Source organism: Chryseobacterium sp. 2P, assembly GCF_059579425.1.
Genome location: NZ_CM184194.1, coordinates 2,306,400 through 2,421,742 on the forward strand (window position 1 = coordinate 2,306,400; position 115,343 = coordinate 2,421,742).

A 115,343-nucleotide genomic window follows, 5' to 3' on the forward strand; every position below is an offset into this window, starting at 1 on the left:
TTACATCGATGCCCATTTTATGAACATTATATGCTACATTAAAAGGTGCGCCTCCCGCTCTTGAACCTTCAGGAAAAATATCCCACAAAACTTCACCGAAACATACAATATAAGGTCTTTTTTCTGTCGTCATTATCTCTTCTGTCATTATTCTTTTTATTATTTTACAGAACTTCTTTCCATAAATTTAGCATGGAAAGTTACTCTTTTTCCGTTAGTTGTATAATTATTAATCTGGTTATCAAGAAGCTCCACAGATTCTTTAGCCATATCGTATAAAGGCTGCTGCACAAATGAAACTTCCGTCGGGAAAAGGTAATAGGCTTCTGTTTCGTCGAACGCCACCAATGAAACCTGTTCCGGAACACTGATGTTATGATCGATCAGATATCTAAGACCTGCAATTCCCAGTTTATTACTTGAAAAATAAATGGCTGTTTTTTTGGAAAGATCCAGATTTTCCTGCATTTTCTGATGCACTTCTTCGGTAATATTATGAATTCCGATTAAAATTCTTTTCGCCGAAATATCCGACTTTGCAATTCTCTGGTCAAAACCATCCTGTCTGTCCAGCAAATGCGGTAGCTCTGTATCGTAACCTACATAAATAATTTCATCAAAATCTTTTCTTACCAGATGATCGCAGATCTGTTCAGAAATTTCTGAATTATTGATCATTACTCCCGGTAAACTTACATTTTTAAGATAACGGTCGATGGTTACGATCGGGTATTCTTCAAGAATAAGTTTATTGATGGCTTCATCCGAATCCACAACCGGGGCGATAATCATTCCGTCCACCTGCTGTTCTGAGAAAAGTTCGGTCAGTTTTTTAAATTTTTCAGGATTTTCATCGCAGCTTCCTATCAGAAGTGTATAACCCAACTTCATGGCTTCATCTTCAATATTTCTTGCGATGTTGGAATAAAAGTCATTTGAAATATCTGCAACAATCAGTCCGATCAGCTTGGTCTTATTCATTTTCAGACTTTTTGCAATTTTATTCGGGGTATAATTGATGCTTTTTGCAACGTCAAGAATTCTGGTTTTCGTTGCTTCACTAATTCTGCTTCCTTCTTTTTTATTGAGGACATAGGAAACCGTAGCTACAGAAACTTCAGCAATTCTCGCAATGTCTTTAATAGAAGCTCTTTTCATAATCTCTGACTTTTGTGCAAAAATATTTCATAAAAAACATAAAAAACAATAGACGAATTTTTTGGTCGTTTTGAAAATAATTGTAGATTGGCAGTTTTTCGAAACCGAAATAAAACAAAATTCAATACATTAAAAATCAAATAATTAACAACAAATTCAAATTTAAATTATTGGTATATTAATTCAATACTAATCAACAAAGACTTTCCGGCTCCTGTTTTGGTTAAACGTTTTACCTTCTAAATTTAATTAATTTTTAATTTAAATCAAAACAGAGGAGAATAATTTTCTTGTTTTCTGTTGCTAAAACCAATATTTTAGATGAATTATCCAAAACTTATGGAAATTGACCAGATTCTCGACCGCATTTACTTACTTCCCGAAATCTCAAAAATAAAACTGAAACAATACATTACGGAAGTTTCTTATCCCAAGAATTTCTGTCTGATGGAAGCTGAAAAAGTAATTCCTCATATCTATTTGTTGAAAAAAGGAATTGTTCGTGCCTATGCATCTACAGAAGACAGAGACATCACATTCTGGTTCGGAAGTGAGGGTGAACCTGTGGTTTCCATGAAAAGTTATGTGGAAAATAATCCAGGATACGAAAATATTGAACTGCTGGAAAACTGCGAACTGTATCAACTGGAAACAGAACATCTTAAAAAATTATTCAATGAGGATATTCATATAGCGAATTGGGGAAGAAAATTTGCGGAAAGAGAACTGGTAAAAACTGAGGAGCTCATTATCTCAAGACAGTATAAAACGGCTCTTGAAAGATATAAAGATTTGGTAAAAAACAAACCTGATTTGATCAGAAGGGTTCAGCTTGGGCATATTGCTTCTTACTTAGGGATTTCGCAAGTTAGTTTAAGTAGAATAAGAGCGGAGATTAAGCTGTAGTGTTTTTAGGGTTGGAGTGTTTGAGAATTTTAGCGTTTGAGAGTGTAAGGGTTGTAGGGTTTGGATAGATGAGATCTAATCTTTACAGTAGATTTTTTAACAATTGTAAAATTTTATTCTTACCAAATTACGGAACTTTGCAATTGTAAATGACAAAAAAATGAATTGGATCATCTTGATTATTGCAGGACTATTTGAAGTTGCTTTCGCTTCATGTCTGGGAAAAGTAAAGGAAACAAGCGGAACAACAATGTATTTTTGGTTTGCAGGTTTTCTGATTTCTTTAACGGTAAGTATGCTTTTACTGATTAAAGCCACCCAAACTTTACCTATCGGAACCGCTTATGCAGTCTGGACAGGAATTGGAGCAGTAGGAACTGTTTTAATGGGAATTTTTTTCTTTAAAGATCCTGTAAGTTTCTGGAGAATTTTCTTTATTGTTACTTTAATCGGATCTGTGGTTGGACTGAAAGCTGTTTCCGCACATTAAAGATAAACTCATATTTAATAATCTTGTTAAATGCTTTATAGCAAAGCCGTTTTCATAATTTGAAAGCGGCTTTTTAGTAAAGAAATGCTATCTTTGAGAAAATTTAAACCATGAAAAAAACTTTACTTCTTTTGTGTTGCGGCGGTCTTTTATTGGCTCAAAATACTTCCCAACTGTTCAATACAAACTGGTATATTTCACAAATGATTATAGGAGGACAAACAACCGTTACTCCTACGATGGATCAGTCGCTTCAGCCTTCTACATTTTCAAATTCATCGGGAAGCAATGTTTTTACCTCCAAATATTTTAATGTTTCCGGAATACCGCTTACCTTTTCTACTATAGATGATTCATTTACAAAAAACGGTTCTTCGGGATGTACGTTGGCTGATTACTGGGGAAATAATATGACGGCTGTACAAGGATATGATCAAAAAAATTGCGATTTTTACGTTAATCCGGCAATTGGTCAGGTTTATAATTATCAGGTTGTTCCTAATGGTTCGGGAAAGACTCTCATCATTACGAATCCTTCTAATGGAAATAAAATTTATTATAACAGTTTCATTTTATCAACGAAAGAGAATAATCTTAAAACTACCATTTCTTTTCAAAACCCTGTAAAGGATAATTTAATTGTAATAAATCTGGAAAATGATCTTCCCGTAAAGGTTTTCAATATGCTTGGACAAATGATGTATGAAGGTAAAACGTCTGACAAAAAAGTGAAAATTGACACTCAAAATTTTGAAAAAGGACAATATATTTTAATGATTGAAGGGCAAAAGCCTTTGAAATTTATCAAAGAATAATTTACTTAAATTTAAGAAAAAACAAAAACGTCTTCGTAACGAAGACGTTTCTTATTTTTTGTATACTATAGGCAGAATTTCATTTTCTCTAAGCCCGTATTTTTTTATTTCCTCTTGGGTGAACTGTTTAGAATAGAAATTAATATCCGTTTCAAAGCCTGCTTTTTTCAGTCGGTCAAAATAATCCATTCCGTACCAGCGAACGTGATCATACTGCCCGAAATGTTTCTGACGTTCTTTCGGATCTTTTATCGTAAAATCTTCATACGTTTTTTCCAAAGAATTTTTCATCGGAACCTGAAGAATTCCCCAACCTCCCGGTCTTAAAACACGGTACAGTTCACTCATCGCTTTGGCATCATCTTCAATGTGTTCCAGAACGTGGTTGCAAAAAACAATATCAAAACTTTCATTCTCAAAAGGCAAATCGAGAATGTCTGCTTTTACATCTACAATCGGCGAAAAAAGATCGGCAGAAATGTAGTTTAAGTTTTTCATTCTCTTAAATTTTCTCAGGAATTCCTGTTCCGGAGCGATGTGCAGAACTTTGTAATTTTTAATGAAAAAATCGGTTTCATTTTGCAGATACAGCCACATCTGTCGGTGTCTTTCCAGACTTAAAGTTCCGGGAGATAATGCGTTTTCGCGCTGACTTCCGTATCCGTAAGGAAGAAATTTCCGGTAAGATCTTCCGTCAATAGGATCAAAAAACGTATCGCCTTTAAAGAACTGATAGATAAGAGGTCGTGCCCAAATGCTCATTTTAATAAGCATCGGACGCGGAATTTTATTCAGTAAAAGTTTAGTTACTTTTTTCATTAAAAATCCAATTGGAACGCTTTTTCTTCATCGCTTACGATTCCTAAAGCGTCATAAATATACTGGAATGTTGAAAGCAACACCGGTTTTCCGTTAATTACCGCAACATCGTGTTCGAAGTGCGCAGAAGGCTGATTGTCTAACGTTGTCACCGTCCATCCATCATTATGAAATTTCACTTTTTCAGTTCCCAGATTAATCATCGGTTCAATTGCAATCGTTAATCCGTCTTTAATTACTTTTCCGCTGCCTTGTCTTCCATAATTCGGAACCTGCGGATCTTCGTGCATTTGTCTTCCGACACCATGACCAACAAGTTCTCTTACAACACCATATCCTTCTTTTTCGCAGTGCGCCTGAATAGCGTGAGAAATGTCTCCGATTCTTTTTCCTCGTACACACTGCTCAATTCCTTTATAAAGAGATTCTTTAGCTATTTTCAAAAGTTTTTTGGTTTCAGGTTTTACTTCCCCAATTTCAAAAGTATAAGCATGATCGCCCACAAAACCGTTCAGAACAGCACCACAGTCTACAGAAAGTACGTCTCCTTCTTTAATTTCTTCTTTGCTTGGAAAACCGTGAACCACCTGTTCATTTGGAGAAATACATAAAGAGTACGGAAAACCTCCATAACCTAAAAATGCAGGTTCAGCACCGTGATCCTTTATGAAATCATGCGCTAACTTATCCAAATATAAAGTGGTAATCCCGGGTTTGATTTCTTTTGCCAACATTCCTAATGTTCTTGAAACCAGACGGGCACTTTCTTTCATAAGACGTAGTTCGTCTATTGTTTTTAATTGAATCATTGTTTTAATTTACCAATGTATTAGTATATCCAATGTAACAATATCAATAATTGGTAAATTGCTACACCGTTAAATCGTTACATTTTAATTATTCTACCAGAATAATCCTTTTTTCTTTTCTTTTTTTAATTTTGAATAGGCTAAAACCTCTTTTCCTTCTACACGGAATTCTATTCTTTCCTGAATAATATTATAAATTTCGCCCCATCCCGGAAATCCTCCCAGATTTCTGTCGTCTATGAACCAGTCTGCATCTAATTTTCTGGATTGTGTTTCGGGATCGAAAACTTCTCCTTCAAAACTTGAATTGACTGCATAAAACTCAACGCCGTTTTCTTTGCAGAATTCTACTGCCTCATCCAGTGTTTTTCCGTGTCTGTATGTCCACAGAATTAATCTGAAACCTTCCGCCTGAAGTCTTTTAAGTGTTTCGAAAGCAAAAATTTTCGCCTTGCCGATTCCCGGATATGCATCGTCCACAATGGTTCCATCGAAATCAACAGCAATTTTTTTATTATTCATCATTATATTTAAGATTTAGAATTGCAAAGATACAAAATAAAAAGAGTGCCAAAAATACTTAGCACTCTTACTTTATAATTTATCCAATTATAGAACTAACTTTTTACCCAATTGAACTGAAACTGAAGATCCGGCGTTGAAATTCTGTCTGTAATTTTCTGCAGCCTTGCAGGAAGTTTCATTAAATATTCCTGTGCTTTTTCAGCTTTTTCGTTTAGACCTTTTACGTGTTCAATCTTCCATTCATCCAGAAGGTCTTTCAGAATATTGATGTAATCCTGTCCTGTATATACCATGCATCTCTGTGCAGCATCCGAAAAATGTCCCCAAAGTTCTCCTGCTTTTTGTCCGGACTGTCTCATCATGTGAGCAGGCATTACGATTTTCTTACGCATCATATCTTCAAAAGCAAGAATCATTTCCGAAGGATCAATTTCTAAAATTTTTGCTACGAAATGTTTGTATGCTTTAGCGTGTCTCGCTTCATCTGCAGCAATTACACCGCACATTTTAGCCAATTTTCCGTTTCCGGACTGTTTTGCTAACGTTCCTACTCTTCTGTGGGAAATATTGGTTGCTGTTTCCTGAAAACTCGTGTATACGAAGTTTCTGTAAGGATCCATACTTGTTCCCAAATCGAAACCGTCATTAATAAGATATTGAGTGGTAACCTCAACTTCTCTCATGTTTACTCTTCCGCACAAATAAAGATATTTGCTTAAAAGATCTCCGTGTCTGTTTTCTTCTGCAGTCCAGGCTCTCACCCAGTTTGCCCATCCGATTTCATTCTGCTCCTGATCTACTCCTTCTACTCCCATTAACCAGGATTCGTAAGAAGGCAAAGCTTCTTCTGTGATGCAGTCACCAATCAGGGTTACGAAAAGATCATAAGGCATTTCACGTGCAAAAGTCTGAATTTCGTCTAAATCATGTTTAAAATCTTCGCTCGAGGGATCCGGAAGATAATCAGAGGGTTGCCAGATTTTTTCAATTGGCGTTAAAAATTTATTCAGAAAAGAACCTACTTCCTTTTCCAAAATTCCCATTACTTCTTTCCTTACAAGCTTTTGATACATTTTTAGAATTTAGATTAAATTACAAATTTAAAGTTTTATTTATTATTTAGGACATAATATTTTGTTAATTATTTCTGATATTAATCATAAAAAATGCCGCTATATAAATAATAACGGCAATTTATCTTTAATATTTTTAAAACTTAAATAATATTTAAGAAACAAATGTTTTCTGATATTTTAATGAAACCTCCAGTATTTATTCTAGTTCACTAAAATATCTCCAGTCATTACTTCAGGAATTTCTACTCCCATTACTTTCAGGATTGTAGGGGCAACATCGCCTAGTTTTCCCGGTTTAAGATTCCATGTATGGTCTTTATCCATCACAATAAAAGGAACCAGATTGGTAGAATGCTGCGTATTTGGCGTTCCGTCCGGATTAATCATCACGTCAGAATTTCCGTGGTCTGCTAAAATGAATACCGCATAACCATGCTCGTAAGCTGTGGTTGCTACTTTTTCAATGCATTTATCTACCGTTTCAGCTGCTTTTACCGCTGCTGAAAAAACTCCGGTGTGTCCTACCATATCTGTATTTGCAAAATTCAGACAGATAAAATCTGTAGTTTCATTTTCCAGCTCGGGAACGATCGCATTGGTGATGTCGTATGCTGACATTTCCGGTTTTAAATCGTAGGTAGGAACATCTTTAGGACTTGGACAAAGCAGTCTTTTTTCTCCTTTAAATTCGGCTTCTCTTCCTCCTGAAAAGAAAAATGTAACGTGAGGATATTTTTCTGTTTCTGCGATTCGGATCTGTGTTTTATGGTTTCTTTCTAAAATTTCACCCATCGTTTCGTGTAACACTTCTTCGTCGAAAACAACATGAACGTTCTGGAAAGTTTTGTCATAATTCGTTAAAGTCACATAATAAAGCGGCAGTTTTCTCATGAAAAACTCCGGGAAATCTTTCTGAGAAAGTACTTCCGTAATTTCACGGCCTCTGTCTGTACGGAAATTGAAGCAGATGACCACATCATTATCAACAATTTTAGCAACAGGAACCACATTTCCTGTCTGTGTGGAATCGATCATGATAATCGGCTTGATAAACTCATCCGTCACATGATTATCATAAGATTTCTGGATTGAAGCCAATGCATCCGTCGACTGTTCTCCCACTCCTTCTACCATCGCATCATAAGCGAGTTTTACACGCTCCCATCTTTTATCACGATCCATTGCGTAATATCTTCCGACTACGGTTGCCAGTTTTCCTACTGTTTTTTCCATGTGATCCTGAAGTTCTTCGATAAACCCTTTTCCTGAAAGCGGATCGCAGTCGCGCCCGTCTGTAAAGGCATGAACGAAAACATTTTCATTCAGTCCGAATTCGTGAGCTGCCGTTAAAAGTCCTTTTAAATGGTTGATATGTGAATGTACTCCCCCGTTGGAAACCAAACCGATGAAATGTACTTTTTTATTTTCTTTTTTAGCATAATCAAAAGCATCCTGAATCACTTTCTGCTGTCCTAAAGATCCGTTCTCAACCGCCATATTCAGTTTAACCAGATTTTGGTAAACCACTCTTCCAGCTCCCAGATTCATGTGTCCTACTTCAGAATTTCCCATTTGTCCGGCAGGAAGTCCAACCGCCAGACCACTTGCTTCAAGCGTTGTATGCGGAAAATTTTTAAGGCAGTTATCTATAAAAGGTGTGCTTGCTTTATCTATGGCTGAAACATCAGGATTCATTCCCAGTCCCCATCCATCAAGGATCGCTAATATTGCTTTTTTCGACATTTTGTATAAACTTTTGTATTACAAATTTATTTATTTTGAAATGAATGAAAGAATGGACGAACTTAAATTTTGTTTAAAATATAATAAATACTGAAATCTTACAAAATTTTTTCTCTCGCGGATTTTTTAGATTTTTTTAAACGCAAAGGTTTGCCAAGATTATTTTTGACTGCTATTCTTTAAAATAGAAAACTATAAACTTCCATCATCAAGTTTCACACTCCCAGCTTCTTAATTTTCAAACCAATTGTTTATTTTATATGATATTTTATTTGATTTTAGCTTATCTAAAATAATATTGCTTCCTTTTTCAAAACCTTTTACATCGGCTTCCTGATCCCAAGTTCCTTTTGTAAATTTCAACTGCACAGGGAAGTGTAATTTTAACGTGAGTGTACGTTCGAAATCACTTTTTCTATTCATTTTTACGGATGAAGCGTTCCAGTTTCCTAATTCTTTCTGATTTCCAACAATATAGATCTCATCATTTTTATCGGGAACATTTACCGTAAAAGTAATTTCGGAAGGTTCTCCAGAAAATTCACTGAAAAAATCTTCATATTTTAAATTCTTTTCTTTTGCATATTGCTGAATGTAGGAATCCAGAAAACCACTTTCTTTTAAAAACAAAAAAGGATCCTCAATATTTAAAATGTCATGTACAGCTTTATGCTTGTCTGTCTGCTTATTAAAATACGCTTCACAAATTCTGTATCCAATCCAATATCCCAAATCATTAGGTCTGTCATCTTTTTTGGTAATTCCGTAAAACCAATCGTCGAAATCATCACTTTTATAGCGTGTCACAAATTCTTTACAGAGTTGATCCAGATGTGCTTCTCCATATTCAAAAGGTATAGTATTCATCTTTTCTCCTGAAACAAACTCTCCTATAAAATCCGCTCCACCTTCCGTAACTGCCTGTTTCAAAAGATTATTTCCTCCTTTATTATTTTGTTGAAAATGAATCATTTCATGAACGATAAGCGCAACAACACCATCCAGATTTTTGAATAATTCTGTTCCAATGGAAATTCCATCTGGTGAAGAGTTCCCTCCGGTTGTCATTCTTCCGTACACAAAATATACAGTCTGGAATTTCGCTTCCGGATACCAATATTTTAAAGCACTGTATGATGATTTTAACTTTTTATCAATTGAATTAATTGCTTTTAATGTATTTCTCGTCTGTAAATATTGTTCTTTATTTTTTTTCACTGTTGCATACAGAGAATCGGCGTTAATGATGCGGTATTTAATAAAGGATTGTACTCCGGGTGAACCTTTGTATATATATTCTGTAAAAGGATTGGTTTTGGAAGTTTCCATTTTATCGAAAGCTTCCCAGAAGTTTTGAGTGTCTTTTGTTTCTATGACAGCTTTCAGAGGATCTTCCGTTAGTTGAGCATTTGCGGTTCCGAAAACAAGTAAAAAAGTTGAAATAAAATGCCTGGCTAATAGTTTCATATTTGGTGCAAATAAAATATTTTTTGTTATTAACGATCAAAAATAAAAAAATGTTGTCAATGATTTTATTTTTTTGTTTATAAATCACAAATACATGAATTTTTAAAATATCTTCTAATTATGTTTTAACACGCAATATTTTGATTTTTATAACGTTTGGAGTTTTAAAAATATGCTGAAATCGTTTAGTTTGTGATTTATAAATAGAAAAAGTAAATATTTTATTAATTTTGCTCTATGGATTTAAGAGATCAACTGAAAAACCTTTTTCCTGATCATGAAGAACAGGATTTTGAGATGCCTGAAGAACAGTTCAAGCAAAAAGAACCTTTGGTTTGCAAATTTGAAAAAAAAGGAAGAAACGGAAAGCCTGTAACGATTGTAGAAGGTTGGGAAGGAAGTGAGGAAGACCTGAAAAAAATCTCAAAAAAGATAAAAACTACACTGGGAATCGGTGGTTCTGAAAAGGACGGAACGATTATCATTCAGGGAGATAATCGTGATAAGATTATGAATATCCTTAAAGAAATGGGCTATAAAACCAAGAGAGTTGGCGGATAGTTTTAGTCATTAAAGAATTTTATTTTCTTCGCGCGAAGGTCGCTAAGTCTTTTTAAATAGACTTTAAAATATTTTACGGTCGCAACGGCACTTCGTTCAGCAAATGATAGCGGAAGCCTTGCAATAATAGTTTTATGATTTTTAAAAATAAATCTGTGTTTGTGGCATCATTATTTTTAGCTTTTCAATGGTTGCTTTTTCCATTGGGTTTCCTGTTAATATTAATGTTTTAAGATTTTTCAGTTGAGGAATGTTAATTAAATGAATTTTATATTAAATCGGAACTTATAAGAATCAAAAAAAGCCATATAAAATATGACTTTTAATTGTATTCAATTGGGTTAGGTTTTTAAGACAGGCTGTACCATTTTTTGAACAGGCTGTCGTAATCTTTCTGGTCAGATTTTGTCTTAATCAACGCAGCAAGCTGTGACATCTGTGTTTCTGCATCTGCTTTTCGCTTGTTGTAAATTAAAAAGTCGCAGTAGTTCCACATATTGGTATAGTATGGTTTTATACTGATGCTTTTCTGATAATTTGCTTCCGCTGCTGCAATATCTTTATTCATTAAATGACATGATGCTAACTGATCGTACAGAAAAGCTTCATCCTGCTGATCCCAGCTTTGGGTGAGCGCTTCATTATAAACATCAATCGCTTTCTGATATTCTCCTTTCATTAAAAATTTCCCGCCGCGGTTGATAAATTCATTGGTTCTGTTGCTGATATCCGGTCCGGAATTATCATCACTATAAACAACACCAATTTCACCTGACATTGCCGCTTTTTTTAAAAACTCCGCCAGTTTCTCATCAGATTCTGTATTTTCGAAGAAATCATTGATTGGTTTCAGCAGATATTCCTCAATCTGAATCGTTCCCGTAGCTTCATTCAGTCGCTTGTATAATTTAGCGGTTAATTTATCGGCTTTAACGTTCATTTCGTTTAAAATTTCTGTTAAAAGATCTAAAACAGCTAACACATGAGTTCTGTATTCTAGGGTTACCTTATCTCCGAATGGAAGAACAAAAGCTTCTCTTAATTCTTTTAAAGCGGCATTGTAATCGCCATTAGTATACAGTTTTCTGGCATTGATTAATCTTCCGGGAGCGTTTTTTAAACTTTTACGGCTGGAAATTACCGTGTAAATAATAAGCACAGCAAGAATCGCTGCAAAAATGATAACGTACTTCATAAATTTAAGTTTTTAAGGTAAATAGTTTATAATTGTATTATTTTTAGCCTGAATAATCTGCTCTGCTATACAGATATTGATAAGACTAATTTTTATACTTTTTATATTATCGGCGCAATATAGTCATTTTAATAAAACTTTATCTACAAATTTCATCAATGTGGTACTTAAACTGTTGAATATTTCATTGATCATTAACTATTTCCGGCTTACATCCGTGAGAGTATTCAAAAATGCAATAATCTGTTTTATTTCGGTTTGTGTTAAATTCAGCTTATCCGAAGCCAGCGTCTGATTTTTCACTTGTAAGCCAAAATCTTTTCCTCCCCCTTGTTGTAAAAATCCATGACTTCTTCCAGAGTATTGAAAGCACCGTTGTGAAAATAAGGTTTTATTAAAGCCACATTTCTTACTGTTGCTGTTTTGAAAGACTTTTCGTAGATCCAAGAATTTTCCTTTTTCACAGGACTGTTGATTCTTCCCTGATCTTCTGTCGAATGTTTTAAAATCTGTATTTTTTGCGAGATAATTAATTTTTTGCTTTAAAATGGCATCGGCTTTCTGAATATTATAATTTTTAAAGTAAGGATCATCATGAAGATATTTTTGCATCCCTGAAAAAGCATGAGCAGAAAAAGGATCGCAACAAAGGGATAAAATCTCATGAAATTTTTAGCGCAAATCTATTAACAGCGCACAATTCGGACGTTACCACAATTTTAAATCTGAATTAAATAATGTTTACATCTCAGTTCGGGTATTTTTTATTAATTTTAAACCCCGAAATCAAATTCATTACTAAAAGTCAATTTCCAATATTGACATTCTAAAAATAATGATGAGGATATTGGGAGAGGATTTTTAAAGATTGACAAAAATCAATCACAATTTTCAATTATTAAAACTATAAAAAACAAATTATGCTGAATAAACTTGCTGCTTCAGAACTTGTTCTGAACGAAGACGGAAGTGTTTATCACCTGAACCTTTTACCGGAAGATATTGCCGAAAAAATTATTCTTGTAGGCGATCCGGATCGTGTTGCGAAGGTTTCAAAATATTTTGATAAAGTAGAAGTTAAAAAGAATAAAAGAGAATTTTACACGCATACAGGAACGCTGAGAGGCGAAAGAATCACTGTAATGTCCACAGGAATCGGGACTGAGAATATTGACATTGTGATGAACGAGCTTGATGCGCTGGTAAATATCGATCTTAAAAATAAAGAATTTAAAACGGAACATTCTGCTTTACAGTTATTCAGAATGGGAACCTGCGGAAGTGTAAATCCAGAGGTTCAGGTAGACAATATGCTGGTTACACAAAATGTTGTAGGATTGGACGGTCTGATGCATTTTTATCAGGATTATGCGTTTGAAAATGAATTTTCCAGAAACTTTACAGAAAAGTTTCCTTACCCGAAAATCAAACCTATGCTTTATTTTGCAGATTGGGCGGAAGAATTGGGAGAATTATACAAAGACGCAAAATATCATGGGAATACCGCAACATTCCCCGGCTTCTATGCTCCACAGGGAAGACAATTACGTTTGAAAGCTGTTGATGATAGATTTCTAGAAACTCTGAACGATCTGGGTGTAACAAACTTCGAAATGGAAACTTCTGCGATTTATGCATTGTCTAAACTTTTAGGACATAAAGCAATTACTGTAAATAATGTAATTGCCAACAGAAGACGCGGAGAATTTTCTGCAGATCATCATGCTTCCGAGAAAAATCTTATCGAATGGGTATTGGAAAGAATCATTAAATAACGAAGTAAATGACTCTGCTATTATAAATTTCAATACTGATAAAAGTAAAAGGATCTCGTTGATGAGATCCTTTCTTTATAACCATTAAAGAAAACTTCTGAAGATTTTTTCAATCTGTACGAAGTGACGCATTTTATTATTTAATTCTGTTAAAATTCATTAATCGTGACGTAGAAATGTGAAGAATACAAGCTTTCTGCGTTTCCTGAAATATTGGTAAGATTAATTGTAATAGAAGAAGTTGAAGTCATTCTCGGATTAGAAATAGAAAACGATGCATTTCCTGCGAAATCCGAAGCCGGAGTTACCACAATTGTCGCTCTGGTAGAGCTTGGAAGCATTGTCGCAGGAATAGCAATATCCATAGTTGTAGATTTTCCTGATGGCAGGTTATTAATAGAAACACTTGGCCAAACCTCAAAACTGATCTGGTTTTTATTTACCGTTCCTTTGCTTCCCAATTTGTACTGTCCGTTTACGTCTAATCTTGCTGTAGTATTCGGTGTACTTGTTCCTATTCCTACGTTTGCACTGCTGTTTCCGATGGCAATTGCATTATACTGGCTTGTGGTGGTGTTGTAACCAATTGCTGTAGAATTCTGCCCTATTGCAGAAGCTCCGGAACCTACTGCTGTGGAATTCTGTCCGTTGGTCACGGTATTGAATCCAACTGCTGTCTCGCTGTTGGAATTTGTCTTTGCATTGTAACCTAATGCCACTGATTGAAATCCTGCCGCGAATGAATTGTTTCCCAATGCTGATGATTCGTTGGCTGTGGTTTTAGAGTTATATCCGATTGCCGTAGACTGAAATCCGTCCGCTAAAGAATTATTCCCGATTGCTGTGGATTCGTTTTTATTGGTTTTGGCATTATAGCCGATTGCATTTGATTTGAATGCTGCTGCTGTTGCTTTGTTTCCTACTGCCAAACCGTCATTTGCCCCTACAGAAGCTTCATTTCCGATAGAAACTCCCTGATAAGCAGAACTTGAAGTTCCGATTGAAATACCGTTCTGTCCTGCATTTGCCATTGGGCCTAAACTTACGGAGTTGTCTACACCCAGTCTTCCCATTTTTACAGAATTAACTTTAAAAACAAGATCATCGTAGGTATTGGTTCCTAAAGCAAGATTGGTATTTGCTCCTCCATTGTTTCCGCTGTTGGTTGCGGTATCATTCCAGCCGTCTCCTCCTCCGGGAATAATTGGATTGATCTGGCTTCCTGCAATAGAAAGCATATTCCATTTTGCATTATTCCAGTAGAAAAAGCCAGTCTCCACTAATCCGGCCTGTCCGTTATTCCATACAATAAGTCCATCAGCGGGAGAAACAATTGTGGTATTATCCGTATCGGAATTTAAGGCAACACTTGGAAATAGTACACCTTTGTTATTAGAATTAATTTCCAACATGGCAGAAGGCTTTGGTGAAGGGGTTCCTATCCCAACCTGAGCCTGTGAAAAAGTGAAGCTTAAAAAAAATAAGCCTGCAAATAAGATTTTAAATTTTGAATGTCTCTGCATTTCTAGTTTTTGTTAAATAGCTATCAGTTTGATACCACAAATATAATAATTTTTAATAAAAAGCAAATATTTTTGACAATTCAGCAACTTAACACTAAATAGTGAATAATTACTACAAAAAGTGTCTTTTAATCACAGTTTATTGAAGATTAATATAGAATTTATTCTATAGAAAAAACCCTTTAAATAGTAGACAAATGAGGAATTTGATTTTTTTTGAATAGTAATTTATTTAAATATTTATCAAAAAAAAACATGTAATAATGAATAAAACATAATTTATCACTACGCATTGAAGACAAGCATACCTAAACTTCGATGAATAAAAGGATTTATAGTATTCTTCAATGATTTCAGCTTATTATAATAGAAAATATAAATACATTTTATTTATAAAGCTAATGATGATGATTTCAGTTAAATATTAAAAAATTAATCTACATAAAATATTATGAATATATAATATGCATTAAGTATTGCTAAGTTTTTATTTATAGTATCATATTAAAGACTTAAAGAACTTCATCTGAAAAATGATCATATCGTATTTTCTGCACAAATTAAAGGTTAACACAATAGCTTTTATATCAATTAAAGTTTATGAAAATTTTAACAATCAGAAAAAATTTTAGGAATGGTTCTTGTTTAATTATAATCACACAAACAAAATATCACATTATGAACAATTCGGAATACAACAAAGCAGAAAACGCAGTAGATGACACAAAAAACTCTTTAAAAGATGCTGCAGATAATGCAAAATGGAAAGTAGAGGAATTGGCAGACAGAGCCAAAGATTATATTAATGAAAAAAGAAACAATGATGAAGAAGCGAGACATGAAGACTGGCTGGACAGAGTAAAAAATAATTTTGCTGATGCATGGGATGATGTTAAAGATAAAGCCAATGATGCATGGGAAAAAACAAAAGATGCAGCAGAAGATGTAAAAGCAGAATGGAACAAGAAAACGAATTAAAAATTTCAGTCATATAAATATTTTCAAGAAAAACGGAGTCTTTTTACAGAAGGCTCCGTTTTTTATTGTGTACTAAACACAAATATTGCTACATTTGTATAATAATAAACATTAAAAAATTATGTCATACGGTTTACTTAAAGGCAAAAAGGGAATTATTTTTGGAGCCCTTAATGAACAATCGATCGCATGGAAAGTTGCAGAAAGATGTCATGAAGAAGGTGCTGAATTTATTTTGTCTAACGCTCCTATTGCTTTGAGAATGGGAGAACTTAACGGTTTAGCAGAGAAAACAGGATCTGAAGTAATTGGTGCAGATGCTACTTCTATTGAGGATCTTGAAAAACTTTTTGATGCTGCTGTTGCCAAATTCGGTAAAATCGATTTCATCCTTCACTCTATCGGAATGTCCATCAACGTAAGAAAAGGAAAGCATTATACAGAAATGAACTACGACTGGTTAGAGAAAGGCTGGGATATCTCTGCTGTTTCTTTCCACAAAGTAATGAGAGTGGCTTGGGAAAAAGACTGTATGAATGAATGGGGAAGTATTTTGGCGCTTACTTATATTGCTGCACAGAGAACATTCCCGGATTATAATGATATGTCTGACAACAAAGCTTATCTTGAAAGCATTGCAAGAACTTTCGGAAACTATTGGGGTGAAAGAAAAGTTCGTGTAAATACAGTTTCTCAGTCTCCTACAATGACAACTGCTGGAAGCGGTGTGAAAGGTTTCGGAGGTTTTCTTGGATATGCAGAAGATATGTCTCCGCTAGGAAACGCAACAGCACTTGAATGTGCAGACTACTGTGTAACGTTATTCTCTGATCTTACTAAGAAAGTAACGATGCAGAATCTTTTCCATGACGGAGGTTTCAGCAGTTCGGGGGTTACTCAGAGAGTGATCAGTAAATATGATACTGAATAATTTAAATCATTATTCTTATATAAATTAAGCCGGATTATTGAATTCGGCTTTTTTATTTGGATTAGTAAGCGAAAATTTAATAATTTTCATAATACATTTGATTTTAGTTTAAAAATGAAAAAAATATTTTTACCATTTGTAGCTGTTACCTTCTTATTTTCCTGTAAAAAAATTAATGAAAAAGATAATATTAAACCTCAAACAGTAAAAAAAGACGAGAATCTAAAAATTTTGGACGAAAACAAAGATTTTGTAATCTTTATTCATCCAACATCTCAATATTTAGATAGTTTAAAGAAAACGTATAAAAATGAGGATGATTTCTATACAATTGCAGACGATGCCAATTATTATACTGCAGAAGCCGGTGAATATATTTTAAAAAATAATATTGATAGAATTGATATAGAGATTGATAAGACAATTAAAATCGGAAAAATAAATATTAACCTATCTCAATACAAACCATGGTCTCTCTTATTATATGCTAAAGGAAAAGTTAAAAATGTTTATCCTATAGATATTGAAGATGAACTTCCTAAATTTTATGGAATTAAAAATAAAATCACCGAAGAAAAGTGTAATATTGAAAAAGCGTTAGATCTTATCAATAATTTACCAGAAGTTAAAAATCAGTCAAAGTTCGTAGATTCTATTTCATCAAATAAGAAACATCTTTCTTTTATGACAGATAGTCTTGAGCTCAATAAACAACCATATTATATAATCAAAACAGGATTTAATGGGAAGCTTCATTGGGAAACTTATACTATTTTTTACATCAATAAAAATAACTGCAAGGAAATTTTAGTTGATGAAACAGTTTCCGGGGATGTAATTTCATTAGAAAAATGGAGAAAAAGTAATCATAATCAATTTTAATCGCATTAAACACCATATCATGGATGAAACAATTGAAAAATTAAATCAATATCTATCAGTCTTAAGACCTGAATTTTATTCTCAATTGAATAATCCTCTCACGGATGAACAGATAGATACATTAGAAGATTACTATAAATTGGAAATTCCAACAGATTTGCGAATACTTTACAAATGGAAAAACGGACAAAATATGAATTGTTATGATTCTTTCGTAAACAATTCCATGTTTATTCCTTTAAATCAGGCTCTTTTTGATGCATCCGAATTAAATATGATGATTGGAACCGATTTCGAAATTGAAAACTGGTGGAATGAAAACTGGATTCCTATTTTTCAAAATGGCGGAGGAGACAGCATTTGTTATGATGTAAAAGGAATTTTTACCGGACAGAAAAATCAATTAATTGAATTCTGGCATGCCGATAATGACAGGAATATCATTTCCGGCAGTTTAGAATCTTTTCTTACTAAATTAATCGATTTTTATGAAACTAAAGATAACATTGATTTTGATGAATTTTTTAGAATCAGAAATATTAAGGGATATCCAAAAAGATTTATTGTTGAATAATATATAAAACAAAATCGGCGGCATCTTCGATGCCGCCGATTCTAAATAATAAAAATATAATATGAAGTCTATAAAATTACAGTCTGTATAGAATGTGCAGGAGCAGATAATTTTGCAGCCATACCTTCGATCCAGAGATGTGTATCCATATCGTTATCCGTATCATTCATGATAACCGTTACCAACTGTCCGTTTTCATTCATGAAAGTGGTTGAAGTTAATGCAGCTCTGTTTGACGAAGTTCCGATTCTGACCGCTTTTGGTTTAATGAATTTTGAAACGTGCCCTACATAATAATATTCATAGGTATAATGAAGCTCTCCGGTTTTAGTATCTGCAATAATAGGTGCAAAACAGAAATTTCCAACATGGTTTGGTCCGCCTGTTTCATCCAGAAGAACATTCCAGTCTGTCCATAAAGCCGTTCCTTTATTGAAATCGTTGATCATGTTTCTTCCGTATAATTCGCCTAAACTCACTTCATAAATTTTAGACATATCAAACTGCTCTTTACAGCCTTCGGTAAAAGCTAAAAACTTATCCGGAAAAGCTCTCTGAGTTTCAGATAAATTATCAAAAAGCTGGGTTTTGTTGTTCCATGTTTCGTACCAGTGATAGCTGATTCCCGATGCGTATTTTGACGTTTCAGGATCGTTTAACGTTGTTGTAGCTCTCTGGTAAATCAAATCACGGTTATGATCCCAAATCATCACTTTTTTATCCTTGAAACCATTTTTCCAAAGAGTCGGACCTAAATTATTTTTGAGAAATTCTCCTTCTTCTTCCGCCGAATAAATACACGACTCCCAGGTCTGTGTTGCCATCGGTTCGTTCTGAACTGTCAGTCCCCAAACATTGATTCCTCTTTTTTCGTATTCTTTAATGAATTTAATATAATAATCTGCCCAAGTCTGATAGAAAGAATTTTCCAGCCTTCCTCCTTTCAGCATATTTTTGTTTGACTTCATCCAAGACGGAGGACTCCACGGTGAAAAATAAAAGGTAAAATCTTTTCCGATTGACTTTTGCGCTTCTTTAATCATCGGAATTTTATACTTTTCATCATGCGAAACAGTAAAGGATTTTAACGAATTATCGTTTTCCTGAACATAGGTGTAAGAATCGCTTGAGAAATCACACGAATTCATATTGGTACGCACAACGGTGTATCCCAAACCATTTTTTCCGTAATAGGCTTCAATAATTTCTTTCTGCTTCTCTTTCGGAAGTTTATAAAAAGTCTCCGCGGAAGCATCCGTAATGGCGCCACCAATTCCTATTAATTTCTGATATTTAAAGTCCGGATCTACAAAAATACAGGCATCCGTTTCTTTGGGCTGACCAAATTTCTCGAATTTTACCGTGCCTTTATCCACCATCTTTTCATTGGTTTTGGAATTGGTAAGGAAAACTTTTGCCGTTTTACCTGCATTTTTCTTCCAGTAATTTTGTGCGTTTGCATTGAAAGCCAACCCAACTACAAAGCAACTTACAATTAATCTCTTCATTATAATCTTTTCTTATTTTTTAATATTAAACCACCTCGTCTAAATTTTCTTTGAAAATTTATCCACTGCTCCAAAGGAGGAGAATTTGGAGTTCTATATTTTATTTATTCTGATAAACTCTTACGTAATCGATCTCATATTTCTGAGGGAAAATGGTATCATCAATTCCTTCTTTTCCACCCCAGAAACCGCCGACTGCAAGATTCAGTATGATGAAATATGGCTGATCAAAAGGCCATGCTTCATACGTTTTTTCTTTGTTTTCATACGTGAAAAATCTCTGATCATCAATATAAACATCAATTTTCTCCGGCGTCCAGTCTGCCTTATATACATGAAACTTCTCACTCGCATCTTTCACAATCAAAGTATCCGTTTTCTGTGTTCCAATGATGTGATTATACTTCTTGGTATGCACCGAAGCATGAATGTACCCCTGATTAAATCCTACATGTTCCATGATATCCAGTTCTCCGTCATCGGGCCACTTTTTCATGTTTTCGCTCATCATCCAGATAGCAGGCCATGTTCCGCGACCTTTAGGAAGTTTGGCACGAACCTCAACAGTTCCGTATTGAAAGGAAAATTTACCCCTTGTCAGTAATCTTGCGGAAGTATATTTATTCTTCTCCCAGTTTTCTTTTCTGGCTTCAATGATAAGATTTCCGTTTTCCACTCTTGCATTTTCCGGACGGTTTTTTGTGTAAAACTGAGCTTCATTGTTGCCATATCCGTCTCCTCCCACATCGTAATTCCATTTTGTAGAATCTGGTAAACCTTTATAATTAAATTCATCGCTCCAGATTAAATTTCTGTTGGAATCTGGTTTGTTTGAAGCACAATGTACTGTTGAAAAAACAAGAGTTCCTCCGATGATGAAATGGAAAATATGTTGGAGTTTTATTTTCAAAGTTTAATGTTTTAGGTTTATATTTTAACGCAAAGATTTATTAATTACAAAATGTTCAGTGAGCAAAGATTGCGACCAATCACTGATGAAGCATTATGATAAACGTTAGCTTCATCAAATCAGCTTTGCTGATTCTTCTTTGCCTCCTTAAAATCAATAATTCGTTTTTTTAATCTTTGCGTTAAAAATTCTAGATTAAGATTTAATTATTATTTAATTTATTCTCAACACTTATCATTCTGAGGAACGAGGAATCTATTTTAAATGTTGGTCATTTAGATTCTTCACTCCGCTTCTGAACTGCGTTCGTAGACTTTCTGTCTATGTTCCAAATGACAACAATATGTTTAAAAGTTAATTTAATTATTTTCAAAGTCTTTCATGCGGGAAGAATTTCTGTAAGTATTATTTAGATTCTTTCAGAATGACAAACATTGTGTTTAACTAATATCTTTATAAAAAACATTCATTCTTCTACCACCAAAAGCGGGTTTCATCCCGCTCTTAGTAAGTAAAAAAGTAATATTATTTTGTCCAATTAATTCTTTTTGTCTGAACATTTTTAGAATTGGTTCCCACCATAATGTCAAATTCACCACCTTCCCAGTCGTAATTAAGCTGGTCGTCGTAAAATTTCAGATTTTCAGGAGTTAAACTGAAACTGATGGTTTTTGTTTCTCCTTTTTTAATGAAAACTTTCTGGAAACCTTTTAGTTCCTTCACAGGTCTTACCACTTTTCCGAACAAATCTCTGATGTATAACTGCACCACTTCTTCCCCATCGTAATTTCCACTGTTGGTAACATTTACACTAATGTTTAATGTCTGATTTCCTTTAAGATTATTTGAGCTTAAATTCATATCAGAATATTTAAACTGCGTATAGCTTAAACCATAGCCAAACGGAAATTTCGGATCATTATCAAGATCAATGTATGCCGAAACGTAGTTTCTATCGGTATTGTTTTTTGCAGGTCTTCCGGTGTTGTAATGATTGTAATAAACCGGAATTTGTCCCTCCATTCTAGGAAACGTCATCGGAAGTTTTCCGCCCGGATTTACCGTTCCGAAAAGAACATCGGCAATAGAGTTTCCGGCTTCGGTTCCCAGCCACCAAGTGTACATGATTGCCGGAATATTGTCTGCTGCCCAATCGAAAACCAAAGGTCTTCCCGCGTTGATCATCAAAACAATCGGCTTTCCTGTTTTTGCAATTTCTTTCAGAAGATCTTCCTGAACGCCGGAAAAATGGATATTGCTTCTGCTTTTTGCTTCACCGCTCATAGCATGACCTTCTCCTAAAGTCATGATTACGACATCTGCTTTTTTTGCTGTTTCCACCGCTTCCGCAAACATGGATCTGTCCTGATCATCAACATTTGCTCCTTTTGCATAAAGTAATGTTGAATTTTTATCCAATTGATTTTTAATTCCGTCAAACTGCGTTACAATTCTTTGGTTGTCATCTTTAAAAGCCACCGACCAAAATCCGTGGTTGGCAGAAGTTTCCTTTCCGAAAGGACCAATTAAAGCAACCGTTTTTACAGATCTTGAAAGAGGTAAAATATTTTTCTCATTTTTAAGCAAAACAATGCTTTTTGATCCAAATTCTCTTCCGAATTTTCTGTTTTCCTGATTATTGGTCTGCTCTTCCTGTCTTTTTTCACTGCTGAAACGGTAAGGATCGTCAAACAATCCCATTTCGAATTTTTTAACCAAAATTCTTTTTGCGGCATCATCAATCAGCTTCGGATCTACTTTCCCTTCTTTAACCAGATTGGGAAGTTCTGCCATATAAGCGCGGCTTTCCATATCCATATCACTTCCTGCAATAATTGCTCTTTCCGCCGCCTCTTTAGTGTCTTTTGCGTAACCGTGAGGAACCATTTCGCCAATACTTCCCCAGTCTGAAACCACAAAACCTTTATAATTCCATTTCCCTTTTAATAAATCTCTTAAAATGTATTTGTTTGCCGTTGCCGGAATTCCGTTGATGTCATTAAAAGAATTCATGAATGTTGCTACTCCGGCTTCAGCCGCTGCTTTGAAAGGAGGAAGATAGGTTTCGTTCAATTGTCTCAAACTCATATCAACAGAATTGTAGTCTCTTCCGCCTACTGCTGCTCCGTACGCTGCAAAATGTTTTGCACAAGCCATAATTGCATCCAGATTTCCAAGACCTTTTCCCTGAAAACCTCTGATTCTGGCAAGACCGATCTGTGTTCCCAGATAGGTATCTTCTCCGGAACCTTCCATTACTCTTCCCCATCTCGGATCTCTTGCAATGTCGACCATCGGTGCAAATGTCCAGTGAATTCCGTAAGCTGAAGCTTCTGTTGCTGCGATTCTTTCGGATTTTTCAATTAATTTCAAATCCCAGCTCGCTGCCTGACCTAAATTCACGGGAAATGTTGTTCGGTATCCGTGAATGACATCCTGCCCGAATAATAAAGGAATTCTCAATCTCGATTTTAAAGCTAATTCCTGAAATTTTCTGGTTTCTTCTGCTCCTGCCACATTAAGCATTGAGCCTACTTTTCCCTGTTTTATTTCATTTAGAACACTGGCAGAATTGGAATTTTGCGGACCTGTTGCGTATTCAAATCCTGAATACTGAACGAGCTGTCCCACTTTTTCTTCTAACGTCATTTTCGACAAAAGTTCTGAAACTTTCTGATCAATTGTTTTCTGTCCGAATGTATTGATTCCAAATGCTGCTACTGCCAGTAAGAAATAAACTCTTTTCATTTTAATTTATATTTTATATTCTGTCTTTTGTATGATTTTAACCTGAAGTTCACGATAAATTTTTATTTAACAAAGAACAAAAAGTTTTTAATGATTAGCAATTTTCGACAGAAATATTTGTCTTAAAAAATATAAGTTGCTGTTGAAATTCCCGGCATAGTTACCGAAGCTGTTTTCTGATTATATTTTATGTTAAATGCCTTATCTGATGAATTGCTGTTCTGCACAATTAAGACTGTCTTTCCTGCCGGAGTTTTAAAAGCCACCGTTGAAAGATTGTCTGCCTGCGTTGAAGCAATTCTCTGGGAGTTTACCGGAACAAATTTTGAAGCGTGCGCAATAATGTAGTATGCTACATTTTTTTCGTAGCCTGCACTTCCGTTTATCGTAATTGCTCCTTTACATTGGGTACATCCTCCCGGAGTGTGAGGTCCGAATGAAGCATCATTGGCTACATTCCATTCCAAAGCATTTTTGCTCCAGTTTCTCATGGAACCTATGATAACGTTTTTCATGTGCCAGTCCAGATCTCCTGAAAAAGCACCGGTAGAACTCGTCCACTGTTCTGTAAAATAGACGTTTTTATTGGGGAATAGATTATGTACTGTTCCCAAAGCTGAAATATCTCCTGCATACAAATGGAAAGCCGATCCGTCTACATAAGGATTTGCCGCTGTATCATTTAAAACAGCTAAAGGATATGTCGGATTGTCGCAATTGTGATCATAAGCAATGATCTTTGTATTAATATTTGCAGTCTGAAAAGCAGGACCTAAATTATTTTTAATAAAAGCTGCCTGATCTCCTGCCGACATATACATGCTTGGATTATTTCCCGGATGTAAAGGTTCGTTTTGTGGTGTGATGGCATCAATTTTAATTCCTTGTGCCTGCATTGCCTGAATATATTTTACAAAATACTGAGCATAAACCCCATAATATTCTGGTTTCAGACTTCCTCCCATCGTATTTCCGTTGTCTTTCATCCAAACGGGTGGCGACCATGGTGTTGCTAAAATTTTGATATTCGGATTAATGATCAGAATATCTTTTAGCATCTGGATCAAAGCCTGATCTTTGGTTAAGCTGAATTGAGCCAATGTAGGATCAGTCTGTCCGGTCGGCATATCGTCATACGAAAAAACTTCGCTGTTGAGATCCGAAGCACCAATACTGATTCTTAAATAACTTACTCCAATTCCGGAAGCACTGAACAGATCATTTAACAATTCCTGCTTTTTTGTCGCACTCAGCTGATTGATTACCTGTACGCTTCCTCCTGTAAGTGTATATCCGAATCCATCTATTGTCTGAAACGTTTGTGAGCCATCTACTTCAATGGTAGTTCCGGCTGCTGAAGCTCCTGAAAAATAAGAGGTTCCCTGCTGTTGTAGTTTCACTGTCTGATCTCCTTTCGTTAACCACACCTGTACCGGATCTCCGGAAGTATTTCCTCCGTTACCGCTGTTTCCGGAATTATCTGTATTATTGGATAAATCCGAAGAGGTACTGCTGCAGTTTAAAAAAGAAAGAAGCGCTACACCGCAAAGTGCAGCACTTCTAAGTACGAAACTATATGAATATTGTGATTTCATATCAATTTAATTGTGTGAAGATTATTGAGTTCTACGGAATTCAACTTTATCAATACTAAGGCTATTTACAGTGCCTCCTCCACATTTAATTTCCAAATAAACGGTTCCTGTTGTTGTAGCTGTATAAATTCCGCCATTCTTCGATCCGTTGCATCCGACAGACGAAACTTTTCCTTTGAATTTGCTTGTTCCACAACCATCCCAAGTGTTGATGTTTCTGTAAACTGTTCCCCCTACATCCTGTCCCGTCACCGGAGCCGTATTTAGAACATAAACCTCGAACCATGTATTCACTAAAGGTGTATCAGAGGAAGCTACCATATCGATGGAATATTTCTGTCCTGCCACAACATTTACAGCCTGATAAATACCCTGCTGACTGCTTCCACTTGCAACAATGGTGGCTTTACCGTTAGCAAAAACCCATTGAGCCCCTGAAGCGCTGATTTTGTGAACAGACCATTTTGCAACTTCATCAGGTGTATCGAATCTTCCTCCCTGAATCATATTTCCGGAAATCGGATCTGAAGTAGGGACAACAATTGTTTCACTGGCAGTTCCTCCGACAACTCCACCAATACCTACCGCCTGATGCTGAATCACATAAGTTCCCGCATCCGGAAGGAAAAGATTCTGTTCACCTTTGCCATTATTATAGCCGTCATCATCTATATTCCAGCTTGAATTAATATAATTATTGTAATTTCTTTTCAGTAAATAGTGATTCTCCGATGTTTTGGTTACTTTAAAAGAAGCGTCTAAAGCTCCCTGAGAAATACCATTTCCATCACCATCAACACTATCTGGCGTACAGTTTGCCAAGAAAAAAACTGATGATGCCAATAAAATACTTTTATTTATATATTTAGTTATCATGTTTTTAATTGTATTTAATTAATATCCAGGATTTTGTTTCAAAATAGTTCCTGTAAGCTCTGTAAGAGGTATAGGCATGATTTCGTTTTTACCTGCAACAAAACCTTTGGAAGCCAATTTTGTAGAAGCTTCTCCCCATCTTACAAGATCAAAAAACCGATGTCCTTCTCCTGCTAATTCCCTTCTCCTTTCATCTTTAATAGCCTGTAAACTCACTGGTACCGGAGCTAACCCAACTCTTGCTCTTACAGCATCCAGTAAAGCCTGAGCTCTTGAACCTGTACCGTTAAGTGCTTCTGCTTCCATTAGATAGGTATCTGCAAGTCTTATTAGAATATAATTCTGTCTGTAATTTAATTCTGAAGCACCCGGTAGATTTGTAACTTTATCTTTTGTAGGCATAAACTTATTAAAGAAATATCCTGTATCCATATATGCAGGAGAATAATCAGCTTTACTCTGTTGCTTCAGCAAGTTCATATTCAGTATTGTAGCATCTCTTCTAGGATCTGTCTGCATAAAGTTGTAAAGATCTGTTGTTATGACATTGAATGCCCATCCAGAAACAATATCAGGAGCATCCGCCGACTTTTTGTTATAAGATCTCGGTGCTGTCATAATGCAAATAGAGTTTCCTTCATCTTTTCCCTGCCCCCAAAAACTCCAATCTGAATTTGCTTTATTGGTATGCATTACTTCGATGATGGATTCTGTACTGAATTTATAAGGATCATTAGCTTCAGTTATCGGCGCAGACTTAAATAGATCCGCATAATTCGCTACTAATTTATATCCGTACTGGCTGGTTCCGCCTGGTGTTCCGTTAACATCAGCAAACTGTGCTGCTGCTTCATTTTTTTTATTTTCGTAAAGATAAACCTTACCCAATAATGCTTTTGCAGCACCTTGAGTTAAACGTCCTTTCTGATCTCCTGAAACCGTCATTGGCAGATTTGGAATTGCTTCAAGCAAATCTGTTTCTATTTGAGCATAAACGGCAGACGGAGCTACCTGCGGAACATTGAAAAGATCATCTGATGCTGTAAATGGTTTTAGAATTAAAGGTATATTTCTGAAAATACGTACCAGATCAAAATAGTATAACGCACGAAGAGCTTTTGCTTCTGCAATAAATCTGCTCTTTGTAGTCTCATTCATTACTGCATTCGGAGCTCTCAGAATCAGTGTATTTGCTCTTGCAATTCCCTGATAGTAATCACTCCAATAACTTGCAGGCATTGTATTCGGATTAATCTGAAAATTTGATGCCCCCTGAATTCCGGCTCCGTCTGTTGCACTCCCTCCTCCTGCGTAAAAATCATCAGAAGCTGCGTTATAGAAAGTTACCAGATTTTCAAAACCTCCTGCATATTTGCGCAAAGGATCATACGTACCTACAAGGGCGAAAAAACATTCCTGCTCATTTCTGAAAAAGTTTTCAGATAAAAATGTACCCGGATTTGTCTTTTCTTCAAGATCAGCATCCGTACAAGATATATTCATTGCAGACAAACTTAAAAGTAAAGAAGCCGCAACAGTTATTTTTAAGAATTTATTTTTCATTATATTTTTTTTAGAAAGTTACATTAGCACCAAACATAAATGTTCTTGCCTGCGGATAAAATGCTCTGTCAATTCCGAAAGAATCTCCTGCTGCGATCTCTGGATCATACCCTGTATATTTTGTAAAAGTGAAAAGATTTTCACCTGTTACATAAAGTCTTAGTTTACTAACTCCAAATTTTTGAGTTAAATCTGTAGGCAAGGTATATCCCACCTGTACAAGCTTAATACGGAAGTAATCTCCTTTCTGTAGATACCAGTTAGACATTCTTGAATAGTTTTTGTTAGGATCATCTCTTGTAACTCTTGGATTTACGTTTGTAGATCCTTCACCTGTCCATCTGTCTAAAATTTTTGTCTGATAATTGGCATCCAGCATATCAAGTCTTCTTAGTCCCTGAAATATTTTATGTCCTGCAGCTCCCTGTCCAAATACCATTAAATCCCAATTTTTATAGCTAAGATTCAATGTAGCTCCAAAATTAAATTTAGGTATTGAGCTTCCTAAATACACCTTATCATTATCATCAATTACCCCGTCTCCATTAGCATCCTGCCAGATAAAATCTCCCGGTTTTGCATTCGCCTGAAGCATTTGTCCGTTTGAATTTACATAGGAGTTAATCTGCGCCTGATTTTGAAATACTTCCAAGGTTTGGAAACCGTAGAAAGATTTATAAGGTTTACCTACAATTGTTCTTTGTACAGGACCCATCGATTGGAAGCCGCTTTCGTCTAGATATTTAGTTCCTGCTTCTAATGTAAGAACTTCATTTTCATTATATGCAAAGTTTGTATTTAATGAAAATGTAAAATCATTCCAGTTTTTCTTATATCCTAGTTCTACTTCCACTCCTCTGTTTTCCATGTCACCAACATTTGCTATATATGATCCTGAAACACCTACGTAACCGGGTATATGAATTGGACGTAATATATCAACTGTCTTTTTCTTATAAAAATCTACGGATAAATTAAAGTTATTAAATATTTTAAAATCAGCAGCAACGTTTACTTGTCTTGTGGTTTCCCACTTCAAGTTTTCATTTGCTAATCCTCCAGGAGCATATCCTGTCAATACTGTATTATTTCCATTAGTATAATTAAATCCTGATACTAAGAAGCTTGAAAACATAAATGGCGGAATTCCATCATTTCCTAAAGTACCAAACCCTCCACGAAACTTCAAGCTGTTAATAACATTATTCTGAGGCCAAAAACTTTCATTATTAACATTCCATCCTAAAGAGAAAGACGGGAAAAGACCCCAATGATGATTACCACCAAAAAGTGAAGAGCCATCATAACGTAATGTCCCCGTTAACAAATATCTATTATCATAATCATAAATAAGACGTCCAAAATAAGAAGCTTTATTCCATTCTACATTGTCCCATGCATTTGAAGTTCTGTTTTCTGAAGGTAAAGCAAAGTTAAATGAAGCGTCCTGATAGCTGCTTATTGGAAGATTTGTATGGGTAATTGTCTGCCCGTTTCCAATATTATAATCATAATATCCCGTTCCCAATAAAACATTAATATTATGCTTTCCGAATTTATTTTGATAGTTTAATGTGTTTTCTAAACTCCATTCAAATTTATTCTGTGAAGTGCGACTTAAGCTGTTATTTACCAGATTACTGTAAGTAGGACTCAAATAGAATAACGGAGTAAAACTCTGGCTTCCCCAATAAGCTTTTTTACCGTTTAAAGATGATTTAAATGTGAAATGATCTAAAAATCTAACTTCAGCATAAACATTTGCAATAAAATCGTCTGACCAATTAAAGTTTCCAAGTTGAGTGTATCTGAAAGCTTTCGGGTTAGACATCTCCTGATTTACATAGGGTGAAATTCCGTAAGGATTACCGTTTTCATCTCTTACAATGTACGGATTTGTATACATCGCCGGATCTACCATAGAAAAATTATTAACAACAACAGGAGTAATAGGATCAAGATTTACTGCTGAACTTAAAGGCCCGCCGAACTCACCATTAGAGTTAATCCCCTGGCTTTTCTGATGTGTATATCCAAATGTCTGTCCTAAAGTAAGCCAGTCTGTAACTTTATGACTAGAATTAATTCTGGCTGTTAATCTTTTGTAGTAAGATATATCACTCATTACAATACCAGACTGATCATAATATCCAAAAGATCCGTAGAATAAAGACTTATCGTTTCCTCCCTGAACACTTACCTCATGATTTTGTCTCTCGCCTGTACTGAAAATCTGATCCTGCCAGTCTGTCCCTTTTCCAAATGCCGAAGGATTCTGAAATCTGACCTGTTTTCCGTCATTGGCAAAACCTTCATTAATAATTGTAGCATATTGTGTAGCGTCCAGAAGATCTAATTTTCTTGCAGCGTTACTTATACCGTAGAAACCATTATAAGTAAGATTCAGTCTTCCTCTTTTACCTTTTTTAGTAGAAACCAGAATTACCCCTCTTGCAGCAGAAACTCCGTAAATTGCAGAAGAAGCTCCATCTTTCAATACTTCAATACTTTCAATGTCGGACTGGTTTAGCCATCCGATTCCGTCGACAACAATCCCGTCGACAACCCAAAGCGGATCATTATTAGAGGAATAACTGGTAACCCCTCTTACTCTAATTGTTGCACTGGATCCCGGTTGACCGGAGTTAGAAATTACATTTACCCCTGCTGCTCTTCCTTGTAGAACCTGCTCCGGTTTTCCGGCTGGGATTGCCTCAATGTCGCTTGCTTTGATACTCGAGATGGCTCCCGTAACGTTACTCTTCTTCTGAGTACCATAACCAATCATGACTACTTCCTCAATTTTCTGTTCTTTTGGAAGGGTGTCGTTCTTTGTGTTTTGGGCACTGAAATTTGCAGTGAAATACAGCACCGCAACCATGCCTAAACTTCTAGATATTCTTACATTCATATACAGTTAGTTTTTTAATTCTCAAATTGAGACAATAAAAATATATTTTTTTTTAATTATTTAACATTTTATTAATAACTATTTTAATATTTCCTGTATTTTTGGGCATTTGAAGGCATAAATTTTTCTTCAGAAACAGTAAAAATTTCAAAAAAACAGATAAAATCAATCCCCAAAATGACGACCAAGCTCTCGAAAATATCGCTTCCGCTTAAACTGACTTTTCTAATTTTCTCTATGGTGCTAAACTGCATGGGCATTGTAATTCTTCAGCTTTCGGAGGCAAAAATTACTTATGATAAGCTTGGTTTTTTAGAGTCTTTTAAAGATCTTCCGATTGCCTTTATTTCACTTTTTGCCGTTAATTTCATCAGCAAAACCGGAACAAAAAAATCCCTGATTTCAGCTTTAACAATTGTTGGGATATGTTCTCTTATTTTGCCTTTCGTGGAAGTATTCTGGTTTTATAAATTATGGTTTGCCATTATCGGAGCTTGTTTTGCGATCGGGAAAATCTGTGTATTCGGAATTATCCGGAACAATATTTCAGACGAAAAATCTTTAGCAAAAACCATGAACAGCGTAGAAGCATCTTTCATGATCGGTGTTTTCGTGGTGAATATAGGTTTTGGATGGATTATTTCAAGCCGGTTTTCAGAATTCTGGAAATTCGGATTTCTATCAATCTCTGTATTATCGGCAATAACAATTTTTTTATTTTCAAAACTTCCTGTTTCGGAACCTGAAAAAATGAAGAGTGAAAATATTTTCAAAGAAGTTGCAGAAATCATCAACCCTTTAATTATTATATTTTTAGCGGTAATTTTTTCTATTGTTTTTTTAGAACAGAGTTTTAATTCCTGGCTGCCGTCTTTTTACAAAAATCATTTAAAAGTAAATTCTTTTTTTGCACTTCAGGCTTCATCGTTTTTAGCCCTTTTCTCTTATGCAGGAAGAACGATTACAGCAAATGTAATCCAGAGATTTTCACTTTCCAAATATTATATTTTGTGTATAGCATCTATTGCTACAGTTCTTTTAATCATCATCGGAATCCAGTTTTCCGGTTGGGACGATTCTAAAATTCTGCTGTTTCTTTTTCCTGTTATAGGATTGTTTTTATCTCCGCTTTACCCGGTAATCAATTCTAAAATGATCGCTACAATAGATAAATCCAAGGCTAACCTTTTCACCTCACTAATTGTTATTTTTTCTTCGTTGGGAAGCTCTGTAAGTTCTATTATAATGTCGGTTTTATTCGAAAATCAGCTCCTAAACTATTACTCCGTTTATATTTTATCTGCTGTTATTCTGCTGTTTACAATTAGTTTAATTTATTTTAGATTTGCAGATACAAAATTTAGAAAATAATTTTATTTTTACTCCCATGAAAATCAAGAACGAAAAGAGTAAGGAAACCCTTCAGGAACTTATTGATACAAAAGACTTTGTAGCACACGTGTCTGTAGACTGTACCATATTTGGTTTTCATAACAATATCCTGAAAGTTTTACTCTTAAAATACCACGATCTGGATTTGTGGTCTCTTCCCGGAGGTTTTGTTTTTAATGATGAAGATCTTCGCGAAGCGGCGGAACGTGTTCTGTATGAAAGGACGCATCTCCAGAATATCTTCCTGAAACAGTTTCATACTTTTGGAAGAATCGACAGAACCGAAAATAATGTTCACCAGATTCTGCTTAAAAATAAAGGCGTTGAAGTGCCTAAAGATCACTGGATCTTCCAGCGTTTCATTACGGTAGGATACTGCAGCCTGATTGATTTTTCGATGGCAAATACTTTTCCGGATGCCTTCAACGAAAGCTGCGAATGGTTTGAAGTGGATAAACTGCCCAAAATGGCATTTGACCACGACCGAATTATCGAAACCGGACTGGAATATCTCAGAATGAACATCAATACCGAAGTAGCGGCGAGTAATCTTCTTCCCGAAAAATTCACCATGAAAGATCTGCAATGTCTGTATGAAACGATTTTGGGTGAAAAATTCAGAAGAAATAATTTTCAGCGTAAAATTTTAAGTCTTAATATTTTAGACCGACTGGAAAAACTGTATGACGGTTCTGCCAATAAAGCTCCGTATTTGTACAAGTTTAAAACCAGAATCTACAATCCGACAAATCAGTACCCTATTTCCAACGAACAGGAAAATTAAATTTTGATGTTTTGTGTTTAAAATCTGCATTAAACAACTAAAAATCAGCAGATAAAAGTCATTTAAAAAAAATTTCTCTGAAATAGTGAAAAGTCTTATTTTTAGGAAAATTAAAATATAATGTCATATTATTCCCTTACCAGCATTCCCGATTATTACGGGATCGATGCTTTACTTACTGAAGAACATAAACTTATCCGACAGTCTATAAGAGACTGGGTAGAAAGTTTTGTGATGCCGCAGATTGATCATGCTGCCCAAGACCACACCGACATCCCGAATTTAATGAAAGAATTGGGACAAATCGGAGCTTTAGGACCTTATATTCCGGTTGAATATGGCGGTTCCGGACTGGATCAGATTTCTTACGGTCTGATTATGCAGGAGCTTGAAAGAGGGGATTCTGCGGTGCGTTCTGCTGCCTCTGTACAGAGTTCTCTGGTAATGTTCCCTATTAATGAATTCGGTTCGGAAGAACAGAAAAGAAAATACTTACCAAAATTAGCTGCCGGAGAAATGATCGGTTCTTTCGGTTTAACGGAGCCAAACCACGGTTCTGATCCTGGTTCTATGGAAACCCATTTTAAAGATATGGGAGATCATTATCTTCTGAATGGGGCTAAAATGTGGATCACCAACTCTCCTCTTTGCGATATTGCCGTAGTCTGGGCGAAAAATGAAGAAGGAAAAGTTCAGGGACTGATTGTTGAAAGAGGAATGGAAGGTTTTACAACACCTGAAACTCACAATAAATGGAGCTTAAGAGCTTCAAAAACTGGAGAACTGGTTTTTAATGATGTAAAAGTTCCGAAAGAAAATCTTCTTCCGGGAGTAACAGGACTAAAAGGACCTTTATCTTGTTTAAATTCAGCAAGATATGGTATTTCATGGGGGGTTATCGGAGCGGCTATTGATTGCTACTGTACTGCGGTTCAGTATTCTAAAGAAAGAAAACAGTTTGGAAAACCTATCGGATCTTATCAGTTGCAGCAGAAAAAATTAGCAGAATTTTTAACTGAAATCACTAAAGCTCAGTTACTTTGCTTACAGTTAGGAAATCTTAAAAACGATCATAAAGCAACTCCTGCGCAGATTTCCATGGCAAAAAGAAATAATGTAAAAATGGCGATTGATATTGCCAGAGAATCCCGCCAGATTCTTGGAGGTATGGGAATTATGGGTGAATTCCCGATGATGCGCCACGCAGCCAACCTTGAATCTGTAATTACTTATGAAGGAACGCACGACGTTCATTTATTGATTACAGGTCTTGATATTACAGGAATTAACGCCTTCTAAGAGAGAAATTTTGTAATAAATAATACACAGTCTGATCAGTTTTCTGGTCAGACTTTTTTCTTTTTAAAAAATTAATATTCGTTGAATAATTATTGATATGATAAAATTACCGCTGTTTTATTTTAAAATTTTAATTTAAACATCAATAAAAATTGACAATAATGAAAAAATCAATTACTCTTTTTCTGGGACTTACTGCTTCTTTCTATTTTGCGCAACAAGCCGGAGACGTTTTCAGTGTTGAACAAAAACTGGATCTTACGCCACAGGCAGTGGCAGGCTTTATTTCAAACAATCTTGGCGAACAGAATTCTCCGGATTTTGTAAATTATCTCAACAGTTTTAATGTAGGTTTAAAAGCCTATAAAATAACGTATTATACAAAAAATGAGAAAAATAATCTTGTAAAAGCAACAGGACTTCTGATGTACCCGAAAGCAAACTACAAGCTTTCTACTGTAGTTTCGGATCACGGAACTACCGACAGCCGCCAAAATGTACCTTCCAATCTTAAAGGAGTTCTGTATGCAGGATTTGTAGTGGAGCTTTCTTATGTTCTGAACGGCTATATTTTAATGGCTCCCGATTATGTAGGGATGGGAAGCGGAGACGGAGTTCATCCGTATGTACACTATCCTACCGAAGCTTCTGCGACCATTGATTTTGTAACGGCAGCCAACAAAGTTCTTGCCCAGCAAAATGTAAAACGCTACGACGAATATTTTTTAGCGGGTTATTCGCAGGGCGCTCATGCAGCAATGTCCACATTAAAGAAATTGAGCATTTCGAATCCTAACAATCTGTATTTTAAGTATGCGTATATGGGAGACGGACCTTATGATTTCTCAGGCGTTACTTTGCAGAAAGGCGTTCTGGAAAAACAGGTTTATCCGTTTACTTCTTTTATCGCCAATGTTGTTAATACCTGCAATAAAACAGGGTACCAAATGTACAACAGCAATATTTCGGAAGTAATCTCTTCAGAATATCTGGACCGCTACAATTATCATGTTGTTCAGGATAACGGAGGTCTGCTTTGGGGTCCTTTGGTGTGGAGAACACTTTTTACCAATAATTTTGTAAATGATGTTACGAATAATCAGAATAACAAATTGAGACAATGCCTGAAATCAAATGACGTATACGACTGGTATAATAAAACACCCATGACTTTAGGACATTCTACGGTTGATCTCGCCATTCATCCGGACAATACATCTAAAACCATTGAGGTTCAGAGAGGTTATTATTCGTGGTGGGATCTGAATAAATACAAACTGGAGGCATTTTATTGGGGACCTTTAGGACATATCGGAGGAATTGTGCCTTTTGTTCTGGCATCCAATGCCAAATTCAACACATTAAGAAGCGGCGGACTTTTTAACGAATGGGCAATGCTGACTTCAAAACAGTCTCAAAATAGTCAATCCGGAATCAGTTCTATTTATCAATCACAGATAAAACCTGATCTTCAGAATATGGAACTTCTTGAAATCACAGATTTTAACAAGGAAAAGGCTGAACGAAAAGCTGTGAGCAACAACAATTTAGCATCCTTACAAGATGGAGTATATTTATTAAAAGTCTCTGAAAACAATTCGGAAAAACTCATTCCGTACATTAAAAACAGTCCGGAAACTGTAGAAGAAAAGGATATTGTAAAATCTGAGATCAATAATATTCTGAATTTAAAAATCAATCAGGAAGAAATTTTGGCTGTCAATATTTTTGATGATAATAAAAATCTTATCAAGTCGGTTTCTCAGGAACAGTATATTAAAGACGGAGGAATAAATATCAATACTATTGATTCTCAAAATCTTACTTTGGAAATTATCACCCGTTTCTATAATTTACAGTTTAAAAAACAAATCAGTGAACTGAAAACGGAAGATACAGTTTCGGTTATTGCTCAGAATAATCAGATTATTGTAAAAGCTAAAAACGGTATTAAAAATATCAGTATTTACAGTATTTCAGGAGATTTAATCCAGAATCAGGAAGTAAACAGTTCTCAATTCGAATCAAATACCATCAAAACAGGAATTTATGTGGTTCAGGTAATTCAGAATGACGGAAAAACTTTCAATAAAAAAGTGAAATTATAGTAATTTTCTTCATACAATCCTTCATCGTAATGAGTGCATCCGTTTCGGATGCATTCTTTTTTTATGCAGAATAAGGTTTTATGTTTTCGATAAATGCAAGATCCGGATTCAGAATTTCTTCGATCAGGCTTTTAATGGATTTCATGGCATCATCAATATCCCCTTTGTCAAACTGAAGAGAAACAACGCCTTTTTTAGCTTCGGCAAAACTCCAGATTCCCGTCTCAATCGGAAGTCCCCAAAACTCGGGAAGATTCTGTACAACGTACTGATAAATGCACAACTGCAAAGCCTGTTTTCGGTCGCTGTTATGGAAATATTCGTCTACATTGGATTCGTCGATTTTTACGATAAGATTTTTAATTTTTGCCGTTTTATAATCAATAATTCTCAACGTTCCGTTAAGCCGGTCGATCCTGTCGATGAAGCCGAAAAAAGAAACTTTGTCTTTTTCATCAAGATAAAAATCTACATTTTCGAAACGTTTTTCGATGTCTAAAATTTCCAGTACGTTTCCGCTTTTTATCAGCTCAAGATCATGATTTAAAATATTTTCAATGACTTTTTTAGCAATGGCTTTATGAATGAAATTCATTCCTTTTTCATAAAACTCAGGCTGATGTTTCAGCTTTTCAATAGCCACCTCTATGTATTGATCTATTGCTTTAACTGATTCTTTTAAATCGTTTTCTTTTAATACTTTACCTTTTAATACTTCATAAATTTCTTGAAGGGTATAATGCACCAGATTTCCGTAGTTTTTTACCGACAGTTCTTCTTCAATTTCATCACTTTCCGAGGTGTTTAAAATCTTGGAAAGGTAAAAATCAATCGGATTGTACAGATAACTTGTAAGGTGAGAAGCCGAAACTTTTTCCTTCCATTTTTCCAACCGCTGAAGAACAATTTCTGTTTTTGAAATTTCGATAGGCTGCGTAATAATCGGCTCGGAAGAATTTTCAATAATCAGATGTTCGATATTGTGAGAACTTTCCATTTCGATCTGGGTGATGAAACGGCTTTTTTCTCCCGTATTTACTCCGGAACTTAAGGCATTAAAAAGTAAATGTACATTTTTGGAATCCTGAATCAACCGGTAAAAATGATAGGCATAAATACTGTCGTTTTCCAAAAAAGTATGAAGATCAAAAAATCTTCTGATATCAAAAGGAATATAGGTATTCTGTGAATTTCCGAGTGGTAATTTCCCTTCGTTTACAGAAAGCATAATCACGTTTTCAAAATTCAGGAGACGGGTTTCCAGAAGTCCCATAATCTGCAAACCTCTCAAAGGCTCTCCCTGAAAATCAATACTTTCTGAATTAATATGCTGATTAATCAGAATTTCCAATGTTTCCATTTTAATTTCAAACTGATAAGGAGACAACTGATTTTTGATAATTCTGAAAGCATTTTCGAAATGGGAAACGTTTTCATACTGAATATCATCAATTTCCAGCCATTTGATCTGCTTGCAGAATTCAATTAAAGAATCTAAATAAACAGTTGTAGAGTCTGCTTTTTTCAATAAATTATAGTACGAAAGTTCATGTAACAATTCGTGAAAAAGCTTTTTGGAAATGTAAACGATATTTCGTTCTTCAATTTTTGCTTTAAAATTATTGATCACCAATTCATCTTCAGCAGATTTCGGCAATTCTTCCAGAATCGGAAAAATATCGCGGTAATAATACGACGACTTGTTTTTTTCCAGTTGTTTCTGAAGATAGAAAAGCTGTTTTACAGCATTCGAAAAAGAAAGGTTTTTCAAAGGAAAACCCATCGTTATATTCAGATTGGGAACGCCGTGCATCACATCCAGACTTGCAGGAAGCAGATTTTCATCCAGCAAAACGACCGCAGTATCGGAGTAGGTTTTATTTTCTATTTCTTTGAAGATTTCCGGTAAAATTTTCGTCTGGGTAATATTTCCTGAAACTTCGTAAACTTTTATGTTTTTGGGCTGATTAAAGTCGTCTTCAATCCATTGAAAAAGACGGTGATCATCAAATTCCTTCCACGTTTTATGGTTTCTTAAAAACTTTCCTGCTTCCTGTCTTTCATCATCAAAATAATAATGATCTGCCTGAAAAAAGCACTGTCCTTTGTCCCATTGCAGAAGAGTTCTTACGAGCTTTTCTTCCGCCGGAGTAAAGGCGTTGAAGCCGCAGAACACGAATTTTTCACTGGTATTTTTGGCAAACTCATCAATCTTTGCTTTTGCCGCTTCGTTGATCATTCCGGAAGTTGCCCAGTTTTTCTCCTTCAGTTTTTTCTTGAGAACGGGAAGAAAGACATTCATGTTTTTCCAGAAATTAAGGAATTTTTTTCGCGGTCCTTCATCGTCTTCTCCCAAATCCTGCGCCCATTCTTTAATACGCTCTTCATCAAACATATACTGTAAAACGGCTTCATCACTTTCGGAGAATTTCAGGATATCGTCCCAGTCTTTCTGCAACGTAGGAAACCATTTCAGAAATTCTGCAAAATCGTCATTTGGAATCAGATTTAAGCTTTTATAGACATCGAAAGCGAAAAGCCAGAGTGCAATTCCCTGAATCTGCTGTTTGTCGGCAATTTTATCAATCAGTTCTTCAATTGTAAAAAAGTTCGGCAAAAATCCGGAGTAATTATTTTCCTCAAGAATTCGTCTGATGAAAACAATAGGACGTTTTCCGGGCAGAACGATGTTAAATTCAGATAAATCGGAATTTTGGGTTAATAATTCACTGATGATTTTATTGAGGAATTTCAAGAGGTTTTATAGTTTTTGTAATTTTCCAGTTGTTCAGCAATAATACGGTTGTATTCTGCCTGCTTTTCCTCTACCATTCCGTTCCTTGTTTCGCCGTCATAAGTTTTCTGGAAATCCTGATATTCTTTGAGGATTGTATTGTAAATGGTTTTAAAATACCTGTCGAAATCAGCTCCGTTTTTAATCTTTTCCGAAACTTCTTTTCTCAGTTTTCGGGCAAAAACTTCAGCAACATCAAAATGTTTCTGCTCATGAAGCAGCACATAATCATTGATTCTTTTAACGTCTTTCCAAGATTGGTATTCGTTAAAAATCGTCTGAATCGTAATTTTTACCGGAGCTTTCGGATTTGAAGATTTTACGTAAGAATACGTCCAGCCACAGTTGGTATACGCCACGACATTGTCTCCACGCTGGTTGTTGACTTGGCTTTTAAAATTGCTCCAATTCAATTTTTTTCCCTCTTCCCACTTAATTTTCTGACCGAATACAATATTGGAAATCAGAAAACAAGCTGCAAAAACTCCTTTCATTTATTTTTATTGAACTACTATTGTTTTGGTGATCCAGTTGTTGCCGCCATTCCAGAATTTAAAAGTATATTTCCCAATCTGTTGCGGACTGAAATTGATCTGATTGGCAGAAGTGTACGTTTTTTCCGTACACGGTCCGTTCGTAATATATTTGTATGCCGTAACAGTTCGGGTTAAATTATCATTATGCACGTAATCATATCCATAAAAACCCTGACAATGAGACGGATAAGTAGAATAAGTCTTAATACTCTGAACCGAAAAAACATCCATCGTATCGTTAACAATCCTTACACTGTCAATTTTGATTTTGTCAACAGATTCGATGGTATTATAGTCATCGTCATTGTTACAAGATGTAAAAAATAATCCTAAAACTAATGCAGAAAACCCAAAATGGAGAAACTTTTTCATAGTTACAAAAATTTAGATTATTATTAAAAATATCAGAATTTATTCTTTAATACTGTAAAATTAAGAATTAAAATTACCTTTAGAAAGATACACTACTTTTTTTGTATCATAAAATTCTTCGTCAAAATAACTTTTCAGGCTGAAAATTTCACATTTCAATCCGGCAAGTTCTTCAGCAAGATCCCCTCCTTTCAGATACAGAACGCCATTATGCTTTGTATTAAATTGTTCTTTCTCGAATTTACCTTTCAGCCATCTTAAAAATTCAGGCATCTGTGTTACAGCACGGCTTACTACAAAATGGAATTTTTCCTTTAATTTTTCAGCTCTTCCGTGGATCGCCGTTACGTTTTTTAATCCTGCACCTTCTGCAACTGCATTTACCACTGTTATTTTTTTTCCGATAGAATCAATTAAAGTAAACTGGGTTTCGGGAAACAAAATCGCCAGAGGAATTCCGGGAAAACCACCGCCTGTTCCGATGTCCAAAACTCTTGTTCCGGGAGCAAATTCCATCACTTTTGCAATTCCCAAAGAATGTAAAATATGCTTTTCGTACAGAGATTCCATATCTTTTCTTGAGATCACATTGATTTTTTCATTCCATTCATGATATAAAACCTCCAGTTTATTGAACTGATCGATCTGTGTCTCTGTAAGATCCGGAAAGTATTTTAGTAGTAACGTTGTAGACATGTAAATTATTATAAAAAGCAAAAATAAGTTTTTTATCAGCTTTATTCAAATTATCAAAACCAAGATTTATCTTTCTCAAATTTCTTTACACCTCTTTTTCAATATAATTGTTGGTTCTTTTCAGTAATTTTGAAATTTTCTTATCCAGTTTTCCGGGATTGATGGATGACTGATTGATTCTTATTTCTACACAGATTCTGTTCATGAAGGAGCAAAACTATTTTTACTTTAAACAATTAATTGAATAAGTAATAAAACGCCAGCGCAGACAAAAAAGCTGACTCCGGCTCTATTTTAACTTCTGAAGAAATACTTTTTATTATATTTGTTAAAATAGAAATAATTACATGGAGAAACTTTCAGATAGAGTACAGAGACTTGGTTACTCACAAACTTTTGTTATGTCGAATAAGGCTAGAGAAATGAAAGCCAGCGGAATAGATGTTATAAGCCTTACTTTAGGAGAACCCGATTTTGATGTTCCGGACAATATCAAACAGGCTGCTTTCGATGCCATTAACCAAAATTACAGTCACTACTCTCCTGTTCCCGGATTTTTAGAACTTCGTGAAGCGATTGCTCACAAATTAAAACGAGATAATAATTTAGAATATAAACCAACGCAGATCTGCGTTTCCAACGGTGCAAAACAGGCGATTTTAAACGTTCTGGCTGCCCTTCTTAACGATGGAGATGAAGTAATTCTTCCGAATCCTTACTGGGTAAGCTATGATGAAATGGTAAAAATGATGGGCGGAGTTTCTGTGATGCTTCCGACTTCGTATGTAACAGATTTTAAAATTACTGCGGAACAGCTTGAAGAAGCCATTACAGATAAAACGAAGGCTGTCCTGTTCAGCTCACCGTGCAACCCTTCAGGCGGATATTACACGTATGATGAACTGAAATCTCTGGCAAAAGTGATTGCCAAATATCCTCACGTAACGGTAATTTCAGACGAAATCTACGAATTCATCAACTACGAAACGAAAACAACTTCGATTGCTCAGTTTCCAGAGGTTTACGAACAGACTGCCGTTATCAACGGGATGTCTAAAGCGTTCGCGATGACAGGATGGAGAATCGGATATTCTGCGTGTCCGGAATGGCTGGCTAAAGCGTGTGAAAAAATTCAGGGACAAATGACGAGCGGAGCAAATACAATGGCTCAGAGAGCGTCTATCACCGCTTTACAGACCGATCCTTCGGAGTATAAATATATGATTGATGCTTTCAAAAAAAGAAGAGATCTTGTTTATGATTTAATTAAAGAAATCCCAGGTTTTAAAGTGGTTTTGCCTAAAGCTGCGTTTTATTTCTTCCCGGATGTATCGCATTACATCGGAAAAACGTTAGACGGAACAGAAATTAAAGATTCTGATGATTTCGCGATGTTCCTTCTCGAAAATGCTCATGTAGGCTGCGTTGGCGGAGTTTCTTTCGGAAGTCCTGAATGCATCAGATTCTCTTATGCGGCTTCGGAGGAAGATCTAAAAGAAGCCATGAGAAGAATTAAAGATTTACTTGATAAATTTAACTAAGAATAATTTTAAGCATTTTTTTAAACAATAATCAAACATATTCCAACATTAATTAACATGAATTTTTTAAAGAGAATCACCATTGTAACCAGTATTGCAGCAGCAAGTTACTGCGGATACGCTTACGGACAGGATTTCCAGTGGAAAGAAGCACAGTCGAATGGCTACACGTATAAATATGTAACCAACGACCCTACCTCAGCAAGATATTATACGCTGAAAAACGGCTTAACCGTTATTCTGAGCCCAACGAAAAAAGATCCAAGAATCCAGACTTTTATTGCAACGAAAGCAGGAAGCAAAACGGATCCGGCAGATCATACCGGTTTAGCACATTATCTGGAGCATATGCTTTTCAAAGGAACAGATCAATTCGGATCTAAAGACTGGGCAAAAGAAAAGCCGCTTCTTGACCAGATTGATGCTCTTTACGAGAAATATAATTCGACAACGGACGAAGCAAAGAGAAAGGAAATTTATAAAGAAATCGATAAAGTTTCGGGAGAAGCAGCAAAATATGCTATTGCGAACGAATACGACAAAATGATGTCGGGAATGGGTGCAGACGGAACCAACGCATTTACATCATACGAACAGACGGTTTACACGGAAGATATTCCTGCGAATGTAACGGATAAATTTCTAGCATTACAGGCAGAACGTTTCAGACAGCCGATTTTAAGACTTTTCCATACAGAATTGGAAGCAGTTTACGAAGAAAAAAACAGAGGTCTGGATAATGACGGAAGAAAGGTTCTGGAATCTATGTTTGCCGCAATGTTTCCGAATAATAATTACGGAAAGCAAACGACCATCGGAACGATTGAACACCTGAAAAATCCTTCTTTAAAGGCGATCAGGGAATATTACAACAATTATTACGTTCCGAATAATATGGGGATCATCATGTCGGGAGATTTTAATCCGGATGAAATGATTGCCAAGATCGACAAAGCTTTTTCTTACATGAAAAACAAACCGGTTCCGGCTTACAATCCGGGGCAGGAAAGTCCGATTATGGCTCCGATTACCCGGGAAGTTTACGGCCCGAATCCTGAAAACATCATGATTGGATTCCGTTTTCCGGGTGCTACGACAAAGGATGCTAGAATGCTGAATTTTATCGGAAGTATGCTTACCAACGGACAGGCGGGATTAATTGATCTTGATCTTGTTAAAAAGCAGAAATTACTGAGCGCTTATGCTTTTCCGTACGTTCTGAAAGATTATTCAGCGCTTTTGTTACAGGGTAATCCTACAGAAGGACAGTCTTTGGATGATGTGAAGAATTTACTGCTTCAGGAAATCGACAAGCTAAGAAAAGGAGAATTTTCCGATGACCTGATCCAGTCGATCGTGAATAATGAGAAGAAAAATGTGATCCAGAAGTATGAAAAATACACTTCCAGAGCGGAATCCTTGATGGATGAATTCACTTCCGAAGTCGACCATAAAACCCAGCTTCAGTATATTGAAGAAATTTCTAAACTGACGAAAAAAGATATTATGGATTTCGCATCTAAATATCTTAAAGACAACAATTACATTGCGGTTTACAAAAGAAAAGGAGAAGACAAAAATATCGTAAAAGTAGACAAACCTACAATTACTCCGGTTTCCGTAAACAGAGAAGACCAGTCGCCGTTCCTGAAAAAGATCGATGAAATGCCTGAAGCTCCGATTTCTCCGGTATGGCTGAATTTTGAAAAAGATATTGCCAAAAGCAAAGTAAAATCGGTGGATGTACTTTCTGTAAAAAATACAGATAATGATCTTTTCAGATTATACTATTATTTCGATGCCGGAAAATGGAATAACAAAATTCTTCCTTTGGCAGCGGAATATCTGCAATATTTAGGGACAAAAAATAAATCTTCGGAAGACATAAGTAAGGAATTTTACAAACTGGCTTCAAGCTTCAATGTAAGCGCAGGAAATGAAGAAACCTACGTTACACTGGAAGGTCTGAATGAAAATTTCGATAAAACTGCGGCTCTGTTCGAAGATTTAATTAAAAACTGTGTGGCAGATCAGAAAGCTTTGGATTCTTACAAAGTAAGACTGAAAAAATCAAGAGCCAATGCGAAACAGAATAAAGGTTCTATCATGAGCGGATTGAGAAGCTATGCACAGTATGGTCCGCAAAATCCATTCAATAATGTATTGAGCGATGCCGAACTGGATGCCTTAAAAGCAGAAGATTTAGTGAATGTATTGCATGATTTATTTAACTTTAAGCATAAAATCCTTCATTGCGGTCCGAAATCAGCCAACGAAGTTGCTTCTTCTTTAACGCAGATCCATAAAGTTCCGGTTTCGCTGAAAGAGATGCCGAAGTCTAAAACATTTACCCAGATTCCTACGGATAAAAATAAAGTATTGTTTGCCCATTACGATATGGTACAGGCAGAAATTTTCTGGGTAAGAAACAGTGATCCTTACAATGTAAGCATTACTCCGACTGTAAATTTGTTCAATAACTATTTCGGCGGCGGAATGGGTTCTGTGGTTTTCCAGACGATCAGGGAATCTAAAGCTTTGGCTTATTCTACCTACTCTTACTTCGCGCTTCCGGGCAAAAAAGAGGATAAAGATATGATTATGGCTTATGTGGGAACTCAGGCAGATAAATTCAATGAATCTACCACAGCCATGAATGAGCTTCTGACAACACTTCCGAAATCTGATCAGTTATTTGAAACTGCAAAAAGCGGACTGAAGAAAACCATTGCCTCCGAAAGAATTACACAGGACGGAATTATCTTTACGTATCTGAGAGCCCAAAAGCTTGGAAATAATACAGATATCAGAAAAAATACTTACGAGCAGGCTCCAAACCTGACATTTGCAGACATCAATAGTTTCCACGATAAGGAAATGAAAGGTAAAAGCTACACCTACTGTCTCGTTGCTTCGCAGGATAAAGTAAGTGAAGCTGATATGCAGAAACTTGGTGAAGTGAAGAAACTGAATTTGACTGAGATTTTTGGTTATTAATAATGAAAAAGCCCTGAAATTCAGGGCTTTTTTATTGATAATCAATCCTGCGATTCAGTTCTATGGGGTTATTATTTTCCTTTATTTGCTTTTTAAGCTGTTTTGTCATCTTATTAAGATCGGTCGGGATAAGATTTCCTTTTTCATCTCCGGACTGTATTTTTATGTTTCTGGCTTTCAGTTCTGCAAAAGGATCTGCATAATAATCGGATTGAATTTTCTGAAAATCTCCCCAACTTATCGTCGTTCCTTTCTTTGAGAAAAACAGATTATCCTTTTCCAGTTTTTTAATCTTTATTAAATTAAAACTATAGTTTTCCTGATCGTCCGAAATGTTGACAATAATTCCGGGAAGACCATTAAAAATATACGGACCTTCAGGAATAGGAATACTTTGCGTAAACCATGCGATCCAGCTTCTTCCGCCGTACTCTACCGTTGCTTTCTGGCATTCAAAATCCTCTATTTTCTTTTTGTCGGATAAGATTTTCCAGTTCAGATTTTCATCTATATTTATGAAATATTTGTCATTAAAAAAGCTCATGAAAATAACCTTTTGAACATTTGCTGTCTCAAGATTTTTTACAACATAAATCTGAGAATTAAAAACCGGACTTCTGCCTAAACCAAGTCCCTTTCTTTGGATCATGGAATCGGAAACTCTTTCGCGCTCACAACGAAAAGCAGATTCCTTTTCAAAAACATCCAAGTAATAAGTTTCGGTAGTAAGGTCGGGTTTATTGGGATTAGGCTTAAATTTAAGATCATAAACAAAGGTCATTTTTTGAGACAGCATCATTGCTGAAAGTATGCATCCCAAAATAAGGAATACTTTTTTCATGAATAATTTTAAAATCATGGTATTTAAATTTACAGCTAAATTAAGATTTATTAAAATTTCATCTATCAGGAAATATGGCTAAATCATAAAAAACATCCTATTCAAAGGCTTTTTTATTTCTATCAGATCAAAAATAATTATAGATTTTATTTATCGAAATCAAATTGTTCGATAGACGAAATATTTCTATATTTGCACCAGAAAATTTAAAATAAAAAACAGGAAAATTATGTCTTTAGTAGGAAAAAAATTCCCGAATGTAACAGTAGATGCAATGTCTGAAATGGGTGATGATCTTAGAATCAACATCTTCCAGGAAGCTACAGAAAACCAACAAAAAGTTCTTTTATTCTGGTACCCGAAAGATTTTACTTTTGTTTGCCCGACTGAACTTCATGCTTTTCAGGAAGCTTTACCAGAATTTGAAAAAAGAAACACTAAAGTAATCGGTGCTTCTTGCGATACCAACGAAGTACACTTCGCATGGTTAAATGTTTCAAAAGACAATGGTGGTATTGAAGGCGTTACTTACCCGCTTTTAGCTGATACTCACAGACAGTTGGCGAATATTCTAGGAATTGTAGATCAGGATTTCGAATACAATGACGAAGGTGAAGAAGTTTTCACAGGTTCTAATGTTACTTACAGAGCAACTTACCTTATCGACGAGACCGGAAAAATTTTCCACGAGTCTGTAAACGATATGCCTCTTGGCAGAAACGTAAAAGAATATTTAAGATTAATCGATGCTTATACGCACGTACAGAAGCACGGTGAAGTTTGCCCTGCAAACTGGGAAGAAGGAAAAGAAGCAATGAAAGCAGACAGAACTTCTACGGCAGAGTATTTAGCGAAAAACTAAGATAATGTGCTAATTTGAGAATGAGATAATTTGAAAATTGATCACATTGATTATTTAAGAATTATCTCATTTTCTATTTTAAACATTTTCAATTAATAAATTGTCAAATTAAAATTATGTATACAGAATTAACAGAAGATACGCTTCAGAATATTGTAAGCGAAAATGAAAAGGTTGTAGTACAATATGGTGCAACATGGTGCGGAAACTGCAGAATCATGAAGCCAAAATTCAAAAAACTGGCATCAGAGAACGAAAATATTCCTTTTCTTTATGTAGATGCAGAAAAATTACCGGAAAGCAGAAAATTGGCAACAGTGGATAATCTTCCGACTTTTGCAATCTTCAGAAATGGTGAGTTGGTGAATCAGGTACAGTCTAATCAGGCAGAAAGTTTAATTAATTTATTCAACGAATTGTAATCATGAAGTTACCGATCATCAGACAGTTTTATCAGAACCAGACTCCTGAAAATCTTGAAAAAACGTTAGAAGTTTTAGAAAGCTTTACAGAATTCAGAGGAACTACCGAAGAAGATATGAACGTTGCAGGAGAATTAATTACGAATATCTGTGGAGCTCTGGAAGTTCACGCCAACGTACAAAACGGAATGAGCGAAAAAGATGCTTTAAATTCTTTTGCTCAGAAGGTTTTAGGATCGATTGACAGATAGTTTTTATTAAACACGAATATTTTTAAAATTGTGTCATTTGTGTTTTAGTTCAAACACGAATATCACGAATATTCTTTCACGAATAAGCACGAATATTTTTAAAAACTGTGTCATTTGCGCTAAATTAGTACCATTTGTGTTTTAGCTTAAACACGAATTTCACAAATATTCTTTCACGAATAAACACGAGTTCTTTTAAATTGTGTCATTCGTGTAAAATTAGTGCCATTTGTGTTTTAGTTCAAACACGAATTTCACAAATATTCTTTCACTAATAAGCACAAATATTTTTAAAAATTGTGTCACTTGTGTTTAGATCAAACCAAAAATAAAATCCCGATGAAAAGACATCAGGATTTTTTGGGTTTATAAAATTTCTCTTATTGAATTAGCTTCTTCTGCTCATTAAAATTCTCAAAATATACCAGAACAAAAGCATAATGGAAGCAAAAAGCTGTAAAGAAGCTCCAACATACTGATCTGTTGTATAAGAATCTTTCAGTTTGCTTGTCTGGTACAAAATCGTTGCAGAAGCCAGAATTACCATTCCTACCGAAAACCAAAGTCCAAGATCGAATCCGAAAATCATTCCGCCAACAATTAATCCAAGTGATATAAATCCTCCGATTACAATAATATTTCTAAGGAAAGAAAAATCTCTTTTTGAAGTAAATGCTACAAAAGAAATCCCTGCAAACATCGCGATGGTTAACATTGCTGCCTGATAAATGATTGATCCGCCAACATTCGCTACTGCAATGTAGATCATCGGCATAAAAATTAATGCTTCAAGCAAAATATAAAATCCCAGTCCCATATACTGAACCGATCTGCTTTGCGAAAGAGACCATTTATTCGCTAATACAGAAGCCAGCCAAAATACTCCGATAATTAACAGCCAGGTAAATTTCCCCTTAAACATTAATCCGATAACTTCCGGCGGAACGGTTTTTAACAATATGGTTTCCACTCCAATAAAAGCAAGAATCGCCAAAGCAACGTGCAAATATGTTTTTTTATAAAATTCTGCTTTTTCAACTTCTTTGGCATGCGCCACTAAAACATCTGTCATCATAGTTTTTTATTTTTTAATAATTTACTTCACAATCTTATAAGGTTTTATTCCCATAATCTTTCCGTCTGTTTCAAAAACTGCCGTAATCACCTCTTTCGGTTCAGCGGCTTTATCATCAGAATATTTATACTGAATCATTGGCAGGCTGCTTCCGTCAATTAAGGGTTTATAACTGGCTTTGATAATCTGAAACGTTTTGTCGGTCTTAATATCTGCTGCAAGCTTCTGGTAAACAACATCTGTTACCATAGTTTTGGCTTTTTCGGATAAAAGTTCATCCATGGCTTTTCGGTCAGAAACCTTCAGGGCTGCGATAAATTTCAGAAATTTTCCGTTGTAGAGTTCAACCTCCTCTTTTGTAAGACTTAAAGAGGGTTTTACATCGGGCGTTACATTTGTGTTCGTGTTCTTTTTTGTTTCCGGTTTCACATTTTTCGTCTTTTGTGAAAGAAAAAAGGGCGCCGACAAAACGGAAAGAACTAAAAGTATTTTTTTCATTATGTTTAAACTTTTTCAATAAACAATAAACGGAATACACGATTCTGTATTGCTTATCACTTATAAATTACCTGCTGTAATCCGGCATTACTCCTAAGATTTTACCGTCATTTTCAAAAACCACAGTAACCAGATCTCTTGGAGGAGAAAGCGTATCGTCTTTATATTTATACTGAATCGTTGGATAAGTTTCGTTATCCAATAGTTTCTGGTAGCCGGATTTATACACTTCAAATGTACGTTCAAAGCTGATTCCGCCCGATAATTTCTGAATGACATTATCTGAAACAATGCTTTTCACTTTATCTGAAATCAGAGTATTGACGGCTTCTTTATCCGATTTTTTCAATGCATCCACAAATTTCAGAAAATACGGATGATAAAAGTCGATTTTATCTTTACTCAATTCCGAAGTAAGCTCTATTTTCTTGCTTTCAACAACTTTAATTTTGCTTTCCTGCGAAAAACCCGCCTGAAAAGCCAAAGCCGCAACAATCAGAAGTATTTTTTTCATAATAAAATGATTTGCTGACAGCAAGATACAAAGAATTATATTACGGATAAAAATTTCATCGTATCTACATTATCCGCATACGTATTCAACCCCGGATGTTGGGCTTCTCCCAATTTAATGGAATCTAAACCAAGTTCTTCTTTCGCCACCACACACTGAATATCTTCTTCGTTTTCCAAAATAAAACTTTTCACTTCATCCAGAGAAGAATATCTGCTGAAATTGATCACAGAAAGCGGACTGAACAACTTCTCATCCTCCTTCAGCATCACAAAATTATTATCCCAGAATTTATCCTGATTTAAAAGATAAACCGCCCTGTTGTAATCGTAATTATTGGCATATTTATTATGATTGATGATCTCCTGAAAATCCAGAAAACTTTCAAATAATCTGTCGATAACAAAATCCTGAGGAATAAAAAGCCGGGTTACATTTCTGCATCCCAAACCGAAATAGCGGAAAATATCTTCCGCCAGAAGTTTAAGCTCCTCTTCCGTTTCATCCCCTTTTAAAACAGCAATGGAAGTTCTGTTTTTTCTGATGATATTCAGGTGATTTTTAAAATAATATTCCAGATATCTTGCTGTATTGTTGCTTCCTGTAGCAATTACCGCATCAAAATTCTCCAGTTTTTCTACAAACTCAAACGAGACATTTCCTTCCGAAAATTCATTCCATTTCTTTAATAAAAACGGAATCATGTATTTATCTTTTGAAGAAAGCTTGATCACCGGAATATGATTGCTCAGCACCACAGAAATCACATCATGAAATCCCACCAGAGGAATATTTCCGGCAAGAATAAGCCCTACTCTTTTCGTAGTTTTTGAAATCTGATATTCTTTCAGCCAGTCGGCAATATTTTCTTCCGTAAGAAGATCCGTCCACTGTTTCAAAGCAAACTTCTGGTTTTCAATGGTAAACCACGGATTTTCAATTTCAGATCGTTTTAACAACAATTCAAAGTCTGAATCGTTATCATTATAATCCTCCTGATTTTTGTTTAAAAAGTCTTTTATATATTGGCTTAGTCTCGTAAGTCCTAAAACTTGATTTTCGGTATTCATAATTGCTTTAAAATTGGGGAATATTTTGTAATTTTGTGCAAATTTAAAAAAAATTAGCGATGGCTATTAAAATAACTGATGAATGCATTAACTGCGGAGCCTGTGAACCGGAATGTCCAAACAATGCAATTTATGAAGGAGCAGTAGACTGGAAAGCTTCAGAAGGTACAGAACTAAAAGGTACCGTAACATTACCATCAGGTCTTACAGTGGATGCAGATGCGCCGCAGGAACCTGTAAGTGATGATGTTTATTTCATTGTAACAGATAAATGTACGGAATGTAAAGGATTCCATGAGGAACCACAGTGTGCAGCCGTTTGTCCGGTAGACTGCTGTGTTCCGGATGAAGATCATGTAGAATCTGAAGAAGCACTGCTTAATAAGAAAGCATTCTTACACGGAGAATAAAAAACTGCCGTCTCATCAATCATGAGGCGGTTTTTTATATACAAAAATTCAAAAGAACCCAATAAGAAACTATAAATGAATCTGTAAGAAGAAATTTTTACAGGAAATCCCAAAAAATAATAATATGAGCAAAAAGCACAACTTTAGCGCAGGACCATGTATTTTACCACAGGAAGTTTTCGAAAAATCTGCACAGGCAATTTTAGATTTCAACGGAATCGGACTTTCCTTGCTTGAAATTTCGCACAGAAGTAAAGATTTCGTAGCGGTAATGGATGAAGCACGCGCTATCGTAAAAAGACTGATGAATTTAGGAGATGATTACGAAGTTTTATATTTAGGAGGCGGTGCAAGTCTGCAGTTTGCCATGGTTCCTTATAACCTGATGAAAGTAGGCGGAAAAGCAGCTTATCTGGATACCGGAACTTGGGCGGCAGGAGCTATTAAAGAAGCTAAAAAAGTAGGAACAGTAGACGTTGTTGGCTCTTCAAAAGAAGAAAATTACTCTTTCATTCCAAAAGATTACACCGTAGGTTCAGAATATGATTATTTCCACTGCACTTCAAATAACACCATCTATGGAACTCAGATGAAGTCTTTCCCTGAAGTAGATACTTTAATGGTTTGCGACATGAGTTCTGATATTTTCTCAAGACAATTAGATTTTTCAAAATTTGATTTAATCTATGCCGGAGCTCAGAAAAATATGGGACCAGCAGGAGTAACTTTGGTGGTCATTAAAAAAGAAATTTTAGGAAAAACAGGAAGAGAAAATATGTTCTCTATTCTGGATTATGCTCAGCATATTTCTAAAGAATCTATGTACAACACACCTCCGGTTTTCCCTGTTTATGCTTCTCTGTTAACGTTACAGCATCTGGAAAACAATGGTGGAATTGCCGCAGCAGAAGCCAGAAACGAAGCAAAAGCAAAACTGTTATACGATGAGATAGACAGCAATCCTTTATTTGAAACATTCTGCGTAAAAGAAGACCGTTCTTTAATGAATGTATCTTTCAAAATTACAGACGAAAGCAAAAAAGAAGAATTTGATGCGGCATGGAAAGCTGCGGGAATCAGCGGACTGAACGGACACAGAAGTCTGGGAGGTTACAGAGCCAGTTTGTACAATGCTTTACCGATTGAAAGCGTACAGGTTTTAGTAGATGTTATGAAATCCATAAAATAATATAAATTATTAAATTTCAAATACTTAACAAATATTTAATGTTATTTTAAATTTTCTTAATTTGCGAGACTGTTTAAATTTTGAACCATTAAATATTTAAGTCAAAATAAAACCATGAAAGTTTTAGCCAACGACGGAATTTCGAAAGCAGGAGAACAGGCACTTAAAGATGCCGGAATAGAAGTTCTGGACAACAGAGTTGCACAGGATCACGTCATCAATTTCATCAACGAGAATAACGTGGATGTTCTTTTGGTAAGAAGCGCTACCAAAGTAAGACAGGATCTCATTGATGCCTGTCCAAGTCTTAAAATTATCGGAAGAGGCGGAATCGGGATGGATAATATCGACGTGGAATACGCTATTGATAAAGGAATTTACATCATCAATACGCCGACTGCATCCTCAAAATCGGTTGCAGAATTGGTATTTGCACATTTCTTTTCACTGGCAAGATTTCTCCATGAATCCAACAGGTTAATGCCTTTGGAGGGAGAAACCCACTTCAACGCCATGAAAAAATCCTTCTCGAAAGCATACGAACTTTCAGGAAAAACATTGGGAGTTATCGGTTTTGGAAGTATCGGACAGGAAGTTGTAAAAATGGGAATTTCTCTGGGTATGAAAGTAAAAGTGCTTACCAGAAAACCTAAAACAAAAGTCCTTTCGCTGGAATTTTTCGACGGACAAACTGTTAATTTCGAAATTACTTCCACCAACGATATGGATGAATTCTTAAAAGATACAGACTTCATCAGTCTCAATACGCCGAAAACAAACGAATATATCATAGACACGCCACAATTTGAAAAAATGAAAGACGGAGTCTACATTGTAAATACTGCAAGAGGAGGTGTAATGAATGAAGTTTCCCTGATAGACTTCATTGAATCCGGAAAAGTTGCCGGAGCCGCACTGGATGTTTTTGAAAAGGAACCCACTCCGGAAGTTCTTCTGCTGATGAATCCTTCGCTTTCCCTTTCTCCGCACGTAGGCGGAAATACCGTGGATGCACAGGAAAAAATCGGACTCGAGCTTGCAGAACAGATTATTAAGATTAAAGAAACTATAAACTAAAATATGCCAATTTTTAAACCTTTTCGTGGAATAAGACCTCATAAAGACTATGAGAGCACCTTCCCTACTCATCCTCTGGACAATTTTACGCAGGAAGAGATCGCGGAAAAAGCTCAGGTGGAAGACACTTACATTAACATGATAAAGCCTTATGTTGTAAGTAAATCCAAAGATATCGACAGGAATTTAAGGAAGATCCGGTCGACTTTTGAAGAATTGATGGAAGAGAAAAAACTCGTTCAGGACAATTCTGCCTACTATCTTTATGAACAGATTTATCCCAACAAACAGGTTTTCAGAGGTCTTCTCGGTTTAGCGAGCATCGAAGATTTCTGGAACGGAAAAATCAAGAGACACGAAAGCACCATTCCCCAGAAAAAGGAAAAACTGGCTCATTATCTTGAAAAAGTGAATCTTCAGGCAGAACCTGTACTTCTTACCTATCCGGCGAATTCGAAGATCGAACTGCTGATGAACCATGAGGAGAAAAACGTTCCGATCTTCAATCATGTGGATACCAAAGGAATCCGTCATAAAATCTGGAGAATCGATAACCGTTTAAAACTGCAGCAGTTTAAGGAAGTGATCGATCAGATCGATTCTTTTTACATCGCAGACGGACACCACAGAATCGGTTCCACTGCGCTGAACGCCAAACATCAGAAAGAAAAAAACAAAAGGCATAACGGGACGGAACATTACAATTTCGTGTACAGCTTTATCGTTTCCAACCAGTCGATTAAAATCCACGATTACAACAGAATCTTAACCGATCTTAACGGTCTTTCGAACGAAGAATTTTTAAAGGAGCTGGAAAAATATTTCCTGATCCACGAAAAAGGAGAAACGGCATATTTTCCTTCACAGAAATTCCACATTTCGATGTATATGGACGGTAAATTTTACTCCCTTCACGTAAAGCACGACCTCCGTTCTCAGGAAATGTCTCTGGATAATCTGGATCATCATCTTTTAGACAAATACATCTTTAAAGACATTTTAAAAATTGAAGATCCCGACAGCTCGGAGAAAATTTCTTACGTAAAAGGAACATCAAGCATTGAAGGAATCAACCAGCTTAAGGAAAAAGTAGACAACGGAGAAGGAAAAGCAGGATTCGGGATCTACCCAGTAAGTTTCAATGACATGATTAAAATTTCAGACCTGAAACTCAGCATGCCTCCGAAATGCACATTCATTGAACCTAAATTGGTTACTGCATTATTAATGTACGATATGAAACCTTAATCAGTTAACTTTATTCAATATAATTCTTTCGGTTAACGCTAAGATTGCAAAGAGGTATTTAAAATTTTGAAATATCTTCCGTTCGCAAAGGCACTTCGTTCAGCAAATGAAGCCTTTGCTGAGTTATACGCCCTTGCGAGCGGACAATTAAAGTTATACATAAAAATCCTCGTGTCCATTGCGTTAAAAATAATTAACTGCGGGTTTCTTAATCCGAATTTAGATTAAATTACTATTTTTTCCCTACTTTTATCTGCGGAAAAGAAAAGGTAAATAAAAAATGAAAAAAATATTCATTATCATTCCACTCTTTTTGGGTGGATTTTTATTTTCTCAAAAAAAACCTCTTAAAAAGCCGGTTAAGAAAACTGCTGTCGGCGAAAAATTCAATTATCCAGATGAATTCAGGAAGATTTCCGATGAGATCATGACCAACGGAATGGCGTACGAAAATCTGGGACAGCTTACCAAAGGCATCGGACCGCGTTTCAGCGCAACGCCGGGTTACATGAGAGCCGTAGACTGGGCAGAAAAAAAGCTTAAAGAAATCGGGATCGATATGATCTGGAAAATGGAAGCCAAAGCTCCGGTCTGGATCAGAGGAAAAGAATCTTTACAGATAAAAACCGCTAACGGAGACTGGAAAAACATCAGAATGCTTTCTTTCGGAAATTCTGAAGGAACGGGCGGAAAAGATCTTACAGGAGAAATTGTCTTAATCAATTCCGCTTCAGACCTTAATGCCATGTCTGTCGGACAGCTCAAAGATAAAATTGTTTTTGTGAATCTTCCGATGGATCCTAAGATCATCAATACCAGCGATTCTTATTTAATCACTGCAAAATCCAAACTTATTTCGGCTTCCGTTATTGCTAAAACCGGAGCGAAAGCATTAATTATAAGATCATTAACCACGGCTTCTGACGATACGCCACACGCAAAAATGGTGTATTACGAACCGGATGATAAAATAAGAATTCCCGCTTTATCCATCGGAGTAAAATCTGCCGATGAACTGGAAAAACTGTTAAAAAGCCAGAAAGTTACCGCTAAACTGAATATGACTGCCCAATCCAAAGGCGATACCACCAATCCAAATATCATTGCTGAAATTCAGGGTAAAAAAGATTCTAAGGTAATTGTTTTGGGTGCGCAGCTCGACTCATGGGATTTCGGAGAAGGAGCCATTGATGACGGAACCGGAGTCGCGCAGTGTATTGAAGTTTTAAGAACATTCAAAGCTTTAGGTCTTGAAAATAACCATACGATACGCGTTGTTTTCTACGCAAACAGCGAAAACGGCGGACAGGGGCGCGAAATGTATGCAGCGTACGTGAAGAAGAAAGATGAAAAGCACATTTTTGCACTGGGAACCGATGCAGGAGGCTATTCTCCGAGAGGATTTTCTCTGGATATGTCTCCGCAGAGAAGAAAACAGATTTTCGAATGGAAAAATTATTTCCTTCCTTATGGCGTTTACGATTTTGACCAGACAGAAGCCATTCAGGATATTTCTCCTTTAAAGAAAATGGATATTCCTTTGGCTGAGCTTGTGGTAGACACGCAAAGATATTTCGATTATCATCATTCCGAACAGGATACTTTTGATAAGGTGAACAAAAGAGAGCTTCTTCTCGGTGCGGTGGCAATGACGCAAATGATTTTTATGATTGATAAAAACTGGTAAATGAAAAAGATATTAGGAACAACTTTAACACTTCTGGGCTTGACGGTTTTTGGTCAGGCAAAAGAAGACTCCATACAATTTGCAAAAATTTCTACGGAAATATTAAATAAAGGAAAAGCATACAACGAGCTGAGAGAATTAACCAAAAATATCGGTCATCGTCTCAGCGGTTCAGCATCCTACGAAAAAGCCGTAACATGGGCAGAACAGAAGCTTCGTGATGCAGGAGCCGATAAAGTCTGGTTTCAGGAAGTAATGGTTCCGGTGTGGGTTCGCGGAAAAGAATCTTTACACATCAAAACCTCTAACGGAAAATGGAAAAGCTTAAAAATGCTTTCTCTGGGAAATTCTGAAGGAACAGGAGGAAAAGATGTTTCAGGAGAAATTATCATGGTGAGATCCATGGAAGAATACGATAAACTTTCGCCGGAACAGGTAAAAGATAAGATTGTGTTCTTCAATTATCCTTTCAGCCAGACGTATATAGAAACGTTTAGAGGATATGGTGATGCCGCAAAATACAGATCTACCGCTGCTTCATTAACGGCTAAAAAAGGTGGGAAATTTGCGATCATCCGTTCTCTTTCCTCTGCCTTTGATGATGTTCCGCATACAGGTTCCATGCGCTATCAGGATGATAAAAAAATTCCTGCTGTTGCAATCGGAAGCACAACGGCGGATGAACTGGCAGAACTTTTAAAATCACAGAAAATTACCGCTAAGCTCAACTCCAACTGTGGAATGAAGGGCGAAAAGCTCTCCCACTCTGTGATCGGAGAAATTACCGGGAAGAAAGATAAAAGCGTAATCGTTGTCGGTGGACATCTGGATTCGTGGGACGTGGGTGAAGGCGCCCATGACGACGGTTCCGGAATCGTGCAGAGCATTGAAGTTCTGAGGACTTTTAAAAATCTAGGCATCCAGAATAATCACACCATCCGCGTTGTTTGTTTTGCCAATGAAGAAAACGGCGTGAAAGGCGGTGTTATGTACGGTAAAACCGTGAAAGAAAACAATGAAAAGCATCTTTTTGCCATAGAAACGGACGCGGGAGGATTTACCCCGAGAGGAATTTCCCTTGATATGGATAACGAAAAAAGAAAGCAGATCCAGAGTTGGGCAGACCTGTTTTTACCTTACGGAGTTTATGATTTTAAAAATACCTATTCCGGAACAGATCTTTATCCGCTTCACGATTTAGGAATTCCGACAGCGGAACTGGTCCCCGATTCTCAGCGGTATTTCGACATTCATCATACGGAAGAAGATACTTTTGAAAAGGTAAACCGAAGGGAACTTCTGCTCGGTGCAAGTACTCTGACGCAGATTATTTATATGATTGATAAGAACTGGTAAAATATCATACACAACCGCTCTTTTAAGGGCGGTTTTTTTGTTTAAAATTCTGATGAAGAGACTCTTCGACAGGCTCAGAGTGACACCGCGAATACTAACTGTGTTATTTAAACAATGAAAGATTGTTTTTAGTAAAACCTTTAACGCTACATTGTCATCCTGAAAGGATCTCAACGATACATTGAAAACTTTGTTTAGATGCTTTCAGCATGACATACTGTAAATAAATCATCCTCCAAATGTTCTAAAAGTTATTTTATTTTTTGGTTTCTCGCTGATTGTGCAGATTGCGCAGATTTTTTTCAATTTAAAATTGTTTATACTTTCTCAATGTATTCACAGTTTTTTTGTCATCCTGAAAGGATCTAAACAATGATTTAAAATAACAGAGATCAATAAATAAAACATTCAGAAACGAGCTCTTCGACAGGCTCAGAGTGACACCGCGAATACTAACTGTGTTATCTTAGCAATGAGTAATTGTTAAAGGCTATTTTAACATATAAAATGATTAACAATCCTATGTCATTCTGACGAAGGAAGAATCTGAAAATATACGATCTTACTAAATGATGACAGAGACTCTTCGACAGGCTCAGAGTGACACTGCGAATACTAACTGTAATATCTTAACAATGAAGAATTGTTTTTAGTAAAACCTTTAACGTTACATTATCATCCTGAAAGGATCTCAACGATACATTAAAAACTTTGTTTAAATGCTCTCATCATGACAAGCATAAAAAAAATCAATCTATATATGTACAGAATAATAACTGTTCTCTGTTTTGTACAGGCATTATAAGAATTTTTATATTTTTGATGAAACTCTTTGAAAGAGAGCATGGCAAAAAAAATAAAACAGCACAGGAGAATAAAAAAAGCTGCCGGAAAGTTTACAGAAAAAACATAAAATTCAGGATTGCATTATCGGAAACTTCCGAAAGTCTCATCCTCTTCGGGTTCTCTCCGTCGGAATTTCCGACGACCCGAAACTGTTTTGGTTTGCGCCGCCGGAGATCTCCGAAAGCTTACTTTGATAGTGGTTTGCCCTGCCGGAATTTCCGACGATAAGAACCTCTTACAGTTTGCCGTCGGAAATTTCTGAAGATAGAGAAAAAAAAATATCCGCAGACTCAGTAAGACCCTGATCCTCTGTGGCAGATATAATAATAAAATATAACGCACATGAAAAAACTAATTTCGATGGATGCCACAAAACTGCATCATGCCGAATTCGGGCAGCTTATCATCCGTTTCTATGAAGATTTTGCAGCTTCTGCCCTGAATGCAGAAACAGACCTGGATTTTAAAAGAATGTACGATGCCATACAGGCACAGATTCCCACGTATAACAGCGCACTCGATCAGATACGTGCCAGTGAAGAATCTAAAAAAATCGCTGAACTGGACGATATTCGTGATGCCGACATGCAGGCGCTGAGAGATGCCATAAAACCGTACAGAAACGCTAAAACAGAAACTGAAAAGAATGCCTATGCTTTCGTAAAAATTCTTCTGGATCAGTATAAAAATGTGCAGGACGATTCTTACGAAGAAGAAACCATCCGCCTGAATACAATGCTGGAAAAGCTGCTTTCTTCAGAATACAGCGCAGCGGTTTCAGCTTTGGGGCTGGTAAAATTCATCAATCATCTGGCAGAATCCAATACGGATTTTAATGATCTTTTTTCGCACCGTTCTTTTAAGACTTCCCAGAAACAGACCTATGATGTCAAGATGCTGAGACAGACGCTGAACACAGATTACAAACAGATGTGCAATTACATCGCAACGTTAGCCGATGTGAAGCAGGATATTTTTTATCAGAATGTTCTGGCGATCATTAATAACGGAAGGAATTACTTTGCCAATATTGTTCTGGCAAGAAGACAGGGAAAAAAGAATAATGATCCTAAAACAGATTAATCTTAAAACCGCTCTTTTAAGGGCGGTTTTTTTGTTTAAAATTCTGATGAAGAGACTCTTCGACAGGCTCAGAGTGACACCGTGAATACTTATTACGATATTTAAACAATGAAAAATTGTTTCGTTATTTTCTTTGGTAAAATCATTAACACAAATCGTGTTATTTTGATTGAAATTTTGCGAAGATTATCGAAAGAAGAACCTTTTTGAATGATCTCCCGCAGATTTTGCAGATTGCGCAGATTTTTTTCAATTTAAAATTGTTTGTACTTTCTCAAATGTATTCCTATCATTTTGTCATCCTGAAAGGATCTAACCAAATTATAATGATTATTCAGCGATGAACAAATCCTACGAAAAAGAGACTCTTCGACAAGCTCAGAGTGACAGCGCGAATGCTAACTCTATTATTTAAACAATGAAAGATTGTTTTTAGAAAAACCTTTAACGCTACATTGTCATCCTGAAAGGATCTCAACGATACATTAAAAACTTTGTTTAGATGCTTTCAGCATGACATACTGTAAATAAATCACCCTCCAAATGTTCTAAAAGTTATTTTATTTTTTGGTTTCTCGCTGATTGAGCAGATTATGCAGATTTTTAACTTAATCATCTGTTAAATTTGCAGAATCTGCGGGAGATAATAATCCAAATCCTTCAGAAAAAGAGACTCTTCGGCAGGCTCAGAGTGACACCGCGAATACTATATGCAATATTTTAAAACAATGAAAAATTGTCGAACATTTTTCATTCATTGAAGCACTTTAAAATAAATTTATTCGGTGTCTCAACTCTCAAAAAATTATCCTACTTTTAGCCCTTAAAATAATAAACATGAAGAAACTCATTTTTGCATTCTGCATGATCCTTGTATGCAGCAGCCAGATCGTAATGGCACAATCTAAAGCCAAAACAAAAGTACAGACTACGAATTCCAAGGAATCCATCTTAAAAGCAATGTATAAAGACATTTCTGAAAGCATGGTAAAAGAAGGAACTCCCAAAGAAAAGGCTGAGAAATTTGCAGACTGTCTTACTAAAGATCTTGGTGCAAAATTAACTACTGACGAGCTTAAAATGCTTGACAAGCTGAATACGATGAAAGACAAAAAAGAAAAGGAAGAACTTGCGAAAAAAGCAGAAAAAATGGGGATCAGAAAGAAAATGGAAACCGTGGGTGTTAACTGTGGATCGATCCTGAAATAGTGACAATTCCCAACAATCCATAAGATTCTTATTCACAAAAAAAACAGACGGTACATTCATTTTTACCGTCTGTTTTTATATTTCTTTAAGCTGATTTCTACACAAACTCATTCGTATCAGCTTTATATTTTTTGTTGAACAATCCTGCCAGTTCCAGCTTTTTCAGATGGGCTTTGAGTCCGTTGATTCTTGTCGGATAATGGGTGTTTCCTATCGTACACAGATTCTGGAATGCTTTTTCGTGACTGTCGGTATCCAGCGCATAACTGATCCTGTCATACGTTCCTCTTCCCTGATGCAGAATATCGCAGATCATAAAGCATACTTTTGCAGGATAACCATTCAGATTAAGCCTTTTGCTGTACTTTTTCATGTTTTCTTTGTACAGACTGATCGACTGTTCCACCTGTACTCTTCTGTGATTCGGGTCATTGGTCGCCCAATGGATAAATCTTGCCGAACAGATAAGTTCCTGCTGTTCCACTTCATTGGTGGTAGGATTCAGATATTCCATCAGTTTTTGGGAGCTGCTGTCGTTCTCGAGTTGTGAGGTCGCTCCTGTATCATTTTTATAATAGATTCTGTCATCGATCAGGCGAAGTCTCGGGAAATAGTCTGAAGCGTTTTCCAAAGCCAGCAACTTCCTGAAAAATCTTACAAAATCTCCGTTCGGAACGTGTGCCGCAAACTGCATAAAACCGAATGTAAAGTACGCTCTGTCATAGGTATTGAGACAGAGAAAAGAGCCCTGACTTTCCACTTTCGCGGTAGCCTCGATAAAGTATGCCCAAAAACCAAATTCGTTCACATAATCGGCGGCATTGTACACCAGATTATTAGAAACCGAAACATTGTAAAGTCCGAATCTTTCCTCATACTTCGTTTTGTATGCCACAAAAAACTCAGGTTCTGTAAGACCGGTCAGCTTTGCATAATACGCGGTTTTTCCTGTGGAAGTAACTGCTGAACGGATTTTAAAATCGTAAGCCATAGTTAAAAGTTTTAAATTTAGTGTACTGCTAAGGTAAGACTTCCCTTTTATTTACGGAATAGCTATTTCGGGTAGTTTTATGTTTCGTAAAATTCAGAAGGATTTCAGTTGGTATTCGCGGTGTCACTCTGAGCCTGCCGAAGAGCTCGTTTCTGAATGCTTTATTTATTGATCTCTGTTCTTTTAAGTCATTATTTAGATCCTTTAAGAATGACAAGCTGCATGATTGTTATCTCCCGCAGATTATGCAAATTTAGCAGATGATTAAGTAAAAAAATCCGCACAGTCTGCTCAATCTGCGAGAAACCAAAAAATAAAATAACTTTCAGAACAATTGGAGGGTGATTTATTTACAGTATGTCATGCTGAAAGCATCTAAACAAAGCTTTTAATGTATCGTTGAGATTCTTTCAGGATGACAAAAATGCTGTAAAGACATTGAGAGAGTACAAACAATTTTACATTGAAAAAAAATCTGCATAATCTGAAAAATCTGCGGGAGATCATTCAAAAAGATTCTTCTTTCTATAATGCTTCGCAAAATTTCAATCAGAATGACAAGCGACCGTTAAAGATTTTGGCAGATAAAAAGAATTGTAAACAATTATTAATTGTTTTGTCTTTCGTTTAGTATTCGCGGTGTCACTCTGAGCCTGTCGAAGAGTCTCTTATTCTGAATGTTTTAGTCATTGGTATTTTAAAATTAATTGTACTATTCTGAGATCCTTTCAGGATGACAAAAATGCAGTAAATACATTTAAGAAATTATAAACAATTTTAATCAGACAACGATTTCTTTCTGGAATTCTTCTTCAGAATGAAAGAAGACCATTCATTACTATTCTAAATCACCATTAATTTCCCTGATTAAAGCTTCCATTTCACCTCTGAAATCATCTTCAAAAACCAATGGTCTGTTGTCTGACTGAATCATATTTTTTATTCTTTCGCAGATGTCTATGAGTTTTCCGATTAAAGAGTTCTCTTCGGGTGATGAGATTTTCCCCATTTTCAAAATGTTGGAGAAATAATACTGTACTCCGTCGAGAACAATACGCCGCTCTTTAGGGTATTTCGTCTGATAAAGCGCACTTTCAAACAATTGTTGCAGTATTTTATAGGAATCCGGTGACAGCTTTCTTTGATATTCTAAAATTCTTTCTGCTTCGTTACCTTCCGAAAGTCGGATCGCACGTTCTGCAATTTTATAAACGATGCGGTAGTTTTCGATTCCTTTTTTTCTTTCTACGAACAGAATTCTTTCGGTATCGAAAGAGGGAATTTCCAGAAAATACAGTTCTGCGTACACGTCTCCCATGAGTGCACTCATGATTTTCACAAAGCTGCCGAGACTTCTATGGCTCGAACTGCTTCCGCAAGGTTCAAGATGGTTTCTTTCTAACATGGTTTTTAGATTGAATGTAACTTTTCACTTCCGAAAACAGAAAGATCAAATACAGATGTTTTTTCCATCTAAATTATTTAAAATGGCAATTCATCACCATCATATTCTTTAAAATTAATCAGTTTATCTTTTATTATTTCTCTTGCATATATTTTAATTGTGTTTTCGGAGTCTAAAATCCCCTTCTCTTTATAAAAATCTTCAACATCATAAATATCCATCCATCTACTTCCTACCAAATTTAAGTTAAATAACTTTTCAAAAATGTAATGATTTGGAGAAATATCTTTTAATTTAATCTTCTCTAATTTTAAATTGTTTTCAGAAAGTTGAATAGCATTACAAATTGGAATGTGTAATCCACTGGAAACCATTTTTGCTTTTTCATGCTGCAATTTATCCGTTGGACGTAAAAATCCTGAGCAATAAGGCATTCTAAAATCGATTAAATCACTTTCTTGGTCAGGTGAATCACAGCATTTAGAATTGCAAAGCATTCTTTCCATTTTTTTCAATTGAGGAATTAAATTTTGATGTTGTGAAAAATATATAATTCCATCATCCCACGTCTTATATTGCAAAAACAAAAATCTAACTTGATTAGTTTTCAAATTATACTGTTCATATAAGAGATCAGCCCCAGAAATATGCTCTTCTTTATCTGGATGAAGTAATCTTAATCTTAAAAATCTATCTCTTGGTAATGCATAATCAACATACTTATACTCTGAAATTATTTTATCTCCCAAAAAACTTCTATCCAGTTGAGAAAAGTCTCTAACTAGAATTGCATTCTCTGTAAAACTTCTCGGCTTAAGATTTTCTATTCCACTGTATAATTGAGCTATACGTCTTTTGATATTTTTAATATCTTGATTTTTTGCTTGAGCCCTTATCATCAAATTATTTAATCGCTTGATTTCTTTCGACATTAACTCAGATGCATCAATAGTTTTACCTGAAATCTGAGTTTGTAAAGCAGCTTCTTCTTTAAAATATTTAACTAGATCACTATCATTTTTTTCAGACAAAATGTTATTAAATGTTTCATACAAATCTGGATCAAGATCATGAATTAGTCTTAAAGACTGTTCGTAAGTTGGTGGTTGTGATTTTCTTGTTGCAATAGAGACGGCATCTCTAATTCCAACAACAGTCTGAAAGGCAACATCTCTTTTCTCACCTATATTATTATCTTTTGAGCTAAAAAATTCCATCTATAAAATAATTTCATGATTTAAGAAATAAATATTATCAAAATTTATAATTATATTTCTTTACTAGTTATATTATACAATATATAATTAAAAATGCAATTATCAAAAAAATATATACTTATTTCAACAAAAAAACCACCCTTTCGGATGGTTTTCAGTAAATAAAATCAAAAACTTTAAATTTTATCCAAAATCTTCTTCGGCAGCACTTTTACCAACTGAGATTTGTATTCATTTTCGAGGATCACAAACTTCCAGTATTTTTTGTCTTTGGAAACGGCACAGGCTTTCATATTGGCGTTGATGAGGTAAGAATTTTCCTTCGCGGCATACTGTACATTGTTTTTACCGTATTTCTGAATCAGCATCGCTTGGATTTTCTTCTTCATGTCTTCATTCAGGGAACCGACATTGCATTTCAGCTTGAGAAAATAATTGACGATGGAGAAATATTCTTTATCAATCTGTTCCGGCTTTGCAATATTCCCAAACTTAAAATCCTGAATTTCAATCTTCATAAACGGATTGTTGTAGGTAATGTTCAGAATCTGCGTCATCTGATCTTTCGGAATCACCGTGAAAAATTTCGGATAGATGCAGTTCACCGACTGATCGATTTTCTTTGTTTTAATGGTATTCACGAAATACGACAGTGATTGTTTAATGGCTGTCTCTTCCGGATTTGCCTTCGTCTGAGCAAAAGACATCAACGACAGGAACATAAACAGAAACAGGAATGATTTGGTTCTCATAATTTTAAATAGACAGTTGTTACGATTTTCACAGAAGACGATTGTTTCTTCTTTCCTTAAATCTGTCGCAGAAGTCCGGCGAATCGTTACAAACAAACGGCAATGAAAAAAGCCATCCTTTCGGACGGCTTTCAGAATATTGTAAGATTCAGATTATTTTACTTTTACAAGCTCAACATCGAAGATTAACCATGCGTTTGGCGGAATTACTCCTCCTGCTCCCCTTTCTCCATAACCCATTGCCGGCGGAATCAGTAAAGTAGCCGTTTCACCTTCTTTTAACAAAAGGATTCCTTCGTCCCAGCCTTTAATCACTCTTCCCATCCCGATAGGAATTTCGATCGGCTCATTTCTCTTGAAAGAAGAATCGAATTCCGATCCGTCTACCAGCTTTCCTGCATAATGTACAGAAACGTTATCACCCGCTTTCGGAGCTTTTCCTTCTGTTGTTTTCGTGATTTTATAGTAAAGACCGGATTCTGTTTTCTGCATTCCTGCTTTCAGATCTTCAACCATTTTTTCCTGATTGGCTTTGAATTCAGCTTCTTTTTTAGCTTTTTCAGCCTCTTCTTTTGCTAAAAACGCTTTGTTGTTTTCTGCAATTTTAGCTTTTCCTTCTGTAAAGGTTTTTGCTGCATCGTAGTTTTTGTACTCGTCTCCTTTGCTGAAAACGGAAACTTTTTCCAAAACAATGTCAGTTTTAGGCTTATCCTGCGCTCCTTTTTCTACATTCGCAATCGCATCGATTACATCCTCACCTTTTACCACTTTTCCGAAGATCGTGTGTCTTCCGTCTAACCAAGGTGTAGCCACTTCTGTGATGAAGAACTGAGAACCATTCGTATTCGGACCCGAATTCGCCATAGAAAGCACTCCTTTTCCGGTATGCTTAAGATCGTTTCTTTCGTCCTCGAATTTATATCCCGGATCTCCCATTCCAGTTCCCTGAGGATCTCCCCCCTGAATCATGAAATCTTTAATCACTCTGTGGAAAATCGTTCCGTCATAATAAGGAACCCCTTTCGCTTTCGCTTTGTTATCGATTTTTCCTTCTGCAAGACCAATAAAATTAGCCACAGTTACCGGTGCTTTTTTATCCTCGAATTTTACGATCAAATTACCTTTTGTCGTCTGAAGATTCGCATAAAGTCCGTCATTAAGACCTTCGTAAGTTTCTTTGTCTACGTTCATTTTTTTATAAATTGGTGTACAACTCATCAGCGAAACACTTGCCGCCGCCAGAATTATATTCTTGTTAAACAATTTCATGGATTATAATGCTTTTAATTTTATGATTAGTGGGATATCATTATCTATTTTCTTCTCATCTCCGTACGTTCCATACGCCAGTGCAGACGGAACCAGAAGCGTAACTTCCTCACCGTCGTGTATAAAACGCAAAGCATCTTCTACCGCCTTCAGCTCATCAAAATGGCCGAATTTGGCATCTCTTCTTGCGATTGGCTGATCGTAGATTTTCGTCTGATCGAAGTCGTACAGGTCGTAAGAATAAGAAATCAGCGTATTGTCCTGCCTTCTCTGCCTTTGGTCAAAACCTTCCGTATTCGTCCAGTAATTAAGCTGTGTAGGATAAAATTTTACCGGCTGATTGCCAATCCATTCCTGAATATGATATCTTTCCTGTGCATTCAGATTTTTCATCCTGTTTTTGGAAACATCCAGATCGTTCTTGCTGAGAACGCCGCCAACGGGAGGATGAGTCTGCGCATTTTTGCTGCAGCTCAGTACACCCAGTATCGATATGAAGAGTATTTTTTTCATAAACTTTTGCGAAAATACACATTTCGGGAATCAATTACAAAACTTCAGGAACTTATTGAATTAAAAACTGTGACAATTCCCCTGTCTTCCTGAATGAGATTATTATGTAAATTTTCACTGCTTTTGAAAGGATTTTTATTTTTAAGGAGCTTTATCGCGCTTTCCGCACTCGCTATTTTTTTAGTTTACGGCGCGGCTTCGCCGCGCCGTAAACTAAAAAAATGAGCTCAGACAATTGCTGCAATCACGGCTAAGATTGCAGACATTTCTTACAACACCCTAAACAAGTACAGCTTGTTATTTTATTAAAAACTTTAACGAGTCATGTCATTCTGAATGAAATTTTGCAAAGCATTATGGAATGAAGAATCTTTTGAATAATCTCCCGCAGATTTTGCAGATTACGCAGATTTTTTCAATGTAAAATTGTTTATTCTTTTCTCCATGTAATTAAAGCATTTTTGTCCTCTTGAGAGGATTTCAACGATACATTGAGATCTTTCCTTAGATGCTTTCAGCATGACAAACATACTGTAAATAATTTACCAGATTGTGCTGATTTTTTTCAACGTAGAATTGTTTATACTTTCTCAATCCATTGACAGCACTTTTGTCATCCTGAAAAGGATTTCAACCATACATTGAAAACTTTCTTTAGATGCTTTCAGCATGACAAACATACTGTAAATAATTTAACAGATTGTGCTGATTTTTCTACTTAATCATCTGCGAAATTTGCAAAATCTGCGAGAGATAATAATCATACAGCTTGTCATCCTGAAAGGATCTAAACACAGGACTTTTAAAGAACAACAATCTATAAATAAATGGCTCGAAAAAAGCTCTTCGACAGGCTCAGAGTGACACTACGAATACTAAACGAAAGACAAAACAATGAATAATTGTTAACAATTCTTTTATCTCCCAAAATCTTTAACAATCCCATGTCATTCTGATTGAAATTTTGCGAAGCAATATGGAATGAAGAATCTTTTGAATTATCTCCCGCAGATTGTACAGATTACGCAGATCTTTTTCAATGTAAAATTGTTTATTCTTTCTCAAATCCATTGACAGTATTTTTTGTCATCCTGAAAATGATTTCAACAATACATTGTAAACTTTGTTTAGATGCTTTCAGCATGACAAACATGCTGTAAATAATTTAACAGATTACGCGGATTTTTCTGCTTAATCATCTGCTAAATTTGCAAAATCTGCGAGAGATAATAATCATCATGCAGCTTGTCATCCTGAAAGGATCTAAACACAGGACTTTTAAAGAACAAAAATCTATAAATAAATGGCTCGAAAAAAAGCTCTTCGACAGGCTCAGAGTGACACCGCGAATACTAAACGAAAAACAAAACAATGAATAATTGTCAACAATTCTTTTTATCTCCCAAAATCTTTAACAATCCCATGTCATTCTGATTGAAATTTTGCGAAGCAATATGGAATGAAGAATCTTTTGAATAATCTCCCGCAGATTTTGCAGATTAAGCAGATTTTTTCAATGTAAAATTGTTTATTCTTTCTCAAATCCATTGACAGCATTTTTGTCCTCTTGAGAGGATTTCAACGATACATTGAGATCTTTCCTTAGATGCTTTCAGCATGACAAACATACTGTAAATAATTTAGCAGATTACGCGGATTTTTTTCAACGTAGAATTGTTTATCCTTTCTCAAATCCATTGACAGCATTTTTGTCATCCAAGGCTTTCAACAATACATTGTAAACTTTGCTTAGATGCTTTCAGCATGACAAACATACTGTAAATAATTTAACAGATTGTGCTCATTTTTCTGCTTAATCATCTGCTAAATTTGCAAAATCTGCGAGAGATGATAATCATCATGCAGCTTGGCATCCTGAAAGGATCTAAGCAAAGAATAATATATGAATTTTAAAAACAGCGATAAATAATACATTCGGAATAAAAAACTCTGTGGAGTTTTATCTGTGTAGAAATCATATTTAGGCTTACGTTCGGCGTTCCGTAGGAACGCTATCTTTTAGAAAATAATTAATTGAGAATTATAGATATCAATCCTATGGATTGATAGACTTATTCTTACTTCTACACAGATTCTGCTCCTAAAGGAGCAACGATCTTCACTTCAAACTACTTAACTGATAAAAATTTAAAACAAAAAGCCGGAAAAAATTTCCGGCTTTTCAATATCTAACATTTAAAAAATTAAACTGTTTCCAATACGTGATCCACTAAAACTCTCCATCCGAAAGGATCGTCTGAAAGGTTTGTCTGAAGATTCACAAGGTCGTTTTTCAAAGTAACGGCGAAGCTTTCTTCGTCTGATAATCTTGGCAATTCAAGCTTTTCTCCTTTGTAGCCTAAAGCCTGGAAAACGGTAGTAACCACTGCTGTTCCTACTCCCCAAACTTCTTTTAAAGTTCCGTTTTTCTGAGCTTCTACAACGTCCAGAACTTTAATAGGTTCTACTTTTACTTCAATTCCTCTCTTTTTAGCCAATTGGATGAAGCTGTCTCTCGTAACTCCGTCAAGGATTTTTTCAGAAGTCGGAGGTGTATAAATCGTATCGTTGATTCTTACGAAAACGTTCATCGTTCCGCTTTCTTCGAAATATTCGTGAGTAGCATCATCAGTCCAGATAATCTGCTCATATCCTTCTTCAATTGCCAACTGAGTTGGGTAGAAAGAAGCCGCATAGTTTCCCGCAGCTTTAGCAGAACCTACTCCACCGCTTGCCGCTCTTGAATAATGGTCTGAAATTTTTACAGAAACAGGTTCTGTATAATACATCTTTGCAGGAGTTGCAACGATCGCGAACATATATTTATTGGCAACTCTCGCCTTCAATGCTTCTTCTGTAGCGAAAATCAATGGTCTGATGTACAAAGACATCCCTTCTCCGGAAGGGATCCATTCTCTGTCGATATCCACCAATGCTTTTAGTCCGTCCAAAAACATTTCTTCCGTTATTTCCGGCATGGCAAGACGTTTTGCCGACTTATTGATACGTTCAAAATTCTTTTCGGGCCTGAAAAGGAAAACCTGTCCGTCTTTGTCTTTATAGGCTTTCATGCCTTCAAAACAAGCCTGTCCGTAATTTACACCCATCATTGCCGGTGTAAATGCCAAAGGACCATAAGGAACCAATTTTACATCACCCCATTTTCCGTTTTCGTACTCACAGATGATCATATGATCGATAAAAGTATTTCCGAATGAAAAATTGTTTGGGTCGAATGTAGAAATTCGGGAGTTTTCAGTTTTTTGAATTATCATTTCTAAAATTTTTTATGAGGTTCTACAAATTTAACATAATTTTCTAAATATAAAAATTTTAGAGTAAATTTGTAAAAAAATAGCTTGAAAAGAGAAATTAAGACCACAAACGACGGAAGCAAAACACTGTTTATCAATGAATTAAATGAAAATTATCATTCACACCATGGTGCATTACAGGAAGCCGAACATGTGTTTATCAAAAATGGATTAAATTTAATAAATGATTACGAAATTAATATTTTAGAACTCGGTTTTGGAACAGGTTTGAATGTTTTGGTAACAATTAATGAATATTTAAAAACTGACAAAAATCATATCATCAACTATTTTACCCTTGAGAAATACCCCGTAAATGAATCGGAAATTAACGATTTAGCCTATTTTGAGCTTTTCGATAATCCAGAATTCAAAAATATTTATCAAAAAATTCATCTGGCAGAATGGGAAAAATCAGAAGAAATCATTAGTGGTTTCAACTTAAAAAAGATAGAATGTGATTTTTTTGATCTGAAGAATATCGATTTACCCGCAATAAATCTGGTGTATTACGACTGTTTCGGTGCAAGAGTACAGCCCGATCTTTGGGAAAAGCCCCTTTTTGAAATGGTTGCTGATAAAATGGCTGTTAACGGATTATTAACCACCTACTCTTCGAAAGGAAGCGTAAGAAGAATTCTTCAGGAACTGAACTTTAATGTTGAGAAAAAACAGGGACCTCTGGGAAAAAGAGAGATGATTAATGCGGTGAAGTTGTAAGGAAGGGAGATGGGAGATGGAAGCTTGAGGCTGGAAGATGGAGGTTTTATTACTTGATGTTTTATAGTCTTTAAAGTTTTGAATGTATACCTTATTATATATTGAAGTTTTTTTAATTTCATTCTAAAAGTTTGTCATTCCAGAGGAATCTAAATATCTCATTCGACAAAAGACTGGAAAAATTTGCTTCCTAATAGTTTTGAGTATGTAAATCTAAGGTTAAAAAAAATTAAAATCAGTCGTAAACTTCCAGATCATGTCTTCGGGCGTCCGACAAATTTTCCCTAAATTAGCTTTAACAAATTATTATATATGATAGATAAGATCAACATTAGAGTTTACGCCTGTGCGGTAAAAGATAAAAAAGTCCTTACTTTATTTGAAGAATACGCAGGTGAACCTTTAATGAAATTTCCGGGTGGCGGACTGGAGTTTGGAGAAGGATTAATAGATTGTCTGCATCGAGAATTCGATGAAGAGCTGAATGTAAAAATAGAAGTTGTGGAACATTTTTATACGCAGGAAGATTTTCTGGTTTCGCGTTTCAGAGAAAATGAACAGCTTCTTACTATATATTATATTGTAAACATTATTGACGAAGGCGATTTCCTGATTCTTGATCCCTGCATTGAAAAAACAGAATGGATTGAGATCGACAGACCGGACAATCCGTTTCCGTTGCCCATCGACAAAATTGTTTTTGATAAATTAAAAGAAAAATTCCTGTAAGATCGTTACAGGAATTTTTTATGATTGATATTATTTGTAGACTTTAAAGCTGCTCGCTCCGGAATAAGGCTGAAGATAACCTGAATTCCAATTAGATTGAAGCAGGGATTCCAGATATTCGTCGGTTCTGTTTTTGTGCGGATCATAAGGATCTTTAAGATCAATATCTGCCATTTTTCCTTTTACATTCCACCAGAATGCGCTCCATCCTCCTCTTAGTTCTTTAATGATTTCATAGACATTTTTTCCGGTTGCTCTGTTCATCAGTTTGGCAAAAACCTGTCCTTCTGTTGTCGTAAGATCTCTGAGCTGTTTTTCATACTGATCGGCAAGAATGTTCTGTCGGTCTCTTATGTATTTTCGTTTTGCCTTACTGTCCATATTCGTCATTTCCCCCTGAATATCTCTGTATTGCTGTAAAGCAGTTAAAAATAACGGATATACTCTGTAAAGCTTTTTATTTAAGAAGTAATAATAGTTCCGATCCAGCTGATTATTGAATTTCGGCTTATTCAGCAAAACCAGCTCATCCATTACCACCACGGTTTCCCCGTTGATTTCATAGATCCTAGCTTTCTGCCTTTCGTCATAGAAATATTTATTGCCGAATTCGTCTGTTTTCAAAAGTTCTGCAGGGTACTGACTTAAAGGTTTCGCAATGATGGAATCCTTCTGAGCCGAAATACTGACTCCAAAAAAGAAGAGAAAAAGACAAATAATCTTACTAAAATTCATTATTTTTACGCGTATTAGAACAAAAATTGAACGCAAAAATCATTCCTTTTTATGAAATTTGAAAAGAAATCTTTAAAATTTTTAGAGAAATATTTAAACACTTCATCTCCAACAGGATACGAACATGAGGGACAGAAAGTATGGATGGACTACATTAAACCTTATGTAGACAAAATTGAAGTGGATCATTACGGAACCTGCTACGGAATCATTAATCCTGAAGCAGAATTTAAAGTAGTGATTGAAGCGCATGCAGATGAAATTTCTTGGTATGTAAATTATATTACAGACGACGGATTGATCTACGTGATCCGAAACGGAGGTTCTGATCAGACAATCGCTCCGTCCAAAGTGGTTCATATTCACGGTGAAAACGGAATTGTAAAAGGCGTTTTCGGATGGCCTGCAATCCACACCAGAGCCAACCAGAACGAACCGACTCCAAAAATTGAAAATATCTTCATCGATTGCGGGGCAACGTCCAAAAAGGAAGTGGAAGAAATGGGAATTTATGTAGGATGCATGATTACCTATCCCGATGAATTCTTCGAAATGAATGACCGCTATTTCGTTTGCAGAGCTTTAGACAACAGAATCGGTGGTTTTATGATTGCTGAAGTGGCAAGACTTTTAAAGGAAAATAAAAAAACAATTCCGTTCGGATTATACATTACCAATTCCGTTCAGGAAGAAGTAGGTTTGTATGGAGCGGATATGATTGCAGATACCATTAAACCCAACATTGCCATCGTTACAGATGTTACGCATGATACCACCACTCCGATGATCGAAAAGAAAAAAGAAGGTGACCAGAAATGCGGAGACGGACCGGTGGTTTTCTTCGCACCAAGCATTCATCACACCATCAGAGAACTGATTATCGACACCGCAAAAACAAAGAAAATTCCTTTCCAGAGAGCAGCAGCAAGCCGCGCTACGGGAACGGATACCGATGCTTTCGCACATTCTAACGGCGGCGTGCCGAGTGCATTAATTTCTTTACCTTTGCGTTATATGCATACCACAGTGGAAATGGTTTCCAAAGAAGACGTAGGAAATGTGATCCAACTCATCTACGAAACACTTCTGAGAATTCAGCCGGAAATGAAACTGAAGTATCATTAACAGAAGTAAAAGAGACAAGTTAAAAGTAAAAAGTAAAAATGAAAACGAAGCTTATTGCTCCATCCCTTTTATCCGCAGACTTCGGGAATCTGCAAAGAGACATCGAAATGCTGAACAATTCTCAGGCAGACTGGTTTCACGTAGACGTAATGGACGGAAGATTTGTTCCGAATATTTCGTTCGGATTTCCGGTAATGAAAACCGTTCAGCAGCACGCCAAAAAATTTGTAGATGTGCATCTGATGATTGTAGAACCTGAAAAATATGTGGAAGAATTCATTAATCACGGAGCGGATCTTGTATCGGTGCATTACGAAGCGTGTACTCACCTTCACAGAACGATTCATCATATTCAGAGTCTGGGTGCAAAAGCCGGTGTTGTTTTAAATCCTTCCACTCCGGTTCTGATGCTGGAAGATATTATTGCAGACGTAGATCTTGTTTTGCTGATGAGTGTAAACCCGGGATTCGGTGGACAGAAATTCATCGAAAATACGTACAAGAAGATTGCTGAAACAAAAGACCTGATCTTAAGCAACAATTCGACAGCATTAATTGAAATTGACGGTGGTGTAAATATCGACAACGCCTCTAAACTTTTCGAAGCCGGAGCCGATGTTCTGGTTGCAGGAAATGCAGTTTTCTCAGCAGAAAATCCGGAAAGAACCATCGAATTACTGAAAATTTAATTTCATTTCAATACAAACAAAAAGGCAACTCCGTCGAGTTGCCTTTCTTCTTAATGAAAATCTGAGCCTTTAATGGTTATTAGTTTTTGAAGAGTTTAATGCTTAAATTTTCCTTCTCTAATGCTGATGTAAAGATGGCAATAAATAAGGACAAAAACATCCGTAAAAACACGGAATTTTAATCTCGGTGTTTTTACCTAACCCCGAAGAACAGGAAGGTTTAAATCATTCAATAACAAATACAGGAGCTCTATAAAGTTCTTTTTAAGTATTTTTAGATCATAAAAAGAAAAAACGTGAAAGGGAAACTAATCGGCATATTGTCTTTAGGTCTGGTTTTATCTTCAGGAAAATATCCTGCGCAGAATCAGTCACAGGAAAATCAAAAAATGGAATGGTTTCAGGATGCCAAACTCGGAATTTTTATTCATTGGGGAATTTATTCTGTAAACGGAATTCCGGAATCATGGGCTTTTTTCAATAATTACATCAGCCATGAAAATTACATGAAACAGCTCAATGGTTTTTCGGCTGCAAAATATAAACCTGATGAATGGGTAAAGCTGATTAAAAATTCCGGCGCAAAATACGTCGTGATTACCACAAAACATCATGATGGTATTGCGCTTTGGGATTCAAAAGCTGAAAAATCGACCACCATTCCTAAACATTCCTTAGCCCAAAAAGACGTACTTTCTCCGTTTATCTCTGCATTAAAAAATTCCGGACTGAAAACCGGACTTTACTATTCCCTTCCCGACTGGAGCCATCCTTATTACGACATCAATACCCGGACAAAAAAACGTTACGAAATTAAAAATGATCCGAAACGCTGGGAAAATTTTGTCACCTATTATCAGAATCAATTAAATGAACTTTCTTCACAATTGAAACCTGATCTTCTGTGGTTCGACGGAGATTGGGAACATTCTTCCGAAGAATGGCGTGCTCCGGAAACACTGGAAAATCTGAAAAAATTCAATCCGGACATTATCGTTAATTCCAGACTGAAAAATCATGGAGACTACGAAACTCCGGAACAGGGAATTCCTGTGGTAAAGCCTCAAAGCAATTACTGGGAACTTTGCTACACCATGAATGATTCATGGGGATTTCAGCCTTTCGACAATCATTATAAAACTTCGAATATGATTGTAAGAACTTTGGCGGATGTAATTAATATGGGCGGAAATCTACTGTTGGATATCGCTCCGAAAGAAGACGGAACCATTCCTGAACAGCAGGTTGAAATTTTAAAGAACTTAGCAAGATGGACAACAAAAAATTCCGAAGCCATTTACGGAACAACACGAGGTTTGCCATTCGACAATTATAAAGGAAAATCTGCATTTTCAAAAGACCGGAAAAAATTATTCCTTTATCTTGAAGAAGCCAAAGACTTTGTAAAAATATACGGTTTAATGACCAATACTATTTCTGCCAGAATTCTTGGGGACGATAAAGCAAAGATTGATATTAAAAGTAACGGTAACGGGGATTTCACTTTCAATTTTTCCCATGTAAAATTTGATCAGGACGTAACCATTGTTGAAATATCGATTGACGAACCTATGATCAGAGTACAAAATGATAAGCCCAATTTATCTCTTCCTGAATCTTTAGAAAATAAAAATACGAAACTGGCAGTCTATGAAATTGCAGAACAGCTTCATTCGGGAAACAACATCTTCAAAAATTCAGGTTTAACACAAGACGGAATGGAAATGAAACTTCCCAAAACCCATAAAACCAATCCCGAAATTCTAAACTGGATCAGCAAACATTCAGAAGCACTTTATGAAACCGAAAAAGGGCTTCCAGAAGGTCATTTTTCAGGAAACTCGGTACTTTCCAAAGACAGACAGATCCTTTATCTTTTTGTGGAAGGAATTCCGACCGGACCGATTGCTTTAAAAGGTATTAAAAACGAAATTGCACGAATCCGTATTGTGGGTGAAGGAACTTTATTAAGCCATGAAATACACAATAAGCTTTACTGGAGTGAGGTTCCGGGAATCATTTATATTGATGTACCCAAAGAAAAACTGGATAAAAACCTAACTGTTATTGCGGTTCTTCTTGATCAACCGCTCGAATTATACCGTGAAAAAGTTGGCGCAATTGAAAGTAATCTGTAAAAAACAAAATCCGAAGAAAGTTTCTCCGGATTTTTTATTTTGAAATGATTTTTCTTAGAAAATTTCTCTTCCTGAAAAATGGAATTTTGCTTCGATAAGAGCGTTTTCGTCAGAGTCAGAACCGTGAACAGCGTTTTCTCCGATGCTTCTTGCAAACATTTTTCTGATTGTTCCTTCTGCAGCTTCAGCAGGATTGGTAGAACCGATTAATGTTCTGAAATCTTCTACCGCATTGTCTTTCTCAAGAACAGCAGCAACGATAGGTCCAGAGCTCATGAAATCTACCAATTCTCCGTAGAATGGTCTTTCAGCGTGAACTTCATAGAATTTTTTTGCATCAGCAACAGTAAGTTGAGTCAATTTCATAGCTTTGATTTTGAAACCACCTTCTGCAATCTTTCCTAATATAGCACCGATATGTCCGTCCGCAACTGCATCAGGCTTAATCATAGTGAATGTAATGTTAGACATAAATGTATATTTTTTTAATGGCGCAAAAATACAAAAAATTCTTTTGATTTTAATTTTAAAATATTTTTAACATAAAAATAACATTTGTTAAGGTTTTGTGAACGAAACTTTGGCACAGTAATTGTTTATTTTATTGTGATTCTCATGTTTAATTTGAGTTTTCATGGTTATTAGTTTTTACCCAGCTTCGGCTGGGTTTTTTATTGCCCGTAATTCCCCAAAAACTAAGCCTAACTTCCGGTTTATAAAAGAATTAAACGTTTATTTAAATTTTAAATTCCAAATATTAAACTTTGTTTATCCAGAATTTGGAATTTAATGCAGGGTTAAAATAGTTCGAAACTTATTCTGTGAGTAAAAAATTTTTGCATACGAGAAATTGAAATTCATTATTAAAACTCCTGCTCATCCTTTATTAATCATAATGCTTAATTTTACGTATAGGTTCGCAAAGATTCAGCAAAGATGACACGGCTGCTTTGTCATTCTGACACAGCCTGCAGGGATTCAAACGAAGTTCAAAGAATCTAATTTTTTTTTAATGAACCATTTTAAAACTAAGTTTGTTTAAACTAGTTTTAAATTTAACTGCAAAAGAGACAAAGGACTTTACTGGATTTATTTAAAGTATTTCAAAAGTCTGCAAAGAGAAAAAATCTTTGATTTTTTTTAACTTATGTGCTCTTTCTTTGCATTTAAATAGTAAGCTTAAACAACTTAAGTGTTAAAATATTTGCGGTAAAAAAGTTTAGACAAGTTTACTTTAATAATAGAGAAATTTCAGGAAAAATAGAAATTATTTTTGAGAAGCTTCTTCCGCCTCTTCCATTAATTTAATATAGGTAGAATATCTTGAATGCTGAATTTCTCCGGTTTCCAGACCATCGATTACCGCGCATTTCGGTTCGTTGATATGAAGACAGTTGTGGTATTTGCATTCTTCTCTTTTTTTGAAAATTTCAGGAAAATAATGCTGAACTTCTTCTTTTTCGATGTCGATCATGGCAAATTCACGAACTCCGGGAGTATCAATTACGTTACCGCCAAAATCCCAGAAATGCATCTGTGCAAAAGTTGTGGTGTGTTTACCTTTTAAATGTGTATCGGAAATTTCAGAAGTTTTCAGGTTAAGTCCCGGCTGCAAAGCATTCACCAGAGTAGATTTTCCACAACCTGAATGTCCGAAGAAAACTGACGTTTTGTCTTTCAGCAATTCCTGCAGCTTTTCCAGATTCAATTTTGAATAAGAAGAAATTTCCAGAGCATCATAGCCGATTTCATTGTAAAGAAACTCAATATCCTTTACAATTTCGATTTCTTCTTCATGCAGAACATCAATTTTATTAAATAAAATCAGCGGAGTAATATTGTACGCTTCACAACACGCGAGAAAACGGTCTAAAAACCCAAGGGAAGTTTCAGGATGTTTTAATGTGAAAATAAAGCAGGCAAGATCAATATTCGAAGCGATGATGTGCGCTTCTTTTGAAAGGTTTACAGATTTTCGGATGAGATAATTCCTGCGGGGCTCGATCTTCGTAATCCATGCAATATCATCCTGTTCCAGTTGAAATTCTACAAAATCCCCCACAGCAAGCGGATTGGTAAGTCTTGTTTTAATTAATTTAAATTTTCCGCGAATTCTTGCTTCGAAGATTTTCCCGGTTTCCATTTCCAAAACCTGATACCAGCTTCCTGTAGATTTAATGATTTTTCCTTTCATACTGTAAGATGCTGCAAATATAGGAAATTTAGTTTGAGTGTTTTAAAGTTTTAGAGTAAGAGCGTTTTATACATGGTATAGAATTGCTATTCAATCAACAACTCACAAACGCTCCTACTCTGTCACTCTAAAATTCAAAATCCAGATTATCTGTTAATCATAATGCTGTTCTGAACTTCGATAGACTCTTCATGAATGGCTTTGAATACTTTTTCTATGAATTCTTTCGTCATTCCGGTCTCAACAGCCTTCTGAGTAGCGTATTCCGTAATTTCTTTCCAACGTTCCGGCTGGAAAATCGCGATATCGTTTTCTTTTTTAAGCTTTCCGATCTTTTCAGAAATTTTCATTCTCTGCGCAAGCATTTCAATCAGTTGAAAATCTATATCAGAAATTAACGTTCTGTGTCTTCCCATTTCTCCTTCAAATCCTGCCAATCCTGAATTTCTCACCTTTAAGTTTCCGATTAGTTCTGCAAGAACTTCCGGTGTAATCTGCTGAGCTGCATCACTCCAAGCTTCATCCGGATTGCTGTGTGTTTCTATAATGGCTCCCTGGTAACCTACGTTTAAAGCTTCCTGCGTAATATCTGCCAAACCTGTTCTGTTTCCGCAGATGTGTGAAGGATCGATCAGCATCGGAATATTGGGGAACTGACTTTTAAAATCCAGAGCAATCTGCCAGTTCGGATTGTTTCTGTATTTTGTTTTCTGGTACGTAGAAAATCCTCTGTGAATAACTCCTAAATTGGTGATTCCCTGACCTAAAAGTCTTTCCAAAGCTCCGATCCACAAAGCAAGATCCGGATTTACAGGGTTTTTTACCAACACGGTTTTGTCTGTTCCTCTCAATGCCTGTGCAATTTCCTGAACGGTAAAAGGATTTACCGTAGAACGCGCCCCGATCCAAAGAATGTCTACATCTGCTTCCAAAGCAGCAAAAACGTGGTGTGCATTGGCAACTTCTGTCGCTGTTTTGAAACCGTATTCTTCCTTCACTTTTTTCAGCCAGTTAAGACCAATTACTCCTACTCCTTCAAATCCGTTCGGTTTTGTACGCGGCTTCCAGATTCCTGCACGGAAAACAGGAACATTGGCATTGGTTTCCCTGATTCTTTTTGCAATTTCCAGCATCTGTGCTTCACTTTCCGCACTGCACGGTCCTGCAATCATCATTGGCTGCTGGAATTCATTAATCCACTCGTTTTTTAAGTCTTTTAAATTCATATTTTTAATTTTACTATTATCATTATTGTTCATATTCAAACACAAAAAAGTATCATAAAATTACTTTATAATTCTTTCTAAAAAAAGCCGTTAAATTTTGTTTAAGGAATCAGGAAATAAGAAGAAATCTATAATCCTGTAGATTTTTTTGAAAGAAATTTATACTAGCAGTACCAATAATAAAATCGATAATACGTTCTGAAATTTCTAAAATACGGAAAAGAAAAGCCAAACTGCCCGCTAAAGAATTCAGCAGGAGCAAATACAGATTGATATGACTTTATTAATTTTTCCAAAATAAACTATCTATTTCTAGATTTTCGGTTTATATTTTAACTGAAAAACTGATGTCCTGTTTTTCAATTGCCTGACAAATATATAAATTTTATTTAAAAAAGAGTTTTAAGTACCATATTTTTTTTCAGATAAACATTACGATACTTTTATTGAGCATTATTTTGCAGAAAGCAGGCATTGAAATATAATATTGATTATCCGTTATCAATCATAATGCTTGATTTTAACGCTAAGCACGCAAAGATTTTTTATAAACAAACTGTTTTTAAGGTTCGCAGAGGCGTTAAAACTTAACTGAGATTGCAGATGTTTTTATTCTGACAAATTACGGACAATCAGAAATATAATTATGTTAAATCAAATTTCATCAGATCATCCAGATCCTTCAAAAGTGGATTTAGTTTAACAAATTTCTCGAATTTTTTTCTTGGAGTCATCACTTCTACTTTCAGGTTTTCGGCATCTCTTTTATAGACAACCTGAATAGAATGGTTATGAACTTTCGTTTTAAAATGATTAAAAAATTCACGGCTTACTTTATCAAACTCAGCTTTTGCAGAATCGGAAGGAAATAAAACGGTAATTTCATTTTCTCCGGATTTTATCATTTTGAAAGATTTAATGGCATTGAAAATAATGGCATCTTTTTTCTGGAGCTGCTTGAGCTGTAAATTCCATTCTGCCTGAAGATCTGTTTCGGTAAAATGATTTTGGGGAAGCTGTTCTGTTTTGGTTACAACTTTTTCTTCTACAACAGTTGTTTCTTCTTTGTTTAAAAAAGAACTGATGCTGAACCCTGAAGAAATTCCGGGTCTGGATAAAGGTTTTGAGGTTTTTTTGATCTCCGCGGCAACGGGAACTTCCGGATTTTCAGAAGACTGCTCCTGTTTAGGTTTCTGTTCCTGAGTTTCCGTAGGTTTTACGGGCATTTTGACTTCCTGCTTCTCACTGAGAAACGGAGCCAGAATTATAAACTTTTTTTTTTAGCAACGTCTGAATTAGCCGTCAAAGAAGCCAATTGCATTAATGCAATTTCTACTGTAAGTCTTGGATTTTTAGAATTCTTATAATTGATGTCTGCATGATTGCAAATTTCAATAGCATCAATAAGCTGTTGCGGATTCCATTTCTGAGCCTGTTCTACAAACTTTATTTTGGTCTGTTCTCCTACTTCTATCAGATCAATGGTTGAAGCATTTTGAGCCATCATCAGGTCTCTGAAATGACTTCCCAAACCTGCAATGAAAATATGAGGATCAAATCCTTTTTTCACAATTTCGTTAAATGCGGAAAGAACTTCGGGAATTTTATTTTGTTTGGCTAAATCTACAATTTTTAAGTACTGATCGTAGTCCAGAATATTTAAAACTTCTGCAGCTTTTGCCAAAGTAATATTCTTCTGGGAAAAAGTAGAGAGCCTGTCGAAGATGGAAAGTGCATCTCTTAAAGCTCCGTCTGCTTTCTGGGCAATAAGATACAACGCATCATCTTCATATTGAATATTCTCTTTCTGAGCGATATTTCTAAGATGTCCCTGAATGTCTTCAATTACGATTCTTTTAAAATCATAGATCTGACAGCGGGATAAGATCGTAGGAATAATTTTATGCTTTTCGGTAGTTGCTAAGATGAAAATAGCATGAGCAGGCGGTTCCTCAAGTGTTTTAAGGAAAGCGTTGAAGGCTGCCGAAGACAGCATATGAACCTCATCGATAATATACACTTTGTATTTACCAACCTGAGGCGCAAAACGTACCTGATCGATCAATTCTCTGATATCATCCACAGAGTTGTTCGATGCGGCATCCAGCTCATAAATGTTATAGGCAAAACCGTCCTCCGAAACTGATCCGTCCTTTTCATTGATCTTCCTTGCCAGAATTCTGGCACAGGTTGTTTTCCCTACTCCTCTCGGACCACAGAACAGTAATGCCTGAGCCAATTGATTTTCTTCAATAGCGTGTTCTAAAGTATCCGTAATATGAGACTGCCCAACAACAGTATCAAACTGCTGCGGGCGATATTTTCGTGCAGATACGATAAAATTTTCCATTGGCCAAAAATAAGAAATATTGTTCTAATTTAAAAATGAAAATCTTTTAAATTGTTTATAAAATACCCATTTTAGGACAACAGTAAATTTTTCTCATATTTATCTTTCCTCGTAAGCAAAATCGATGATCTCCGTGATTGCTTTTTCGATTTCTTTTCTGCCTTCGTCACTTTTTAAGTCTATTCCGCAGAATACACTTGCATTGTGTGCCGTGTAAAGATTAAGATAATAGGCTCCGGAAACCAGAAGTGCTGCGATGGCACGATATCTTACCGCTTTATCCTTAAAATGCGGATCTACGATGTTCGTGAAAAGCATTTCTCCCATTTCTTCTCTTTCATCTGCTACTTTTTTCAGGATCGGCTTACTTTCAGATAATCCCCAAAGAATAATTTTCTGAAGTTCCTTATTTTTCTTGATATGCTCAAACTGATTAAGGATGGCAACTTTAGAAAGTTCTTTTCCTCCATCAGAAAAATCCACATGAATATTATCCTGGTTCATTTTGCTCCAGTAATCCTGAGATCTGATATATTCATCAATAAGTTTTTCGGTACTTCCGAAATATTCGTAAATCAATTTTTTATCAAATCCTGCCACTGCTGCTATTTTACTCACCTTCAAACCTGAATACCCTTTGGTTCTCAGAATTTTACCAACAGCAGCAAGCAATTTTTGCTTTGTTTTTTCTTTGTCCCTTATAGGACCTTGTACAACTTTTCTTGGCATTTGTTATCTATTTTTTTGCAATATGCAACTTTTTATTGATATCCTCAAAGGCATTGAGGGTTTTATCAAGATGTTCTTTATCATGTGTTGCCGTTACACTCATCCTGATACGGGCATCTTTTCTGGCTACAGCAGGGTAAATAATAGGATTTGTATACACTCCGTGTTCAAGAAGCATTCTTCCTACATCGCCTGTAATGTGCGGATCTCCTATTTTTACGGGAACAACCGCGGAACAGGTTGTCCCTGTATCCAATCCCAAATCATTAAGTCCTTTTTTGAAGTAATTGATATTTTCCCATAGTTTTTCTCTCCAGTGGGGCTCTTCATCAATAAGCTCTATGGCTTTTACAATTCCTGTAGCTGTGGAAGGAGGCGTTGTAGCCGAAAATATCTGCTGTCTGGACTGGAATCTTATGAAATTCGTAAGACTTTTGTTGGCAATAACATACCCTCCGAGATTACCAAATGTTTTACTGAAAGTTCCTGTTATAATATCTATTTTATCCAGCAGACCGGTATCTTCAATCGTACCTCTTCCTGTTTTTCCTAAAATACCTACCCCGTGAACATCATCAACCATAAGGTAAGCGTTATATTTTTTTACTAAGTTATAAATTTCTTCAATAGGTGCAGTGTCTCCATCCTGAGAATATACACCGTCTATTACCACAAGCTTTGTACGAAATTGTTTTTCCGATGTTTTTAAAATCTGTTCCAGAGCCTCCAGATTATTATGCGGAAATGTTTTTCTGTTGGTAAGAATACATCCTTCGTATACACTTGCATGAACTGCCATATCTACAATCGCAATGTCTTCTTTCTGCAACAGGATTTGTAAAGTTGCACTGTTTGTCGTGTATCCTGTTGTAAAAATTACGGCTTCGTCCTGAGAACGTCCAAAAAAGGAAGCAATTTTAGCCTCCAAATCGTTGTGGTAAGAGTAATACCCTCCGATAAGCGGTGTTGCAGCCGTACCGGTTCCGTATTTTTCCACTCCTTCTATAGCCGCCTGCTTTACTTTAGGGTGTTGTGTAAACCCTAAGTAATCACTTGTAACGAAGCTTACAAACTCTCTGGTTACGTTGTGAGTTCCTACATTCATTACAGAACTGCAACCTGTATTATTCTGCAATCTGTAGTGATGACGCCCGTTTGATTTCATGTATTCCAGAAAGTCATAGTAAATGTCTGCACGCTCCATCATATCGAAGCCCGGAATATTTTCGAAATCCTTAAAAGTCGCTGTTGAAAAGTTAATATCCATCCTTAATTTTGTTAGCTGTTTAATGTTAAAACAAATATAGTATTATTTTAAAAAAAAATAAATTAATTTCCTACAAAAATTTATTATGTATAAAATATTTTTATTAAATAATCTTAAAAAAATTTAATATTCATAAAATAAATTAAATATTAACAAAAAAATAATAAAATAAAAAATTATATAACCGCTTAGGAATTAAGCAATTAACATCTTGGGTGTTTAACGATGATTTGGTGTTGATGATTTACAATTTTTCCGGCTTAATATCATTGAAAATCAGAAATATAAAAAAGTACAAAATCCTTTATGCGGAATTCCACTCATGCCTTTCTTAACATTATCCTTTAGAATGTACTGTCCGTAATCATTAAGCTAAATCGTTATTCTATTTGGGTAAAAACTGTTACTAAAAAAATATCATTCATTAAAAGCAATTTCACCTCCAATGGAATTATAACAAATATAAATATTTTATTTAAGAAAATTTAAGATTTAAAAAATATTATTTTAACAGATAATACAAGAAATCAGCAACAATAATTCAGTTATCCTTTATTAATCGTAATATCCGAAGCTTTTAAGTCTTTATTGCTATGAATTTAATTGTGTATAAATACCTAATTAAGCACGAAGCTACATTTTTATTCAAATGTTTTTAAATGATAACAGTCAATAATAAACTCTGTTAAATATTACATCTGTCGAATATCTTATTACAAATTTTCAATACATTTAATCAGATTATAAAAATTGGTTGGATATTTGAAGTATAAGATTAACAGCCAAACATAATTTTTCACCAATTCACTTAAAGTAATTATTATGATTATTCAGTACTCTTTTCTTACAGACTACATCATACGGATGATGAGAAAATCATTTACAATACCCGTCAATTAATTTCCAGTTATCATTTTAACGTGTTATTAACTATTGTAAACTTAAGCTTTTACCATTATGATTTTTGAAGAGAACCATTCTGTATTACAGGATAATCATAACCTTTCGTATGTAAAAAATGTAATCAATTTTCACGGAGACAAATCTTTCATTCTTAACTCTTTACAGAAAATAAAGAATAATACAATCTGTAAAATTAAGAGAAAAACCATTAATAAACTGATTAAACAATATACTCGTCATCTTAATCAGTATATTGAGAATGAAGATATTAACTCCAAACCTGAGAATTATGAACTTTCGCCTGTTTATGCACGACAGTCGTATGAAAAAGTGATAAAAGAAGATGAATATCTTCAGAAAGTATTAACCTTTCTAATGAATCAGTGAAAGTCTTTCTTCCTCCAGATCGATCTTTACAAGATGTCTGCGGATAAGATCTTCGTCAAAATGCTGTTTTTTGTCATAGTTTTGCTCAATCAGCCACGCTCTTTGCGTATTCAGAATATCCAGATAAGCACCTTTAATTTCGGAAGATAGTTTGATATCAGATTCTTTTTCGACTTTACCTTTCCACTTTTCATGTATCTGTTGTAAAAACATACTTTTTTGCAACAGTTCACCATGATTTTGTCTAAGATGCTCTAAAGTCATTTTTGCCATTTCACGACGGATTAATTCTTCAGCCTCATCTTCAGGAAGATGATCGTTATATGAAGGAATTTCCATCTTTCTGATAAGGTAAGGAAGTGTAAGTCCCTGAACTAAAAGTGTCGTTAAAATTACAATAAAAGTGATGAATAAAATTAAGTTTCGCTGAGGAAAATCCGGTCCGTTATGATACAGTTTTACTGGAATTGAAAGCGCAGCAGCTAAAGACACTACTCCCCTCATTCCTGTCCAACCCAAGAGAATCGGAGCTTTAAATCCCGGACTTCGGTTATCGGCAACCGTGATGAAGTTTCTTGCAATTAAAGTGACCACTACCGCTCCGTAAGCCGACAGAATTCTTACCACGATCAAAACCGCAGTTACAAGCAATCCGTATCCTACCGCAGCGTAAATACTTACTTCTCCCAAACCTGAAGTAATTTCCGGAAGATCCAGACCAATGAGGATAAAAACCAAACCATTAAGTACAAAAGACAGACTTTCCCAGACATTCAGTCCGCGCAAACGTGATGAAGTACTGAGAAAATTATGACGGTTATTGGAAAGCAGCAATCCGCCGCTTACGACGGCCAAAACTCCTGAACTGTGCGCTTCTTCTGCGGCGATATACATTAAATAGGGCGCAACAATGGTGAGAATGGTATCCATATTGGCATCTGTAGGAAGAAGTTTATGCCCTTTCATGAAAAGCCATCCAATGATTAACCCGATTCCGATTCCGCCAATCAGCATCCATGAAAAGCTGAAAACTGCATCCTGCCAGATAAACTGTCCGGTTGCAACGGCAATCATCGCAAAACGGAAAATAATTAAGGAGGATGCGTCATTCAGCAGACTTTCTCCTTCCAGAATAGAAGACAGCCTTTTCTGAACTTTTACAAATTTAAGAATCGCTCCTGCGCTTACTGCATCGGGCGGCGAAACAATTCCCCCCAAAAGAAATCCTAAAGCAAGAGAAAATCCCGGAATAAAATGATTGGCAACAAAGGCTACTGTAGTTGCCGTAAGAAACACAACAACGAAGGCAAAACTTCCTATAATTCTACGCCATTTCCAGAGTTCCTTCCAGGAAATTGCCCATGCCGCTTCATAAAGCAACGGAGGAAGAAAGATAATAAAAATAAGCTCCGGATCTATTCTGATGATGGGAACATTGGGAATAAAACTGATTAAAAGTCCCGCTATAACCAGCAGAACAGGATAAGCAACCCTAATCTTATTAGCAATCATGATAATAAAGACAATGGCTAGAATCAGTGAGAGATAAAAAGGAAAGTTTTCAATCATTTTAAATTTTTTCAGAATTAAAGATACATATTATAGTGAAAAACTGCCGGAAAAATTTAACCGGAAAATGTTGAGTTAATTTAAAAATTCAATTAAAAATCAATTAAAAAAGACATTTTAAAGATTTAAAAAATTTCATCAAATTAGCAGATCAAAATAACTCCATAATTTTTTTGCTTGATTTTTTAAGCACATCATGAATATTCCAAGGAAAGCAGACAGGAAAAGCAGACGGTTCTACTACATCAAACTGTGTATATTTTTATCGGGACTTTCGGTATTTGCGCAGCTTTATCTTTTTCAGCCGTTATTGCCAATGGTCGCAGAGCATTTCCACACAACAGTTGGCGACAGTTCTTTGCTGGTTTCTTCTTCTACGATCGGAATGGCTTTAGGACTTTTCTTTTTTGCGTTCCGTGCAGACAGTTTTTCACGAAAGAAACTGATGGTTTTTTCTTTAATAGCATCGGCAGTTTTAACCATCATTTCAACATGGATTCCGAGTTTAATGCTGCTCATCATCATTGGAATGGTAAAAGGTTTTGTCATTTCAGGAGTTTCTTCTGTGGCTCTGGCTTATCTTACGGAGGAGGTTGAAATTTCTGTGGTGGCTTTGGCAATCAGTATGTATCTCAGCGGCAATACAATTGGAGGAATGAGCGGAAGGATTTTAGCAACTCTTCTTGCCGGAGAATTCGGTTGGAGAAATGCTGTTTTGGTGATCGGTCTTCAAAGTCTGGTGTTGGGACTTATTTTCTGGAAACTTTTTCCGGATTCAAAATTTTTCAAACCTCAGAAAACAGATTATCATCTGAAAATAAAGCAGATGAAAAGACTGATCCGTGATTCTTATATTCTCCGACTGTATTTTATCGCTGCTTTGCTGATGGGAACTTTTGTAAGCATTTATAATTATATGACATTCCGATTGGAATCTGATCCGTTTTCTTTGAGCCATGTTTTTATTGCTTTTATTTTTCTGATGTACACTTTCGGTGTTTTGGGAACTATGATAACCAGCAGATTATCCGTAAAATTTGAAAAGAAATACATTCTGAAAGGTGCAATTTTCTTTTTGTTAACCGGACTTATTCTTCTTCTTTCAGAAAATATCTATGTTGTAGTATTTGGACTAGGTTTATTTACGTTATGCTTTTTTGCTGCTCATACCATGGCAAGTCAGATGACAGCGTTGCATGCAAAAGAAGGAAAATCTTCAGCAACTTCCATTTACTGGCTTTTTTATTATTTCGGATCCAGTTTTTTAGGAAGCGGAACAGGATATCTGCTCCACTCTACTTCATGGAATGTTTTTATTGCTACATTAATTTTGGTGATTATCATCGCATTTGCATTAACTATTGAATATAAGTCATTGAAAACTGAATAATTACATTTTTTTGATTTAACATAAATACCACATAAGTACCACAAATTTAACTTTCACAAATATTGTTTAAATCTTTTTAAATAATATAAAGTATTATATATCAACAATTTAAACAAAAATCACCATTTATAATTAACAATAGTTTAATTTATATTCAAAACATAAGGCATAGTATTTGCAAAACTACTTATACAAGGGCATTCACTAACCTTGGAATAATAACATAAACACCCACAAAATATTATGAACGTTGCAGATTTAAAAATTAAAAATCTAGTGGAATATAAAAATCAGATTTATAAGATTACTGAAATATTCCAGAATGATGAAAAAGATTATTTTGTACAGATTGAAAATGATTTCCATAGCTTTTCTGCTCCGGCAAAATCAATCAAGCCTATTCAGATTACCGAAGAGTGGCTGGAAAAATTCGGGTTTTCTAGAACATACAGCTCAGAACAGCGCATTCGTTACGAGAGACCTGAAACTTTCATAAAATATGATTTTGATCTTGATTCCAGAAAGATTGTTGAAGGTCTGAAAATCTACGGAAATTCTATTAAATGCAAGTACATCCATGAATTTCAGAATATTTTTTCTTGTCTTTTCGGTAAAGAACCCACTTCCATAAGTTATGGACTGATGCACACCGAATCTTAATAATATATACTTTCATTAAAAAACCACAACTCTCGGGTTGTGGTTTTGTTTTTATTCCTCTTCCAGTACTTCTTCCAAAGCTACAGGATCTGCTTCTTCCTGATATTGCTCCCACTCTTTCTCAAGTTGTTTATTGGTCTTCATTTCCTCTTCAAGCTTCAGTGTTTCACGATATTGTTTTGCTTCTGCGGTAAGAGTCCATTTACAGATAATTCCGGTATCTTCCAGATAATTTTTAATATCGTTAATTCCAAGTCTGAAAAATTCTTTCCGCGGATTGATTTTATTAAGCTGATTTTTTAAAAACTTTTTGTGAAGCTGTCTTTCCAAAGCCGGAGCATCATCAGAATAAATCATGGCGTGAACATCAAATTCAAATGGCACACTTGCATCGCCAAGTTCACGAACACGATCCAGCGGTTCCAGACGTCTTGTCATCCCGATCTTATAAACATCCTCTCCAAATGATCCTACATTTGAAATAATATAAACATTTCCGGAACGCGTTTGCTGTGCCATCGAAATTGCTCTTTGATTTTTTTCTTCCGCAACCATTAATTTACCCTGAAGTTCTTCGAGTTTCTGCTGGAAAATAAGTCTCTGCTCTTCATTGGCTTTGGCAACCTGCGATTCGGCTTTTTCAATCAGTCTTTTCAACGTTAATTCTTCTTTTTCGGCATCTTTTATGGCTTTTTCGTACTCTCTTCTTGCTTTTTCTTCCTCCCGCATCTGTTCCCTGATCTGTCTTTGCTCTTCCTGTTCCTGCCATTTCAGCTCCTGAGCAATAACTGCCCATTTCAGTTCTTCAAGACGGGCTTCGTGGTATTCTACCGAAATTCTGGCTTTTCTGAACGCTTCTCCGTTAAAATTAACCAACTGAAAAGCATCATCAATTTTCTGTTTAAGAATTCCGTAATTGTCTTTTTTTACTGAATTTAAAATGGTTTCAACTTTTCCGTTGTAAGCATCGATTACAAAGTCTATGGCGATATTTCTTCTGAATTCATCCATATATTCGCAGATTCCGGCTTGTCGGCTTGTGATCATTAATTTGTTATTCTGTCGAAGCTTTTTAAGATTTTCTCCGGCTTCTTTGTGGCTGAATTCTTCAGCAAGATCATCCAGCAAAGTATAAGATGGCACAATGTATTCGTTTCCGTAACCTTGTATCACATTTTTCATTGCTTTTATTCTGTCGGCAATTTCATTGGCTTCGCGCAAACTTCTGTAAGCATCTCCTCCGATGGCAAGTGCTTTGTCTTCAGCAGTATCAATAATTCTTTTGGATTCTCTTACTGCATTTTCATACAATAATTCAACTTCTCTGGTTCTTTTTTCAACAAGTTCCTTCGCCATTCTTCTCGATTCTTTCGCCTGAAGCTGCGCGTTATCCAGCTCCGCCTGTGCTCTTTCTTTTAATTTTAAACTGTCTCTTTCCGCTCTTTTCAGAAGATATTCGCATTCTACCTGAACATTAATGATGTCCTGATATTTACTTAAAGCATCATTTTGAGTTTTCAATTGAATATTATTTTCGTCCACCGAACGTTTCTCGATTTGCAGATTAGAAAAATCGGCTCTTAATCTCTGGATTTTGTCCTGTAAAGATCTTTTGTCTGAATTGAGGTTTGAAATCTCGGCTCTGAGCTGATTGATTTCCTTGTTGAGATTTGCAATCTGAGCTTCTTTCTCCGAAACCTGTTTTTTATTTTTACCTGATTTACTGAATGCAACAATCAGCAGAACCGATAAAATAATAATGAGTAAAATTTCCATATAATTAAAGTTTTTATTTGATGATTAGATTGAACAATAATACGCTTTTCGAACATCTGTTGATTATGGTTTCCCACAAGTTCATAAAAAAATTCGGCTTCAAATCGAAGATTTGAAGCCGAACACACCATCTAAAAAAAATATTATGCCTCTGCATATTCCCATACTCCGGAAACGGAAAGCAATTCCAGCCCCGGTTGTTTTTCGCCATAACTGAAAATTACGATGTATTTTGCAGCGCAGGATTCGCAGTCTGTCCCAAAATACAACGTTGGTAAATTATGAACTGTAAATTCACCGGCATGAAGCATATTCTTTTGCGTCTCTTTTACCATTGAATTTTTAAGCAATTCGTCAACAGATAGAATTTTATTTTCATGATAAAGTTGAAAAATCGGAAAACCAGATTCGTAAGGAGTAATTTTTACCAGATTTTCATGACTGCATTTACAACAGATGAATTTCAGCTCCGCAGACGAACTGATTTCATCATTAATAAACGAATCTTTCAGAATAATTGCCTTATTTAAAACCTGTATTTTCTTTGTTATTGCGTACATTTTCAATTAAATTTATTGAATCACCATTCCAACCGCCGAAGGATAATTTCCGCTCGGACTTCTTTTTATCGTTACTTTAATATAACCTTCCTGCGCAAGTTTATTCCATGTTTTTGTATATCCGGTAGAAGGGTCCAGAGGAATTTTCCACATCGTCTGTTTCCCTTTTCCAACCTGCCCGAACCACGGAATAATGTCTGCCGTTTGTCCCTTGAAAGGTAGCAAATTATTCAAAACTTCTATTTCATAATAAAAATCATAGGCATTTTCCGGTTTGTTAAGGGCGCGTTGAGCAAAAGTATAAACGTAGCCATTGATGATCGGGCTTGTAAAATTTCCACCCAAAGTCGGCGCTCCGGTTCCGCTGTATGTTCCGATTGCCCCGCTGTAGCGGTCATATTTTTGTCCGGCGGTAAAATCTGTATTATCCACAATATTATAACCTCCGTTTGCAGGCGGCCATCCTCCGTTAAGGTTATTCGCTTTAAAAACAGATTCCAGTTCGCCCCATTTTCCCTGCTTGTATAAATCGTAAATCTGATTTCTTAAGGTTTGATTTACTGTATTCGAAGGATCATAAGTTGAAGCGAGCTCATCGGCATTTTTATAAAATACCGTGGTTACTTCACTGGGCGCATTTTCATCTTCTATGGTGGAAGAACTGCACGCTACAGAAAACAGTACAACCGACAGAAACGAAATGTAATTGAGTAGTTTTTTCATGTTGATGAATTTCAATAATTATTAATTTAAAAAATGTTAAAGCAAAAACAGCCTCACAGATCGTTATGAGGCCGCCATTACTAATTTAATTTCATATCCCAACCTCTTACATCCTTTTTTTCCAAAACACTGAATCGCTCCAGCGTTGTTCTTTCTGATAAAAAAATGTTTTCGTCGTGAGATAATTATGATATATTGTATTAATGTTCTCCTGATAGTTAATAAAAGTATTTTCGTGTCCTGAGTCTGCATCAATAATCGCTTTTGCAGCATGACAGGCGGAACTTATGGCAAAACCGATCCCCATGGATGAAATAGGATCAAATGAAGCGACTGCATCTCCCACCGCCAGAAAATTTTTGCTTGAACGGATGTCTGCAATCTGAGAAAATGCATTTTTCACCCAGGGTTTTCCTTCGGAAGCCGCTTTTGATATTTTATGCTGAATGTGTTTTGTTTTTGATAATAACCTAATCCAGTTTTCGGTATTTTCAAGCTTTTTTTCTTTAATAATCTGTGCGTCCGAAAAGAAAGTTAAAGTCATCTTATGATTCGGCAGAGAAGCACAATACCACCAGCCATCTTCAATAGATTCTATCATGATGTTCTGCTTAATGGTCTGAGATTCATCAAAATAAAAAAATCTTCCGATCGCGGCAAGTTCGTCATACCGTTTTGACTGAACTCCGATTTTCCGGCATACACTTCCCATTCTTCCGGTTGCATCAATCAGATAATCTGCTTTTATCGTGAAGTTTCCTTTGGTTTCATGTTTTACATTTACCGTCCAGTGATTGTTTTCATCCTGATCAAAAGACAGGCATTTCGTTCTCGGAAAAATAATCCCTCCTTTTTCTGATACATTTTCCAGAAGCAGATAATCGAATTCTTCCCGATTAAGCTGAAAGCTCTCGGTTTCTGTATTGAAAATAGAATCGCGAACCATCAGTCTTTCGCTTCCCCAAGCTGCGGTACTGCTGTGTCCCCTGATAAAATTATTCTGATCCAGAGCTGTTTTTTCAATTCCCATATAACTGAGAAGATCAAAAATACTTGAGTTCACCTGTTCACCGATTTTTACAGATTCCAGACCGGTTTCTTCTACGATAACTACTTTCAGGTCAGAATATTTAAGCAGACTTAAAGCGGCAGAAGTCCCTGCTGGACCTCCACCGACAATTAATACACTAGTTTCTAACAAGTTTTGCATTTTATCTTCTGTTTCGCGTTCCGGAACGAGGTAACGGCATACGGTCTGCTGCAACAGCAATCTCTTTAAATCCTACCTCTTCCAGATGTTCCATCATCATTCTTCCTTTTTCACTTCTTTCGGTAACCACCTGCGTTTTCTTTTCGATGTAGAAAACCGGAATTGTGGTTTCATCATCCTCTTCGTTTCCGCTGATCTCACTTACAGGAACATTTTCATATGTAAATATTTCGTTATTTCTTTCAGTTTCCACAAAGAATGGGAAACCTGCGCTGTGAGAATTTTTATCCCTGATAAATCCTAGCGCGTACCAGTACTGAACCATCTGCGTAAAACTGTTAATTCCGCGTGCGTAGTTCATCTGCTGTCCTGCCGGAACATTGGTAGCCGACTGACCTTCAGCGGTAAATTCACCTACCAAAACATCCCATGGGCTTTGAGGCGGCCACCAGTAAGAATAATACGTTAGAGGAAGCGGTGCAGGTGGAGAACCCGCTTTATTCACAGACGGATCTGTAAAGTTGATTAGCTGAATCGTACACTGGAAGAAATCCGCCTGCCAAGGACAAGCCATTCTTTTGGTAAGATCTCCCGGTTCGCAGCCTCCGCCTTCACATTCGTCACGAGACGGCGTTAAACCTTGTGCTGCATATTGCTGTTCGTTTCCGTACTGTAAAATTCTGTATGGATTTGCATAAATAATAGGATTCTGCAGATTCCAGGTTACTTCAATTCCCGGACACATCGGAAGTCCTACACAATTTCCTACACTTGCTGCATCCATAGCATTTACAGGATATTCTTCGTAATTCGGATCGCTTACAAAATTTCCGTCTGCCCACTGCTGCATCAGGAAAAGCTGTGTTTCATCCAGTGCCATGAATTTCATGATATTAATATTGCTCACCGAGTTGCTTCCTGAATTTAAAGGCATCATCGGGAAAATATCGGTTCCGTTTTCTTTCAGAAGCTGTTCCTGTGGTAAATAAGGCGGAACCGGCGGCTGAGCATCATTTTGTCTGAAGTATGAAAAATAATTCTGTCTGTTCTGGCGGTTGGCTTCAGAATTGTCTGTAAAATCAAAAATATTGCTGGTAAAAGCCATCATCGACTGTACATTCGCAACCCATTGGTATTTACTGATTCTGTTGATAATCGGTAAAATATCTCTCTGAAAATTTGCCTGAAAATCTGGATTATAATTTCCGTTGCTGTACATCTCAGGAACCAGATTGAAATTTCTTACCCCGACATCAAACATCGTGTCGCTTAAATTTGAAATATTCACAATTTCCGGAGCGAAATCCGGTGATCCGATAATCACCCACGCTGTAAGTGAAACCGAAGGCGTTCCGTCATTAAAATTTACCGTACAGTAAACCGGTCCGTCCGAAATATCGTCATGCCATGTACTGGAACCTCCATAACTTGTTAGGAGCAGATCTCCGCCCGCATGACCAAAACCTCCCAAAACAACCAGCCTTCCTGAATTATCTGTAAGAAGATCTCCCAACGTAACCACCGGAACTCCGTATGAAACTTCCTGTGGAGGATATTGTGCAGGATAGCCCGAAGGAACATTATCTTTATCAAATCCTATCGAACTCTGTTTTCCGGAAATGGTTCTTGGTCCCGGATCTACGATTAAAGTTTGTCTGTCATTCTGTGGCACATCGGGATTTCTGAAAGGAATTTTCTGATTCTGATAGCTGTTTTCCTGACCGTACAAAAGATTTCCCTGCAACTCACTGTACTGATACCACGCTGCTTTTTTGTTTGCTAAATGCACTGTCCATTCAATAGAAGCTACATTCGGAGTGTCTAAAGTGATTTCTTCTCCTGTGTCTGAAAGGATTTTAAACGGTTGTCCCTGTCTTTTAATAAGACCTGCAGCATCTTTAAAGGATGTAATAGGACCTAAGGAATTTCCGTTGTTGTCGGCATCAAAAGGCAGACCACCGATGGTGTCCGGAGACAGACAAATTGCAGTTGTGCTATTCCCTAATCGGGCAACACCTACTGATGGATGAATTGATAGATTCATGGTTTAATTATTTAGTTTTCCCTACTCTGTTATTGGCTTTTCGGTTCCGCCTTTTATAAATGGTTGTTCAGTTTTGTTTAAAATATCACTCCTAAAACGAGCAATTATTTCGATGATAAATTTAAAATATTTTTCTCATATATTGGTGAAATTATTATAAATAAATTGAAAACTTTAAATTAACAACAATCATAAACACTTTAATGTTATTAATTAAACGTTTAATAAACAAAAAAAACCTTCAGAGATAAAATATGAAGGCTTAAATTATTACAAATGAAAGTTTTAATTAATGTTTAAATAATCTTTAATTACTTTCAGAACTCCAAAATGATCATTAGAACCAGCTTCAAAGCTTGCCGCTTTTTTTACCAGAGGATGTGCATTCTGCATCGCATAAGAGTACTTTGAATTTTCAAGCATCTGAATATCATTCATATAATCTCCAAAAGCCATGGTTTCCTGCGGAGTAATATTTAAAGTTTTCTGTAATTTTTCCAGCGCTACCCCTTTATTAATATTCCTGTTCATGATATCTAGCCAATACTGACCGGAAACCACCACTTCAAGATTATAATTTTCAAATTCTTTCAGCACAGGATAAACGTTTAATTCCGAACCGCCGGAATGATACACTGCAACTTTAAAAATACTGTCGTCTATTTCCTTCGTAAGATCTTCCTTTTTTTCATTATCCGTGTAAAACTGGGAAACATAATCTATAAAATCCTGATTATCAGTTTCAAAATATGCTTTTTTCTTGCCGGACAATACAGCTGTAGCGCCGGGAATTGTCCTGATTGCTGAGATAATTTCCTTAATGTATTTTGGATCAAGCTGATCTGCAAAAAGCTCTTCATTTTTGTAAATGACATACCCTCCGTTTTCAGCGATGAAAGCCATTTCATTTTCTATCTCACCAAAATATTTGGTAATTCCAAACATCTGCCTTCCGCTTGCAGGAACAAATAAAATATTTCTCTTTTTCAGTTCTTCATATATTTTCGGAAATTCCGGACTTACTTCATGGGAAGAATTCAGGAACGTTCCGTCCATATCCGTTACAATCATTTTAATATCTTTCATAAAATATTTTATGGTAATTCTAATTTATTTTACAAAGATATTGCTATTGTTTTAATTAGGAGGATCTCAATTTTAATAAATAGTTAAGAGAAAATGATATTAATAAAATATGACGGATAAAAACGATTATTTTAAAACAATTATCAAAACAAAACATTTACTTTTGAAAGATTCTAAATAAATAATATTTATTCTAATCAATGTGAAAAATATATAACTTTATAAACGGAAATTAGATAACCCAATTTATCCGATAAATAAAATTATCTAAGAATAAAAACTAAAACTTTAACCATAATTCAACGAGATGATTATCAACAAAATCCTCAACGTCGACGATTACTACTACGACGTATTCATGGCGATTTCAGAATCCCTCACCGGATTTTCCGTGAACGAGCTGCAATCTACAGGTTTAGCCGAGATTTATTACAAGTACATTCTCAACCAGATTGAAACTGCCACTTTTATTGAATTTCTGAATATTTCTAAAAATGTTCTGGAAAATTCTGTAAGTCAGGATCAACTGAAAAATGCGATCACCGCAGAAATTATTGCCAATCCTGCGACTCAGGAAATTGCTCAGAGCGTAATAACGCTTTGGTATATGGGAACTTGGGAAGGTGCTTACGTAAACGACAGATCTTATAAAGAAGGTCTTGTATGGACGGTAATGCATGCGCATCCGCCGGGTGCAAAACAGCCGGGCTTTAAATCTTGGGAAACAAAACCTGTAAACAGCAACTCATGAATCAGACAGAAAAACCTCAGCAAAAAAAAGATGTAATCATCGTAGGAACAGGAATCGCCGGTTCTTTGATTGCCAAACTTTTAACAGATCACGTTTTTGATGCCGATGCAAAAAAAATGATCCACCGTTCTGAAACGGACGACTCAAAAACGCATAAAGAACTATCAATTTTAATGTATGAAGCGGGGCTTGAAGCCGGGATAGAACTCGATTCTGCCACTTCAATGGTTACTTACAACGATTATATCCGTAAGTTTTACATAGAAGAAGCCAAAGTTCCGAATTCACCGTATCCGAATCTGAAACAGGCTCCCTCTCCGAATGTTCTGGACATAGAACCGATTGTTCCGCCGTTTCCCGATAAAAAAGGTTATCTGGTACAGTTCGGTCCGATGCCTTTTGCAAGTGATGCCATTCGTGTAGGAGGCGGAACCACACTTCACTGGCTCGGAACCACCCCAAGAATGCTTCCGAACGATTTCAGACTGAAGGAACAATACGGCAGAGCGATGGACTGGCCGATTGATTATGAGACGTTAAAGCCTTATTATGAAATGGCTGAATTTGAGATCGGGGTTTCCGGAAATGTTGCTGCGCAGGAATATCCTATTAAGGAAAGCATGGAAGAATATTACGGTAAAAATTATGTTTTTCCGATGGAAGAAATTCCGCAGAGTTATATGGATCATCAGATTATTAACGGATTGGCAGGAACGTCGGTTCAGCTGAACTTTGAAGAATATCCGATAATGCTTGTTCCGTCTCCGCAGGGAAGAAATTCCACCCCGAACATTGCTTACGGAACCTCCAAAATAGTGAAAGCTGAAGCTTCTGAATCCGGATATACTTTAACTTTAAAGAATATTGAAAACGAAGAATACAAAGCTTTAGGAGCGGTATGGAACCCTTATATGGGAGAACGTTGTGAAGGAAATGCATCCTGCGTTCCGATCTGTCCGGTTCAGGCAAAATACAACGCTCTGAAAACACTGAAAAAAGCTTTATATAAAGTAAATAAAAACCAGAATTTTCAGAGAAATCATAATATTCAGGTTCAGGCACAAAGCGTGGTGTACAAACTGAGTGTAGATGTGGCAGATCAGGAAAAAATCTCTAAAGTTCACATCAGAAGATATATTTCAAGAGAAAAAACAGAATTTGTAGAAGAGGTTATCGATACGAACGAAACAATCGTTATTCTTGCCGCCAATGCTTTTGAAAATCCGAAAATTCTTTTAAATTCTAAATACACTGTTTTCGAAAACGGGCAAAATGTTGAAAAAACTGTTGCCAACAGAAGCGATCAGGTGGGAAGAAACCTGATGGATCACATGGTAATGCTTACTTGGGGATTATTTCCGGATCCTGTTTATTCTTACAGAGGTCCCGGTTCCACCACCAATATTTCGTCTTTCCGTGATGGAAATTTCAGAAGCGAGTTTTCTGCATGGATCTCTCCTCTTGACAACTGGGGATGGAGCTGGCCGGCTTTTTCTCCGGGATCAGACCTTTCAGAATTTTTAAATGACGGACTTTTCGGAGAAGAACTGAAAGACGCATTAACCCACAGACTTTCCAGACAGGTACTTTTCCATTTTGAAATCGAGCAGCTTCCGAATCCGGATAACCGTGTAACTATTAACGACCAATATCTGGATGTATTGGGAATTCCGCGTCCTGTTATTAACTACGGGCTTACAGAATACGAAATGAGGGCAATGGAACAGGCAAAATTAGCTTCAGACCAAATGTTTGCAAGACTGGGCATTGAAGATTTCACCAAATACAATGCGACAGACAATAATACTTTTGTATATAATAATGTAAGATATTCTTATAACGGAGCCGGACATATTGTAGGAACCCACAGAATGGGCGACAATCCGGACGACTCTGTAACGAACAGCTATTGCAAATCGTGGGATCATCCGAATTTATACATTGTAGGAGCCGGAAATATGACGACTTTGGGAACTTCTAACCCTACCCTTACTTTATCCGCATTCACCATTCGTTCCGTAGAATCTATTCTGAAAGATCTGGAAAACATATTAAAATAGAAAACATGAGACAAAGACTAATCAATAAAACAGAACCTCAGGAAAACAGCGGCCTTCTAAGAAGTTCTTTAGATAAAAATACCATCGTAGACGAAGCTATTTCTTTGCAGTCGTTATTATTTGACAACACAAACAGCAAAGAAAACTGGATTGAAGGAATAAAATACCACAGTAAAAACATAACCAATCTTTTACTTAATAACCAGATTGATGCGTTCAACGAATATCTGAGATCGCAATTTGGCGGTGAAATTTCAGAAATTAATCCTACCGCAGATTTCTCCGGAGAAAAGGCTTTTCAGGTAAAAAAAGGATTAGAGAATCTGGATTACCGTCCGATTTTACAGGATTTGCTTCAGACTGCGATTTTAATCGAGCATTCTACAATCCCTCCGTATTTAACGGCTTTATATTCTATTAAAGACGGAACGAATATTCTTCCTTCACAGATCATCCGAAGTGTAGCGGTTGAAGAAATGCTTCATATGATTATGGTTTGCAACGTGATGAACGCAGTGAGCATTCAGCCTTCGGTCAACAGACCGCAGAATTATCCTAATTATCCGATGAAACTGCCAATGAATGTGGATTTTTACGTAGGTCTGGAAACGTTTTCATCCAACAGTATTGCCACCTTTATTGCCATCGAAAGCCCAAGTAATCCTTTGGTAAAAGCACCAAAATACGATTACGATGCACAACCGGAAGCAATGTTTTCAAAAAGTGCTGTTCAGGAGGATAATTTCTGGACTCTGGAAAACATGAAGGATTTCATCATGAAAAATGTTCATACCATTGGAGAGTATTATGATGTAGTGTTCTTTTATATTGTGGTGTTCCAAATCATTGCTTATTACAAAGCGAACGGAAGATTACCGCAGACTTTTGAAGAACTCAACAAAGGCGGAATTTTTACCGGAGATCCTGCAAAACAGATCCGTCCAGAACAATACTACGGAAGCGGCGGAAAACTCCATCCTGTTGATGCATTAGAAGGCGTTATTCTTGTTTTTCAGGAAATTAAGGGACAAGGAGAAGGCGCGGATGATTCTATTTTTGATGTAGATCCTTCACAGTTTGAGGAAGGTGCAGAATTAGCACATTATTTCAGATTTAAGGAAATTTTCCATGAACATTTTTATTTAGGGGGAGATTACAGACCGTTCACCGACAAAAACGGAATGATGCCAGTAACCACTCCACCGGTTGGAAAACCGCTTCCCGTAGACTGGAGTGCAGCTTATCCGATGAAACCGAATCCTAAAATGTCAGATTATCAGTCGAATCCTCAGTTATTTGAACAGGGAAAACAATTTAATATTACGTATAAAAAGTTATTGGATGCAATTCAGGCTGCCGTAGAAGGAAATTCTGAAGAACTGGCAAAATCCATCATGTATATGTATGCATTGAAAGAGCAGGCAATCGGATTGATGAGCCAGCCATTGACTTCCCAATACAATGCAGGACCAACTTTTGAGTATCCTTCTAACTAAAAAATAAAACTAAAGCCCGTTTTTATTAATGGGCTTTAGAATAAATTTAATAACCAATTTACCATGAGCAATCAATTACCTCCAATTCCAAAAGGATTCGGACTTCCCTTCTATTACGCAACACTTTATAATTTCGAAGTTGCTTTTCTTGTAGACCGGGAAAAAGTTTTAAAATATCTTGAAAATACAGGACTTACCGCTTCGGATTTTAACGGAAAAGCTATTGTAAGTTTTAATTTTCAGAACTACACAGGTCAGTTTCCAAACGGAGCAAGCACAACTCAGGAAATAGAATTGAATATTGTCTGCTATCCTGAATCTCAAAAAGATACCGTGGCTTTTGTAACAGCAGAAGAATATCTGAGAGGTGAAGAACAAACGAAATTAATGGGACACAAACGCGTTTATGTTCCCTGCGATGCCGACATGGCAATAAAGGCAGGAATAGAACTTTTCGGAGAGCCAAAATTCAAAACAACTTTCACTATTAATATTCCTTCCCTCAATGTTCCGGGACAAAATACATGGACAGTAACCTGCAATGACCCTGAAAACAGTGAAGAAACCATTTTCACCTGCAAGGCGGATGTCGCAGATCTCATTCCTGAAATGTCGGCTTTTTCGCCCATTACGGAATACGGGCAAAATGAAGGAAAACTGATCGGATGCCGATGGAATATTCTGCAGCCCACGAATTTATATTTCCTTAACGAAGATGAAAGCAGAAAAAGAGTAAGCATGGAGTATGGAAACTCCGAACATCCGATGAAAAAAGATATGGAAATTCTTATTGGAGATACTCCGGCTTTCGCGGTAAGAACCAGCATGTCGGCTCCGGCAGCCATTCAGACAAGAGCATATTATATTTAATTGAACTAAAACTTAACCATAAAACCCATCATTATGAATTTAGAAAGTAAAGTAAGAGGCTTAACTTTGGGAGCACAGGTTCTCCCGTTACATAAAGTTGAATCATCAGATTTGGGAGCTCTGGCTCCTCTTGTCGGCGTTTGGGAAAACATTCAGGTTCCTGGAAGCGAGGCTTCTTCGGGCTGGAACACGATTTCCGTACCGGGACAGGATACGGGCTTTGTCTTTGAGGTGATTCCTTACACAGAAACTTTAACCTTTAATCCGGTAGTCGTACAGGCAGGAAACAGAGGTCCTGTTGTAAAAGGACAGCAGGTTGAGCAGCTCATTTTCGGATTATTGTATGAACAGCAGATTGTAAGTGCATGCGAAACGAGTTTCTGTAACGACAGGGGTTTTTCTAAAGGTTCAACCATACACGTAGAAACAGGTTTGTTTTTAAACATTGGGCAACCGAACGGAGGTTATACGATTGCGAGAATGTCGACCATTCCTCACGGTAATTCTTTATTAGCTTTAGGAAGTTCTTTTGATGCAGAAAATCCGGGAACAAGCTTTTTTGATCCCGCTTCATCCATTCCTACAATGCTGAACGGAGGACCAATTACTCAACTGGGGTATTCAGATCCAATCATTGGAAATCCGCAATTTGCGGAATTTAATCAGGTAAATCCAAACGCTTTTCTTCAGTCTACTCTGGAAAGTTTAGTAGGTTCTAAAGGAGGAGTAACCAACATGACAGTGATTGAGATGTCTACAAGCACTCCGAACGCGAATGGCGGAATTTTAAATATTCCCTTCATCCAGACGAATGTAAATGCAACCAAAATGGATGCAACTTTCTGGATTGAAGATATTACGGACAGTGACGGAAACGCGGATCAGATTCTTCAGTATTCACAGACCATCAATCTTGTATTTCCGGCTACCGGTTCTGCACAGCCGATTAACTGGCCTCACGTAACAGTTAATACGATGAGAAAAAGACAGGAAACGCAGATGCAGTTCAAAAGTATGGACGAAAATGAAGCTTTTGATCCTACCGCAGGTCTTACCCCAAGTGAAATTTAGGTTTTGCGATTTCATAAAAAAACCTCCGGAGAAATCCGGAGGTTTTATTTTACTTTATGACATTTTAGAGATTAAATCGTTAATCCATGTGTATTCTTAACCTGAGCCATCACAAAAGTGCTGTGTGTGCTTCCGATGGACGGAACGGCACCGAGAATATTAAAAACAAAGTTCTGATATTGCTTCATATCTTTCACGTAGACTTTAAGCAGAAAGTCAAAATCACCGGAAATACTGTAACATTCTGCCACTTCTTCGATTTCCATAATTTCTCTTTCAAATTCTACCGCCAGATAACTGTCGTTGCTTTTTAATTTCAACTGGCAATATACCGTAAATCCTAAATTGAGTTTTTCAGCATCCAGAATAGCTGCATATTTTTTTACATATCCTTCCTGTTCCAGTCGTTTTACACGTTCGAAAACCGGCGAAGGAGAAAGATTAACCTCTTTTGCCAGTTCTTTCACTGTTAATTTCGCATCACTTTGGAGTAATCTGAGCAGCTGCAAATCTTTATTATCGAGATGATCCATAGAATATTATTCTTTTATAGGTTATTATTATCCCAAATATAAAGAATTATATTCTACATTATTATAATTTTTAAGTTTATTTTACTTAATTATTTAATATTGATTATTGTTTTATTCTAAATACCTACTTTTACTAAAACCAAACACCAGTCATGCAGGTAATACTGTTTCAAGAAAAATCATACGACATACAAGTAAAAGGGAATATTTTATAGTGAGATCACTCTAATTGCGGGGTGGTCTCCTTTTTATATGCTTTTTTTTCCGATACATCCAATAAATATACATTTTATCTGGATATTATTATAAAAATATTTCAATTAAAAATATACGTTTTTAGTTAAAATAATCTTAGGGACTACAGTTGTACAATTCGTGCAACTGTTTTTGTTTTTAAAAAATCTGCACTGTAAATCTATCTCATATCCTGTTTTCGGAATTATTAAAATAATTACGATACACAATATATACTATCTTTTCTCTACTTAAAAGAATATTATTCTATGAATAATTAATTTTAATTAACATTAAAGTAATTTTCACTTTTTACTATTAAAATTAAAGATTAATTTACTTATTTATTCCAATATTATCAAAAACACATCTATAAGAGGTAAATTTATACGAAAATTATAATCTAATCACTATTTAATTATTTACAATAAATATTTTCATAATTAAATATAAAAAATCAATACACAAAAATGAAATGAAGTTATCTCTGTAATGATTATTCACAGATTATATAAACTTTTAGCGTATGAAAAAAAGCTATTCTTTTTTGTTATTTATTTTATTTTCATTTCCTAATCTATTTTTTTCCCAAACATATCAGCTAACAGGAAATCCCGTTAATACAACAGGATGGACAATGGTAGCGCCAACCTCTGTAAATACAGACTTTATCCAGCTGACTCCGGATGCTAATTACCAGTCAGGCTCTATCCGGCTGAATCAGCCCATTAATCTTAAGTATTGTGACAAATGGAGAATAGAATTTGATTTCAGAATGGATTCTAACCAAACGGCGAACGGAGACGGTATTGCTTTCTGGTATCTTGCCAATCCTCCGGTCGCCAGTGTATTAGGTTCAGGTCTTGGTGTTTCATTGAACGCAGTAGGATTTGTGGTAGGATTCGATACTTATAACAATACCACCACTGCTGTAATGAGTAAGGTTCACGTCGGTTACGGACAGATCGTTAACACAACAGACACCAACAATGTTGAGTTTTTTAATGTTCCCGGAAGTTCTTTTCACTCTCCGGATATGAATACCACGCTTCCGTTTCAGGGAACCACTTATAAACATGTAGAAGTAACAGCACAAGTAGATCCGGCTGCTCCGGCAAACTGGATCGTGAAAATAACCATCAACGGAAATTTAATCTGCAACCAGTCTTTTGCACCTTCCGGAACTGCTGCGGCAATGACGGTTGGATATTTTGGCTTTTCTGCTTCTACAGGCGGAAACAGATCCAGGCATTCCATTAAAAACGTAAAGGTTTTTGTAGACAAAATCCCTTTGCTGCAGGGAGCCATTACGAAAAATATATGTCCGGATCTTACCGGAATGGCAACCGTAGATTTAACTTCTTTAAATTCTCAGCTTACCATCAATCCGAATAACTATACTTTTGCCTATTATACCGGAGGTTCTCCCATCACCAATCCTGCCCAATTTCAATACAGTACAGACACCAATGTATCGGTAGTAATTAAAGATCCTTCACAGGTTCTTTGCGACAACAACGATGCTACAATTGCTTTAAAAGTTGCTCCTACCGTTACCACTACTGACGCTTCGCTTCGAACCTGCTTTCTGGAAAATAATCCGGCAACAGGATTATTCAACTTAACAACGGCTTCTGTCATCAGTACACCTGGGGTTATTAAAAATTATTATCCTTCTTTAACCGACGCTGAAAATCAGACCAATGAAATTTCAGATCCTGTAAATTATATTGCCCCTAATGGAGTTGTATTTATAAGAGTAACTAATTCTTTCGGCTGTTATGACATCGCAAAGGTGACTCTTGAAGTAATTCCACCAGTATTTTCTAATGTTCTGGAAGATAAAATCATCTGTATGGGAGATAAAACCACCCTGGATGCAGGGTCTGGATTCACCAGTTATTTATGGAGTACAGGTGCAACAACTCAGTCGATCAGTAATGTGGGCGTGGGAACATACTGGGTAAAACTTAAAACAGGACAATGCGTTGCTTTGCAGCAAGTAAAAGTATATGCATCGGAACAGCCTGTGATTTCCAGTATTGATATTAACAATAATGAAGTTACGGTTCATGCAATCGGCGGTACGATTCCTTATCAGTATTCATTGGACGGAATTAAATGGCAGGATTCTAATCAGTTTAAAAATATACCAAGAGGTGACATTAAAATTTTTGTAAAAGACGCCTACAACTGTGATCCTATTACCGTAAGTGTATTGGTCCCTAATCTAATCAATGTAATAACGCCGAATGGAGATGGTGTGAATGATTTTATTGATTATTCTGCACTCGCCGGAAAACAAAATCTTGTCTTTAATATATTCGACAGATATGGTGCACAGATTCATAAAGCGGACAAGTCTAATAAATATAAGTGGGACGGGACTATAAACGGAAGAAAAATATCTACCGGAAACTACTGGTATTCCGTATCATGGAATGAAAATGATAAGAAAAATACTCCTGTAAAATATTCGGGATGGATTCTTGTAAAAAACCGTGACTAAACAATTTCAAACAAATAATACCTTATAATTTTTTAGCATGAATTTAAAATTACTTTCAAGAGCGATGTATACGGGAGCTGTCTTGGCAGCTTCTACAGCAGCAGCTCAAAATTTTCAGCCAATGCTTATTTCATCGGGGCTTAATTCCGATGTTATTGCAAACGGAGTCGGATCTTCCGCAGTAACTACCTCAACCGATGTAGACGGCGTTTCATTCGCTTTTGTATCGAGAGATTTTCAGCTTACTTCTTCCAGTACTCCCCTTACTTACGGTTTACCAAATGACGGCATCGTTAACAGTGTAGTTTCCACAACTCCGGGATTATCTTATAAATTAGCCAGTTACAGTGCAAACAATTCTCTGAAATTGGCTAACCAGAACGATTCAGGAACAATAACTTTTTCAACACCGACAGCAGCATTTAAATTATATATGCTCGCAACCAGCGGAAGCGGTGCTTCTACCGTTACGGTAACCGTTAATTTTACAGACAATACTTCACAAACCTTTACAGGAGTTACCGTTTCAGACTGGTATAACGGAACCGGATTCGCAATACAGGGATTCGGAAGAATCAACAGAACAAACGACACTCTGGAATCAGGAAGCGGAACCAATCCGAGATTGTACCAGACATTGCTGACGTTAGATGCAGCCAATCAGACAAAACCCATCCAAAGCATTACGATTACCAAAACATCAACCGCACAGGGCTATACCAATGTTTTTGCATTTTCGGCAGATGCCTACTCCACTTGTGCGCCTCCGACACTGAATGCGACAGGAACACTTACAGCAAATTCCGCAGCAGTTTCATGGACACCTGCAACGGGAACTACCGCTACAACGTACGATATTTACTACAGTACAACCAATACAACACCGGCTTCGGGAGCAGCCGCCAATCTTACGGGAATTTCGGGAACCTCAACTACAATTCCGGGACTGAATCCCAATACCACCTATTATTATTGGGTAAGAGCAAACTGTAGCGGTGCGGCAAGTCAGAGCGCGTGGTCTTTTTCAGGCACATTCAAAACATTATGCGGAGCCATGACTTCCATGTTTGAAGATTTTGAATCCTATACAACAGGAAATATCGTACCGGATTGCTGGGCAAGAATTATTGATACCAGCGGAAGCCAGACGATCACCACTACAACGCCGGCTTCGGGCGTAAGAAATATTTATCAGTATAGCTCAACGACTCAAAATCCAACAACTGTTGTTCTTCCTCAGTTCAGCAATATCAATGCAGGAACACACTGGTTAAGATTAAAAGCAAGAGTAAGCACTGCGACAGGAACGCTGAATGTAGGATATGTAACTGATCCTGCAAACAGCTCAACATTTGTATTGTTACAGGCTTTAAGCATCAGCAATACCACTTATGGCTCAACAAGCGAATATTCTGTGATCGTTCCTTCCTCTGTTCCTTCCAATGCAAGATTGGCGATCAGAAATACGGCAGACGGAAAATCTTACTATTACGATGATGTATACTGGGAACCTCTTCCGTCATGTTTTGCTCCTTCTGCATTAACTTCGTCTAATGTTTTGGCAAACAGCACAGGGATTTCATGGACGGCTCCGGCTTCAGCTCCGGCAGCAGGATATGAATACTATTATTCTACAGGCAGCACGGCACCAACGGCAGCAACTACTGCATCGGGAACCAGTACAGCCACTTCAACAACCATCAACGGACTTTCTCCGGCTACAACTTACAACATCTGGATAAGATCTGCATGCAGCAGTTCAAATAAAAGTACCTGGTGGGGACCTATTTCGGTTACAACTGCATGTGCCACATTATCTGCGCCGTTTTCTCAGACTTTTGATAATGCAACAGTACCGAACTGCTGGACGAATACCAATCCGGGAAGTACAACAGCGAATCTTTTATGGAAATTTTCAGGAAGCGCCGATTATGGAGCCAACCTTGCCAATAATGGAAGAGCGGCAGGAACTTATGCGTGGGTAGACGCGAGTTCTCCGTACAGCGGAGCGGGAGCCAATACAGTACAACTGGTAACCCCTTCAATAAATTTAACAGGATTAACGTCTCCTTATATTTCTTTTGAATGGTTTAAAAATCACTCTACCTCTACAAGTACTACAGTAAGCCCTTCAACGTATGACAACAACAAACTTATCGTAGAAGTAAACAGCGGAAGCGGATGGGTTTCTTTGTGGAGCGACACTTCTAATTCCAACCAGTGGAGATCTGTAGGAATTCCTTTGCCATCCTCTTATAACGGCACCACTATTCAGGTGAGATTTACGGTAGATAAAAATGTAAATGGCAACGGTTATTTTTATGATGATGTATTGCTGGACAATGTTGAGGTAAAACAGAATCCTATTCTGGCAACAAGTGAAGTTTCAGCGGCTAAAAATGCAGTTCAAATATATCCGAATCCTTTCAAAGACACTGTAAGCATTTCAGATATTGAAAAAGTAAAATCTGTGAGCATCAGCGATGTTTCAGGAAGAATAATTAAAACTGTTGAAAATCCTTCAAAAGAAATTAATGTAAGCACATTAAATTCAGGATTATACCTGTTGATTATCCAATTGAAAGACGGTTCTAAGTATACCGTAAAAGCAATAAAAAATTAGGCAACTATACGCTGCTTCACACAAATAAGTTTAAACTCATTTTAAATTTAACCGCAAAAGAGACAGAAGACTCTATTAAAGTATTTCAAAAGTCTGTAAAGAAAAAAAATCTTTGACTTTTAAACTTATGTGCTCTTTTTTCCATTTAAGTATTAAGCTTAAACAACTAAAGTGTTACCATCTTTTGCATCTTTTGCGGTAAAAAAAGTTTAGACAAGTTTAATATAAATACCAACGATGACAGTTGGTATTTATATTAATTTAAAATTTTACGAAATGAAAAATCAAAACAGAACTATTTTTAAAGAGAAGTTCGGTAAAGATGTTGAACAAATTATAAATATTTTAAAAGGAAGAGGATTTAAATTTAGGTTCAGAAGTCTCCTCGTCGGTTAACAATTTATGAAAGTCTTCAATTTTCATTTCAACGGATATTGTAGAACCATCTGTAAGTTTTACAGTAATATAGTTTGTTCTGCCACGAGATTCTTCGTGTACTGATGAAACACTGGCTGTATTAATGATGGCTTTTCCATTAAAGCCATCAAGCTCGATAAATTTAGTCATAATTTTATGTTTTTTTAATTATCAAATATACAAATAAACCATTTACATTTTGTATATCTAGAGAAATATTTATCGATCAAAAGGAAGCGTTAGTTTTAAATATGTTCGTATAAAGTAACTTATAATTAACAAAAATTAATTATTAATATTTACATTCGCAGAGGTATGTAAGAATGCATCTGCTTCCAGAACCTTCGGAATTTCCGGAGGTTTTATTTTGGTAATTCGGGTAAATCTATTTTTTCCGTTTTAGAGGATAACGTTTTTAAAAATGCTTCCAGCTGTGCAATTTCTTCATCCGATAGTTCAAGCATTCTCACCATACCCGATTTTTGAGAATGCAAAGTAATTCCTTCATACACGGTAGATCTTTTCTGTGAATATTCGGGATTTCCTTTGCTGTAAAATTCAATCACTTCTTTTAAACTTGTCATAGATCCGTTGTGCAAATAAGGCGAAGTTTTAGAAACCTCCCTTAAACCCGGAACCCGAAATTTTCCTGCATCATCTGCAATTTTTGTCACTGCATATCTGCCAAGATCCTCTCCTTTTTCGCCCAGTAAGGAGGTTCCCACGTTTTCAAAACGGTTATTTGAAAAATATCCGGAATTGTGGCAGTTGATACACTGCGCTTTTGTTCTGAAAAGATGAAGCCCCATCAATTCATCATTCGTATACACTTCCTGTTTTCCGTCGATAAATAAATCAAACTTACTCGAAGAACTTTTTACGGTTCTTTCAAACGTGGCAATAGCTTTGGAAATACGGTCTTTGGTAACGGTTTTATCGCCAAAAGCTTTTTCAAATAAAATCTCATAGCCTTTTATTTTTGCAATTTTTCCTGCTGCAATATCAATATGTTCACTCATTTCTCTCTGATCCTGAATCGGCATCTGCGACTGTTCTTCCAGAGATTTTGCTCTTCCGTCCCAAAATAGAGATTTTGCAAAAGCTGCATTCAGGATGGTCATTGCGTTTCGGGTTCCGAGCTGTCTGTCGTGTCCGAAAGAAAACGTTCTGCTGTCGCCCCATCCCAATTCCGGATCGTGGCATGAAGCACAGGCAATCTGGTTGGATTTTGAAAGTCTGGGATCGAAAAAAAGCGTTTTTCCTAAGAGTTCTTTTTCGGAAGAATAGGGATTATCTTTTGGAAATTCCACGTCCGGTAAATGTCCGATTTCCACAAAAGTGGGCACAGATTCAGGATCAAGAACAGGTTTTGGCCATTGCGAAGAATCCCCTGAAGAATACCGTTTTCTCAGGTTATCCAAATAAGCATTTTTCTGGTTGATTTCTTTTTGAACCTTACTGTTTAAGCAGTTGTTTAAAAGCGAAACCAAAAGAAATAAGATCAAAATCCAACTTAAACTATTCTTCACGATTATCCGGAGTTTTGGCAAAAATAGGATATTTAATTGTTTTTAGAGATGTTTAAATAAAATGCCAGAAAACTCTGTGTAGAAATCATATTCGAAGTATGTTCGGCGTTCCGTAGGAACGCTATCTTTATAAAATGTATATAAATCCTACGGATTGATTGATAGCCTTATTCTTATTTCTACACAGATTCTGCTTCTAAAGGAACAAAATCTTTACTTTAACAACTTAAAAGTTTAAACCATATTATTTAAATTTCGGAAAATTTCATGTTTTATTACGTGCTTTAAGCCAATAAAAATCTTTAAAAACCGTTTTCACTATGAACTTTTCACGAACATGATTAAAGTTCAGATTAAAGCCTTAATTTTATGCTCTCTTCACATATAGGAGATGTAATAATTTATATTTAGCGAATTATTCAAATAATAAACAAACTTACATGCAGACATTATCATTTAAAATTGCCACTACCGCAGCAGCAATTTGCTTCAGTACGGCAGTTTTTGCCCAGCAGAAATATTCTGTGAGCGGTACTGTAAAAGATAAGAAAAACGGAGAGCTTTTAATAGGCGTTACAGTGAAAGTTGCTGAAGATCCCACCATTGCTGTGGTAGCCAACGATTACGGCTTCTATTCTCTTTCTCTTCCCAAAGGAAATTATACTTTGATGATCTCTAATCCCGGTTTTAAGGATTTTACGAAAAGTATTACCGTAGAAGATAACATCAAGCAGGATCTCGAACTGAGTTCCGGAGAAGCGGAAGCTGAAGAAAGAACCGGGAAAATTGATGAAGTGGTAATTTCCGGAGTGAAAAAGGATAAGAACCTCACATCCGCACAGATGGGAACTGAGACATTAAGCATCAAAAATATTGAAAAGCTTCCGGTTCTGTTTGGAGAAAAAGATGTTCTGAAAACCATACAGCTCCTTCCGGGAATCAAAAGCAACGGCGAAGGAAACAGCGGATTCAGTGTAAGAGGCGGCGCAACAGATCAAAATCTGATCTTACTGGATGAAGCAGCCGTTTATAATGCATCCCATTTGCTCGGATTTTTCAGTACGTTTAACAGTGATGCGCTGAAAGATGCAAGCATCATCAAGGGAAACAGTCCTGCCCAATACGGAGGAAGGCTTTCTTCGGTTCTGGATGTAAAAATGAAGGACGGAAACAACAAAGAATATAATGTAAACGGAGGATTGGGATTAATCAGCAGCCGACTGAGCGTGGAAGGTCCCATTCAGAAAGAGAAATCTTCTTTCATTGTATCCGGAAGAAGAACGTATGCCGATCTTTTTCTAAAAGCAACAGACGATTTCAAAGACAGCAAACTGTATTTTTATGATCTGAATTTAAAAGCCAACTATCAGATCAATGAAAACAACCGATTGTATTTATCCGGTTATTTCGGGCGTGATGTTTTAGGCTTAGGCGATACGTTTTCAAGTGATTGGGGAAATACAACGGCTACCCTGCGCTGGAACAGCATTATCAGCAGCAAATTATTCTCCAATACTTCATTAATCTACAGCAACTACAATTATAATGTAAGCTTAAGCAGCAATAATAACACATTCGGACTGAGCTCCAAAATTGAAGACTGGAACCTGAAACAGGATTTTTCATGGTTTGCAGGGAATAAGCATTCGGTGAAGTTTGGGCTGCAGTCTATTTATCATACCATTACGCCAAGCAGCGCTTCCGGAACAAGTGTAAGCAGTTATCCGAGAAACCCGAGGTATTCCTGGGACAATGCTCTGTATATTAATGATGATTTTAAAGCTACCGAAAACCTGACGATCAACTACGGAGCAAGGCTTTCCCTGTTCAGTGTTTTGGGAGGAGATATTTTTAACACGTATGATAACGGAGTTCTCACAGATTCTAAATTTGTGGAGAAAGGAAAGTTTGGTAAAACATATGTGAATGTAGAACCGAGAATTACGGCAAACTACAGAATTAACGAAGTAAGCAGTATTAAAGGAGGCTATTCCAGAAATACTCAGAATTTACACCTTTTAAGCAACAGCGGAAGCGGAAATCCTACCGATCAGTGGATTGGAAGCAGCTTTACGGTAAAACCTGAAATTGTAGATCAGGTAAGTTTAGGCTACAGCAGAAATTTCAGCAACAACAACTACGAAATCAATACTGAAATCTACTACAAGTCTCTTCAGAATCAGATCGATTATAAAAACGGAGCCCAGATTACTTTCGATACAGCGGCAGATGTGGAAAGCGAACTGCTGTTCGGAAAAGGAAGAGCATACGGACTTGAAATTATCGCTAAAAAGAAGAGCGGAAGATTAACCGGATGGATTTCCTACACCTTATCTAAAACGGAGAGAAAAATCGACGGAATCAATAATAATGAATGGTACAACGCAAGACAGGACAAAACGCACGATCTTTCAATTGTTGCCACTTATCAGCTGAATCCGAAATGGACTTTTTCAGGACTTTTTGTATACAGCACCGGAAATGCAGTCACATTCCCAACCGGAAAGTATGAGCTGAACGGACAGACGGTTTTCCAGTACAGCAGCAGAAATGCAGACAGAATGCCTACTTATCACAGGCTGGATTTTAATGCAACGTACGAACCTGTAAACAATAAACGCTTTAAAGGATCATGGTCCTTCGGTATCTATAATATTTACGGCAGAGAAAATGCTTACACCATTACGTTTGAAGACAATCCGGATAAGCCGGGAACAACACGCGCGATGCAGACTGCCCTGTTCAGATGGGTTCCGAACATTACGTATAATTTCAAATTTTAATTCATGAAAAATATATTTTTAATCATACTGTCTTTATTTTTAGTCACTTCCTGCGAGAAAGAAATAGATCTTGATCTCGAAGATCAGAGCGGACAGATTGTTATTGAGGGAAACATTACCGATCAGGCGGGACCTTATTTTGTAAAGATTACAAAATCTGTAGCCTTTACACAGACGAACCAATATCCTGCTGTGACGAATGCGCAGGTCATTCTGAGTGACAATACCGGACAGACGGAAACGCTTCAGTATGCCGGAAATGGAAATTACAAAACGTCCACCTTTGTGGGACAGCCCGGAAGAATTTATACGTTAACCATTAATGCTGAAGGAAAACAGTATACCGCACAGAGTACAATGCCGCAGGCTGTTTCTTTTGACGGTCTGGAACAGGATTCTTTCCTTGTGGCAGGACAGACAAGCTATACGCTTCTGCCTCTTTTCGTTGATCCGGCAACTTTAGGAAACCGTTATCTGTTTGTGTATACGGTAAACAATAATCCGAAAAAATTCTTCTCAGAATTTTCCGATAATGTGAACAACGGTTTACCGAACCAGAGACCTCTTCTGCTTCCCAACGACGACAGCAACGCGAATGATATTAAAGTGGTTGCGGGAGATGTTATTCATGTAGAAATGCAGTGTATCGATGATAAAGTGTATACCTATTATTCTGCACTTCTTCAGCTTTCAGGAAGCGGTCCCGGCGGAGGAATTACTCCCACCAATCCGCCAAGCAACATCAGCAACGGCGCTTTAGGCTATTTTTCAGCGCATACTGTAAGAACAAGAACCGCTGTTATTCAGTAAAAATTAAATAAAAGCTATCTGTACTTCCGGATAGCTTTTTTTGACTTCTGTAAACAGCTGACCTTTCAGTTCTTAAAAATTTATTATAGAATTAATACGATGTGATGTAACAAATATTCTCTTTATGGTGTCTTATGTAGGAAACATTATTTTTTTACATGAAAAATATTTTGATACCCATTGCCTTTTTAGCAGGCATATTTACATTTGCACAGGCTGAAAAGGATACTATAAAATCTAAGGAGAAGGCTATTGAAGGAGTTACCGTAACGGTAAGAAAACCAACCATTGAATCCAAAGTAGACAGAACCGTTTTTAATGTTTCCAACAGCTCTATTCTCGCAGGAAACACGACTTGGGATGTCTTGAGAATGACCCCGCTGGTAAGTATCGATAACAATGATGCCATAAAAGCTGAAGGAGAAACCGTAACCGTTTACATCAACGACAGGAAGTCTGTTTTTACAGGAAAGGAACTGAAAGAATACCTGAAAACCATTCCTGCGGATAATCTGATGAAGATTGAAGTGATTACAAGTCCGTCTTCGCGCTATGAAGCCACAGGATCTGTCATTAATATTGTTTTGAAAAAGCGTGATGATGAAGGAATTAAAGGGAGTGTTACCTTAAACAACAGGCAGAACACCAAAAACTCTCAGTATACCAACCTGAATTTAAATTATCACCGCAAAAGCTTTACACAGACCTTCATCGGAAGCTACAGCGATAATACCAATGTACAGAGCAATTCCAGTCTTTATAAAGTGGATGCAGAAAATTCTGAAACCTACAGAAATTCTAAAACCATAGGAAGATACAAAAGTCCTTCCCTTTCCTCTACTTCAGAATTTGAACTGGATAATAAAAATACGGTAGGTGTAATTCTTGAATATTACCAAAGCAACTCTTATTCCAATACCGATGCAGACGGATTGAGAAATGTTAACGGGCTATTCGAAAACTCATATCTTCAGAACCAAAATTCTACGGGACTTAACAGAAACTTCGGCTCCAATATTTTTTATAAATGGTATGATAAGGAAAAGAATAAAATCCTTGACATTAATTTGGGTTCCAATTATTACGGACAGTCGAATGACGATTATTTTGTAAAGAACATGCTTTATAAATCCAAACCGGCTGAAAAACAGGAAATCGGAGTTCTTACAGATACCGAAAACAGAAATTATTACCTGAAAGTAGATTACACGCAGCCTATAGGAAAAGAAGGTGGAAATTTTGAAGTCGGCGGAAAGATCGATTTCAATAATAATGTGATCCCAAACAGCTTATATGGAAATATGCTTACAGGACTAAGTTCCGGAGATATTTTCCACTATGAAGACAACATCAGTTCCCTATACGCCAACTACAGCAAAACATTCTTTAAAAAACTGGAAACCAGGATCGGACTCCGTTATGAATACATCGATTATAAAATACGTCAGGATAATGCCGGAACTTCGAGAAGAGATTCTTATGGAAAACTGC

The 115,343-nt window shown here is 36.2% G+C and carries 96 protein-coding genes (2 of these 96 cut by a window edge); 44 read left to right on the plus strand and 52 right to left on the minus strand.

Annotation, left to right across the window (positions count from 1 at the left end):
• On the minus strand, window positions 1-148 hold the beginning of the coding sequence (locus AC52CF_RS10565) for a carbohydrate kinase family protein (RefSeq protein ID WP_496518171.1). 770 nt of this gene lie to the left of the window's left edge; 148 of the gene's 918 nt are visible here — the first part of the coding sequence; the start codon lies at window positions 146-148; the stop codon falls past the left edge of the window.
• A gap of 11 nt (window positions 149-159) precedes the next feature.
• Window positions 160-1,158, minus strand: coding sequence for a LacI family DNA-binding transcriptional regulator (locus AC52CF_RS10570; protein ID WP_496518172.1), 999 nt, complete (start codon window positions 1,156-1,158; stop codon window positions 160-162).
• A 339-nt stretch (window positions 1,159-1,497) separates the two neighbouring features.
• On the opposite strand from AC52CF_RS10570, the gene AC52CF_RS10575 reads away from it, so the two are divergent.
• From AC52CF_RS10575 to AC52CF_RS10585, 3 genes are all read left to right on the plus strand, one after another.
• Complete coding sequence (locus AC52CF_RS10575; RefSeq protein WP_496518215.1) at window positions 1,498-2,064, plus strand: Crp/Fnr family transcriptional regulator; 567 nt, start codon at window positions 1,498-1,500, stop codon at window positions 2,062-2,064.
• A gap of 160 nt (window positions 2,065-2,224) precedes the next feature.
• The gene (locus AC52CF_RS10580) at window positions 2,225-2,554 is read left to right on the plus strand and encodes a DMT family transporter (RefSeq protein ID WP_116099649.1); all 330 of its coding nucleotides are present in this window, start codon (window positions 2,225-2,227) and stop codon (window positions 2,552-2,554) included.
• A gap of 110 nt (window positions 2,555-2,664) precedes the next feature.
• The gene (locus AC52CF_RS10585) at window positions 2,665-3,369 is read left to right on the plus strand and encodes a T9SS type A sorting domain-containing protein (RefSeq protein WP_496518173.1); all 705 of its coding nucleotides are present in this window, start codon (window positions 2,665-2,667) and stop codon (window positions 3,367-3,369) included.
• Window positions 3,370-3,420: 51 nt separating this feature from the next.
• Here AC52CF_RS10585 and AC52CF_RS10590 read toward each other — a convergent pair whose 3' ends face one another.
• From AC52CF_RS10590 to AC52CF_RS10615, 6 genes are all read right to left on the minus strand, one after another.
• Complete coding sequence (locus AC52CF_RS10590) at window positions 3,421-4,188, minus strand: class I SAM-dependent methyltransferase (RefSeq protein ID WP_214589629.1); 768 nt, start codon at window positions 4,186-4,188, stop codon at window positions 3,421-3,423.
• A complete protein-coding gene (gene map, locus AC52CF_RS10595) occupies window positions 4,188-4,997 on the minus strand; it encodes a type I methionyl aminopeptidase (protein WP_076390365.1) in 810 nt (269 codons plus the stop codon). Before map ends, AC52CF_RS10590 begins: the two co-directional genes overlap by 1 nt.
• A 93-nt stretch (window positions 4,998-5,090) precedes the next feature.
• Window positions 5,091-5,522, minus strand: a complete 432-nt coding sequence (locus tag AC52CF_RS10600; protein WP_214589627.1) for a BT0820 family HAD-type phosphatase — start codon at window positions 5,520-5,522, stop codon at window positions 5,091-5,093.
• A gap of 92 nt (window positions 5,523-5,614) precedes the next feature.
• Complete coding sequence (locus tag AC52CF_RS10605) at window positions 5,615-6,595, minus strand: acyl-ACP desaturase (protein WP_214589626.1); 981 nt, start codon at window positions 6,593-6,595, stop codon at window positions 5,615-5,617.
• Between the two features lie 204 nt (window positions 6,596-6,799).
• Window positions 6,800-8,341 (minus strand): 2,3-bisphosphoglycerate-independent phosphoglycerate mutase, encoded by a 1,542-nt coding sequence (gene gpmI, locus AC52CF_RS10610; protein WP_375181912.1) that lies wholly within the window; start codon window positions 8,339-8,341, stop codon window positions 6,800-6,802.
• 231 nt (window positions 8,342-8,572) lie between these two features.
• On the minus strand, window positions 8,573-9,808 hold the full coding sequence (locus AC52CF_RS10615; protein WP_375181913.1) for a DUF2268 domain-containing putative Zn-dependent protease: 1,236 nt from the start codon (window positions 9,806-9,808) through the stop codon (window positions 8,573-8,575).
• 237 nt (window positions 9,809-10,045) lie between these two features.
• On the opposite strand from AC52CF_RS10615, the gene AC52CF_RS10620 reads away from it, so the two are divergent.
• Window positions 10,046-10,369, plus strand: coding sequence for a translation initiation factor (locus AC52CF_RS10620; protein ID WP_034696743.1), 324 nt, complete (start codon window positions 10,046-10,048; stop codon window positions 10,367-10,369).
• Window positions 10,370-10,718: 349 nt separating this feature from the next.
• Here the strand turns inward: AC52CF_RS10620 and AC52CF_RS10625 are convergent, their stop codons facing one another.
• Both AC52CF_RS10625 and AC52CF_RS10630 read right to left on the minus strand, forming a co-directional pair.
• Window positions 10,719-11,564, minus strand: coding sequence for a tetratricopeptide repeat protein (locus AC52CF_RS10625; protein ID WP_375181914.1), 846 nt, complete (start codon window positions 11,562-11,564; stop codon window positions 10,719-10,721).
• Between the two features lie 198 nt (window positions 11,565-11,762).
• Window positions 11,763-12,176: a hypothetical protein gene (locus AC52CF_RS10630; protein WP_375181915.1), complete on the minus strand. Its 414-nt coding sequence runs from the start codon at window positions 12,174-12,176 to the stop codon at window positions 11,763-11,765.
• 308 nt (window positions 12,177-12,484) lie between these two features.
• Here AC52CF_RS10630 and AC52CF_RS10635 point away from each other — a divergent pair, with 308 nt between their 5' ends.
• Window positions 12,485-13,339 (plus strand): nucleoside phosphorylase, encoded by an 855-nt coding sequence (locus AC52CF_RS10635; RefSeq protein ID WP_290261758.1) that lies wholly within the window; start codon window positions 12,485-12,487, stop codon window positions 13,337-13,339.
• Between the two features lie 149 nt (window positions 13,340-13,488).
• Here AC52CF_RS10635 and AC52CF_RS10640 read toward each other — a convergent pair whose 3' ends face one another.
• A complete protein-coding gene (locus AC52CF_RS10640; RefSeq protein ID WP_496518174.1) occupies window positions 13,489-14,862 on the minus strand; it encodes a phage tail-like protein in 1,374 nt (457 codons plus the stop codon).
• Between the two features lie 678 nt (window positions 14,863-15,540).
• Between AC52CF_RS10640 and AC52CF_RS10645 the strand changes: the two genes are divergently transcribed.
• The 4 genes from AC52CF_RS10645 to AC52CF_RS10660 all read left to right on the plus strand — a co-directional run bounded on the left by AC52CF_RS10645 (window position 15,541) and on the right by AC52CF_RS10660 (window position 18,227).
• Entirely contained in the window at window positions 15,541-15,840 is a 300-nt protein-coding gene (locus AC52CF_RS10645; protein WP_496518175.1) for a DUF883 domain-containing protein, read from the plus strand.
• A 121-nt stretch (window positions 15,841-15,961) separates the two neighbouring features.
• On the plus strand, window positions 15,962-16,771 hold the full coding sequence (locus AC52CF_RS10650; protein WP_047375319.1) for an enoyl-ACP reductase FabI: 810 nt from the start codon (window positions 15,962-15,964) through the stop codon (window positions 16,769-16,771).
• Window positions 16,772-16,885: 114 nt separating this feature from the next.
• On the plus strand, window positions 16,886-17,653 hold the full coding sequence (locus AC52CF_RS10655; RefSeq protein WP_290261745.1) for a hypothetical protein: 768 nt from the start codon (window positions 16,886-16,888) through the stop codon (window positions 17,651-17,653).
• 19 nt (window positions 17,654-17,672) lie between these two features.
• Entirely contained in the window at window positions 17,673-18,227 is a 555-nt protein-coding gene (locus AC52CF_RS10660) for an SMI1/KNR4 family protein (RefSeq protein WP_290261742.1), read from the plus strand.
• Between the two features lie 68 nt (window positions 18,228-18,295).
• On the opposite strand, the gene AC52CF_RS10665 is transcribed toward AC52CF_RS10660, so the two are convergent.
• The 7 genes from AC52CF_RS10665 to AC52CF_RS10695 form a co-directional block, all read right to left on the minus strand.
• On the minus strand, window positions 18,296-19,735 hold the full coding sequence (locus AC52CF_RS10665) for a glycoside hydrolase family 30 protein (RefSeq protein ID WP_290261739.1): 1,440 nt from the start codon (window positions 19,733-19,735) through the stop codon (window positions 18,296-18,298).
• A 100-nt stretch (window positions 19,736-19,835) separates the two neighbouring features.
• A complete protein-coding gene (locus AC52CF_RS10670; protein ID WP_290261736.1) occupies window positions 19,836-20,645 on the minus strand; it encodes a glycoside hydrolase family 16 protein in 810 nt (269 codons plus the stop codon).
• Window positions 20,646-21,170: 525 nt separating this feature from the next.
• The gene (locus tag AC52CF_RS10675; protein ID WP_375191101.1) at window positions 21,171-23,393 is read right to left on the minus strand and encodes a glycoside hydrolase family 3 N-terminal domain-containing protein; all 2,223 of its coding nucleotides are present in this window, start codon (window positions 23,391-23,393) and stop codon (window positions 21,171-21,173) included.
• A gap of 122 nt (window positions 23,394-23,515) precedes the next feature.
• The gene (locus tag AC52CF_RS10680) at window positions 23,516-24,988 is read right to left on the minus strand and encodes a glycoside hydrolase family 30 protein (RefSeq protein ID WP_290261729.1); all 1,473 of its coding nucleotides are present in this window, start codon (window positions 24,986-24,988) and stop codon (window positions 23,516-23,518) included.
• A 21-nt stretch (window positions 24,989-25,009) separates the two neighbouring features.
• Window positions 25,010-25,864: a hypothetical protein gene (locus tag AC52CF_RS10685; protein WP_214589614.1), complete on the minus strand. Its 855-nt coding sequence runs from the start codon at window positions 25,862-25,864 to the stop codon at window positions 25,010-25,012.
• A gap of 18 nt (window positions 25,865-25,882) precedes the next feature.
• Window positions 25,883-27,427 carry a RagB/SusD family nutrient uptake outer membrane protein gene (locus tag AC52CF_RS10690; RefSeq protein ID WP_214589613.1) on the minus strand — a complete coding sequence of 515 codons (1,545 nt, stop codon included), beginning with the start codon at window positions 27,425-27,427 and terminating at the stop codon, window positions 25,883-25,885.
• Window positions 27,428-27,437: 10 nt separating this feature from the next.
• Window positions 27,438-30,338, minus strand: a complete 2,901-nt coding sequence (locus AC52CF_RS10695) for a SusC/RagA family TonB-linked outer membrane protein (protein ID WP_496518176.1) — start codon at window positions 30,336-30,338, stop codon at window positions 27,438-27,440.
• Between the two features lie 177 nt (window positions 30,339-30,515).
• On the opposite strand from AC52CF_RS10695, the gene AC52CF_RS10700 reads away from it, so the two are divergent.
• The 4 genes from AC52CF_RS10700 (at window position 30,516) to AC52CF_RS10715 (ending at window position 35,921) form a co-directional block, all read left to right on the plus strand.
• Complete coding sequence (locus AC52CF_RS10700) at window positions 30,516-31,709, plus strand: MFS transporter (RefSeq protein WP_250902140.1); 1,194 nt, start codon at window positions 30,516-30,518, stop codon at window positions 31,707-31,709.
• Between the two features lie 16 nt (window positions 31,710-31,725).
• Window positions 31,726-32,514, plus strand: coding sequence for an NUDIX hydrolase (locus AC52CF_RS10705; RefSeq protein ID WP_496518177.1), 789 nt, complete (start codon window positions 31,726-31,728; stop codon window positions 32,512-32,514).
• A 120-nt stretch (window positions 32,515-32,634) separates the two neighbouring features.
• The gene (locus AC52CF_RS10710) at window positions 32,635-33,813 is read left to right on the plus strand and encodes an acyl-CoA dehydrogenase family protein (protein WP_496518178.1); all 1,179 of its coding nucleotides are present in this window, start codon (window positions 32,635-32,637) and stop codon (window positions 33,811-33,813) included.
• Window positions 33,814-33,974: 161 nt separating this feature from the next.
• A complete protein-coding gene (locus AC52CF_RS10715) occupies window positions 33,975-35,921 on the plus strand; it encodes a T9SS type A sorting domain-containing protein (protein ID WP_496518179.1) in 1,947 nt (648 codons plus the stop codon).
• 61 nt (window positions 35,922-35,982) lie between these two features.
• Here the strand turns inward: AC52CF_RS10715 and AC52CF_RS10720 are convergent, their stop codons facing one another.
• The 4 genes from AC52CF_RS10720 to rsmG are packed head-to-tail and all read right to left on the minus strand — an operon-like array spanning window position 35,983 to window position 40,319.
• Entirely contained in the window at window positions 35,983-38,676 is a 2,694-nt protein-coding gene (locus tag AC52CF_RS10720; protein WP_496518180.1) for a PD-(D/E)XK nuclease family protein, read from the minus strand.
• Window positions 38,673-39,209 (minus strand): DUF922 domain-containing protein, encoded by a 537-nt coding sequence (locus tag AC52CF_RS10725; RefSeq protein ID WP_496518181.1) that lies wholly within the window; start codon window positions 39,207-39,209, stop codon window positions 38,673-38,675. The genes AC52CF_RS10720 and AC52CF_RS10725 overlap by 4 nt, the downstream gene beginning before the upstream one ends.
• A gap of 6 nt (window positions 39,210-39,215) precedes the next feature.
• Window positions 39,216-39,623 carry a hypothetical protein gene (locus tag AC52CF_RS10730; protein ID WP_116099552.1) on the minus strand — a complete coding sequence of 136 codons (408 nt, stop codon included), beginning with the start codon at window positions 39,621-39,623 and terminating at the stop codon, window positions 39,216-39,218.
• 60 nt (window positions 39,624-39,683) lie between these two features.
• Window positions 39,684-40,319: a 16S rRNA (guanine(527)-N(7))-methyltransferase RsmG gene (gene rsmG / locus AC52CF_RS10735; RefSeq protein ID WP_256039379.1), complete on the minus strand. Its 636-nt coding sequence runs from the start codon at window positions 40,317-40,319 to the stop codon at window positions 39,684-39,686.
• A 347-nt stretch (window positions 40,320-40,666) separates the two neighbouring features.
• Between rsmG and AC52CF_RS10740 the strand changes: the two genes are divergently transcribed.
• Both AC52CF_RS10740 and AC52CF_RS10745 read left to right on the plus strand, forming a co-directional pair.
• On the plus strand, window positions 40,667-41,860 hold the full coding sequence (locus tag AC52CF_RS10740) for a pyridoxal phosphate-dependent aminotransferase (RefSeq protein ID WP_076390392.1): 1,194 nt from the start codon (window positions 40,667-40,669) through the stop codon (window positions 41,858-41,860).
• Window positions 41,861-41,917: 57 nt separating this feature from the next.
• On the plus strand, window positions 41,918-44,857 hold the full coding sequence (locus tag AC52CF_RS10745; RefSeq protein ID WP_214589605.1) for a M16 family metallopeptidase: 2,940 nt from the start codon (window positions 41,918-41,920) through the stop codon (window positions 44,855-44,857).
• A 31-nt stretch (window positions 44,858-44,888) separates the two neighbouring features.
• Here the strand turns inward: AC52CF_RS10745 and AC52CF_RS10750 are convergent, their stop codons facing one another.
• Window positions 44,889-45,698 (minus strand): GLPGLI family protein, encoded by an 810-nt coding sequence (locus tag AC52CF_RS10750; protein WP_214589604.1) that lies wholly within the window; start codon window positions 45,696-45,698, stop codon window positions 44,889-44,891.
• 229 nt (window positions 45,699-45,927) lie between these two features.
• Between AC52CF_RS10750 and AC52CF_RS10755 the strand changes: the two genes are divergently transcribed.
• The 3 genes from AC52CF_RS10755 (at window position 45,928) to AC52CF_RS10765 (ending at window position 47,233) form a co-directional block, all read left to right on the plus strand.
• Window positions 45,928-46,560, plus strand: a complete 633-nt coding sequence (locus tag AC52CF_RS10755) for a peroxiredoxin (RefSeq protein ID WP_076390398.1) — start codon at window positions 45,928-45,930, stop codon at window positions 46,558-46,560.
• A gap of 116 nt (window positions 46,561-46,676) precedes the next feature.
• Window positions 46,677-46,982 carry a thioredoxin family protein gene (locus AC52CF_RS10760; protein WP_087709873.1) on the plus strand — a complete coding sequence of 102 codons (306 nt, stop codon included), beginning with the start codon at window positions 46,677-46,679 and terminating at the stop codon, window positions 46,980-46,982.
• 2 nt (window positions 46,983-46,984) lie between these two features.
• Complete coding sequence (locus tag AC52CF_RS10765) at window positions 46,985-47,233, plus strand: DUF6952 family protein (RefSeq protein WP_087709871.1); 249 nt, start codon at window positions 46,985-46,987, stop codon at window positions 47,231-47,233.
• A gap of 388 nt (window positions 47,234-47,621) precedes the next feature.
• Here the strand turns inward: AC52CF_RS10765 and AC52CF_RS10770 are convergent, their stop codons facing one another.
• From AC52CF_RS10770 to AC52CF_RS10785, 4 genes are all read right to left on the minus strand, one after another.
• On the minus strand, window positions 47,622-48,308 hold the full coding sequence (locus AC52CF_RS10770; RefSeq protein WP_496518182.1) for a Bax inhibitor-1/YccA family protein: 687 nt from the start codon (window positions 48,306-48,308) through the stop codon (window positions 47,622-47,624).
• Window positions 48,309-48,329: 21 nt separating this feature from the next.
• Window positions 48,330-48,806, minus strand: coding sequence for a peptidylprolyl isomerase (locus AC52CF_RS10775; RefSeq protein WP_496518183.1), 477 nt, complete (start codon window positions 48,804-48,806; stop codon window positions 48,330-48,332).
• A gap of 67 nt (window positions 48,807-48,873) precedes the next feature.
• The gene (locus AC52CF_RS10780) at window positions 48,874-49,320 is read right to left on the minus strand and encodes a peptidylprolyl isomerase (RefSeq protein WP_302714828.1); all 447 of its coding nucleotides are present in this window, start codon (window positions 49,318-49,320) and stop codon (window positions 48,874-48,876) included.
• 35 nt (window positions 49,321-49,355) lie between these two features.
• Complete coding sequence (locus AC52CF_RS10785; RefSeq protein WP_496518184.1) at window positions 49,356-50,390, minus strand: acyl-CoA reductase; 1,035 nt, start codon at window positions 50,388-50,390, stop codon at window positions 49,356-49,358.
• Between the two features lie 59 nt (window positions 50,391-50,449).
• Here AC52CF_RS10785 and AC52CF_RS10790 point away from each other — a divergent pair, with 59 nt between their 5' ends.
• The 8 genes from AC52CF_RS10790 to AC52CF_RS10825 all read left to right on the plus strand — a co-directional run bounded on the left by AC52CF_RS10790 (window position 50,450) and on the right by AC52CF_RS10825 (window position 60,495).
• Window positions 50,450-50,800 carry a 4Fe-4S binding protein gene (locus AC52CF_RS10790; RefSeq protein WP_034682968.1) on the plus strand — a complete coding sequence of 117 codons (351 nt, stop codon included), beginning with the start codon at window positions 50,450-50,452 and terminating at the stop codon, window positions 50,798-50,800.
• A gap of 124 nt (window positions 50,801-50,924) precedes the next feature.
• Entirely contained in the window at window positions 50,925-51,989 is a 1,065-nt protein-coding gene (gene serC, locus AC52CF_RS10795) for a 3-phosphoserine/phosphohydroxythreonine transaminase (RefSeq protein WP_214589598.1), read from the plus strand.
• 114 nt (window positions 51,990-52,103) lie between these two features.
• Window positions 52,104-53,066, plus strand: coding sequence for a D-2-hydroxyacid dehydrogenase (locus AC52CF_RS10800; protein WP_271161171.1), 963 nt, complete (start codon window positions 52,104-52,106; stop codon window positions 53,064-53,066).
• A gap of 3 nt (window positions 53,067-53,069) precedes the next feature.
• The gene (locus AC52CF_RS10805) at window positions 53,070-54,314 is read left to right on the plus strand and encodes a DUF1015 domain-containing protein (protein ID WP_108410250.1); all 1,245 of its coding nucleotides are present in this window, start codon (window positions 53,070-53,072) and stop codon (window positions 54,312-54,314) included.
• Window positions 54,315-54,594: 280 nt separating this feature from the next.
• On the plus strand, window positions 54,595-56,001 hold the full coding sequence (locus AC52CF_RS10810) for a M20/M25/M40 family metallo-hydrolase (protein ID WP_496518185.1): 1,407 nt from the start codon (window positions 54,595-54,597) through the stop codon (window positions 55,999-56,001).
• Window positions 56,002-57,357 carry a M28 family peptidase gene (locus tag AC52CF_RS10815; RefSeq protein ID WP_496518186.1) on the plus strand — a complete coding sequence of 452 codons (1,356 nt, stop codon included), beginning with the start codon at window positions 56,002-56,004 and terminating at the stop codon, window positions 57,355-57,357.
• Between the two features lie 1,188 nt (window positions 57,358-58,545).
• On the plus strand, window positions 58,546-59,286 hold the full coding sequence (locus tag AC52CF_RS10820) for a DUF6261 family protein (protein WP_496518187.1): 741 nt from the start codon (window positions 58,546-58,548) through the stop codon (window positions 59,284-59,286).
• An 837-nt stretch (window positions 59,287-60,123) separates the two neighbouring features.
• Window positions 60,124-60,495, plus strand: coding sequence for a hypothetical protein (locus AC52CF_RS10825; RefSeq protein ID WP_214589594.1), 372 nt, complete (start codon window positions 60,124-60,126; stop codon window positions 60,493-60,495).
• Window positions 60,496-60,592: 97 nt separating this feature from the next.
• Here AC52CF_RS10825 and AC52CF_RS10830 read toward each other — a convergent pair whose 3' ends face one another.
• The 7 genes from AC52CF_RS10830 to AC52CF_RS10860 form a co-directional block, all read right to left on the minus strand.
• The gene (locus AC52CF_RS10830) at window positions 60,593-61,486 is read right to left on the minus strand and encodes a hypothetical protein (protein WP_496518188.1); all 894 of its coding nucleotides are present in this window, start codon (window positions 61,484-61,486) and stop codon (window positions 60,593-60,595) included.
• Window positions 61,487-62,324: 838 nt separating this feature from the next.
• Window positions 62,325-62,891, minus strand: coding sequence for a hypothetical protein (locus AC52CF_RS10835; RefSeq protein WP_496518189.1), 567 nt, complete (start codon window positions 62,889-62,891; stop codon window positions 62,325-62,327).
• 77 nt (window positions 62,892-62,968) lie between these two features.
• Window positions 62,969-64,108, minus strand: a complete 1,140-nt coding sequence (locus AC52CF_RS10840) for a hypothetical protein (protein ID WP_496518190.1) — start codon at window positions 64,106-64,108, stop codon at window positions 62,969-62,971.
• A 176-nt stretch (window positions 64,109-64,284) separates the two neighbouring features.
• A complete protein-coding gene (locus AC52CF_RS10845) occupies window positions 64,285-64,860 on the minus strand; it encodes a hypothetical protein (RefSeq protein ID WP_496518191.1) in 576 nt (191 codons plus the stop codon).
• Between the two features lie 153 nt (window positions 64,861-65,013).
• Window positions 65,014-66,051, minus strand: coding sequence for a peptidylprolyl isomerase (locus AC52CF_RS10850; protein WP_228423085.1), 1,038 nt, complete (start codon window positions 66,049-66,051; stop codon window positions 65,014-65,016).
• Window positions 66,052-66,132: 81 nt separating this feature from the next.
• The gene (locus tag AC52CF_RS10855; protein WP_288460830.1) at window positions 66,133-66,642 is read right to left on the minus strand and encodes an FKBP-type peptidyl-prolyl cis-trans isomerase; all 510 of its coding nucleotides are present in this window, start codon (window positions 66,640-66,642) and stop codon (window positions 66,133-66,135) included.
• Between the two features lie 2,204 nt (window positions 66,643-68,846).
• Complete coding sequence (locus tag AC52CF_RS10860) at window positions 68,847-69,917, minus strand: branched-chain amino acid aminotransferase (protein WP_336717259.1); 1,071 nt, start codon at window positions 69,915-69,917, stop codon at window positions 68,847-68,849.
• Between the two features lie 84 nt (window positions 69,918-70,001).
• Between AC52CF_RS10860 and mnmC2 the strand changes: the two genes are divergently transcribed.
• Window positions 70,002-70,676, plus strand: a complete 675-nt coding sequence (gene mnmC2, locus AC52CF_RS10865) for a tRNA (5-methylaminomethyl-2-thiouridine)(34)-methyltransferase MnmC2 (protein ID WP_496518192.1) — start codon at window positions 70,002-70,004, stop codon at window positions 70,674-70,676.
• Window positions 70,677-70,988: 312 nt separating this feature from the next.
• The gene (locus AC52CF_RS10870) at window positions 70,989-71,405 is read left to right on the plus strand and encodes an NUDIX domain-containing protein (RefSeq protein ID WP_087709834.1); all 417 of its coding nucleotides are present in this window, start codon (window positions 70,989-70,991) and stop codon (window positions 71,403-71,405) included.
• Window positions 71,406-71,435: 30 nt separating this feature from the next.
• Here AC52CF_RS10870 and AC52CF_RS10875 read toward each other — a convergent pair whose 3' ends face one another.
• Window positions 71,436-72,140 carry a DUF4294 domain-containing protein gene (locus AC52CF_RS10875; protein WP_214589586.1) on the minus strand — a complete coding sequence of 235 codons (705 nt, stop codon included), beginning with the start codon at window positions 72,138-72,140 and terminating at the stop codon, window positions 71,436-71,438.
• A 51-nt stretch (window positions 72,141-72,191) separates the two neighbouring features.
• Here AC52CF_RS10875 and chrP point away from each other — a divergent pair, with 51 nt between their 5' ends.
• The 3 genes from chrP to AC52CF_RS10890 all read left to right on the plus strand — a co-directional run bounded on the left by chrP (window position 72,192) and on the right by AC52CF_RS10890 (window position 76,092).
• Window positions 72,192-73,265, plus strand: coding sequence for a chryseobasin maturation metalloprotease ChrP (chrP, locus tag AC52CF_RS10880; RefSeq protein ID WP_116099899.1), 1,074 nt, complete (start codon window positions 72,192-72,194; stop codon window positions 73,263-73,265).
• A gap of 38 nt (window positions 73,266-73,303) precedes the next feature.
• Window positions 73,304-73,954: a ribulose-phosphate 3-epimerase gene (gene rpe / locus AC52CF_RS10885; protein ID WP_076390423.1), complete on the plus strand. Its 651-nt coding sequence runs from the start codon at window positions 73,304-73,306 to the stop codon at window positions 73,952-73,954.
• 296 nt (window positions 73,955-74,250) lie between these two features.
• Window positions 74,251-76,092, plus strand: coding sequence for an alpha-L-fucosidase (locus AC52CF_RS10890; protein ID WP_496518193.1), 1,842 nt, complete (start codon window positions 74,251-74,253; stop codon window positions 76,090-76,092).
• 54 nt (window positions 76,093-76,146) lie between these two features.
• On the opposite strand, the gene AC52CF_RS10895 is transcribed toward AC52CF_RS10890, so the two are convergent.
• The 7 genes from AC52CF_RS10895 to AC52CF_RS10925 form a co-directional block, all read right to left on the minus strand.
• Window positions 76,147-76,563: a nucleoside-diphosphate kinase gene (locus AC52CF_RS10895; RefSeq protein ID WP_076390425.1), complete on the minus strand. Its 417-nt coding sequence runs from the start codon at window positions 76,561-76,563 to the stop codon at window positions 76,147-76,149.
• 796 nt (window positions 76,564-77,359) lie between these two features.
• Entirely contained in the window at window positions 77,360-78,286 is a 927-nt protein-coding gene (gene rsgA, locus AC52CF_RS10900; protein WP_273139509.1) for a ribosome small subunit-dependent GTPase A, read from the minus strand.
• A 146-nt stretch (window positions 78,287-78,432) separates the two neighbouring features.
• A complete protein-coding gene (locus AC52CF_RS10905) occupies window positions 78,433-79,512 on the minus strand; it encodes a chorismate mutase (RefSeq protein WP_076390562.1) in 1,080 nt (359 codons plus the stop codon).
• A 644-nt stretch (window positions 79,513-80,156) separates the two neighbouring features.
• Complete coding sequence (locus AC52CF_RS10910; protein ID WP_214589584.1) at window positions 80,157-80,738, minus strand: DUF8439 domain-containing protein; 582 nt, start codon at window positions 80,736-80,738, stop codon at window positions 80,157-80,159.
• Between the two features lie 38 nt (window positions 80,739-80,776).
• Window positions 80,777-81,862 carry a DNA polymerase III subunit gamma/tau gene (dnaX, locus tag AC52CF_RS10915; RefSeq protein WP_214589583.1) on the minus strand — a complete coding sequence of 362 codons (1,086 nt, stop codon included), beginning with the start codon at window positions 81,860-81,862 and terminating at the stop codon, window positions 80,777-80,779.
• A gap of 99 nt (window positions 81,863-81,961) precedes the next feature.
• Window positions 81,962-82,591, minus strand: a complete 630-nt coding sequence (locus tag AC52CF_RS10920; RefSeq protein WP_214589582.1) for a TetR/AcrR family transcriptional regulator — start codon at window positions 82,589-82,591, stop codon at window positions 81,962-81,964.
• 7 nt (window positions 82,592-82,598) lie between these two features.
• The gene (locus tag AC52CF_RS10925; RefSeq protein ID WP_214589581.1) at window positions 82,599-83,858 is read right to left on the minus strand and encodes an aminotransferase class I/II-fold pyridoxal phosphate-dependent enzyme; all 1,260 of its coding nucleotides are present in this window, start codon (window positions 83,856-83,858) and stop codon (window positions 82,599-82,601) included.
• 957 nt (window positions 83,859-84,815) lie between these two features.
• Here AC52CF_RS10925 and AC52CF_RS10930 point away from each other — a divergent pair.
• Window positions 84,816-85,148: a hypothetical protein gene (locus AC52CF_RS10930; RefSeq protein ID WP_214589580.1), complete on the plus strand. Its 333-nt coding sequence runs from the start codon at window positions 84,816-84,818 to the stop codon at window positions 85,146-85,148.
• On the opposite strand, the gene AC52CF_RS10935 is transcribed toward AC52CF_RS10930, so the two are convergent.
• Window positions 85,134-86,717 carry a Na+/H+ antiporter gene (locus tag AC52CF_RS10935; RefSeq protein WP_214589579.1) on the minus strand — a complete coding sequence of 528 codons (1,584 nt, stop codon included), beginning with the start codon at window positions 86,715-86,717 and terminating at the stop codon, window positions 85,134-85,136. The genes AC52CF_RS10930 and AC52CF_RS10935 overlap by 15 nt on opposite strands.
• Before the next feature lie 196 nt (window positions 86,718-86,913).
• Here AC52CF_RS10935 and AC52CF_RS10940 point away from each other — a divergent pair, with 196 nt between their 5' ends.
• The gene (locus AC52CF_RS10940; protein WP_214589578.1) at window positions 86,914-88,107 is read left to right on the plus strand and encodes an MFS transporter; all 1,194 of its coding nucleotides are present in this window, start codon (window positions 86,914-86,916) and stop codon (window positions 88,105-88,107) included.
• A 243-nt stretch (window positions 88,108-88,350) separates the two neighbouring features.
• Window positions 88,351-88,767 carry a hypothetical protein gene (locus tag AC52CF_RS10945; RefSeq protein WP_214589577.1) on the plus strand — a complete coding sequence of 139 codons (417 nt, stop codon included), beginning with the start codon at window positions 88,351-88,353 and terminating at the stop codon, window positions 88,765-88,767.
• A 51-nt stretch (window positions 88,768-88,818) separates the two neighbouring features.
• Here AC52CF_RS10945 and AC52CF_RS10950 read toward each other — a convergent pair whose 3' ends face one another.
• The 6 genes from AC52CF_RS10950 to AC52CF_RS10975 all read right to left on the minus strand — a co-directional run bounded on the left by AC52CF_RS10950 (window position 88,819) and on the right by AC52CF_RS10975 (window position 96,166).
• Window positions 88,819-90,543: an SNIPE associated domain-containing protein gene (locus tag AC52CF_RS10950; protein ID WP_214589576.1), complete on the minus strand. Its 1,725-nt coding sequence runs from the start codon at window positions 90,541-90,543 to the stop codon at window positions 88,819-88,821.
• A 143-nt stretch (window positions 90,544-90,686) separates the two neighbouring features.
• Complete coding sequence (locus tag AC52CF_RS10955) at window positions 90,687-91,103, minus strand: hypothetical protein (RefSeq protein ID WP_214589575.1); 417 nt, start codon at window positions 91,101-91,103, stop codon at window positions 90,687-90,689.
• 12 nt (window positions 91,104-91,115) lie between these two features.
• A complete protein-coding gene (locus AC52CF_RS10960) occupies window positions 91,116-91,826 on the minus strand; it encodes a hypothetical protein (protein WP_375181976.1) in 711 nt (236 codons plus the stop codon).
• Window positions 91,827-91,932: 106 nt separating this feature from the next.
• On the minus strand, window positions 91,933-93,036 hold the full coding sequence (lodB, locus tag AC52CF_RS10965) for a lysine-epsilon-oxidase maturase LodB (RefSeq protein WP_214589573.1): 1,104 nt from the start codon (window positions 93,034-93,036) through the stop codon (window positions 91,933-91,935).
• Window position 93,037: 1 nt separating this feature from the next.
• Complete coding sequence (gene lodA, locus AC52CF_RS10970; protein ID WP_496518194.1) at window positions 93,038-95,080, minus strand: CTQ-dependent lysine 6-oxidase LodA; 2,043 nt, start codon at window positions 95,078-95,080, stop codon at window positions 93,038-93,040.
• 285 nt (window positions 95,081-95,365) lie between these two features.
• On the minus strand, window positions 95,366-96,166 hold the full coding sequence (locus AC52CF_RS10975; protein WP_496518195.1) for a Cof-type HAD-IIB family hydrolase: 801 nt from the start codon (window positions 96,164-96,166) through the stop codon (window positions 95,366-95,368).
• 307 nt (window positions 96,167-96,473) lie between these two features.
• Here AC52CF_RS10975 and AC52CF_RS10980 point away from each other — a divergent pair, with 307 nt between their 5' ends.
• The 5 genes from AC52CF_RS10980 (at window position 96,474) to AC52CF_RS11000 (ending at window position 102,414) form a co-directional block, all read left to right on the plus strand.
• The gene (locus AC52CF_RS10980; RefSeq protein ID WP_235130962.1) at window positions 96,474-96,917 is read left to right on the plus strand and encodes a hypothetical protein; all 444 of its coding nucleotides are present in this window, start codon (window positions 96,474-96,476) and stop codon (window positions 96,915-96,917) included.
• On the plus strand, window positions 96,914-98,977 hold the full coding sequence (locus tag AC52CF_RS10985) for a GMC oxidoreductase (protein WP_496518196.1): 2,064 nt from the start codon (window positions 96,914-96,916) through the stop codon (window positions 98,975-98,977). The genes AC52CF_RS10980 and AC52CF_RS10985 overlap by 4 nt, the downstream gene beginning before the upstream one ends.
• 5 nt (window positions 98,978-98,982) lie before the next feature.
• The gene (locus AC52CF_RS10990; RefSeq protein ID WP_496518197.1) at window positions 98,983-100,473 is read left to right on the plus strand and encodes a ferritin-like domain-containing protein; all 1,491 of its coding nucleotides are present in this window, start codon (window positions 98,983-98,985) and stop codon (window positions 100,471-100,473) included.
• Between the two features lie 63 nt (window positions 100,474-100,536).
• Complete coding sequence (locus AC52CF_RS10995) at window positions 100,537-101,343, plus strand: hypothetical protein (protein ID WP_496518198.1); 807 nt, start codon at window positions 100,537-100,539, stop codon at window positions 101,341-101,343.
• A 33-nt stretch (window positions 101,344-101,376) separates the two neighbouring features.
• Window positions 101,377-102,414, plus strand: coding sequence for a heme-binding protein (locus tag AC52CF_RS11000; RefSeq protein ID WP_496518199.1), 1,038 nt, complete (start codon window positions 101,377-101,379; stop codon window positions 102,412-102,414).
• A gap of 71 nt (window positions 102,415-102,485) precedes the next feature.
• Here the strand turns inward: AC52CF_RS11000 and AC52CF_RS11005 are convergent, their stop codons facing one another.
• Window positions 102,486-102,947: an Lrp/AsnC family transcriptional regulator gene (locus tag AC52CF_RS11005; RefSeq protein WP_214589565.1), complete on the minus strand. Its 462-nt coding sequence runs from the start codon at window positions 102,945-102,947 to the stop codon at window positions 102,486-102,488.
• Window positions 102,948-103,707: 760 nt separating this feature from the next.
• Here AC52CF_RS11005 and AC52CF_RS11010 point away from each other — a divergent pair.
• Together AC52CF_RS11010 and AC52CF_RS11015 are read left to right on the plus strand one after the other, a co-directional pair.
• Window positions 103,708-105,690 carry a T9SS type B sorting domain-containing protein gene (locus AC52CF_RS11010; protein ID WP_214589564.1) on the plus strand — a complete coding sequence of 661 codons (1,983 nt, stop codon included), beginning with the start codon at window positions 103,708-103,710 and terminating at the stop codon, window positions 105,688-105,690.
• Between the two features lie 37 nt (window positions 105,691-105,727).
• Window positions 105,728-108,313 carry a fibronectin type III domain-containing protein gene (locus AC52CF_RS11015; protein ID WP_214589563.1) on the plus strand — a complete coding sequence of 862 codons (2,586 nt, stop codon included), beginning with the start codon at window positions 105,728-105,730 and terminating at the stop codon, window positions 108,311-108,313.
• Window positions 108,314-108,658: 345 nt separating this feature from the next.
• On the opposite strand, the gene AC52CF_RS11020 is transcribed toward AC52CF_RS11015, so the two are convergent.
• Window positions 108,659-108,880, minus strand: coding sequence for a hypothetical protein (locus tag AC52CF_RS11020; RefSeq protein WP_214589562.1), 222 nt, complete (start codon window positions 108,878-108,880; stop codon window positions 108,659-108,661).
• Between the two features lie 212 nt (window positions 108,881-109,092).
• A complete protein-coding gene (locus AC52CF_RS11025) occupies window positions 109,093-110,259 on the minus strand; it encodes a cytochrome-c peroxidase (RefSeq protein WP_317195186.1) in 1,167 nt (388 codons plus the stop codon).
• A gap of 440 nt (window positions 110,260-110,699) precedes the next feature.
• Here AC52CF_RS11025 and AC52CF_RS11030 point away from each other — a divergent pair, with 440 nt between their 5' ends.
• The 3 genes from AC52CF_RS11030 to AC52CF_RS11040 form a co-directional block, all read left to right on the plus strand.
• Entirely contained in the window at window positions 110,700-113,042 is a 2,343-nt protein-coding gene (locus AC52CF_RS11030) for a TonB-dependent receptor (RefSeq protein WP_375180827.1), read from the plus strand.
• Between the two features lie 3 nt (window positions 113,043-113,045).
• Window positions 113,046-113,852 carry a DUF4249 domain-containing protein gene (locus AC52CF_RS11035; RefSeq protein WP_375180828.1) on the plus strand — a complete coding sequence of 269 codons (807 nt, stop codon included), beginning with the start codon at window positions 113,046-113,048 and terminating at the stop codon, window positions 113,850-113,852.
• A 158-nt stretch (window positions 113,853-114,010) separates the two neighbouring features.
• Window positions 114,011-115,343 carry the 5' portion of an outer membrane beta-barrel protein gene (locus AC52CF_RS11040; RefSeq protein ID WP_375180829.1) on the plus strand. It continues 851 nt past the right edge of the window, so the window shows 1,333 of its 2,184 coding nt (coding positions 1-1,333); its start codon is at window positions 114,011-114,013; its stop codon lies off the right edge, out of view.

Excerpts from the sequence above, each read along its gene's own strand:
- AC52CF_RS10570 (WP_496518172.1), bottom strand. The coding sequence starts at position 1,158 with ATGAAAAGAGCTTCTATTAAAGACATTGCGAGAATTGCTGAAGTTTCT.
- AC52CF_RS10575 (WP_496518215.1), top strand. The coding sequence starts at position 1,498 with ATGGAAATTGACCAGATTCTCGACCGCATTTACTTACTTCCCGAAATC.
- AC52CF_RS10580 (WP_116099649.1), top strand. The coding sequence starts at position 2,225 with ATGAATTGGATCATCTTGATTATTGCAGGACTATTTGAAGTTGCTTTC.
- AC52CF_RS10585 (WP_496518173.1), top strand. The coding sequence starts at position 2,665 with ATGAAAAAAACTTTACTTCTTTTGTGTTGCGGCGGTCTTTTATTGGCT.
- AC52CF_RS10590 (WP_214589629.1), bottom strand. The coding sequence starts at position 4,188 with ATGAAAAAAGTAACTAAACTTTTACTGAATAAAATTCCGCGTCCGATG.
- map (WP_076390365.1), bottom strand. The coding sequence starts at position 4,997 with ATGATTCAATTAAAAACAATAGACGAACTACGTCTTATGAAAGAAAGT.
- AC52CF_RS10600 (WP_214589627.1), bottom strand. The coding sequence starts at position 5,522 with ATGATGAATAATAAAAAAATTGCTGTTGATTTCGATGGAACCATTGTG.
- AC52CF_RS10605 (WP_214589626.1), bottom strand. The coding sequence starts at position 6,595 with ATGTATCAAAAGCTTGTAAGGAAAGAAGTAATGGGAATTTTGGAAAAG.
- gpmI (WP_375181912.1), bottom strand. The coding sequence starts at position 8,341 with ATGTCGAAAAAAGCAATATTAGCGATCCTTGATGGATGGGGACTGGGA.
- AC52CF_RS10615 (WP_375181913.1), bottom strand. The coding sequence starts at position 9,808 with ATGAAACTATTAGCCAGGCATTTTATTTCAACTTTTTTACTTGTTTTC.
- AC52CF_RS10620 (WP_034696743.1), top strand. The coding sequence starts at position 10,046 with ATGGATTTAAGAGATCAACTGAAAAACCTTTTTCCTGATCATGAAGAA.
- AC52CF_RS10625 (WP_375181914.1), bottom strand. The coding sequence starts at position 11,564 with ATGAAGTACGTTATCATTTTTGCAGCGATTCTTGCTGTGCTTATTATT.
- AC52CF_RS10630 (WP_375181915.1), bottom strand. The coding sequence starts at position 12,176 with ATGCAAAAATATCTTCATGATGATCCTTACTTTAAAAATTATAATATT.
- AC52CF_RS10635 (WP_290261758.1), top strand. The coding sequence starts at position 12,485 with ATGCTGAATAAACTTGCTGCTTCAGAACTTGTTCTGAACGAAGACGGA.
- AC52CF_RS10640 (WP_496518174.1), bottom strand. The coding sequence starts at position 14,862 with ATGCAGAGACATTCAAAATTTAAAATCTTATTTGCAGGCTTATTTTTT.
- AC52CF_RS10645 (WP_496518175.1), top strand. The coding sequence starts at position 15,541 with ATGAACAATTCGGAATACAACAAAGCAGAAAACGCAGTAGATGACACA.
- AC52CF_RS10650 (WP_047375319.1), top strand. The coding sequence starts at position 15,962 with ATGTCATACGGTTTACTTAAAGGCAAAAAGGGAATTATTTTTGGAGCC.
- AC52CF_RS10655 (WP_290261745.1), top strand. The coding sequence starts at position 16,886 with ATGAAAAAAATATTTTTACCATTTGTAGCTGTTACCTTCTTATTTTCC.
- AC52CF_RS10660 (WP_290261742.1), top strand. The coding sequence starts at position 17,673 with ATGGATGAAACAATTGAAAAATTAAATCAATATCTATCAGTCTTAAGA.
- AC52CF_RS10665 (WP_290261739.1), bottom strand. The coding sequence starts at position 19,735 with ATGAAGAGATTAATTGTAAGTTGCTTTGTAGTTGGGTTGGCTTTCAAT.
- AC52CF_RS10675 (WP_375191101.1), bottom strand. The coding sequence starts at position 23,393 with ATGAAAAGAGTTTATTTCTTACTGGCAGTAGCAGCATTTGGAATCAAT.
- AC52CF_RS10680 (WP_290261729.1), bottom strand. The coding sequence starts at position 24,988 with ATGAAATCACAATATTCATATAGTTTCGTACTTAGAAGTGCTGCACTT.
- AC52CF_RS10685 (WP_214589614.1), bottom strand. The coding sequence starts at position 25,864 with ATGATAACTAAATATATAAATAAAAGTATTTTATTGGCATCATCAGTT.
- AC52CF_RS10690 (WP_214589613.1), bottom strand. The coding sequence starts at position 27,427 with ATGAAAAATAAATTCTTAAAAATAACTGTTGCGGCTTCTTTACTTTTA.
- AC52CF_RS10695 (WP_496518176.1), bottom strand. The coding sequence starts at position 30,338 with ATGAATGTAAGAATATCTAGAAGTTTAGGCATGGTTGCGGTGCTGTAT.
- AC52CF_RS10700 (WP_250902140.1), top strand. The coding sequence starts at position 30,516 with ATGACGACCAAGCTCTCGAAAATATCGCTTCCGCTTAAACTGACTTTT.
- AC52CF_RS10705 (WP_496518177.1), top strand. The coding sequence starts at position 31,726 with ATGAAAATCAAGAACGAAAAGAGTAAGGAAACCCTTCAGGAACTTATT.
- AC52CF_RS10710 (WP_496518178.1), top strand. The coding sequence starts at position 32,635 with ATGTCATATTATTCCCTTACCAGCATTCCCGATTATTACGGGATCGAT.
- AC52CF_RS10715 (WP_496518179.1), top strand. The coding sequence starts at position 33,975 with ATGAAAAAATCAATTACTCTTTTTCTGGGACTTACTGCTTCTTTCTAT.
- AC52CF_RS10725 (WP_496518181.1), bottom strand. The coding sequence starts at position 39,209 with ATGAAAGGAGTTTTTGCAGCTTGTTTTCTGATTTCCAATATTGTATTC.
- AC52CF_RS10730 (WP_116099552.1), bottom strand. The coding sequence starts at position 39,623 with ATGAAAAAGTTTCTCCATTTTGGGTTTTCTGCATTAGTTTTAGGATTA.
- rsmG (WP_256039379.1), bottom strand. The coding sequence starts at position 40,319 with ATGTCTACAACGTTACTACTAAAATACTTTCCGGATCTTACAGAGACA.
- AC52CF_RS10740 (WP_076390392.1), top strand. The coding sequence starts at position 40,667 with ATGGAGAAACTTTCAGATAGAGTACAGAGACTTGGTTACTCACAAACT.
- AC52CF_RS10745 (WP_214589605.1), top strand. The coding sequence starts at position 41,918 with ATGAATTTTTTAAAGAGAATCACCATTGTAACCAGTATTGCAGCAGCA.
- AC52CF_RS10750 (WP_214589604.1), bottom strand. The coding sequence starts at position 45,698 with ATGAAAAAAGTATTCCTTATTTTGGGATGCATACTTTCAGCAATGATG.
- AC52CF_RS10755 (WP_076390398.1), top strand. The coding sequence starts at position 45,928 with ATGTCTTTAGTAGGAAAAAAATTCCCGAATGTAACAGTAGATGCAATG.
- AC52CF_RS10760 (WP_087709873.1), top strand. The coding sequence starts at position 46,677 with ATGTATACAGAATTAACAGAAGATACGCTTCAGAATATTGTAAGCGAA.
- AC52CF_RS10765 (WP_087709871.1), top strand. The coding sequence starts at position 46,985 with ATGAAGTTACCGATCATCAGACAGTTTTATCAGAACCAGACTCCTGAA.
- AC52CF_RS10770 (WP_496518182.1), bottom strand. The coding sequence starts at position 48,308 with ATGATGACAGATGTTTTAGTGGCGCATGCCAAAGAAGTTGAAAAAGCA.
- AC52CF_RS10775 (WP_496518183.1), bottom strand. The coding sequence starts at position 48,806 with ATGAAAAAAATACTTTTAGTTCTTTCCGTTTTGTCGGCGCCCTTTTTT.
- AC52CF_RS10780 (WP_302714828.1), bottom strand. The coding sequence starts at position 49,320 with ATGAAAAAAATACTTCTGATTGTTGCGGCTTTGGCTTTTCAGGCGGGT.
- AC52CF_RS10785 (WP_496518184.1), bottom strand. The coding sequence starts at position 50,390 with ATGAATACCGAAAATCAAGTTTTAGGACTTACGAGACTAAGCCAATAT.
- AC52CF_RS10790 (WP_034682968.1), top strand. The coding sequence starts at position 50,450 with ATGGCTATTAAAATAACTGATGAATGCATTAACTGCGGAGCCTGTGAA.
- serC (WP_214589598.1), top strand. The coding sequence starts at position 50,925 with ATGAGCAAAAAGCACAACTTTAGCGCAGGACCATGTATTTTACCACAG.
- AC52CF_RS10800 (WP_271161171.1), top strand. The coding sequence starts at position 52,104 with ATGAAAGTTTTAGCCAACGACGGAATTTCGAAAGCAGGAGAACAGGCA.
- AC52CF_RS10805 (WP_108410250.1), top strand. The coding sequence starts at position 53,070 with ATGCCAATTTTTAAACCTTTTCGTGGAATAAGACCTCATAAAGACTAT.
- AC52CF_RS10810 (WP_496518185.1), top strand. The coding sequence starts at position 54,595 with ATGAAAAAAATATTCATTATCATTCCACTCTTTTTGGGTGGATTTTTA.
- AC52CF_RS10815 (WP_496518186.1), top strand. The coding sequence starts at position 56,002 with ATGAAAAAGATATTAGGAACAACTTTAACACTTCTGGGCTTGACGGTT.
- AC52CF_RS10820 (WP_496518187.1), top strand. The coding sequence starts at position 58,546 with ATGAAAAAACTAATTTCGATGGATGCCACAAAACTGCATCATGCCGAA.
- AC52CF_RS10825 (WP_214589594.1), top strand. The coding sequence starts at position 60,124 with ATGAAGAAACTCATTTTTGCATTCTGCATGATCCTTGTATGCAGCAGC.
- AC52CF_RS10830 (WP_496518188.1), bottom strand. The coding sequence starts at position 61,486 with ATGGCTTACGATTTTAAAATCCGTTCAGCAGTTACTTCCACAGGAAAA.
- AC52CF_RS10835 (WP_496518189.1), bottom strand. The coding sequence starts at position 62,891 with ATGTTAGAAAGAAACCATCTTGAACCTTGCGGAAGCAGTTCGAGCCAT.
- AC52CF_RS10840 (WP_496518190.1), bottom strand. The coding sequence starts at position 64,108 with ATGGAATTTTTTAGCTCAAAAGATAATAATATAGGTGAGAAAAGAGAT.
- AC52CF_RS10845 (WP_496518191.1), bottom strand. The coding sequence starts at position 64,860 with ATGAGAACCAAATCATTCCTGTTTCTGTTTATGTTCCTGTCGTTGATG.
- AC52CF_RS10850 (WP_228423085.1), bottom strand. The coding sequence starts at position 66,051 with ATGAACGTAGACAAAGAAACTTACGAAGGTCTTAATGACGGACTTTAT.
- AC52CF_RS10855 (WP_288460830.1), bottom strand. The coding sequence starts at position 66,642 with ATGAAAAAAATACTCTTCATATCGATACTGGGTGTACTGAGCTGCAGC.
- AC52CF_RS10860 (WP_336717259.1), bottom strand. The coding sequence starts at position 69,917 with ATGATAATTCAAAAAACTGAAAACTCCCGAATTTCTACATTCGACCCA.
- AC52CF_RS10870 (WP_087709834.1), top strand. The coding sequence starts at position 70,989 with ATGATAGATAAGATCAACATTAGAGTTTACGCCTGTGCGGTAAAAGAT.
- AC52CF_RS10875 (WP_214589586.1), bottom strand. The coding sequence starts at position 72,140 with ATGAATTTTAGTAAGATTATTTGTCTTTTTCTCTTCTTTTTTGGAGTC.
- chrP (WP_116099899.1), top strand. The coding sequence starts at position 72,192 with ATGAAATTTGAAAAGAAATCTTTAAAATTTTTAGAGAAATATTTAAAC.
- rpe (WP_076390423.1), top strand. The coding sequence starts at position 73,304 with ATGAAAACGAAGCTTATTGCTCCATCCCTTTTATCCGCAGACTTCGGG.
- AC52CF_RS10895 (WP_076390425.1), bottom strand. The coding sequence starts at position 76,563 with ATGTCTAACATTACATTCACTATGATTAAGCCTGATGCAGTTGCGGAC.
- rsgA (WP_273139509.1), bottom strand. The coding sequence starts at position 78,286 with ATGAAAGGAAAAATCATTAAATCTACAGGAAGCTGGTATCAGGTTTTG.
- AC52CF_RS10905 (WP_076390562.1), bottom strand. The coding sequence starts at position 79,512 with ATGAATTTAAAAGACTTAAAAAACGAGTGGATTAATGAATTCCAGCAG.
- AC52CF_RS10910 (WP_214589584.1), bottom strand. The coding sequence starts at position 80,738 with ATGCCCGTAAAACCTACGGAAACTCAGGAACAGAAACCTAAACAGGAG.
- dnaX (WP_214589583.1), bottom strand. The coding sequence starts at position 81,862 with ATGGAAAATTTTATCGTATCTGCACGAAAATATCGCCCGCAGCAGTTT.
- AC52CF_RS10920 (WP_214589582.1), bottom strand. The coding sequence starts at position 82,591 with ATGCCAAGAAAAGTTGTACAAGGTCCTATAAGGGACAAAGAAAAAACA.
- AC52CF_RS10925 (WP_214589581.1), bottom strand. The coding sequence starts at position 83,858 with ATGGATATTAACTTTTCAACAGCGACTTTTAAGGATTTCGAAAATATT.
- AC52CF_RS10930 (WP_214589580.1), top strand. The coding sequence starts at position 84,816 with ATGATTTTTGAAGAGAACCATTCTGTATTACAGGATAATCATAACCTT.
- AC52CF_RS10935 (WP_214589579.1), bottom strand. The coding sequence starts at position 86,717 with ATGATTGAAAACTTTCCTTTTTATCTCTCACTGATTCTAGCCATTGTC.
- AC52CF_RS10940 (WP_214589578.1), top strand. The coding sequence starts at position 86,914 with ATGAATATTCCAAGGAAAGCAGACAGGAAAAGCAGACGGTTCTACTAC.
- AC52CF_RS10945 (WP_214589577.1), top strand. The coding sequence starts at position 88,351 with ATGAACGTTGCAGATTTAAAAATTAAAAATCTAGTGGAATATAAAAAT.
- AC52CF_RS10950 (WP_214589576.1), bottom strand. The coding sequence starts at position 90,543 with ATGGAAATTTTACTCATTATTATTTTATCGGTTCTGCTGATTGTTGCA.
- AC52CF_RS10955 (WP_214589575.1), bottom strand. The coding sequence starts at position 91,103 with ATGTACGCAATAACAAAGAAAATACAGGTTTTAAATAAGGCAATTATT.
- AC52CF_RS10960 (WP_375181976.1), bottom strand. The coding sequence starts at position 91,826 with ATGAAAAAACTACTCAATTACATTTCGTTTCTGTCGGTTGTACTGTTT.
- lodB (WP_214589573.1), bottom strand. The coding sequence starts at position 93,036 with ATGCAAAACTTGTTAGAAACTAGTGTATTAATTGTCGGTGGAGGTCCA.
- lodA (WP_496518194.1), bottom strand. The coding sequence starts at position 95,080 with ATGAATCTATCAATTCATCCATCAGTAGGTGTTGCCCGATTAGGGAAT.
- AC52CF_RS10975 (WP_496518195.1), bottom strand. The coding sequence starts at position 96,166 with ATGAAAGATATTAAAATGATTGTAACGGATATGGACGGAACGTTCCTG.
- AC52CF_RS10980 (WP_235130962.1), top strand. The coding sequence starts at position 96,474 with ATGATTATCAACAAAATCCTCAACGTCGACGATTACTACTACGACGTA.
- AC52CF_RS10985 (WP_496518196.1), top strand. The coding sequence starts at position 96,914 with ATGAATCAGACAGAAAAACCTCAGCAAAAAAAAGATGTAATCATCGTA.
- AC52CF_RS10990 (WP_496518197.1), top strand. The coding sequence starts at position 98,983 with ATGAGACAAAGACTAATCAATAAAACAGAACCTCAGGAAAACAGCGGC.
- AC52CF_RS10995 (WP_496518198.1), top strand. The coding sequence starts at position 100,537 with ATGAGCAATCAATTACCTCCAATTCCAAAAGGATTCGGACTTCCCTTC.
- AC52CF_RS11000 (WP_496518199.1), top strand. The coding sequence starts at position 101,377 with ATGAATTTAGAAAGTAAAGTAAGAGGCTTAACTTTGGGAGCACAGGTT.
- AC52CF_RS11005 (WP_214589565.1), bottom strand. The coding sequence starts at position 102,947 with ATGGATCATCTCGATAATAAAGATTTGCAGCTGCTCAGATTACTCCAA.
- AC52CF_RS11010 (WP_214589564.1), top strand. The coding sequence starts at position 103,708 with ATGAAAAAAAGCTATTCTTTTTTGTTATTTATTTTATTTTCATTTCCT.
- AC52CF_RS11015 (WP_214589563.1), top strand. The coding sequence starts at position 105,728 with ATGAATTTAAAATTACTTTCAAGAGCGATGTATACGGGAGCTGTCTTG.
- AC52CF_RS11020 (WP_214589562.1), bottom strand. The coding sequence starts at position 108,880 with ATGACTAAATTTATCGAGCTTGATGGCTTTAATGGAAAAGCCATCATT.
- AC52CF_RS11030 (WP_375180827.1), top strand. The coding sequence starts at position 110,700 with ATGCAGACATTATCATTTAAAATTGCCACTACCGCAGCAGCAATTTGC.
- AC52CF_RS11035 (WP_375180828.1), top strand. The coding sequence starts at position 113,046 with ATGAAAAATATATTTTTAATCATACTGTCTTTATTTTTAGTCACTTCC.